Origin of the sequence: Allobosea rubneri (genome assembly GCF_032464875.1) — a bacterium.
Classification (GTDB): domain Bacteria; phylum Pseudomonadota; class Alphaproteobacteria; order Rhizobiales; family Beijerinckiaceae; genus Allobosea; species Allobosea rubneri.
This window is the reverse complement of record NZ_JAWDID010000020.1, coordinates 1-93,037: the sequence shown is the minus strand read 5'-3', so window position 1 is coordinate 93,037 and position 93,037 is coordinate 1. Positions and strand designations below refer to the sequence as shown.

Annotated in this window: 69 protein-coding genes and 2 pseudogenes; 41 read left to right on the top strand and 30 right to left on the bottom strand. The window is 67.0% G+C overall.

Annotated features, from left to right (window positions below):
• Nucleotides 1-752 precede the first annotated feature (752 nt).
• Together RKE40_RS14850 and RKE40_RS14845 are read left to right on the top strand one after the other, a co-directional pair.
• Complete coding sequence (locus tag RKE40_RS14850) at nt 753-1,691, top strand: cell wall hydrolase (protein WP_316019007.1); 939 nt, start codon at nt 753-755, stop codon at nt 1,689-1,691.
• Between the two features lie 92 nt (nt 1,692-1,783).
• Nucleotides 1,784-2,149: a hypothetical protein gene (locus RKE40_RS14845; RefSeq protein WP_316019006.1), complete on the top strand. Its 366-nt coding sequence runs from the start codon at nt 1,784-1,786 to the stop codon at nt 2,147-2,149.
• Between the two features lie 12 nt (nt 2,150-2,161).
• Here RKE40_RS14845 and RKE40_RS14840 read toward each other — a convergent pair whose 3' ends face one another.
• The 5 genes from RKE40_RS14840 to RKE40_RS14820 all read right to left on the bottom strand — a co-directional run bounded on the left by RKE40_RS14840 (nt 2,162) and on the right by RKE40_RS14820 (nt 8,702).
• Nucleotides 2,162-4,411, bottom strand: a complete 2,250-nt coding sequence (locus tag RKE40_RS14840; protein ID WP_316019005.1) for a mechanosensitive ion channel family protein — start codon at nt 4,409-4,411, stop codon at nt 2,162-2,164.
• 86 nt (nt 4,412-4,497) lie between these two features.
• On the bottom strand, nt 4,498-5,688 hold the full coding sequence (locus RKE40_RS14835; RefSeq protein ID WP_316019004.1) for a pyridoxal phosphate-dependent aminotransferase: 1,191 nt from the start codon (nt 5,686-5,688) through the stop codon (nt 4,498-4,500).
• Nucleotides 5,689-5,754: 66 nt separating this feature from the next.
• Nucleotides 5,755-6,321, bottom strand: a complete 567-nt coding sequence (locus tag RKE40_RS14830; RefSeq protein ID WP_316019003.1) for an ImmA/IrrE family metallo-endopeptidase — start codon at nt 6,319-6,321, stop codon at nt 5,755-5,757.
• A gap of 71 nt (nt 6,322-6,392) precedes the next feature.
• Nucleotides 6,393-7,361: a Gfo/Idh/MocA family protein gene (locus RKE40_RS14825; RefSeq protein ID WP_316019002.1), complete on the bottom strand. Its 969-nt coding sequence runs from the start codon at nt 7,359-7,361 to the stop codon at nt 6,393-6,395.
• Between the two features lie 87 nt (nt 7,362-7,448).
• Nucleotides 7,449-8,702: a GGDEF domain-containing protein gene (locus tag RKE40_RS14820; RefSeq protein ID WP_316019001.1), complete on the bottom strand. Its 1,254-nt coding sequence runs from the start codon at nt 8,700-8,702 to the stop codon at nt 7,449-7,451.
• Between the two features lie 188 nt (nt 8,703-8,890).
• Here RKE40_RS14820 and RKE40_RS14815 point away from each other — a divergent pair, with 188 nt between their 5' ends.
• Nucleotides 8,891-9,805: a MerR family transcriptional regulator gene (locus RKE40_RS14815; protein WP_316019000.1), complete on the top strand. Its 915-nt coding sequence runs from the start codon at nt 8,891-8,893 to the stop codon at nt 9,803-9,805.
• A gap of 93 nt (nt 9,806-9,898) precedes the next feature.
• On the top strand, nt 9,899-10,564 hold the full coding sequence (gene tenA / locus RKE40_RS14810; protein WP_316018999.1) for a thiaminase II: 666 nt from the start codon (nt 9,899-9,901) through the stop codon (nt 10,562-10,564).
• A gap of 67 nt (nt 10,565-10,631) precedes the next feature.
• On the opposite strand, the gene RKE40_RS14805 is transcribed toward tenA, so the two are convergent.
• Nucleotides 10,632-11,420, bottom strand: coding sequence for a helix-turn-helix transcriptional regulator (locus tag RKE40_RS14805; RefSeq protein ID WP_316018998.1), 789 nt, complete (start codon nt 11,418-11,420; stop codon nt 10,632-10,634).
• An 86-nt stretch (nt 11,421-11,506) separates the two neighbouring features.
• Between RKE40_RS14805 and RKE40_RS14800 the strand changes: the two genes are divergently transcribed.
• From RKE40_RS14800 to RKE40_RS14790, 3 genes are all read left to right on the top strand, one after another.
• Entirely contained in the window at nt 11,507-13,087 is a 1,581-nt protein-coding gene (locus RKE40_RS14800; RefSeq protein WP_316018997.1) for an MFS transporter, read from the top strand.
• A 225-nt stretch (nt 13,088-13,312) separates the two neighbouring features.
• Nucleotides 13,313-14,290, top strand: a complete 978-nt coding sequence (locus RKE40_RS14795; protein ID WP_316019010.1) for an ABC transporter substrate-binding protein — start codon at nt 13,313-13,315, stop codon at nt 14,288-14,290.
• 33 nt (nt 14,291-14,323) lie between these two features.
• Nucleotides 14,324-16,066 (top strand): adenylate/guanylate cyclase domain-containing protein, encoded by a 1,743-nt coding sequence (locus RKE40_RS14790; protein WP_316018996.1) that lies wholly within the window; start codon nt 14,324-14,326, stop codon nt 16,064-16,066.
• Between the two features lie 24 nt (nt 16,067-16,090).
• Here RKE40_RS14790 and RKE40_RS14785 read toward each other — a convergent pair whose 3' ends face one another.
• On the bottom strand, nt 16,091-16,774 hold the full coding sequence (locus RKE40_RS14785; RefSeq protein WP_316018995.1) for a Crp/Fnr family transcriptional regulator: 684 nt from the start codon (nt 16,772-16,774) through the stop codon (nt 16,091-16,093).
• Between the two features lie 645 nt (nt 16,775-17,419).
• Between RKE40_RS14785 and RKE40_RS14780 the strand changes: the two genes are divergently transcribed.
• The 3 genes from RKE40_RS14780 (at nt 17,420) to RKE40_RS14770 (ending at nt 21,279) form a co-directional block, all read left to right on the top strand.
• The gene (locus RKE40_RS14780; RefSeq protein ID WP_316018994.1) at nt 17,420-19,174 is read left to right on the top strand and encodes an adenylate/guanylate cyclase domain-containing protein; all 1,755 of its coding nucleotides are present in this window, start codon (nt 17,420-17,422) and stop codon (nt 19,172-19,174) included.
• Between the two features lie 48 nt (nt 19,175-19,222).
• Complete coding sequence (locus RKE40_RS14775; RefSeq protein ID WP_316018993.1) at nt 19,223-20,251, top strand: phosphatase PAP2 family protein; 1,029 nt, start codon at nt 19,223-19,225, stop codon at nt 20,249-20,251.
• 71 nt (nt 20,252-20,322) lie between these two features.
• Nucleotides 20,323-21,279, top strand: a complete 957-nt coding sequence (locus RKE40_RS14770; RefSeq protein ID WP_316018992.1) for a G1 family glutamic endopeptidase — start codon at nt 20,323-20,325, stop codon at nt 21,277-21,279.
• A gap of 96 nt (nt 21,280-21,375) precedes the next feature.
• Here the strand turns inward: RKE40_RS14770 and RKE40_RS14765 are convergent, their stop codons facing one another.
• The gene (locus RKE40_RS14765) at nt 21,376-24,519 is read right to left on the bottom strand and encodes a cyclic nucleotide-binding domain-containing protein (RefSeq protein ID WP_316018991.1); all 3,144 of its coding nucleotides are present in this window, start codon (nt 24,517-24,519) and stop codon (nt 21,376-21,378) included.
• A gap of 447 nt (nt 24,520-24,966) precedes the next feature.
• On the opposite strand from RKE40_RS14765, the gene RKE40_RS14760 reads away from it, so the two are divergent.
• The 5 genes from RKE40_RS14760 to RKE40_RS14740 are packed head-to-tail and all read left to right on the top strand — an operon-like array spanning nt 24,967 to nt 28,692.
• Nucleotides 24,967-25,743: an ABC transporter permease gene (locus tag RKE40_RS14760; protein WP_316018990.1), complete on the top strand. Its 777-nt coding sequence runs from the start codon at nt 24,967-24,969 to the stop codon at nt 25,741-25,743.
• Nucleotides 25,740-26,546 carry an ABC transporter permease gene (locus RKE40_RS14755; RefSeq protein WP_316018989.1) on the top strand — a complete coding sequence of 269 codons (807 nt, stop codon included), beginning with the start codon at nt 25,740-25,742 and terminating at the stop codon, nt 26,544-26,546. The genes RKE40_RS14760 and RKE40_RS14755 overlap by 4 nt, the downstream gene beginning before the upstream one ends.
• A complete protein-coding gene (locus tag RKE40_RS14750; RefSeq protein ID WP_316018988.1) occupies nt 26,543-27,301 on the top strand; it encodes an ABC transporter ATP-binding protein in 759 nt (252 codons plus the stop codon). The genes RKE40_RS14755 and RKE40_RS14750 overlap by 4 nt, the downstream gene beginning before the upstream one ends.
• Nucleotides 27,298-27,627, top strand: coding sequence for a hypothetical protein (locus RKE40_RS14745; protein WP_316018987.1), 330 nt, complete (start codon nt 27,298-27,300; stop codon nt 27,625-27,627). The genes RKE40_RS14750 and RKE40_RS14745 overlap by 4 nt, the downstream gene beginning before the upstream one ends.
• A 3-nt stretch (nt 27,628-27,630) precedes the next feature.
• On the top strand, nt 27,631-28,692 hold the full coding sequence (locus RKE40_RS14740) for an ABC transporter substrate-binding protein (protein ID WP_316018986.1): 1,062 nt from the start codon (nt 27,631-27,633) through the stop codon (nt 28,690-28,692).
• A gap of 141 nt (nt 28,693-28,833) precedes the next feature.
• Here the strand turns inward: RKE40_RS14740 and RKE40_RS14735 are convergent, their stop codons facing one another.
• The gene (locus tag RKE40_RS14735; RefSeq protein WP_316018985.1) at nt 28,834-29,739 is read right to left on the bottom strand and encodes a helix-turn-helix domain-containing protein; all 906 of its coding nucleotides are present in this window, start codon (nt 29,737-29,739) and stop codon (nt 28,834-28,836) included.
• Nucleotides 29,740-29,907: 168 nt separating this feature from the next.
• Here RKE40_RS14735 and RKE40_RS14730 point away from each other — a divergent pair, with 168 nt between their 5' ends.
• From RKE40_RS14730 to pqqE, 7 genes are all read left to right on the top strand, one after another.
• Nucleotides 29,908-30,762: an AprI/Inh family metalloprotease inhibitor gene (locus RKE40_RS14730; RefSeq protein ID WP_316018984.1), complete on the top strand. Its 855-nt coding sequence runs from the start codon at nt 29,908-29,910 to the stop codon at nt 30,760-30,762.
• Nucleotides 30,763-30,775: 13 nt separating this feature from the next.
• On the top strand, nt 30,776-37,195 hold the full coding sequence (locus RKE40_RS14725) for a hypothetical protein (protein WP_316018983.1): 6,420 nt from the start codon (nt 30,776-30,778) through the stop codon (nt 37,193-37,195).
• Between the two features lie 628 nt (nt 37,196-37,823).
• Complete coding sequence (locus tag RKE40_RS14720) at nt 37,824-38,984, top strand: PQQ-dependent sugar dehydrogenase (protein WP_316018982.1); 1,161 nt, start codon at nt 37,824-37,826, stop codon at nt 38,982-38,984.
• A gap of 113 nt (nt 38,985-39,097) precedes the next feature.
• A complete protein-coding gene (locus RKE40_RS14715) occupies nt 39,098-39,409 on the top strand; it encodes a c-type cytochrome (RefSeq protein ID WP_316018981.1) in 312 nt (103 codons plus the stop codon).
• An 80-nt stretch (nt 39,410-39,489) separates the two neighbouring features.
• The gene (gene pqqA, locus RKE40_RS29760) at nt 39,490-39,675 is read left to right on the top strand and encodes a pyrroloquinoline quinone precursor peptide PqqA (RefSeq protein ID WP_390893370.1); all 186 of its coding nucleotides are present in this window, start codon (nt 39,490-39,492) and stop codon (nt 39,673-39,675) included.
• A gap of 207 nt (nt 39,676-39,882) precedes the next feature.
• Complete coding sequence (gene pqqD, locus RKE40_RS14710; protein WP_316018980.1) at nt 39,883-40,176, top strand: pyrroloquinoline quinone biosynthesis peptide chaperone PqqD; 294 nt, start codon at nt 39,883-39,885, stop codon at nt 40,174-40,176.
• A gap of 56 nt (nt 40,177-40,232) precedes the next feature.
• A complete protein-coding gene (gene pqqE / locus RKE40_RS14705; RefSeq protein ID WP_390893373.1) occupies nt 40,233-41,303 on the top strand; it encodes a pyrroloquinoline quinone biosynthesis protein PqqE in 1,071 nt (356 codons plus the stop codon).
• A 48-nt stretch (nt 41,304-41,351) separates the two neighbouring features.
• On the opposite strand, the gene pqqC is transcribed toward pqqE, so the two are convergent.
• From pqqC to RKE40_RS14690, 3 genes are all read right to left on the bottom strand, one after another.
• Nucleotides 41,352-42,083, bottom strand: coding sequence for a pyrroloquinoline-quinone synthase PqqC (pqqC, locus tag RKE40_RS14700; RefSeq protein WP_316018978.1), 732 nt, complete (start codon nt 42,081-42,083; stop codon nt 41,352-41,354).
• Nucleotides 42,080-42,967, bottom strand: a complete 888-nt coding sequence (gene pqqB, locus RKE40_RS14695; protein ID WP_316018977.1) for a pyrroloquinoline quinone biosynthesis protein PqqB — start codon at nt 42,965-42,967, stop codon at nt 42,080-42,082. The genes pqqC and pqqB overlap by 4 nt, the downstream gene beginning before the upstream one ends.
• A 205-nt stretch (nt 42,968-43,172) precedes the next feature.
• Complete coding sequence (locus tag RKE40_RS14690; protein WP_316018976.1) at nt 43,173-43,442, bottom strand: hypothetical protein; 270 nt, start codon at nt 43,440-43,442, stop codon at nt 43,173-43,175.
• A 289-nt stretch (nt 43,443-43,731) separates the two neighbouring features.
• Between RKE40_RS14690 and RKE40_RS14685 the strand changes: the two genes are divergently transcribed.
• The 13 genes from RKE40_RS14685 to RKE40_RS14625 all read left to right on the top strand — a co-directional run bounded on the left by RKE40_RS14685 (nt 43,732) and on the right by RKE40_RS14625 (nt 59,595).
• Nucleotides 43,732-44,709 carry a LysR substrate-binding domain-containing protein gene (locus RKE40_RS14685; RefSeq protein WP_316018975.1) on the top strand — a complete coding sequence of 326 codons (978 nt, stop codon included), beginning with the start codon at nt 43,732-43,734 and terminating at the stop codon, nt 44,707-44,709.
• A gap of 96 nt (nt 44,710-44,805) precedes the next feature.
• Complete coding sequence (locus tag RKE40_RS14680) at nt 44,806-45,414, top strand: malonic semialdehyde reductase (protein WP_316018974.1); 609 nt, start codon at nt 44,806-44,808, stop codon at nt 45,412-45,414.
• Nucleotides 45,415-45,451: 37 nt separating this feature from the next.
• On the top strand, nt 45,452-46,372 hold the full coding sequence (locus RKE40_RS14675) for an NAD(P)-dependent oxidoreductase (RefSeq protein WP_316018973.1): 921 nt from the start codon (nt 45,452-45,454) through the stop codon (nt 46,370-46,372).
• Between the two features lie 123 nt (nt 46,373-46,495).
• Nucleotides 46,496-48,019, top strand: a complete 1,524-nt coding sequence (locus RKE40_RS14670) for an aldehyde dehydrogenase family protein (RefSeq protein ID WP_316018972.1) — start codon at nt 46,496-46,498, stop codon at nt 48,017-48,019.
• Nucleotides 48,020-48,090: 71 nt separating this feature from the next.
• Nucleotides 48,091-49,062: a Bug family tripartite tricarboxylate transporter substrate binding protein gene (locus RKE40_RS14665; protein WP_316018971.1), complete on the top strand. Its 972-nt coding sequence runs from the start codon at nt 48,091-48,093 to the stop codon at nt 49,060-49,062.
• 58 nt (nt 49,063-49,120) lie between these two features.
• Nucleotides 49,121-49,618: a tripartite tricarboxylate transporter TctB family protein gene (locus tag RKE40_RS14660; RefSeq protein WP_316018970.1), complete on the top strand. Its 498-nt coding sequence runs from the start codon at nt 49,121-49,123 to the stop codon at nt 49,616-49,618.
• 7 nt (nt 49,619-49,625) lie between these two features.
• Entirely contained in the window at nt 49,626-51,125 is a 1,500-nt protein-coding gene (locus tag RKE40_RS14655) for a tripartite tricarboxylate transporter permease (protein ID WP_316018969.1), read from the top strand.
• 37 nt (nt 51,126-51,162) lie between these two features.
• Complete coding sequence (locus tag RKE40_RS14650; RefSeq protein ID WP_316018968.1) at nt 51,163-52,923, top strand: thiamine pyrophosphate-binding protein; 1,761 nt, start codon at nt 51,163-51,165, stop codon at nt 52,921-52,923.
• The gene (locus tag RKE40_RS14645) at nt 52,920-53,909 is read left to right on the top strand and encodes a substrate-binding domain-containing protein (RefSeq protein ID WP_316018967.1); all 990 of its coding nucleotides are present in this window, start codon (nt 52,920-52,922) and stop codon (nt 53,907-53,909) included. Before RKE40_RS14650 ends, RKE40_RS14645 begins: the two co-directional genes overlap by 4 nt.
• Nucleotides 53,910-54,306: 397 nt before the next feature.
• Nucleotides 54,307-57,336 carry a hypothetical protein gene (locus tag RKE40_RS14640; RefSeq protein ID WP_316018966.1) on the top strand — a complete coding sequence of 1,010 codons (3,030 nt, stop codon included), beginning with the start codon at nt 54,307-54,309 and terminating at the stop codon, nt 57,334-57,336.
• Nucleotides 57,337-57,398: 62 nt separating this feature from the next.
• Nucleotides 57,399-58,439, top strand: coding sequence for a TAXI family TRAP transporter solute-binding subunit (locus tag RKE40_RS14635; protein WP_316018965.1), 1,041 nt, complete (start codon nt 57,399-57,401; stop codon nt 58,437-58,439).
• Complete coding sequence (locus RKE40_RS14630; RefSeq protein WP_316018964.1) at nt 58,436-59,065, top strand: hypothetical protein; 630 nt, start codon at nt 58,436-58,438, stop codon at nt 59,063-59,065. Before RKE40_RS14635 ends, RKE40_RS14630 begins: the two co-directional genes overlap by 4 nt.
• 26 nt (nt 59,066-59,091) lie before the next feature.
• Complete coding sequence (locus tag RKE40_RS14625; RefSeq protein ID WP_316018963.1) at nt 59,092-59,595, top strand: DsrE family protein; 504 nt, start codon at nt 59,092-59,094, stop codon at nt 59,593-59,595.
• Nucleotides 59,596-59,790: 195 nt separating this feature from the next.
• Here the strand turns inward: RKE40_RS14625 and RKE40_RS14620 are convergent, their stop codons facing one another.
• The 8 genes from RKE40_RS14620 to RKE40_RS14585 are packed head-to-tail and all read right to left on the bottom strand — an operon-like array spanning nt 59,791 to nt 69,973.
• Nucleotides 59,791-60,948 (bottom strand): DSD1 family PLP-dependent enzyme, encoded by a 1,158-nt coding sequence (locus RKE40_RS14620; RefSeq protein WP_316018962.1) that lies wholly within the window; start codon nt 60,946-60,948, stop codon nt 59,791-59,793.
• Nucleotides 60,945-62,687, bottom strand: a complete 1,743-nt coding sequence (locus RKE40_RS14615; RefSeq protein ID WP_316018961.1) for a hydantoinase B/oxoprolinase family protein — start codon at nt 62,685-62,687, stop codon at nt 60,945-60,947. The genes RKE40_RS14620 and RKE40_RS14615 overlap by 4 nt, the downstream gene beginning before the upstream one ends.
• On the bottom strand, nt 62,684-64,759 hold the full coding sequence (locus RKE40_RS14610; RefSeq protein ID WP_316018960.1) for a hydantoinase/oxoprolinase family protein: 2,076 nt from the start codon (nt 64,757-64,759) through the stop codon (nt 62,684-62,686). Before RKE40_RS14610 ends, RKE40_RS14615 begins: the two co-directional genes overlap by 4 nt.
• Nucleotides 64,746-65,618, bottom strand: a complete 873-nt coding sequence (locus tag RKE40_RS14605; protein WP_316018959.1) for an ATP-binding cassette domain-containing protein — start codon at nt 65,616-65,618, stop codon at nt 64,746-64,748. The genes RKE40_RS14610 and RKE40_RS14605 overlap by 14 nt, the downstream gene beginning before the upstream one ends.
• Nucleotides 65,615-66,580: an ABC transporter ATP-binding protein gene (locus tag RKE40_RS14600; RefSeq protein WP_316018958.1), complete on the bottom strand. Its 966-nt coding sequence runs from the start codon at nt 66,578-66,580 to the stop codon at nt 65,615-65,617. Before RKE40_RS14600 ends, RKE40_RS14605 begins: the two co-directional genes overlap by 4 nt.
• The gene (locus tag RKE40_RS14595) at nt 66,577-67,461 is read right to left on the bottom strand and encodes an ABC transporter permease (RefSeq protein ID WP_316018957.1); all 885 of its coding nucleotides are present in this window, start codon (nt 67,459-67,461) and stop codon (nt 66,577-66,579) included. Before RKE40_RS14595 ends, RKE40_RS14600 begins: the two co-directional genes overlap by 4 nt.
• Entirely contained in the window at nt 67,458-68,402 is a 945-nt protein-coding gene (locus tag RKE40_RS14590; protein WP_316018956.1) for an ABC transporter permease, read from the bottom strand. The genes RKE40_RS14595 and RKE40_RS14590 overlap by 4 nt, the downstream gene beginning before the upstream one ends.
• A gap of 11 nt (nt 68,403-68,413) precedes the next feature.
• Complete coding sequence (locus RKE40_RS14585; protein WP_316018955.1) at nt 68,414-69,973, bottom strand: ABC transporter substrate-binding protein; 1,560 nt, start codon at nt 69,971-69,973, stop codon at nt 68,414-68,416.
• A 232-nt stretch (nt 69,974-70,205) separates the two neighbouring features.
• Between RKE40_RS14585 and RKE40_RS14580 the strand changes: the two genes are divergently transcribed.
• Nucleotides 70,206-71,090 carry a LysR family transcriptional regulator gene (locus tag RKE40_RS14580; RefSeq protein WP_316018954.1) on the top strand — a complete coding sequence of 295 codons (885 nt, stop codon included), beginning with the start codon at nt 70,206-70,208 and terminating at the stop codon, nt 71,088-71,090.
• A gap of 74 nt (nt 71,091-71,164) precedes the next feature.
• On the top strand, nt 71,165-71,308 hold the full coding sequence (locus tag RKE40_RS14575; RefSeq protein ID WP_316018953.1) for a hypothetical protein: 144 nt from the start codon (nt 71,165-71,167) through the stop codon (nt 71,306-71,308).
• 469 nt (nt 71,309-71,777) lie between these two features.
• On the opposite strand, the gene RKE40_RS14570 is transcribed toward RKE40_RS14575, so the two are convergent.
• The 6 genes from RKE40_RS14570 to RKE40_RS14545 all read right to left on the bottom strand — a co-directional run bounded on the left by RKE40_RS14570 (nt 71,778) and on the right by RKE40_RS14545 (nt 79,326).
• On the bottom strand, nt 71,778-72,719 hold the full coding sequence (locus RKE40_RS14570) for an ABC transporter permease (protein WP_316018952.1): 942 nt from the start codon (nt 72,717-72,719) through the stop codon (nt 71,778-71,780).
• Nucleotides 72,719-73,909, bottom strand: coding sequence for a threonine synthase (thrC, locus tag RKE40_RS14565; RefSeq protein WP_316018951.1), 1,191 nt, complete (start codon nt 73,907-73,909; stop codon nt 72,719-72,721). Before thrC ends, RKE40_RS14570 begins: the two co-directional genes overlap by 1 nt.
• Before the next feature lie 3 nt (nt 73,910-73,912).
• Complete coding sequence (locus RKE40_RS14560) at nt 73,913-74,779, bottom strand: ABC transporter permease (RefSeq protein ID WP_316019009.1); 867 nt, start codon at nt 74,777-74,779, stop codon at nt 73,913-73,915.
• Between the two features lie 2 nt (nt 74,780-74,781).
• A complete protein-coding gene (locus RKE40_RS14555) occupies nt 74,782-76,089 on the bottom strand; it encodes a hypothetical protein (RefSeq protein WP_316018950.1) in 1,308 nt (435 codons plus the stop codon).
• A 31-nt stretch (nt 76,090-76,120) separates the two neighbouring features.
• Nucleotides 76,121-77,635 (bottom strand): ABC transporter substrate-binding protein, encoded by a 1,515-nt coding sequence (locus tag RKE40_RS14550; protein WP_316018949.1) that lies wholly within the window; start codon nt 77,633-77,635, stop codon nt 76,121-76,123.
• A gap of 62 nt (nt 77,636-77,697) precedes the next feature.
• Nucleotides 77,698-79,326 (bottom strand): N-acyl-D-amino-acid deacylase family protein, encoded by a 1,629-nt coding sequence (locus tag RKE40_RS14545; protein WP_316019008.1) that lies wholly within the window; start codon nt 79,324-79,326, stop codon nt 77,698-77,700.
• A 376-nt stretch (nt 79,327-79,702) separates the two neighbouring features.
• On the opposite strand from RKE40_RS14545, the gene RKE40_RS14540 reads away from it, so the two are divergent.
• A complete protein-coding gene (locus RKE40_RS14540; RefSeq protein ID WP_316018948.1) occupies nt 79,703-81,571 on the top strand; it encodes an ABC transporter ATP-binding protein in 1,869 nt (622 codons plus the stop codon).
• A gap of 120 nt (nt 81,572-81,691) precedes the next feature.
• Here the strand turns inward: RKE40_RS14540 and RKE40_RS14535 are convergent, their stop codons facing one another.
• The 4 genes and pseudogenes from RKE40_RS14535 to RKE40_RS14520 form a co-directional block, all read right to left on the bottom strand.
• Nucleotides 81,692-81,910 carry a hypothetical protein gene (locus RKE40_RS14535; RefSeq protein WP_316018947.1) on the bottom strand — a complete coding sequence of 73 codons (219 nt, stop codon included), beginning with the start codon at nt 81,908-81,910 and terminating at the stop codon, nt 81,692-81,694.
• A 195-nt stretch (nt 81,911-82,105) separates the two neighbouring features.
• A pseudogene (locus RKE40_RS14530) lies at nt 82,106-82,575 on the bottom strand (DUF1810 domain-containing protein).
• 102 nt (nt 82,576-82,677) lie between these two features.
• Nucleotides 82,678-83,006, bottom strand: a pseudogene (locus RKE40_RS14525) (pyridoxamine 5'-phosphate oxidase family protein).
• 208 nt (nt 83,007-83,214) lie between these two features.
• A complete protein-coding gene (locus tag RKE40_RS14520) occupies nt 83,215-85,137 on the bottom strand; it encodes a hybrid sensor histidine kinase/response regulator (protein WP_316018946.1) in 1,923 nt (640 codons plus the stop codon).
• 319 nt (nt 85,138-85,456) lie between these two features.
• Between RKE40_RS14520 and RKE40_RS14515 the strand changes: the two genes are divergently transcribed.
• The 3 genes from RKE40_RS14515 to RKE40_RS14505 all read left to right on the top strand — a co-directional run.
• Nucleotides 85,457-87,517, top strand: a complete 2,061-nt coding sequence (locus tag RKE40_RS14515; RefSeq protein ID WP_316018945.1) for an ATP-dependent helicase — start codon at nt 85,457-85,459, stop codon at nt 87,515-87,517.
• A gap of 466 nt (nt 87,518-87,983) precedes the next feature.
• Nucleotides 87,984-88,829: a DeoR/GlpR family DNA-binding transcription regulator gene (locus RKE40_RS14510; protein ID WP_316018944.1), complete on the top strand. Its 846-nt coding sequence runs from the start codon at nt 87,984-87,986 to the stop codon at nt 88,827-88,829.
• A 123-nt stretch (nt 88,830-88,952) separates the two neighbouring features.
• The coding region (locus RKE40_RS14505; protein WP_316018943.1) for an Ig-like domain-containing protein at nt 88,953-93,037 on the top strand (4,085 nt) is incomplete at its 3' end.

Sequence of the window (93,037 nt, the reverse complement as noted above, 5' to 3'; positions counted from 1 at the left end):
ACGTCCAAGCCAACAAAGCACTCCATCGCTCTTCTCCCTGATCCGCTGGGCTGGATCGGTGGAGCCTAAAGCGCATCGGCCACCGCCGCATCGCATCCGCGACGCGAGCCCAATGGCCCAACCTTTTTCATGGCGCAAGGGAAGCCGCGGGCTGCCGGGACGCGGGCCCGACTTGGGCGCCGCCCGTGGTGAGACAAAACGCCGCCCGAAAAACCGTCATTGGCTCGAAACGGCCACAAAGTCGTCGAACTCGATGCCCATAGCGAACGTAATTCGAGACAGAAAACGCGACACAGGAGGCTATAGAATATTGACGTAAGGTAATAATCAAATAAGCCGCTACAAGGAATTTCGGGTTCACTATCGACTACTCTGGATTGCGCACCGCTAGCGCAGCCGCTTCTCTGATGATCCACTCTTCGGTCACCGCAAGAGACAGGATCACCCCCCCGCCTACGTCACGACTCCGCTTATCGGTGACGACGCGCGAGAGCGCACTGCCTACCCGGTCCAGCCGCGACGAATGACCTGCGATCCATCGCAGGCTCGCGGCGCTCCTGAGTGTCAGTCGGCAAGTACGCAGAATGGCCGTGCCGCTAGGCGCGCGGTCGCTCGTCTCATCGCGGTTGGTGAAGCGCCAGTGCGCCCCGCCGCAAGCCCTCCAAGCAGACCAGGCCAAGAAAGCCGCTGACCCTGCCGCCGATCCCTCGGTGCCGCAAAGGCTCGGCCTGTCCCCGATCCCGGAGTTCCCCATGAAGCGCCTCGCCCCGGCGGCGTCGCTTGCGCTCGCGGCTTTTGTCGCGCTGCCCGCGAAGACCGCCCCGGCCACGCTGCCAGCCTTCCCCGCAATACCGCTCGGCATCAACCGCGACCTGCTTCCCTTTCCCGGCAAGCCGATACACCTGATCGGCGTCGATGCCGGCGAGGCCGGCTTTTTCGGCAAGCCCGATCTCACGACTGCGCTGACCACAGCGAGCCTCTCCTTCGACGCGCTCCAGGGCGAAGAGCACCGGAGCCCGCTGCATGACATTCTCCCGCAACCACGCGGCGACCAGCAAACCGAATCCGATCCGCCGGAGCCCTTGTCGCCCCCGACGATAGCGCCGCCGACCGGCGACGGCGCCACGCCGGTGGTGGCTCAAGCCCCAGCACAGGGCTCGGCAACGCCGATGAGCGAGCGCACCGCCCATGCTGCCGCGTCACTGACGCCAACGGGTACAAGAGAGCAGGAGCCGCAACTGCTCTATGCCGGGCTGATCAAGTCCGAGGACATGGAGCGTGAACAGCGGTGCCTGGCCGAGGCGGTCTATTTCGAGGCGCGCTCAGAGCCGGAAGAAGGTCGCGCCGCAGTCGCCCAGGTCGTGCTCAACCGCGTCAAGAGCGGGGTCTACCCGACCTCCGTCTGCGGCGTCGTTTACCAGAACCGGCACCGCAAGCTCGCCTGCCAGTTCACCTTCGCCTGCGAGGGCAAATCGCTGCGCATAAAGGAGCCCGAGTCCTGGGAGATAGCCAAGCGCATCGCGCAGGAGGTCTACGAGGGGAAGATCTATCTGACCGAGGTCGCCGCCTCGACCCATTACCATGCTGACTACGTGTCGCCCCGTTGGGCGAAGAAGCTCAGGAAGATGGATGTGATCGGCCGGCACATCTTCTACAGCCTGGAGCCCAGCAGGGTTGCGCAGGCTCGGTGACGCACTGGCTGGCAGAAACCTGTTGCCGGCCTTGACCTTACGGCGCCGGAATGCGGAACTGGCTGCGGTCTCCCTCAGCATGCGGAGCCGTCATGCCGCCGCCGCGCAGTCCCGAACGCCTCATCCTCTCTGCCTTGTGCGGAGCCGGCCTGCTCGGCCTCGCCTGGCTGGCCTTGCAGGCGATCGGCTGGTTCGGGGTCGGCCTGCTCGGCCTCTTCGTGCTGTTCGTCGCGGTACGCTTCGAGCTCGAGGGCAATCTGCCGATCGGCCCGCAGATGACGCCCGATCTCTACGCGAGCCAGTTCCGCAAGCATGGGCGCGAGCACGCCAGCGACCGGGCCGAGCAGCGCACGGCCTTCAGCCGTCAGCTTTCGGCGGCACGCCTCGCCGCCGGCTTCGGCGTGCTGCTGACGGTGATCGGCTTCGGCTTCTTCTTCATGCTCGAGCTCGGCCGCTGATCCGGCCGGGCCTTACTCCGCCGCCGGTGCGAGCGGCGATGGCGGCGCCACCGCAGTAATCGCAGCCGCCCCCGCGGCCCCCTTGCCACCGCCTTCGCGCACCGTCACCGCGGTCGAGGCGAACGGCACCTCCGCCTCGATCAGCCCGCGATAGACCCGCTTCAGCGCCTCGCGCTGCAGCATCGAGGCCTGGGTCGGCTTGGAGGTAAATTTCAGCCGGATCACGATCGCCGCATCGGTGATGTCGGCGACGCCCTGCATCTTGAGCTGGGCGATGAAGTGCGGGCCGAATTCGGGATCCTCAAGCAGAGCGAGACCGACCTTCTTGATCGTCTTGCGCGCTTTCTCGATATCGGCGGAATGATCGAGCCGGACGTTGAACTTCACCGTCGCCCAGTCGCGGCTGGCATTGGTCAGCGATTGCACCTGCCCGAATGGCACGGTGTGGATCTGCCCGCTCTGGTGGCGCAGCTGCATCGAGCGCAGCGAAATCTTCTCGACCGTGCCCTTTAGGCGGCCGGTATCGACATACTCGCCGACGCGGAAAGCATCCTCCAGCATGAAGAAGAAGCCGGAGACGATATCGCGCACCAGCGCCTGCGAGCCGAAGGAGATGGCGAGGCCGAGAATGCCGAAGCCGGCCAGCAGCGGTCCGATATCGACACCAAGCCGCGACAGCAGCACCAGGATGGTCAGGCCGATCACGGCCGTCAGCACGACGCCGCGCAACACCGGCATCACCGTCGCCAGCCGCGACGGGATGTTGTCTTCCGGCATCACGTCCTCGTCCACCGGACCAGTGGATCGTGGACGCGGCGCATAGGCGTCGAAGAAGCCGCGCAGGAAGACCATCACGACCCAGCCTGCGAAAGCCAGCACGGCAATGCTGGCGATCTGGCGGGAGATCTGACCGAACTGGCCGGAACTCATGCCGAAGAGCAGGCCGGCCCAGATGCGCGCCACCAGATAGAAGCCACCGGCCCACATCACGCCGCCGGCGGCCGCGCGCACGGCATGGCCGAGCGCCTGCGCCAGCGGCGTCGGCCTGGCAATGGCGGCGCGGCGCGCCTGACGGCAGGTCAGCAGGCTGTTCACTCCGACAGAAAGGATCGGCGCCAGCACGACGATGATCTGCGTAAGCTCGGCCGCCTCGGACCAACGGCCGCCATTCGGCATCATCGCCGCCGCGCGCCCGACCATCCAGAGCACGACTGCGATCGCGACATAGATCCAGGGCATCGCCTGCGCCAGGAACCTGCGACCGGGGCCGGGCTCAGCGCTGCCGCTGAGGACGAGCGCTGTCAGGTCGTAGCGGGCGTCGACGAACCACCAGATCTTGTAGGCGGCGAGCACGAAGCCGCTGAGCGTCACCAGCCCGGCGACCGGCTCCGGCCCACCGGAAACACGATGCGCCAGCAGGGCGGCGACGATGAAGACCGGCACGAGCACGGCGTAGGTACAAAGCAGCCGAAAATGCCGCTCGGCCCGCGGCAGCGGCATCAGCCGGCGTCCGGGCTGGCCCGGGGCGAGCAGGAAACGGCCGGTCGCGACATAGGTCGCGCCGACCGCCGTGCCGTTGGTGATCCCATGCAGGGCATGGGCCGCAAGATCATCCGAGGGCAGCCAGTAGCTGCCGGCGAGCCGCGCCACGACGAGGCCCAGCGCGATCGTCAGCAGGTCCTGCAGCAGGCCGAAGCCGGAAGCGATCAGCCTTGCTGTGAAATATTCGGCGCGCGGCCTCATCCTTGCGGCGAACCAGCGCACCGTGGCGAAGCGGAACAGCAGGGCGATGCCGAGAGCCAGGGCCAGAGAGGCGAAGAGGCGCGTCGTCGGCGACGCATTCTGGTTCAGCGACCAGCTCCGCAGCCAGTCGTCCGGCAGGAAGCGAACGCTCGGAATGGCGGCACGGCCGTAGTCGAGGCCCGAGACGAAATAATCCACCAGAGCTTCGGCCTGGGTGTCTGCCGTCTCCACCGCGGACGGCGCGGGCGGCGGCTTCGGTACGGTAGCCGCTTTCCCCGCCGGGGAGGCCGGGGCGGCGGCAGGCGCTGGCGAATCGGCCGGCACCCCGCCGATCCGGACCTCGACCCGGCGTCCGCCGGCTGAAAGTGCATCGACAAGCTTGCGGACCGTCTCCGGCGTCTCGTCGCCGCGCAGCGTCAAGAGCAGCGGTTCTCCCGGCGCAGCATTGGTCTGCGCCGCCGCCGGCCCGGCGAAAGCCAAGGCCATCGTCGCCAGCAGGAGCCAGCGGGCTGCAGCCATTCCCGGACCAATCCACTTCCGACGCATTCCGTCCCCCTGCTCGTGAGTTCAGATTGCTGCCGCTCGGCCTGAATTGGCAAGCAAGATCAGCGTGTCTTGAGCCAGCGCCCGAGCCGTGCCACCGCATCCTCGCATTCCGCCAGCGACCCGGCGAAGGAAAGCCGCACGGTGCGCGCCCCGCGCCCCTCGTCGAAATCCAGCCCGGGCGTGATCGCGACCCCGGCCTGTTCGAGAGCGTCGCGGCAGAAGCTCATGGAATCGTTCGAGTACTTGCCGATGTCGAGATAGATGTAGAACGCGCCGTCGACCGGCAGGAAGTCGCCCAGCCCGATTTCCGGCAGCGCCTTGAGCAGATAGGCGCGATTGGCGGCGTAGCCTTCCTTGATCGCCTCGCATTCGGCTGTCGCGTCGAAAGCCGCCTCGCCCGCCACCTGGCTCAGCATCGGCACCGAGATCGAGAGATTCTGCTGCAGCCGCTCGATCGTCCGGACCAGCCGCTCCGGCACCACCAGCCAGCCGACGCGCCAGCCGGTCATGCAGTAGTACTTCGAGAAGGAGTTGACGACGATCGCGTCCTGATCGGCGGAAAGCGCCGTGGTCGCCGGCTGGTCGTAGGTCAGGCCGTGATAGATCTCGTCCGAAATGTACCAGAGGCCGAGCCGCCGGCATTCGGCCGCGACGGCAGCGATCGCCTCCGGCGTCATCACCACGCCGGTCGGATTGGCCGGGCTCATCGTCAGTACGCCGGCGAGCGGCGCCTCGGCATGCGCCCTGGCGATCAGCTCGGGCGTCAGCGCGTAGCGCGTCTCCGGCCCGACCGGGATCGCGACCGGCTCAAGCCCGAGCGCCACCAGGATGTTGCGATAGGCCGGGTAGCCCGGCGCCGTGATCGCGATGCGCGCACCCGGCTCGAAACAGGCGAGAAAGGACAGGATGAAGCCGCCCGACGAGCCCGTGGTGACGATCACCCGCTCGGCCGGCACCTCGACGCCATAGGCCTCGCGATAATGCCGGGCGATGCGGGCACGCAGCGAACCGATTCCGAGCGCCTGCGTATAGCCGATACGCCCTTCGTCGAGCGCCCGCGCCGTCGCGGCGCGGATGCTTGCCGGCGTCGGCGCCGAAGGCTGGCCGACCTCCATATGGACCACCGAGCCGCCCCGCCGTTCGATCGCCTCGGCGGCATTCATCACGTCCATGACGATGAAGGGAGCGACGGCTTCCGCCCGCGCGGCGGGTTTCGGCGCCGGCGGCGTGCCGGTTGCGGCAATGGTCATGCGTGGCCTCGACGAGATTGGCGTTGCGCCGAGCCATGCCCCGACGGCGCGCGGATCGCAAGCCGCTCAGCCCGCAACCCCACCCGGTCGCGAGGGCGACACGGAGGCGTTCTCTCCCGAGCGCAACTCGCTGTGTCGGACGATCGCGGCGCTCATGCTGACATGATAGCGCCGGCTCAGCCCTGTCGCGTCCAGCGCCCGCACGGCCGGCGTATCGGGGATCAGGAAGGCGGCGGCGTAGCGCCGGGCCTGATATTCCATCGACCGCAGCTTCGGCGAGAAGCGCTCCGCCGGGCTGCCCGCAGGGCTGCGATTGAACGTGCCTTCGTGGCCGAGCAAAGCATGGCCGACGGCGTGCGCCACCGCCATCAGCGCCCTGCCCTCGCCGCGTTCCGCGCCGTCGAACACGGTGTCCGTGATCAGCAGGCGCTTGGCCTGTGAATCCCATTGCGCCTCGGCTTCGCCGAGGCTGTCATCGGCGACGCGCTCATAGGTGAAGTTCGGATAGCGTGCCTTCAGCCTGGCCATCAACTTGGCAAAGTCGATGGCCCGATCGTCGCGAAAGCCGAGCCCGCGCCGATGCGCCAGAGCGCGCGCGTCGATCTGCTCGTCGGTCAGGAAGGCGTGACGCATGGGCGAGCCTCCGAAGGCAAGCCCATCATACCGCTCGCGCCGCTGCGGCTCAATGAACCGCGCGGAACGCCTCAGCTCGCCAGGATCGCCTCGACGATTTCCTGCACGTCGAGTGCCTCCTGAAGCGTCGCGAGCTGGTGAGGCTCGCCGCGGGTCAGCCTGGCGACGCCTTCGAGCTGGCGCTTCAGCGAGACCGGCCGCGCTTCGAGCTGCGACAGCGCATCGGGCGCACGCTGCCAGGAACCGTCCGGCAGGCGCCGCTCGGCCAGCGACCAGTCGCAGAGCCGCACCGCTCCCTTGTCGCCTTCAAGCATCCAGATGTTGTGGTCGTCCTTGGCGGTCGTGCTGACACCGCCCGTCAGGGTCAGAGGAAGCTCGCCGGCCAGGAGCTTCGCCGCGATCGCGCGCTCCGAACGGCCCGCCTCAGGGAAGCTCGCGCTCGCTTCGAGCCCGTGCAGCGGCCCTATCAGGCGCCGGCTCAGGAACAGGAAATGCGAGACGACCTCGCGGGTAAAGCCGCCCTGCTCCCGCCGGTCGAGCCAGCCGGCAGCATCCGCCTGCCAAGGCCGCGGCCAGCGCGCGAAAGCGACCTCGATCGAGACCTTGCGGAGGGTGCCGAGTTCGCCCTTCGCGATCCAGTCGGCAAGGGTCGCGACCGCCGGCGAAGAGGCGAAGGGGAAGTTCACCGCCCCGCGCCCGCCGGCCTCGGCGACGAAGGCGCGGGCATCGGCGAGGTCGACCGCGAGCGGCTTCTCGCAGAACACGCTGCGGCCGGCGCCAAGCGCGGCGCGGGCGTGGCCGAGATGCGAGGCCGGCGGCGAGGCAACATAGACGCAGTCGCTGGCCGCGACCACCGCCGCTGCATCGCGGAGGGCAGTGACCTGCGGCAGCACTCCGCCGATTCTTGCCATAGCCTCGGCCGAAGGGTCCCAGATGCCGGCGACACGGACGAGATCGGGCGACTGGTCGAGCACGGCGCGCAGCATGCGCTCGCCCATGATGCCGGCGCCGACGATGCCGATGGAGACGGGTGCAGGCATGGGAGGCGGCCTCTTTGCTGAAGGAGCGCACCGCATAGCAGGTGTCGCGGCGGCGAGACAGGTGGATCCGTGCACGACCGCCTGCCCTCAGGCCCGGCGGCGGGTCTCCATGGAGAGCGCCTCGACCTTGGTGGTCGCGCTGAACTCGACGCGGTTCCGGCCCAGCGCCTTGCTGGCATAGAGCGCCGCATCGGCACGCCGGTAGAGCTCGGGCATCAGCTCGCGGCCATCGAACGCCGTCGCGCCGATACTGATCGTAATGTGATCGGCGGTCGGCGACGCCGCGTGTTCGATCCGTAGCTCTTCTATTGCGGCGACCAGCTTTTCGAGCCGCGCCAAACCTTTGTCCGGAGCGACATCGTAGAGCAGCAGGCCGAACTCCTCGCCACCGAGCCGCCCGGCCAGGTCCATCGGCCTGCGTCCGGCCGTGGCGATCGTACCGGCGATCAGACGCAGCGCCTCGTCGCCGGCCTGGTGGCCGTAATAGTCGTTGTAGCGTTTGAAATGATCGACATCGAGGATGGCGAAGACGATCGGAACGCCGTCGCGGCGCGCCTGCTGCAAGGCCGAGGAGACATTGTCTTCGAACCCACGGCGATTGGCGATTCCGGTCAGCGGGTCCGACATCGCATGATCGTGCAGCATTCTCCGCAGCAGGAACTGGTCACGCTGGGCGCGCTCGCGCAGCCAGGCGCCGACGCCGCCGACGAAGACCGCGAAGAACAGCAGGATCGAGAGCCGGATGTGCTCGGTGAGATGAGCGGGCTCGCGCAGCATGACGAAGCCGAGCGCCGCGGTGAACAGCGCGACGAACAGCGCGACCGCGGAGCTTTGCAGGAAGGTCAGCCCGACCGGCAGGAAGACGGCGGCGATGATGACCAGCTGGGCGATATCCGCCTGTGGCAGCCCACGCAGCTTGAACATGTTGGCGATGAAGGTGCTTGTCGCGCCGATCAGGGCGAGCACCAGCATCGAGAGCCGGTGATAGGCGCTGGGCAGGTGCTGCGTCGCCAGCATGCTGATCTGGATCAGGAGGACGCCCAGCGTCACCAGCCGCAGCGTGATCGCGAGCGGCACGTCCCGGTCCCCGGCGAGCATCGCCGCCCAGCCATCGAGCCGCGTCAGATCGAGCCCGATGAAGATCAGCCAGATGCCGAGCGCCGTGATCAGGCAGACCAGCGTGCTGGTGCGCTGGTCGGCCCGCATGTGCAGGCGGTACTCGTGCTCCAGCTTGGGCTCGAAATGCAGGCCGTCGATGCGCCACCGTGAAGCAGCGCGCTGCGGCGGCGCCTCGGCGGGCACCTCCCGTCCGGGCGCGAAACTGTTTCGGGGGCTCTGCACGTGCGCGATCCTGGCCACGACAAGCTAATGGGAGTTTGACGCGGCTCAACGGAAGCGGATGCGCCTCTGCAGTTTCAGCCGGGAAGGTTTCGGGCCGCTTGCGCAATTGCCGCGCATTCGAACGATCTCGCGAGAGGCATCGCGCGCCGCTTGACCCTCCATCAGATGGAGACGCTACGAACCTTTCCATGACAGACCAACGCTACACGATCGGCGAGCTCTCCGGCCTCAGCGGCGTGCCGGTGCGGCGCATCCGCTTCTATTCCGACAAGGGCCTGCTGCCGCCGGCCAGCCGGACCATGGCGAACTACCGCGTCTATTCGGATTCCGATGCGGCGCGGCTCGCGCTGATCCAGGCACTACGCGCCATGGGAGCCAGCCTCGCGGCGATCCGCGGCATCCTCGCCCGCAAGACCTCGCTCGCCGAACTGCTGGCGCTACGGCTGTCGGCGCTCGAAGCCGAGATCGCCGGAAAGCGGCGCATCGCCGCGACCTTGCGCGCCGCACTGCGCCACCCCGAGCCCACCCCGGACGACATCAGGAGACTGTGGACGATGACCAGCCTGTCCAATGCCGACATGCGCAGCCTGACCGAGCGCTTCTTCGAGGAAGTCACCGGTGACAGGATCAGCCCCGAATGGAAGCGCGAGGCCCTCGCGGCCGGCACTCCGGAGCTGCCCGAAGATCCCACGCCGGAACAGATCGACGCCTTCGCCGAACTCAGGGCGATGCTGACGGACCCTGCCCTCATCGCCAGCGCCAAGGCGGATTCCACGACGATGTGGACCGCGGATTTCGATCCGGCCGCCTATCACGCCGCAGCAGAGCGGATATTCGCCGCCATTCGCCTGGCCATGGCGAAGGGCGAGACTCCGGATTCGCAGAGCGGCCTGGCTATCGCCCGCGACTGGCTGGACGCCTCGGCGAAGGCGATGAAGCGCGCGCCGGACGCGAGCTTTCGGGACTGGCATCTCGACCAGTATCGCCGCCATCACGACCGATCGCTGCGCTATCAGCAGTTGCTCGCCATCCTGCGCGGCGAAGACGCGCCCGGGCGCGAATGGTGGTGGATCAACGAGGCGCTGGCGGCGCTCGCGCTTTAGGCGCACGGGCGGCCGGCCCCCCAGGCGCTTCCGTCGCGTCGCCGCGCTGGCTATCACTGCGCCCGATTCCGTCTCCGGGAACGAGGTGCCGCCGTGGATATCTTCGACAGGCTGAAAGTCGCAGCCGCAGCAGACTGGGCGGCCTATGTCGAGCATGACTTCCTGCGGCAGATGGGCGACGGCTCGCTGCCGCAGGCCGCCTTCCGCACCTATCTCGCCCAGGACTACCTCTTCCTGATCCAGTTCGCGCGTGCCTATGCGCTGGCGACCTATAAGAGCCGCACGCTCGCCGACATGCGGGCGGCCAAGGCCGGTCTCTCGGCGATCCTCGATCTCGAAATGGACCTGCACATCCGCCTTTGCGGTCGCTGGGGTCTGTCGCCGGCCGATCTCGAAGCGGCGCCCGAGCACCAGGCGACGGTCGCCTACACCCGCTATGTGCTCGATTGCGGCCAGTCCGGCGACCTGCTCGACCTGCATGTCGCGCTGGCGCCCTGCGTCATCGGCTATGCCGAGATCGGAGCCCGCCTTGCCGCCGCAATCGGCCCGGCGCTCGAAAGCCACCCTTATCGCGAATGGATCGGCGAATATGCCGGCGAAGCCTTCCAGAACGTCGCCCGCGACGCCCGCCGCCATCTCGACGAACTTGCCGCCCGTGCCATGACAGAACGGCGCTTCGCCGACCTCGCAGCCCTGTTCGGCAAGGCCTCGCGGCTCGAAGCCGATTTCTGGCAGATGGGGCTGGATGGAGCGAGGTAGCCTCTCATTCGTCCCCAGCGCGTTCGCTTGGTCCAAGCGAACGGCGACCAGAAGCCCCGAGAACGAGCTATTTCTGAAAGTGGATCACCATTTTCAGGTGCCGGTACTCGTCCACAATCAGCGTTTCATGGGCGAAGTCGGATTGGCTTCCATCCGGTTTCAGGATGGCGCCGATCCCCCGAGCATACTCCTCCGTGCTCGTCTGCTCGAACCAGCGGCGAAAATCCGCGGACAGCCTTTTCAACTCATCGATCAGGCCGAGCATAGCCGGATCGTCTGGCGCCGTCGCCAAATCGTAGCGAAACTGCGCCAGCAATCTCGGCGCTTCCTCACGCCAGTGCGGAAGGCGCCGACGGAACTCCGGATCGGCGAAAGCCAGGCGCATGATGTTGCGCTCGGCTTGCCCGCGTCCGGCGAAGCCGAACAGTTCGTCGGCGGCCGCGTTCCAGGCCACCACGTCCCAGCGCAGATTGGCGACATAAGCAGGCCGGGCGAGTTCATCCAGCAAGGTCTGGATCAGCGTGCTGACGGATGGCCATTGATAGGCTTCGGCCGGCGGCGGTCGCCTGTGAGCCAGAAGAAAGAGATGGGCGCACTCGGCATCGTCCAGCTTCAGTGCCTTCGCCACCTTGAGCAGAAAGCTCTCCGACACCTGGATGTCGCGCCCCTGCTCGAACCATGTGTACCAGGTGAGGCCGACGCCCGCGAGCGCGGCCACCTCCTCCCGCCGCAGGCCGGGCGTACGGCGCGGGCCGGACAAGGGCAGCCCAGCATCGACCGGCGAGAGCTTTTTCCTGCGACCCGTCAGGAAGTTGGAAAGGTCGGTTCGCGTGCGAGCCAGAGTGCGATCGGACAAGGCCATTGCCTTTAGTAACAGGATAAATTGCAATCTTGTAACAGGATAAATCTGCCTCGAAAGTCGACCCGCGACAAGGAGGCAGCATGACTTCGCGGGACAATTTCGATCTTCCACTTTCCAAGGCAACGGCCGAAGAGGCCGCTTCGTCAGCGACGACGGCAGGCGCGCGCGCATGGTTCGGGCTGGCCCTGCTGGCATTGCCGACGATCCTGCTCGGCCTGGATCTGACGCTCCTCCATTTGGCTCTGCCGGCCCTCGCGGCCGATCTGCAACCGAGCAGCACGCAGGCACTCTGGATCATGGATGCCTATGGCTTCATGATCGCGGGATTCCTGATCACCATGGGCACGCTCGGCGACCGGATCGGACGCCGCAAGCTCCTGATGATGGGTGCGGCAGCCTTTGCCGTGGCCTCGGTATTCGCCGCATTCTCCACGAGCGCGGTCATGCTGATCGCGGCCCGTGCCCTGCTCGGCATGGCCGCCGCGACCCTGATGCCTTCAACGCTCGCCCTGATCACCAACATGTTCGTGGACCCGCGTCAGCGCGCTCTCGGATTCGGAATCTGGGCGACCATGTTCGCGCTCGGCATGGCGCTGGGTCCGGTTGTCGGCGGCGTTGTTCTGGAGCGCTTCTGGTGGGGAGCGGCGTTTCTCGTCGCCGTACCGGTGATCGGCCTGCTGCTCCTGCTCGCGCCGATGCTGCTCCCGGAATACCGCGCCCCCCAGGCCGGCAGGCTCGACCTTGCGAGCGTCGGCCTTTCGCTCGCGGCCATGCTGCCCATGGTCTACGGCATCAAACAGATCGCCAAGGATGGGATCGGACTTCATCCCTCCGGTGCTATCGCGATGGGACTTGTCTTCGCTGTGCTGTTCGTGCGCCGGCAGCGAAGCCTCGCCGATCCGCTGCTCGATGTTTCCCTGTTCGCCAACAGGGCCTTCAGCGTCGCGCTCATCGTGCTCCTCTTCGGCCTCGTCGCGGTCGGCGGCACGATGCTGCTCGTCACGCAGTATCTGCAGCTCGTGGCCGGTTTCTCGCCGCGCGTCGCCGGTTTCTGGATGGGGCCGCCGGCGCTCGCCATGGTCGCCGCCGGCGTCACGGCCCCGTTGATCGCCCGGCATGTTCGTCCAGGCTTCGTCGTCGCCGGAGCGCTGGGCCTGTCGGTCATCGGCTATCTGATGCTGGCGCATCTGGATGGCGGCGCATCTGGCGTTACGATCGTCGTCGCCGGCTTCTCGCTGGCCTATCTCGGGCTCGGCACGATCGCGGCGCTGGGGACCGACCTCGTTGTCGGCTCTGCTCCCGCCGACAAGGCCGGCTCGGCATCGGCAATGTCGGAGACAGTGCAGGACCTCGGCGTATCGCTCGGGATCGCCGTGCTCGGCAGCCTCGCCACCGCGGTCTACCGCCGCACGATGCTCGACCGCATCCCGGAGGGGCTCGGCTACGAGACGCGTGAGGCCGTCGCCGACAGCTTATGGGCAGCCACAGCAGTTGCACCGCCCCTGCCCGCCGGCCTGCTGGAGGAAGCTCAAGCCGCATTCACCGCCGGCTTCAGCGCCGCCGCCATGTTCAGCGCGGCGAGCGTAACCGCCCTCGCCTTGCTCGCGGCGGTTTCGCTGCGGCATGTCGGCGTTATCGATGCAGGTGAACAGCGCCAGTGACCGCGAGCACCGCTCCTCGTGGCAGGCTCTGGGAAGCGAGACCTCGCTCTTGGCTCTTGCCACAACGGTCATTGTTCCGCGACCGGGGCCTGCCGACCGAGCGGACGACTATACTGCCGCAAAGCACCTGGGATAGGATCGAGCGCCTTCGCTGACCGGCAATGTTGGTTGGGAGAGACGGCCTTGCGTTTCGTGCCCTCCGGCTCGGCCGAAACTGCTGTCCGCATGACACGGCGCGAGGTCATCGCGCTCGGTGGCGGCGTGCTGGCATCGTGGACTTTGCCGTCCCACGCACAGTCGCTGCCGGTGATCGGATATCTCGGTTCGGAAACACCGGACCGCTACGCTAGCCGCCTCGCGGCCTTCCGTGCCGGGCTGGCCGAGGCCGGCTATGCGGAAGGGCGCAATGTCGACGTCGAGTATCGCTGGGCGGAGGGCCAGTACCGCCGGCTGCCGGAGCTGGCCAGGGAACTGGCCGAGCGCCAGGTGAGCGTGATCGTTGCGCCAGGCGGCGCCGAAGTCGCGCTTGCGGCGAAATCCGCGACATCGACCATTCCGGTGGTTTTCGAGATGGGAGGCGACCCGATCGCCCTGGGCGTCGTGGACAGCCTCTCCCGCCCGGCCGGCAATCTCACGGGCGTGTCCAGCCTGAGCGTCGAGGTCTCGCGCAAGCGGCTGGAGTTCATGGGCGAGCTGCGCCCGGGCATCAAGCTGTTCGCCGCCGCCATCAACCCCGCCAGCCCCACGGCGAATTCGCAGTTGCGAAACCTCCTGATGGCCGCCACCAGCCTCGGCCTCGAACTGCGCATTCTCGAAGCCAGCACCGAACCGGAGTTCGGCGCCATGTTCGCCGCCGCGGCACAGATGCGCGCAGGAGGCCTGATCTTCAGCTCCGACCCTTATTTCGCCTATCGCAGTCCGCAACTGGCCGTGCTCGCCATCGCCCATGCCATGCCTGCGATCACGCAATCCCGCGACTTCCCGATCGCCGGCGGCCTGATGAGCTATGGCGGCGATTTCGAGCAGTCGCACCGGCATACCGGCATCTATGCCGGCCGCATCATCAAGGGCGCCAAGCCTTCGGAGCTCCCGGTCCAGCGCGTCACGAAAGTCGAGATGTGCATCAACCTCAAGGCCGCAAAGGCGCTCGACCTGTCCTTCCCGCCCTCGCTTCTGAGCAGTGCCGACCTCGTGATCGAATGACCTGGCCGGCGCGCTGACCGATGAGCCAAGACCGTGTCCGAACCCTTCGCCGCTCCGCGGGCATCGCTGTTCCGCAGGTACTTCCTCGCCCTGTTCGCGGGGGTCGTCGTGCCGCTTCTGATCGCGAGCGGCAGCGAGGCCTGGTTCGGCTATGCCGACCGACGCGCGGCCCTGAACGATCTGCTCGATGCCGAAGCGCGGACGGCTGCGGTGAAGATCCAGGATTTCATGGAGGGGATCCGCGACCAGCTCAGATGGACCGTTCAGCTGCCGTGGTCGGAGCGAGCCGACGAGAAGCGCAGGCTCGATGCCCTGCTTCTGCTGCGTCAGGTCCCCGCCGTCCTCAGCCTCGGTCTCGTCGATGCAGCCGGGAAGGAACGCCTGTTCGTATCGCGGATCGGCCTCAACAAGGTCGAGGGAGGCGACGATCAATCCGCCAACCCGGCCGTGCAAGGGGCGCGCGAGGAGCGGGCCTGGTTCGGGCCGGTCACGTTTCAGCGCGGCTCGGAGCCCTTCATGACCGTTGCCGTCGCAGGCAACCGCCCGGCTGCCGGCGTCGCCATCGCCGAGGTCAACCTCAAATTCATCTGGGATGTGGTGTCCGCGATCAGGGTGGGGCGCACCGGAGAGGCTTTCGTGCTCGATCAGCAGGACCGCCTGATCGCCCATCCCGACATCAGCCTGGTGCTGCGCGCCGATGACGCCGCGACACTGCCGCTCCGGTCTCTAAGGGCCGCCATTCTCGCGCGCCCTGGCGAGGCAATCGCCGGCCGCGACATGTCCGGAAGCGCGGTGCTGGCAGCGATGGCACCGGTCTCCACCGTCGGCTGGAGCGTCATCGTCACGCAACCTGTCGACGAGGCGTTCGGGCCGATCTACGCGGCGCTCTGGCGCACGCTGGGCCTGCTCATCGCCGGCGCGGCGCTGGCCGCAGGGCTCGCCTACTGGCTGACGCAGCGCATGACTCGGCCGATCCTGCTGCTCGAAGACGGAGTCGCCAGGATCGGCGCGGGCCAGTTCGACCACCGGATCGAGATCACCACGGGCGACGAACTGGAGCGCCTTGCGGGCCGCTTCAACGAGATGGCGGACGAGCTCGCGGTTTCGCAGGAGCGCTCGGAACGGATCGGCCGGCTGAAGCGCTTTCTCGCGCCGCAGGTGGCCGAACTGGTCGACCGCAGCGGCGACGATCATGTCCTCGACGGGCGTCGCGTCGAAGCGGTGGTGGTGTTCTGCGACCTGCGGGGTTTCACCGCCTTCTCGGCGCGCACCGAGCCCGAGACCGTCATTCATCTGCTCGGCGAGTATTACGACGCACTCGAAAGAGTGGTCAGCGCGCATGGCGCGACGCTGACGAACTTCTCCGGCGATGGTGCGATGATTCTCGTCAATGCGCCCGTGCCCTGCCCCGATCCGGCCTTGCGTGCCATCGAGATGGCCCGTGACATGCAGTCGAATGTGCAGAAGCTCCTGGCCGAACGGCAGGAACTCGACCACGGGCTCGGTTTCGGGGTCGGCCTCGCCATGGGGCCGGCTACCGTCGGCCGGATCGGCTCCGAAGGGCGCCTCGACTACACTGCGATCGGCACTGTCGTGAATCTCGCATCACGGCTCTGCTCCGATGCCGGCGACGGCGAGATCCTCGTCGACAGCGTCGCAGCAGGCGCAGTTGCCTCACGCCTGCCCCTCGTCGAGCTCGGCGCTCGCGCCTTGAAGGGGTTCGACCAGCCGGTAACCGTGTTCGCCTGCACGAGCCCCCCTCGGAGTAGAGGCTGACGCAGGCAAGCGCGAACTGCCCAGTCAGGACGCTTCGGTCCTGGCGAGCCGTCTCAGACCATCGAGATCGTGGATCGTCAGCCGCCCGCGTCCGAGGGAAAGAACGCCGTCGCGCTTCCAGCTCTGAAGCTGACGATTGACCGTTTCCCGCGTCACCCCGGCGAGCGCCGCCAATTCGTCCTGCGAGGCATGGACCTCGGCGCCATAATCCGTGGCGAGCAGCAGAATCCGGCGAGCAAGCCGTGTCCCGGCCGGCAGGAAGGTCGTTTCCTCCATCCGTTCGATGAGGTCTCGCAGCCGCGCGCACAGAAGCTCGATCACCTGCAGCGCGATCGAGGGCTCGCTGTTGAGCAAGCCGAGGAAGTCGCGCCTCGGCAGGAAGAACATCTCGGTGTCCTCGATCGCCACGGCATCGGCCGTTCGCGAGCGACCGTCGAGCAGCGCGATTTCGCCGAAGACGTCGCCGCCGCCGAGAACGTTCATCGTCATCTGCTGGCCAAGATCATCCGTCGTGCCGATGCGGACCAGTCCGCGCCGGATGGCGTAGAGACCGTCGCTCGTGTCGCCCTTGAGGAACAGGACCGTGCGCGCAGCGAGATGGTGCGGCCTGCAGATCGCCGCGATCCGGTCGAGCGTCCCCGGGACCAGCCCCGAGAAGAACGGGTTCGCCGACAGCAGGCTCGCAATGCGTTGGCGCGCCTCGTTCATCCCGCGACCTCGACGACCGGTTACAGAGCAGGCTGACGCTTATGTGATCCCGCGCACAGAACGCGGAGCGGGAAAGTCCGAGAACCCTCTGCGATCAGCCGGCGCGGGTTGCCCCGCGGTCAGGGAGAAGTCGATCCAGGAGGGGAGCAATTATCGTGCGCAGACCGAGGAATTATCATCAAACACCCCTGAAAATAGCAGATCTGGAGCCCTTGCGCGATATCGCGCAGACTGCCCGGCAAGGTGAATGCCCCTTTCTGGGGCAGCTTGCGCGCCGAGCGCGGGACCTTCGTCTCAGGCTGTCTGGGCTCTGGACCGAGCGGCGAGCGGCCTCCCGCATGGAGCTCCTCGACGACCACACTTTGAGCGATATCGGGATACCGCGCATCGAGAACCTCTATTGGGACTCGAAATAACGCGAACACGGCTCTGTTTTATCTGAATATCCCATATCGACAGCCACCTTCGCATCAAGGCCGGTTCGGCCGCTCGCCGGTGACCGGCCCGATGGCTTCGGCTCTGCCGCGCGTCCGCATAGAGATGGACCGCGCTCGGCTCTCATGTCAGCATCGAGCGACGCTTGATCTTGCACTGGCCGTCGACCGGCACGCTTCCCGGTCCGGATGTGAGAGCCTCGTAGCGAAGATGCAACGCCATCTGACCGCCATCCTATCGGCCGATGTGGTCGGTTACATGCGCCTCAGCGAGGCGGCGGAGGAAGCGACTCATCATCGCCTGATGAGCCTGCGCACGAGCCTCATCGACCCTTGCGTGCAGGAGCATGGCGGACGGATCTTCAAGAATTCGGGCGACGGCTTCCTGGCGACCTTCGACAGCGCGCCCGCCTCGACCCGTTGCGCGCTTTGCCTGCAGCGCGCGCTGGCCGTCGCGACTGCCGATCAACCCGTCGCGCTTCGCATCGCGTTTCGGATGGGCATCCATCTCGCCGACATCATCCTGGAGAACGACGACATCTTCGGCGACGGCGTCAATGTCGCGGCTCGGCTGCAATCCTATGCCGAGCCGGGCGGCGTGATCGTATCGGAGGCGGTGTTCGAGCAGGCCGACGACGAGTCGAAATCGCTCTCCTCCGACATGGGCGAGATCTACCTGCGCAATCACAGGCGGCCGGTGCGTGTTTTCGCCCTGCGCTGCGAACCGGGCTCGGGACCGGTCGGAAGGATCGGCGAGAACCTTGCCGGCGTCGATGCGCGTGCGTCCATCGCCGTCCTGCCGTTCCGCATGAACGGGGCGAGATCTAGCAAGACCTTCGTCGCCGATGGCGTCGTCGACTCGATCATCCAGTCGCTGTCTGGCCTCAAGGAGCTGTTCGTCATCTCGCGGGGCTCGACCCTCGAATATGGACGGCGGCGGATCGATCCGGTGGCGATCGGCCGCAAGCTCGGCGTTCGCTACGTCATGGACGGCACCGTCGCCCTGTCCGACGACCGGGTGCGGATCAGCACCGAGCTGATCGCCAACGAGAATGGCGCCATCGTCAGCGCCGATCACTATGACGGCAAGGTGGGCGAGCTGTTCGAACTGCAGGACCGCATCTCGCTAAAGCTGGTCAGGACCATCGCACCCCATGTCCGCGAGCGCGAGCTGCGGCGGGCTCTGTGCCAACGCCCCCAGAACCTGACCGCCTACGACCTCCTGCTCCAGGCGGTCGACTTGCTCTACAAGATGGACCCCGACAGCTTCGCCCGGGCACGGGGACTGCTGCAGCAGGCCATGGCGCTGGACCCGTCCTATGCGCCGCCCTTCACCTATGCTGCGCTCTGGCATGTCTTTCGTGTCGGCGAACTTGGTTCTCCCGATCCGGACGGCGATGCGAAGGTCGCTGTCGAGCGGGCGCTCGCCGCCATCGAGCGCGACGGCAATGACGCGCTCGCGCTCGCGATCTATGGCCACGTCCAGTCCTTCCTGCTGCGCGATACCGACACGGCGCAGCGCTTCCTCGACCGGGCGATCGAGGCGGGCCCGAGCGTGGCGATGGCCTGGACGATGAGCAGCGCCACGCGCGGCTTCGTCGGCAACGGACCCGTGGCGGTCCAGCATGGCGAGAACGGGCAGCGCCTGGCTCCTGCAGATCCCTACCGCTTCTGGCATGAGGGCATTCTCGCCCAGGCGCACTACATTAACGGCGACTTCGATCAGGCCGTCGGCTGGGCGCGCAGCGCAGCCGCCCACAACCCTTCAATTCGCTTTACTTTACGGACGCTTGCCGCCAGTTTGGCCGCAGCGAGACGAATGGCGGAGGCTGCGAGCGCGGCCGACCGCCTGATGCTGATCCAGCCTGATTTCCGCCTCTCTTCCTACGCGCCGCGCTGTCCGTTCGTGCCAGTCGTGCTGGAGCAATGGATCGAACATCTGCGGGAGGCCGGACTGCCTGACTGAGCCGAGGCCTGAAGACTGTGCCGTTGCAGCAACCATGCGGGGCAAGCGATGACCGGCAATACGGGGAACACGGGCAATACCGGCAATACGGGCAATGCCGGCATCAGCGGCGACATGGGAGGCGGCTGGTTCGTCCCCGACAGGGCTGATTTTCCCTTCATCACGGAAACCTACCCGGCCACCGGCAGCGGAACGGGACGCATCGCCAATCTTCGCCGGGCGGTTCACATCCGCGACGAGACCACAGGGCCGAAAAGGCTGGTCAAGTTCCGGAGCGCCAACGCCGACGATGCTCCATCCGTCGCCTTCGACGACATCAACTGGGGCGCGCGTTGGTATGCATTTGGCGTCCTCATCCCCTTCGCCGGGCAATGGGATCCCGATGCGATCAACGACGACCTCGCCGACATCCTGCTTGCCCTGAACGGTTATGCTGACCCGAACGCGCCCGTACCGGTCACGAAGCAGGCGCTCGAGATCGACCTGCTCTGCGCGATGGCGCGCGACGAGCGGGCATCGGCGCTGGGCGAAATCCTGAGCCAGGATGTCGAGTTCATCACGACATTCATGGAATTCCTGTCGATGACGCCCGGCTCGCATCCGCGCACCTATCGCGTGCTGCATGTTGCCAGCCTCGTCGCCTCCTTCGCCGCGCTGCATTTCAAGCACGAATTCAACCGGCCGCGGCCCTCGTGGCAGTGCCCGGCCTTGCTGCCGCCGGTGCCGGTCCCGGGGCACTCCGCCTACCCGAGCGGGCATGCGACGCAGGCCCATCTGATCGCGCTGTGCATGCGGCATGTGCTGGGACTGGTCGACCCTCCGCTGCCCCAGCGCGACACTGACGCCTTGAACGTTGGATTGAATGCGCTGGCGCACCGCGTCGCGCGCAATCGCGAGATCGCCGGCCTGCATTATCCGAGCGATTCGGCCGCCGGAAAACTGCTGGCGAATGCGGTCTTCGGTACCCTCGCGGCCCCCGATCCGCAGAACCCGAACGATTATGCGCTCAAACCGTTCGGGCGTGCCGTGCTCGCAGCGGCCAGGCTGGAATGGACCCCCGGCAGGGCCTATCCGTGATGCCCGCCCCGGGGCCCACGGATGGCGGCCGCGCCGTTACGCCACCGCAAAGCCGGTTTCGGAGCTTGGGCATGCCGCCCGACGGCTTCAACCCATCGACGGAGCCCGACAGCCAGCTGACCCGCTACGGCCTGCCGACGGTGGACGCCATGGCGTCGAACCCCAAGGCGGCGGCATTCCGGCGCGCATTCCTGCAACCGCTCGCCGATGGTCGTCCCTTGCGCTTCGTGCCGGCGCTGCCGACGTCCAGCATCGCGATGGACCTCTTCGTGATCGAGCGGACGGCGCCCACGACCCAGCCGGCACAAAGGAGCGTCAACTGGTCCGGCGGCTACCTTGCGGCGCGCGGTGGCCACCGCTTCGTCTCGGTGATGGCCGACTGGGTGGTGCCAAGGGTATCGGTTCCCCCGGATCCCCGCGCCACCGAGTATCACAGCTCGACCTGGATCGGGCTCGACGGCCAGAAGTCCTATCTGGACTCCTCGCTGCCACAGATCGGCACGAAACAGCGCTGTGGAGAAGGCCTGCACGGCGCGCGCGAGTACTATGCCTGGTTCCAGTGGTGGGCGCGAGGCCAGAAGACCGAAGAGCAGCCTCTCGGCCTGCCCGTGAACCATGGCGACACCATCAGCGCCATCATCCGCGTGTTCGACGAGACCTCGGTCATCTGCAATCTGCGGAACGTCACCCAGAACATCATGCTGGAAGCCTTCAGAGCCTGGGCGCCGCCACCCTGCCGGATCAGCGGCGCCACCGCCGAATGGATCATGGAGCGGCCGAGCCCACCCGCCTCGGATGGTTGGGAGGCCTACGCCATGCCCGTCTACTCACCCTTCGCATTCACCGGCTGCATCGCCGAATCCAGTCCCCTCGGCGGCACCACCTTGCATGATCGCGACCTGGAAGGCGCACGCTTGATCCGCATGTACGAGGTGATCGCGAGCCCGCCCGGCACGCGCACGATCTCGACCGCGCGCCGCGTCCTTGTGCCGGAGCAGAGGCTGGAACTGGCCTATGTCGCGCCCTAGAGCGCTTTCCGCGATTTCCTGAATCGCGGAAATCCGATCCTTTGCTTTATCGCATTTTCCTCCCGCGAACCGGTACCCACTTCGCTCGAAAACGCTCTAGGCATCGGACCGGGATGCCCTCTTCGACAGAACCGATGACTTGACTGTGAGCTGATCGCCGCCGGGCGGTCCCTGCCGGCCGGTGGCGGCGACATTGTCGCGCAGCCGCTCGACCATCAGCCGCGTCACCGAGAGCGCCATGTTCGGGAACTCGGCGAGCAACGCCAGGAAGACGTCCTTGCGCAGCTTCAGCGCGTCGACGTCGGAGGTTGCGACGACGGTGGCCGAGCGGGGATGGTCTGTGACGAGGCCCATCTCACCGACGATGGCATTCCGGGCGAGGCTCCACACCCTGGCGGGCCCGCCGTCGCCGGCGTCGATCATGACCTCGGCGGTGCCCGAAAGCAGCACATAGGCAGCGTCCGCTTCATCGCCCTGCCGAAACAGCACCTCGCCCCCGGCGAAGACCATGCGCTCGCCCGTGAACGCAAGCAGCTTGAGACGTGCAGTATCGAGGTCTCCGAAGATGGGCACCGAGCGCAGGACGCGGATCTCGTCGGCATCGACCCGCGCGGCAGCGCCGGAGCCGGGCTGTCCCGACCCTGCCCGATCCTCGGCCGGCGCGGCCCCGACATCGCCTTGCACCGCCGCCAGCCTGGCGCCTTCGAAGGCAATGTGCAGATCATAGCCGTGATCGGAAGCCAGATCGCGCCCGGCGACGATCACCGTTCGCCCCGCCATCGCCGCCCGGATGCGGCTGAGTATCTGCCGTGCCTCGTTCTGGCCGAAAGCGCCAAAGGCATTGTTGAGAATGAGCAGCTCCGGCTGCTTGATGAGGCAGCGAGCGAGCGCGATCTGGGTCTTCATGGCGGGGAACAACAGTCGTCCGGCGTAACCGGCCGATTGCTCGAGGCCGCGGCGATAGATCTCTGCGTCGAGGCCGAATTCCGCCAGCGTGTCGCGGATGGCCTCGTCCGCGACCACCGCGTCTTGCGCCACCGCCCCGAACAGAACGTTGTCGCGCACCGGCGCAGCCGCGCAATAGCCCCGCGGATCGTAGAAGGCTATCGCATGGGCGGGGTCCGCCGGTGCGCGCTCATGAAACGCAGCGCGCACTGCCAGGATGCGCGCTTCGACCGCCCGATCGAGCAGGCCGAGGCGGTGCCGCGGCTCGACATAGAGAAGCGCGAGCCCGATCAGCCGCGTATCGTCTGCCTCGTTCGCCGTACCGGCCTCCACCCGGCCGAGCAGGTCGCCATATTCCTGAAAATCCTCCGCGGCGATGAAGGAGTACTGCTCGAACAGCACATGGCCGGGAGGCAGGTCGGCGAATATCTCCAGCATCGTCGCGGCAATGCGCCGCCCGATTCCCAGAAGCGTCTCGGTCAGGCCGAGATCGGTGAGAATCCGGCGTGTCAGCTCATGGTTGGCGAGGCTCGCCCCCACCAGGCCGGAATCCAGCGGCACGCCGAAGACGATGTTCTCGCCGATCGTCGCGTTGCGCGTATAGCGGGCCGGGTCATAGGGCTCGATCGCCGCCCCGATGCCGCGCTCGGCGAGACCGGCTCGGACGCGGGCGCGGATCGCAGAGATGCCCGCGACGAGTTCCGACCCGCTTCCGCGATCGAGCTTGCAGGCAAGACCGAAGCGGAACACGGCGTCGGCCAGGCCGACTATTCTCAGCACCTCGATCAGCTTCAGCTCGAGCTCGGCCTCGTCGGCGGCGCCCGCCCGGCCAGGATCGATCGACCAGCCCGCCGGGTTCACAGTGTCTGGCGCCACCCGACGCAGCCCGTAGAGGATGTTGTCCCGCAGGCTGCCGTCGAGGATCAGCGGCTCGGGGCCGAGATAGGCGATGGCGCGCCCCCGCGCTTCGGCCGAGAGCAGCGATAAGGGCATGTCGGCGATGCTGAGCGCGCCATCCCTGGCGCTCAAGCCACCGCCAAGCAGTTGCGCCAGAACACCCGCCCCCTCGCTCGCCCCGCCCGACAGAGCGATGTGCCGTTGCAGCGGCAGCGACAGCGACAGCCGGTCCAGCACAACGTCGCCGCTCGGATTGGTGACCGAAAGGCCGCGCGCGACGATCTGGCCAGTCGCGGACAGGCAGGCGGCCTCGTCGCCGCCACCGGCGCCGGTTTCCACCGAGGCGTCGCCATCCAGCGCGAAATGCTCGACCACCTGCTGGAACTTGGCTTCGACATCCAGCCGCTGCTGGTCCCAGTCGATCAGCTCCTTCACGGGGGACGGCAGGTCGCGGTAGGCCGCGATGACGGCGATCAGCTGGCCGAGGTCGAGGCGGCCGGCCAGGGCGAAATAGCCCCCGATCACGTAGAACAGGAACGGCGTGATCTGCGCCAGCAGGTTGTTCAGCGTCTTGACCGCGAATTTGCGCCCGTAGAGCCGGTAGCGAATGCCGAAGAGCCGCTCCAGCCGCTGCGCCACCTGGCTTCTCTCGACGGCGGAGGTGCCGTGGTTCGTCACCTCCGCCATGGTCTCGACCACCTCGCCGATCTTGCCGGCGAAGGCACGCGACTCGATCTGCCGCTGCCTCCCGAGGCGGATCTGCTCGCGGCGCAGGCGCGGAATGATGGCGCCCTGGACCAGGATCATGCTGGCCGCGATCAGGCCGAGCGCGACGTTCTGCACGAGAATGAAGGCGAGCGCGGTCAGGGCCTGGCCGGCCAGGAACACCGGCTGCACGAAGGCATCTCCGACGAAACCTCCGATCGGCTCGACTTCGTCCTTGATGATCGTCGCGGCCTCAGGAGGCTTGATGCGCTGGAGCATCTCGGGCCTGAAGCGCAGGATCGCCGAGAACAGATCGAGACGCAGGCGTTGCAAGAGGCGTTCGCCCAACGCGCCCTTTCGCATATTGATGACGTATTTGAAACCGCCGCTTATCAGCACGAGCAGCAGGAAAAGTCCCGACAGCGCAAAGAGATAGGATTGCCTGTCGAGCCATATGCCTTCGAAGAGGATCCGTGGCCCGCCGAAGCTCTCCGGCAGATTCAAAGCGAGGTGAAACAGCCGCGCGGTATCCCGTCCGCCGACGAACGCCTGCCCCTGCAATGCGTCGGATATGATGTGACGGGGTACGTCGAGCGAAAGATAGTAGAACGGCAGGGACAGGACGACGACGCCGATGAGCTTGATCTGCTCGCGGCGGCTGTTGCGCCAGATATAGCCGAAAAAGCCGACCATCGCCGTCGCTTCCTTCGAAAACCGCGGCACTGCTGAACCAAGCCGAGCCGTGTCGTCGCAGCGACCTGCTCTTTTCGGGCCCTTCGTCGAACATTCCGCCTTGAACGGCCGGCATGTGCTCCCGGCGTTCCGAGCAAGGGGAGCGTTTCCGGCGGTCGCTACAGAGAAGCACGTTTGGCATCTGTGACCCCAGTCACAGATGCTCGACGCCCAGACGCGATGAGCATGCTCGCCGCCTCGGCTTCCCCAAGGCGATCGGGGTATGCGCAAGATGCTGCTTGCCGCAGGGAAACCCCGCCTATACTCTCTTGTATGCAAGATGCGCAGTCTTCAGGTTCGCTCGACCGAACCGTCGCAGGAGACGCGCATACGGAATTTGCACTCACCTTCGCGGTGCGGGCGGATCGATCGCTTCGTGGGCCGATGGCGCACGAACAGGGAGGATGCATGGTCGCAGGCAACCGCGTGGCGGGGGCGCTGACTTTTGTCGCGCCTTTGGCTTTCCTGGTCGTTATCTGGGCGGTGGTCGTTCCCGCATTCGAGGTCAGGCCGCAGATCTTCCCAAGCGTTTCGGCCGTTTTCGCCGCAGGCATCGCCGGCCTGCGTGACGGCACCTTGCTGACCCATGTCGCGACCAGCCTGGCTCGCGTCGCGATCGGTACCGTGCTCGCGATCATCGTCGCGGTGCCGCTCGGCATCCTGATGGGAATCAGCAAGGGCGTCTCGGCCTTCCTGACGCCGCTGCTGCGATTCTTCTCCGTCCTCGCCGGCATCGCCTGGATCCCGATCGCGACGCTCTGGTTCGGCTACGGCTTCGGCGCGATCGTCTTCGTCATCTTCAACGCCGTCTTCTTCGTGGTCGTCTACAACACGCTGCTCGGTGTCTCGACCATCCCGATGCCGATCCGCAACGCGGCGGCGTCGCTCGGCGCGGGCCGGCTCGCCATGCTGAGCGACGTGCTGCTCCCCGGCGCCCTGCCGAACATCGTCACCGGCATCCGCACCGGGCTCGGCTTCGCCTGGCGCGGCCTGATCGCGGCCGAGATGATCGCGACCAATGTCGGCCTTGGCTACATGCTGTTCGTCGCGCGCGACTTCTACCAGACCGAGGTGATCATCCTCGGCATGATCGTGATCGGTACGCTCTGGCTGCTGATCGACCGGCTGCTGCTGGCCCCGCTCGAGCGGGCGACCATCGAGCGCTGGGGGCTGGTGCGCGCATGAACGCCGCCCTCGTCCTCTGGAGCTGGTGGGTCCGCACCTCCGCCAAATGGCCGGTGCTGCAGACGCTCGCGCCCTTCGTCCCGGTCGTCGCGCTCTGGTGGGGTGTCGCGGCCTGGGGGCCGTTTCCGCCGGCCTTCTTCCCCTCGCCGATGGATGTCATGCGGGCCTTCGGCGCGCTGGTCTACAAGGGCATCCTGCCGGAATATCTCGGCGACAGCGTCGCCCGGCTTGCCGCCGGAGTGGCCGTCGGCATCGCGCTAGGCATCCCGCTCGGCCTGCTGATCGGGCTGAGCAAGCGGGCCTACACCGCGCTCTGGCCGATCCTGCTGTTTTTCCAGGCGATCGGCGACATCGCCTGGCTGCCGATCCTGATCATCTGGTTCGGCTTCGGCATGACGACGATGACGATCATCATCGTCTACACCGTGCTCTTTCCGGTGGTGCTCAACACCGTGCTCGGCGTCCGCTCGGTGCGGGTCGAGCTCTACCGCGCGGCGCAGAGCCTCGGCGCGACGCCGGCGCGGGTGCTGACCGAGGTGGTGATCCCCGGCGCGCTGCCGAACATCATCACCGGCCTGCGCAACGGGCTCGGCTATGGCTGGCGCGCGCTGATCGCCGCGGAGATGATCGTCGGCACCAGCGGCATCGGCTTCATGATGTTCGATGCGCGCCGGGCCGGCTCCGTGGTCGAAATCGTGCTGGGCATGATCGTGCTTGGCATCCTCTGGTACATTGTCGACGCTTGGGTGCTGGCTCCGATCGAGCGGGCGACGGGGCGTCGCTGGGGACTGGTGACACAGTGAAATCGCTCAGCCTGAAATCGCTCTCCAAGACCTATTTCGACCTCTATGCCGGCTCGCAGCACACGGCGCTGCACGACATCTCGCTCGATGTGCCGGCCGGCGAATTCGTCTCGATCGTCGGCCCGTCCGGCTGCGGCAAGTCGACCATCCTCAACATGGTCGCAGGCTTCATTCCGCAATCGGGCGGCGAGATCCTGGTCGGCGGCGAGCCGGTCAAGGGGCCCGGCGCCGACCGCGGCGTGGTCTTCCAGTCCTTCGCCCTCTTCCCCTGGAAGACGGTGCTGGAGAATGTCGGTTTCGGGCCGAAGATGCGCGGCATCCCCAAGGCCGAGCGCGACGAGATCGCGCGCGAATATCTCGACCTCGTCGGACTTGCCCACGCCGCCGACCGCTATCCCAACGAACTCTCCGGCGGGATGCAGCAGCGTGTCGGCGTGGTCCGGGCGCTGGCCAACAAGCCGGACATCCTCCTGATGGACGAGCCCTTCGCCAGCGTCGACGCCCAAACCCGCATGACCCTGCAGGAGGAGCTGACCCGGATCTGGGAAGAGCGCCGGCCGACGGTGATCTTCATCACCCATGACGTGCCGGAGGCGGTCTTCCTGGCGAACCGCGTCGTCGTGCTGTCGAAGGGCCACATCCTCGAACAGGTCGAGATCCCGCTGGCGCGGCCGCGCATCTGGGACCAGCTGGTCGAGGATGACAGTTTCAAGGAACTCTCGAACAAGGTCCTGGCGCTGGTGAGGGCGGCATGAAGCTGGTCCGCGCCGCGCTGGATTCGAGGCGAGGCCGCATCCTCCTCGGCCTGTTGCTGGCCTGGCTGCTCTGGCAGGCCTGGCTCGCACTTCACGCGCCATCCAAGGTCGCGGACGGCTTCCCCGATCGTCAGCGCGTCAACGCGCTGATCACCCTGCCCTTCATTCCCGAGCGCTTCCATATCCTGATCTTCCAGCGCTTCGGGCGCGTCTCGGGCACCGACGGCAACAGCGTCGAGGTCAGGAACATCGACAAGAACCAACTCAACGCCATCGCCCGCTACTACTGGGTGAGCAGAATTGAGCCCTTGCAACCGGGAGGATAGAGCATGATCACACGCAGGACAGTGCTTGCCGGAGCCGCGGTCATCGCCGCGCCGGCCGTCGTCAGGGCGCAGCAGCTGATCAAGATGAAAGCCGGCATGGTCACCGGCATCGACCAGCTCGGCCTGCCCATCGCGCTGGAACGGGGCTTCTTCGAGAAATGGGGTCTCGATGTCGACATTGCCCGGCCTTATGCGACCGGCGTCGACGCGCTGAACGCCCTTCAGGCCGGCGAGAGCGAGATCGTCCAGGTCGGCGTGCCGATGATCGGCGCCGTCGTACGCGGCATGGATCTGGTGGCGCTCGGCAACTACAGCGGCAATGCCCACCGCGGCGGCTCGGACGCCACCATGGCGCTGATCGCCCGCGCCGATTCCGGGATCAGCAAGGGCGATCTTTCCTCGCTCAAGGGCAAGAAGATCGCGGCCTCCTTCGGCACGATCAACCATCTCTACATCCTCGCCCTGATCGAGAAGGGCGGGCTGACGCCGGCCGACGTCACGCTGGTCAACACGCCGCCGCCGGACATGACGGTCGCTCTCCTCGCCAAGGGCATCGACGCCTTCGTCGGCTGGGACCCCTGGCCGATCATCGCGCTCAAGGACGTGCCGGGCGCGGTCGAGATCATCCGCGGCGGCAACGTCATCGCCTATGTCGGCTTCAATGTCGGCATGCGGCCCTGGGTCGCCGCCAACGGGCCGAAGATCGAGAAGTTCCTGGCAGCGGTCTCCGAGGCCGACCAGTGGATGCGCAAGAACCCGAAGCTCGCCGCGCAGGTCGGCACCCGCTGGATCCCCGGCCTCAAGCAGGAGATCGCCGAGGCGGCGATGGAGTTCAACATCCAGCAGGCCGACCGGCGCCTCTCCGCCAACAACTACCGGGCGATGTGGGCGGCGCTCGACCGGCTGAATCGGCTCGGCTTCCTGAAATCGACCTTCGACGTCAACAAGCACATCGAGCCCAAGCACATCCTCAAGGTGATGCAGGAGCACCCTGCCCTGTTCAACGACCTGCCGCCGATCCCGGCGGATGTCGCGATCGGCCCGGGCTACGAATTCAAGCCCTGAGCTATCCCGCCTGGCGGGCGGCGGCCAGGAGCCGCCGCTCGTTATCCCAATGCGATGTCAGGATGCGTTTCGGTAGAGCGGCCGATCAGCCCTCGCCTTGTTCCCTCGCATCCGAGGTGCCATGCGCCAACGCCAACTCAACTAAAGCTCGCGTCCGGCCTGCCTGAACTCGCCCGGCGACATTCCGAATTCACGCCGGAACATGCGGTTGAAGTTGGCCTGGTCCAGAAAGCCCGAGCGAAATGCGATCGATCCGATCGTTGACGTGCGATCATCGAGCAGAAGCCTGCGAGCATGGTGCAATCTTGCGCTCCAGATTGCCGCGGCCACGCCTGTCGGCTCGTGCTCGAAAGCTCGGTAGAGCGTGGCACGCGAACAGCCCAGAGACGTCGCCAGAAGCTCGACGGAGAATTCCGGATCGGTGCAGTGCCGGGCGATCAGCTGGGATGCTGCCGCCAGCAGCGTCGACTGATCGCCCGCCATATCTCCAGGGCCGGCACCAGCCAGTGCGAGGCGAGCGAACTGGATGGCGATATCGACCGCAGCACTCTGCTCATGCTGCGACAGAGCCATCGCCTCCTGCGCGAGCGTGCGCAGATGCGACGATAGCAGCCTGACGGCGCCGGCCGCGGCCAAGCGTCCGACATTCACGGCCCGGGCGTCACGGGGGAACATCACGCCAAGCTCGCGGTGCTTCAACCAATGCGCGCGGACCGGGCGGGAGAAATCCGTCACGTACACATCGCCCGGCAGCAGGCGCACACGCCGCTCCCCGAAGCTGACCTCGGACCGGCCATCGAGAACCAGCCCGACATAGATCTCGGCGCCACTATCGGCACGGCACCGCTGCTCGGTGCGCTGGACATGGATTCCGGTCGAGACATGGTCCCAGAACTCACCCGCACTGCCGGCGGCTCGCCGCAGGGTCGCCTGAAATGCCGACGCGTCCTCGTCGCGGCCTGCGATCTCCATGCGCTTCAGCACGGTCTGGGACCAGAAATCCAGCCGGTCACGCTGTGGAAGCCCGTCGGTGGAGATCTCCATCATGCCAGATCCGAACTCCGATAAGGGTCGCCGGCGCCTCTCCAAGCCTCGTTTCCCGGCCGAATCGCGCTCCGCATTGCGAGGCCGGAATAAGAGGCGACCGTTCGCGGGATGACAACCTTGCCGGCTTGAGAAGGCCGGACAAGTCCGGGCGAGACGCTACGCCTAACGATGCGTTGCACCGGCACTCTACGAGTTGAACGGAGCTTGCTGGAGAAAACCTTGCTGCCGGATCTGCCCTGCCTGCCGAGAGCGTTGCCGAAAGCGGCATCCGCCCGGCTAGCACGGCGTCTTGCCGCCGTCGCGGTGCTGGGCTCCGCGTTCGCTGTCGCGCCGGCCCCGACGCTTGCCCAATGGGAGCGAGGGGCCTCCTATGCCGGCGTCTGGTCCGTGCGTTTCACCGACTCCTTCGGCCACCGGCAAAGCTGCAGCATCGAATTGTCGGCGGCCGGCAGCATCATGGGGGCATATCGCGCAAACCCTCGCGGCTGCGGCTCCGCCCTGGTCAGCGTGTCGCGCTGGCAGCCGCGGCGGAGCGGCATCTCGCTGGACGATGTCTCCGGCCGGCCGCTGATCGCTCTCCGGGCCGGATGGGACGGGCTTTCGGGTACAGATGAGGCCGGCAGGCCGATCCGGCTGGCCGCGGCCAGCGCGCAGCGCGGCAACGCACTCGGGCCGTCCTTCGATGAGCGCGCTTCGCCGTCATCGCGATGTTCGGTCTATTACGGGCGGTCCGAGCGTTGCGCCGAAGCGCGGGACGTTGCAGCGCCAAGGCTTGCGCCCGGTCAGTCCACGACGGTCAGGATCGTCTACCCCGCCAATCTGCGCCAGTTCCCCTCGCTCGGAGCGCAGTCCCTGGCGCTCATCCCCATGAACACCTGCGTCACCGCCGATTCCTGCACGCGGCAGGAAGACGGAGCCGAATGGTGCCGCATGAATTATGCCGGCCGCACAGGCTATGTCGTGAAGCTCTTCGCGCGCGATGGGCGGCGCCGGATCCTCTACTCGAACCAGTGCGGGCCCTGATGAGACCCGCAGCATGAGCAAGAGCGCAACGGGCAGGCAACGCTACACGGCCTCGGTCGCGCTGCGCTGCATCGCGCTGACGATCGCCGGGCCTTTGGCGCTGGCGCCGCGCGCCGCCCATGCCCAGTTCTTCGATGTGCCCGGCCCCGGCGAGATCGATGAGCGGTTTCGCCCCGGAGGCAGGCAGATCGTTTCCGGAGACCTCACCTCGGCGCAGAACAAGCCGGCATTGAGCATGAGTTCCGTCGGCGGCAGCGATATCGGCCGCTATGGCGATGGCAGCCGCAGCGAGAGCATGCTGCTCACATTCCGATCGGGCACGCTTTCGCTGTCCGGAGATGGCGGCCTCGGCATCTTGGTCGAAACCAGGGGCGGCAATGGCCGCAGCATTCCGCGCGGCAAGCGCGAGCCCGGCGGTTCCGGCGGCCGCGGCGGCGACATCGATATCCTGCTCGAGCCAGCCGCGACGATCCGGACATCGGGGCGATCCGCCCATGGCGTGCAGGCCATCAGCACGGGTGGCGACGGCGGCAATGGCGGCGATGGCCGCGTGCTCGGCCCGACCGGCAAGCCCGGCGGGGACGGCGGCGCGGCCGGGCACATCGCGATCACCAACCGCGGTACGATCCTGACATCCGGTGAGGGAGCCTTCGGCCTCTACGCCCGCAATGCCGGCGGACGTGGCGGAAATGGCGGCGACGACAAGGGCATCATCTATTCCCGAGGTGGCAAGGCCGGCGAGGCCGGCGGCCAGTTCGAGATCACACTGGAGAACAGCGGCTCCGTCGCCACCACGGGCGCGAACGGCATCGGCATCTTCGCCAAGAGCCTCGGCGGCGGTGGCGGCGATGGCGGCGACGCCAAGGGCGGCTTCGTGTCGATCGGCGGTCGCGGAGGCAATTCGGGCGATGGCGGCGACATCGTCGTCACCAATGGCGGCCAGGTCTCGACCGCCGGTCGTCTCGCAGCCGGGCTTTCGCTCGAGACGACGGGCGGAGGCGGTGGCACCGGCGGCTCCGCCCTGGCCGTGACGCCGGGGCTGTTCAATGTCGCGATCGGCGGCGACGCCGGAAGCAGCGGCGATGGCGGCCGGATCAGCGCGGTCAACAGCGGCACGATCATCACGCGAGGCGAGCAGTCGCCGGCAATCAAGGTCGCCAGCACCGGCGGCGGCGGCGGGACGGCCGGCACCGCCAACGTGATCGGCAGCATCAATCTCTTCTCGCTCGGCCTCGGCGGGAATGCGGGCGATGGTGGCCGGGGCGGTGCGGTCGAGGTCACCAACAACGGCCGGCTGGAGACCCAGGCAGCGCAATCCGAGGGCGTGCTCGCGGTCAGCACCGGCGGCGGCGGCGGTCAGGGCGGAGCGGCGAACGTCCTCGGCATCCTCAGCCTGTTCAAACTGGGGATCGGCGGCGCCGGTGGGGCCGGCGGCGACGGTGGCGCAGTCACGGTCGCCAATGGCGGCCAGATTGTCACCAAGGGCGCGCAATCCGCGGCGATATCGGCCCTGAGCGTCGGCGGCGGCGGCGGGCAAGGCGGCGCTGCCGACATCATTTCAGTCTCCCCGGCGGCAAATATCTCGCTTGCGATCGGCGCGACCGGCGGAGCCGGCGGCAATGGCGGCACTGTCCATGTGCACAATGGCGACGCCGGAACGATCGTCACCGGAGCGGCCGGCTCCGTCGGCATCAAGGCGCAGAGCATCGGCCAGGGCGGCGGCAACGGCGGCCTGGCGAGCAGCAGCGCGCTGACGATCGGCCTTGCGCCCTCTACCGTCCCGGTTCCCGCCGTCAACTTCAACATGGCCCTCGGCGGAAGCGGCGCGGCCGGCGGGCGCGGCGGGCCTGTCACCGTGGGCAATGCCGGCGCGGTCACCACGGCCGGAGCCTTCGCCGACGGCATCTTCGCGCAAAGCGCGGGCGGCGGTGGCGGCGAAGGCGGCTTTGCGCTGACGCGCAGCCTGACGATCGGGCCCGGCCACGCGATTTCGATCGCACCGACCATCGGCGGCAAGGGCGGCGCCGGAGGACGCGGCGGCGGCGTGCTCGTGGACAATAGCGGCCGGATCGAGACGACCGGCGACAGCGCCATGGGCGTCTTGGCCCAGAGCATCGGCGGCGGCGGCGGCAAGGGCGGCGGCGTCTTCACCAGCATGGGCGCGAGCTATTCCAGCATCGCCGAGCGCTGGATCAACCCGACGCAGGTGACGGCGCATTCGATTGCGCTGAGCGTCGCCGTCGGTGGCGAAGGTGGCATCGGCAACGCCGGCGACAATGTCATCGTCAAGAATGCGGGTACGATCTCGACCGCCGGCGCGAACGCCTTCGGCATCGCCGCGCAGAGCATTGGCGGCGGCGGCGGCATGGGTGGCAACAGCCAGACGTTGACCGGCGGCAGCGCCACCGTCACCGCCAATGTCACGGTCGGCGGCAAGGGCGGCGCGGGCAACCATGGCGGCAAGGTCGATGTCAGCAATGCCGGCTCGATCTCGACCAAGGGCTCGGGATCGGCCGCGATCTTCGCGCAGAGCGTCGGCGGCGGCGGCGGCCATGGCGGCAGCGCGAGCACGCTGTCGCACGAGGTCTATGAAGCGGCCTTCGCGGCTGGGGGCAACGTCAATGGCATCGCCTCGCTTTGGCAGGCACTGCGCCAGGCCAAGGGGGATCCCGACTTCCTGAAGTCGTGGGGACAGAAGAAGTGGGACATCTCCGCTTCGGTCAGCACCGGGATAGCCCTGGGCGGCAACGGCCTGGGCGGCGGTGATGGTGGCGACGTCAAGGTCGAGAGCACGAAATCCCTGCAGACCGAGGGCGAGCGCTCGCCCGGCATCTTCGCGCAGAGCGTCGGCGGTGGCGGCGGCAATGCCGGCGCCGTCAAGAACGACGAGGAGGAGAACAAGGCGGCCAACATTGTCGGGTTGCTCGCCAAGGTCGGGGAACTGGGGCTCAGCGCGAAGGCCTTCAGCGCATTCAAGGCGCTGGATCTGAGCTTCTCCACCAACATCAATGTCGGCGGCCAGGGCGGCAGCGGCGGCTCCGGCGGCGCCGTCGCCGTCAGCAATCGCGGTGCGATCAGCACGAGATCGGCGGAGTCGCCGGGCATCCTGGCGCAGAGCATCGGCGGTGGCGGCGGCAATGGCGGTCAGATCGGCCAGGAAGCAGAGGCCCCTGCCGCATTCAGCCTGCCTTCGGTCCTCAACCTGCTGCCGCTCTCGCCCAGCGGCAATGTCACGATCGGCGTCGGCGGCAAGGGCGGCGCCAATGGCAGCGGCAGCGTGGTCGTCGTTTCCAACAGCGGCACGATCGCGACGGAGGGAGCAAGTTCAGAGGGCATCCTGGCGCAGAGCATCGGCGGCGGCGGCGGCAATGGCGGCAGCAGCAACAGCGCCGTCGGCTCGGCCAACCTCAACCTGGCGATCGATATCGGCGGCAGAGGTGGCGTTGTCGGCATGGGCAGCTTCGTCGCCGTCAATCACGAAGGCGGTGCGATCTCGACGTCCGGGACGAATTCCGCCGGGATCCTCGCGCAGAGCGTCGGCGGCGGCGGCGGTCGGAGCGCGGCCAGCACCATCGGCGGCGGGCTGGCCATCGAGCGTCTGACGCACAAATCGCAGGTGCAGGCCGGCACGACGGGCAGCGGCGGCGGCATCGGCGGTCCCGTGCAGGTCATCGTCAAAGGCATGGTCACGACCAAAGGCGAGCAGTCGGCCGGCATCGTCGCGCAGAGCATCGGCGGCGGCGGCGGCCTCGTGACCCTTCAGGTCGTGCTGGACGAGAAAACGCTGCGCCCCGAACTCCCGGCTCCGACCCGGACGACCGATACCACGCTCGTCCTGGGCGCTAACGGCGGCACCCAAGGGGATGGCGGCGAGGTCAGGGTCAACCTCGAGGGCACCTTGCAGACATCGGGCGTCAACGCCTTCGGCGTGCTGGCGCAGGGCATCGGCGGCGGCGGCGGCTTCGTCGCGGCGCCGGCGAGCGAAGTGGAGAACGGGCCCCTGAGAGTGACATTGGGGGCGAGCGACGGAGCGACGGGCCACGGCGGTGTCGTCAACGTCCAGGTCGGCACGATCGCGACCATCGGCCGGAACGCCCATGGCGTCGTAGCCCAGAGCATCGGCGCCGGCGGCGGCGTCGCTGGTTTGACGACGAGCGCCGGCAAGGTGTCGCTCGACAGGGCCTCCAGAGGTGGCTTCGGCGATGCGCGCAGCGTCACCGTCGGGGTCGCCGGCAAGGTGAGCACGGCCGGCGACGGCGCCATCGGCATCCTCGCCCAGGCGATCGGCGGCGGTGGTGGCCTGACCGGCGATGCGGCCTCGGTTCGCTACGGATCCGGCCTCGTCAGGGACAGCGGTCTCGTCGGCGGCGCCGGCGAAGGCGGCAATATCGCGATCCATGTCAGTGGCGAGGTCGGCACGGCGGGTGCGAATGCGCCGGCCATCCTGGCGATGAGCCTCGGCAGCGGCGCCGTCTTCTCAGATCAGGGCATCATGCTGATGCGGCCCTGGGAGGCCGCAGGCAACAGCGGCAGGCTGATCGACATTTCCGTCGGCGACAATGGCAAGGTGTCGGCCACCGGGGCGGGTTCACCGGGCATCTATGCGGTCAGCATGGGCAATTCCGGCGCAGGCGCAGGCGCAGGCGGCAGCCATCGCGGCGAGGACATCAGGATCAATATCGGTGCCCGCGCCAGCGTCAGTGGCGGGACGGGTGATCAGGCTGCGGGCATCGCGACCATCACCCCGGCTCTGACGGTGATCGGGAACGCCGGCACGATCTCCGCGCTCGGCGGCCTCGCCATCCAGACGGCAAATAGGGCCAGCATCGAGAACAGCGGTACGGTCGCGGGCAATGTCCTGCTCGGTGCGGGCAGCACGTTCGACAATCGGGAATCCGGCCGCCTGCACAGCGGCACGACCTTGCGCATGGCGACGCTGAACAATGCCGGCATCCTCAATCCCGGCGGCGAAAATGCTCTCGGCGCAACGAGTTTCTCCTTCGTCCGGACCGCGCTGGACGGTTCTCTGCAGCAGAGCGCCACCGGCCGTTACGCGGTGGACCTCGACTACCATGACCGCAAGGGGGATTTTCTCTCGGCCAACGCCCCTTCGCGCTTCGACGGCAAGGTGACACCGCTTCCGCTGCGGGCGCTGCGCGACATTCCGTTGGAGATCGCGAGGTTCGCACAGCCCTTCTCGGGCTACGGCGCCGTTATCGACGACCGCTCGCCCGTGTTCCGCTACGACCTCAAGCAGGCAGGCCAGCAGAGCGTCACCATCGCCATGGGCGCGAAATTCGCTCCTGATGGCCTCGCCCTGGCGAAGGACCAGGCGGAGACGGCGAGTTATCTCCAACAGGTCTGGGACCGGCAAGGTCCCGACAGTCCGGCGGACGGTGTACGGGAGAACGCATCGCGCATCTTCGGGCATCTCAGCCGCGTGCAGAGCGTGGAAGCCTATCTCGGCGCGCTCAAGGAAATCAGCAACGATGCGACAGGCGCCCGCGGCGCCGCGATGGCCAACGAAGCGAGGGCCTTTGCCGAAAGACTTAACAGCTGTCCGGCTTTCGTCAGCGCCGATGCCAGCATGCGCGAGGTCGACTGCGTCTGGGGCCGTTCGATCGCGACGCGGATCGATCGCAGCGGGTCGGTCGACGACAGCGGCTATGGCACGAAGCAGCTGACCTTGCAGGTCGGCGGGCAGAAGCAGGTTTCCCCCGGCTGGTTCCTCGGCGGTTCGCTCGGCTACAGCGCAGCTCATACGACCACGAGCTACGGCGATGTCGATATCCGCTCCCAGGGCGTCATGGCCGGAGCGGTCCTGAAGCGCGAAACCGGCCCATGGCTGTTCTCGGCCTCGCTGCTCGCCGGCTATGACACTGCAGACCTGAAGCGCGATGTCCTGCTCGGCAGCTACTTTGCGCGTGGTTCGGCCACGTCCCACGCATTGCAGCTCGGCGGCAAGCTGCGCGCCTCCTATCAGTTCACCTTCGGCGACTGGTATCTGAAGCCGATGGCGGATCTCGATCTGCATTTCGTCAAGCAGTACGGCTATCGCGAGCACGGTTCGGGCATCTTCGACCTCGCTACGCTCGACCAAAGCCGGTTCGGCGCCATGGTCTCTCCTGCCATCGAGATCGGAAGTCGTTTCGAGTTCGTCGGCATGGTTTCGCGCGCCTATCTCAATGTCGGCGCGAGCTTCGCGAGCGGGGATGGCTGGCAGCAGAAGCAGCGCTTCGCCGCACTAGGGGCCGGCGACGGGCTTGCAAGCTTCGAGTCCGAGACGGGCATGCCGCGAATCTACGGCAATGCGAAGGCAGGCATCGACCTCGTGACGAAATCCGGTTGGGAACTGCGCGCGGAGTACGGCCTGCGCGCTGCCAACGGCTACCGCGAACACAACGCCGAGCTCCGCGCCGCTCTGCGCTTCTGAAGAAGAGGCGTGGCGTGCCCCGCCTTCGCTCGCAAAATTGCACCTGACGAGAAACTCGATCAGGCGCTCAAAGACACCCTCCCGGCAAGCGACCCTATTGCCGAGCAGGTACCGGTTACCGCGGGCTGCACAGAGGATCAAAAATGATCGAGGCGCCCCCCTATGGCCTGGCGAGTGCCGGACTAGAAGCCGACGTTGCTCAGGCTGAGATACCCGAGACATCGGCGGGTCCCATGGTCCATTTCGCGCGGCCTCCGAGCTCCCGTCCTATTGCTCGCACCTTCTCGCCAGAACCAGTATTGACTTAAGAATAAAGCCGACAAGGACCTCGTTGACCTAGAGGACCTCCCTTCACTTTCATGCATTCGGCAACAGCGATCAGCGAGAAACGATATTGCGCAGGATTGGTCGCTCGCATAATAATTGATCCGCCGAACAACGATTTCGGCCCAGGTCCAGCTGATTGCGGGCCTTTCTTTCAAGGGGGACGCTCACTAACTCGGAGGAAGCATCGATGACTCGACGTGTTCGCTTCGTGTTGCCCTATGCCCTACTGGCCTCTGTTGCCCTGCCTGGAATGGCAACAGCCCAAAGCGGCGGAACTCCCGGGCTCACCAGTACTACCGTGATGTCCGGCCGCGACCTGACCTGGGACATGGCCTTCCTGCCCGACGGCACGATGTTCTTCACAGAGAAGTGCAGCGGTCTCTCGGTCCGGCTACCATCCGGCAAGATCAACGCCTTGCTCGGCATCAAGGATTCCAAAAACTACCCTGACACCGCATCCGATCTCTTCTGCGGTGGTCAGGCTGGAATGTACGGTGTCGCGATCGACCCGGAATTCGCCACCAACCGCTTCATCTACGTGGCCTCGGCTTCGAACATGACCGCGCCGGGAACCAATCGGGTGCTGCGGCTGACGGTCAATCCCGATCTGACCAAGGTCTCGAACCGGCAGGATATCGTCACCGACATCGCCTACAAGCCCTTGCCCAGCAACCATCCCTTCGGCGATCCTGGCGCGCATAATGGCGGGCGCCTGCGCTTCGGCCCCGGGGACGGCTTTCTCTATGTGACGACGGGCGACACCCATAATGGCGAGGTGCCGCAAAGCCCGACCCGCATGGGTGGCAAGGTCCTGCGCATCGACCGGGACGGCAAGGCCGCACCCGGCAACAATGCACCGCAGGGCTTCGATCCACGGATATTCACCTATGGACATCGCAACCCGCAGGGCATCTGCTTCCGCCCGGGCACCAACCAGCCCTACACGGCGGAGAACGGCCCCTGGCACAGCGACGAGGTGACGGCACTCACCGCCGGCGGCAATGCCGGCTGGGATCCGCGCCCCAATATGGCGGGGCGCGCCGACTGTCCCGACAACTACTGCGGCTACTCGCCGAACCAGATGGGCGCGGTGGATCCGAAGGATCGCTCGGCGTTCATGCCGATGACCGACACCAAGACCTACCCCAACGCGATGAAGCCGGCCTGGAACAACGAACTGCTCTCGCAGGGCATGTCGTCATGCGTGTTCCTGAACGGCCCGCAGTGGAAGGACTGGAACGGCCGGATGGTGGTGACCTTCATGGGCATCGGCATCCACGGAACGCCGGTCGGCAACCGGCTCGACGTGCTCGACATCACGCCCGACGGCTCGTCCGCCAAGCGCACCACGATCTCCCTGCCGATGCCGGCCGGGCGATTCCGCTCGGTCGTGCAGGCGCCTGACGGCAGCATGTACGTGGCGACCGATCAGGGCGACGTCTACCAGCTCAAGCCCAACTGAGCGCGAACAGCAGCCGCGCCCGCCGATCAGGCGGCGCGGCTGGCCTGTCCTCTGCTGAGATGCCGCCCCTGCGATCCCGCCCGATCCGGATCGCGCATGAGGGAATTCTGCCCATGCCTGACTTTCGCCAATGCGCGACAGCCTTCTTCGTCGCGCTTCTGACCTCGTCGAGCGCCGTCGCGAGCCCGGAACTCGCCAGGAGCAAGAACTGCGTGGCCTGCCACCACCTCGAACGCAAGATGATCGGTCCGGCCTTCAAGGCGGTCGCCGAGCGCTACGGCAAGGACGAAGCCGCGATCAAGACGTTGAGCGAGAAGGTCGTGAAAGGCGGTGGCGGCGTTTGGGGACAAACGCCGATGCCCCCGCAACCGGCCGTTTCGCCGGAAGACGCCGAAATTCTCGTGAAGTGGATTCTCTCCCAGTAGCGAGACTTGAGTGTCGGCCCCGCGAGGAGCTGACGCGGGCCGATGTTGAAGGACGGCTCGTCCTTCGTCGACGCAGCGAGATGACGCCGCCCGGCCGTCGGCCTCGTTTGCAACACGCTGGAGCCGGGTGTAACCTTCGCCTGCTTTCCCGAGCGAAAGCTGGCGACGATCTGGAGATACCGATCATGCGCAAGTGGAAAAAGCCCACGATCATCGAAGTCACGGTCGGCTGCGAAGTGACGTCCTACGCTCCCGCCAAGCTCTGACGTTTCGGTTCAGCGGCCCAAAGCTATTGTCCTAGGCGGGACGCAGAGGCGTCTTCTCGGGTTGGCGCCGAGCAATGAGTGTTGCGGCATGAGGACCGGCCTCCCCTCCGCGAAACAGCCGGGAGGCCGGTCATCGCGCTTTTGTGCGATGCGTTCCGCATCGTCGCCTGATCTGGTGCTTGACGAGTTCGCGCGAGCCGCCGCCCCATGAAAGCCGACGTCACGCATATCGATATCGCAACCCTTGTCCCGGCCTTGCCCCGTGGCGTTCGCTTGCGCTTCGACGAGAGCCGCCGGCAATGGTTCCTTCTCGGCCCTGAGCGTGTCTTCGAGCCCGACGAGATCGCGCTCGAGATCCTGAAACGCGTCGATGGTCAGCGCAGCGTTGAAGCCATAGCGCAGGAACTGGCGACGGCGTTCGAAGCGGACCGCGACGAGATCGCCGGCGACGTCATGGCGTTTCTGCGTGGCCTCGCCGATCAGAGGATGGTTGATCTGTGAGCGATGTCGAGACGCTCCCGCAAGCCGCGCCCGCCCGGCCGACATTGCCGCCGCCCATGGGCCTGCTGGCGGAGCTGACCCATCGCTGTTCCCTGCGCTGCCCCTATTGCTCCAACCCGCTCGAACTCGATCGGCGCTCGCAGGAACTCTCTACTGCCGAGTGGAAGCGGCTGATCGATGAAGCCGCCGCCCTCGGGGTGCTGCACATCTACTTTTCCGGCGGCGAGCCGATGCTGCGGCGCGATATCGCCGAGCTTGTCGCCCACGCGCGTGATGCCGGACTCTACACAAACATGATCACCTCCGGCGTCGGCTTTCAGCCGGCCGTGCTGGACGCAGTGGCCGAGGCCGGACTCGACCATATCCAGCTCTCGGTACAGGCGATCGACGCCAGGACCTGCGATCGTGTCGCCGGCTATGAGGGCGCTGCTGAGCGCAAGCGCATCGTCGCGGCCGCCATTGCCCGGCTCGGCCTGCGCCTCACCGTGAACGCCGTCATCCACCGCGAAAACGTGCACGAGATTCCCGCCTTTGTTGAGCTTGCCGAAGCCTGGGACGCAGCGCGGATCGAGATCGCCCATGTGCAGTATTACGGCTGGGGCCTGGTCAACCGCGCCAGGCTGATGCCGACGCGCCAGCAGGTCGAGACCGCGATGGTGCAGGTCGACGAGGCGCGGAGCCGCACGGTGGGGCGCCTCGTCATCGACAGCGTGCTGCCCGACTATTATGCCCGCTATCCGAAGGCCTGCATGGGCGGCTGGGGCGCACGGCTGATGAATGTCACGCCCTCGGGCCGCGCCCTGCCCTGCCATGCCGCGGAGACGATCGCGGGGCTCGCCTTCGACAATGTACGCGAGGCCAGCCTGTCGGAGATCTGGTATCGCGGCGCAGCGTTCAACGCCTTCCGCGGCACGGACTGGATGAAGGAGCCGTGCCGCAGCTGCGCACGCAAGGAGCAGGATTTCGGTGGCTGCCGCTGCCAGGCCATGGCCCTCGCTGGGGACGCGGCCGCGACCGACCCCGCCTGCTCGCTGTCGCCGCTGCACGAAAAGCTGGTTGCGCTGGCGGAAGCAGAGGCTGCCTCCGAGCGCAGCGACTTCATCTACCGCGGCTATCAGGGCGTTTGACGAAGGCAGCGTTCTGAGCCGGAGTAACCTGGCTCTTCTGAAACGCCGTCAAGGCACCGGCACGAAAGCGCCGGGCGGAACATGGCCGGGCGCGACATAGGCGTGATGCAGTGCATCCAGCATCGCCCAGAGCACGTCGCATTTGAACTCCAGCGCCGCGATCACCGCCTGCTGCTCGGCGGGCGTGCGGGCATGGACCGTCACATAGCCGAGGGCGGTCTCGACATCGCGCCGCGCCTGCTCCGGACGGGCGGTGAAATAGCTCAGGCTCTCGGGGCTGACGAAGTCGTAATGCGCCAGCATGCCTTCGACGCGGTTGCGGATGATCTTTGGCGAGAACAGCTCGGTCAGCGAGGAAGCGACCGCCTCCAGCAGAGGCCGCTCGCGCACGAAATTGACATAGGCCTCGACCGCGAAACGAGTCGCAGGCAGCACGCCGCGATGGGCCTGCACATCCGCTCGCGCCAGCCCCAGACTTTCGCAGAGCCGCAGCCAGCGCTCGATCCCACCTTCGCCATCATGGTCGCCGTCATGGTCGACGAGGCGCTGACGCCAGGCCCGGCGGAGCGCGGGATCATTGGCCCGGGCGATCAGATAGGCGTCCTTCACCGGGATATGGGCCTGATAGGTGAAGCGGTTGAGCGCCCAGGCCTGGACCTCGCCCTTGCTGCACTGGCCGGAGTGGAGCCGCGCATGGAAGGGGTGCTTGTCGTGATAGCGCGCCTCGCCGACCTCGCGCAGGCGCCGTTCCAGTTCCTCGGGCGATAGCAAAGCGCTCACAGCTCGATCTCCATGCCGTCATGGGCCACCGCGACACCAGCCGCTTCGATCATCAGACGTTCCGGCGATCCCGCGATCAACGCCGGATTGGTGTTGTTGAGATGGATGTAGACTTTTCGCGCGACCGGGAGCCCTGAAAGCCAGGCCAACGAGCCATCGTCGCCGGCGATCGGCATATGCCCCATGCGGCGGCCGGTCTTTTGGCCGACGCCAGCCCGGATCATCTCGTCGTCGGTGAACAAGGTACCGTCGAAGAAAAGCAGATCCGCGCCGTCCACCCTGGTACGCAGATCGTCGGACAGGGCGGCGCAACCCGGTATGTAGACGATCGATCGCCCGCCACCGCTGATCCTGACGCCCGCCGTTTCCCCGGCCTCGGATTCGAGCTTTGGATCCTGGTCCTCAAGGTAGAGCGGAGCCTTGCCGGGAACCGGGAACAGCTCCGCCGCGAGGCCGCCGGCCAACATGATTGGCGCCGAGGCGCTTGCGGCCACGCGGCGTGCCGGCACCGCGGCGAAGATCGGATTGGCGGCGATCGCATCGAGAACCGGCGGCAACGCGACCAGATCGAACGCATGTCGCTCGCGCAGGCTGAGCAGCCCCGTGACATGGTCGATCTCGGCGCTGCTCAGGATAACCGCGCCGATCGGCGAATGCCGCTCCTCGCGCGGCCACAGGGCCGGCGTCGCGCGGATCTGGCTGCCGAGATCGGGGGACGCGTTCAGCAGGGTCCAGTTCGCGCCATCGAGGCTCACCGCGAGGCTCGCCTGCGTTCGCCAGGGGGCGCGGGGATCCCCGTTCCAGGCCATCGCACAGACACGGCACCCGCAATTCCATTGCGGGAAACCGCCGCCGGCCGCGGCGCCGAGCACGATGGCCTTCACCGGTGCGCCTCGGATCGCCGCTTTCCTGCAAGCTCATCGGGCGTACGCACCGGCCTCCGGCCCCTCGCCCCGCATTCGCCCCAGGACATCTCCGGCTCCTTCGATCGTTCGAAGTGTCGATGAACGCGGGCATGCCGTTCGCGCCGCCAGCGTTAGCCTAGGCGCTGTGTGCCCTCTGCTTCAACACCCACGCCATTGCACGGCGTTACCGCATCAGATGCTTGATGCCGCCGACCGCCTCGTTGACGCCCAGGCCAACCTCTTTGGTGATGCCGCTGAACGCGCCGACGACGGCTCCGACGACGGTGCCCGCGCTGGCGACGCCAATCGTCCCCTTGGTGAGAGCGCTGCCCTTAGCGGAACTGTCGGAGACGGACCGACCTATCCTTCTCAGGCCGTCCAACACATTGTAGCCGCCGTTCACGTCTTCCAACCTCTCGTCGTTCAGCGGAATGTTGTTTCGTTCCGTGCTCATTAACCTGCTCCTGCTCGGGCAAGGCCCGTCGTTGAGCAAGCTGTAGCCTCGCCGGCTTACAGGACGCTTACAGGGGTGCCGTGCCGCCCTGAGCAGCCCCCTCGCCCGGCCCGCGTGGCGGTTGTTCAGTACCGGGCCGAACCGGATCGGCTCGCCAGAGCTTCCCGGCCGGTTAGATGAATCATCTTCATCAAAGCGCACATTCTGCAAATTTGTCTTTCGCGGCGCGTCGGATACCCTGCCAGACATGCGCCGCTATCCGCGTCGGTCTGGGAGCTCGGGATAAGCCATGCGGTCGCAGCTCTATGCCCGTCTGAAGCTGCGGCAGATCGAGATCATCATCGCCGTGGCCGAGCAGGGCAGCTTTCTCGCCGCAGCCCACACGCTCAGCATCACGCAACCGGCCGTGTCGAAGGCGGTGCAGGATGTCGAGCAGGTCATCGGCCACCAGATCTTCGACAGGACGGCGCGCGGGGTGATGATCACCCCTTTCGGCTGCGCCGTCGTCGAACGGGGCCGGGCGATGCTGTCGCTGGTCGAGCGCCTCGCCGATGATGTCGGCCTGATCGAGCAGGGCCGCGCCGGTACGCTGGTGATCGGCGCCCTGCCGACCGCCGCGACGAGCGTGCTGCCGCCGACCCTCGGCCGGCTGCGCGCCTCGAACCCCGAGCTCAACATCCGGCTGGTGCAGGGCCGGACGGCCGAGCTGATGCCCCAGCTCGAAAGCGGCAAGCTCGACCTGATCGTCGGCCGGCTCTACGAGCTCGAGACGCCCCACGACGTCCACCGCGAGACGATCTATCACGAGCCGATCTCGGTGCTGGCGCGGGCCGGTCACCCGCTGCTGCAAGGCTCGGAAGCCGCGACGGCGAGCCTCGCCGATTGCGGATTGGTGCTGCCCTCGCTCGAACAGCGGCTCGGCCAGGAGATCGATTCAGTCATCGCCTATTCCGGCCTCGACATGCCCGGCGCGCCGCTGCGCTCGAGCTCGATCTCGTTCATCCGCGAGCTGATCCTGTCGAGCAACTACGTCACCGTGCTGCCGCGGCTGATGCTCGCGGGCGATCTCGGGCGCGGGGCGGTGCAGATCCTTCCGGTCGCGATGGCCTCGAGCAGCCGGCCGGCCGGGATCATCACCCTCCGGAACCGCCGTCGCCCGGCCGCCGTCGCGGCGCTGGTCGCGGCATTGCGCGAGCATCTGCGCGAGTTGCGGGCGACCGGCCTGCTCGACGATGACGGGGCCGCGCCGTCCGTCAGCGCAGCCTGATATTCCCCGCGCTTATAGCTTTTCGCCAGGCCGCGCCGAAGACTTCGCGCCGCCCCCGCCGCTAGCCTGCCGCCATCGATCCCAGGGCGAGCCGGCATGCTGCAAGAGACCTCACGCGAAACACTCTCCGAGCGGAGCCTGGACCTGCTCTTCCGCGAGGCCCGCACCCATCACGCCTGGCTGCCCCGCCCCGTCACGGAGGCACAGCTGCGCGAGCTGCATGCGCTCTCCCGCATGGCGCCGACCAGCAACAATATCAGTCCGCAGCGCATCGTCTTCGTCGTCTCGCCCGAGGCCAAGCAGCGGCTGCGCCGTGGCCTGAAGCCCGGCAATGTCGACAAGACCATGGCGGCGCCGGTCACCGCCATCCTCGGCATCGACAGCCGCTTCTTCGACCATCTCGAACTCCTGGCCCCGCATGCCGTCGACCGCCGGGCCGGCTATCTCGCCGACCCCGATCTCGCGACGCGTGCGGCCTTCCGTAATGCAACCCTCCAGGGTGCCTATCTGCTGATGGCGGCGCGTGCGCTCGGCCTCGATTGCGGGCCGATGTCGGGCTTCCTGCACGATATCGTCGACGAGGAGTTCTTCCCAGGCGGACAGGTCAAGTCGAACTTCCTGATCAATATCGGCTACGGCGACCCGTCCGGCGTGAGGCCGCGGGCCGCCCGCTTCGCCTTCGACGACGTCTGCCAGATCCTCTGACCAGCGCTTCGCCACTCGCCAGCGAAAGGACCGAGCCATGGGCCAACCCGTTCCCGATCGCGCCAATCGGCCGCGCCTGTGCTTCATCGGCTTCGGCGAGGCCGGCCAGGCCTTTGCCGGCGGCCTGATCGAGGCCGGCCTTCACGACATCGCCGCCTACGACATTGCAAGCGAGGAGGCTCGGGTCCGCGAGCCCGCCGCAAGGCTCGGCGTTCGCCTGGCCCCCAGCCTCGCCGAGGCGCTCTCCGGCGCGGATTTCGTGTTCTCGGCGGTCACCGCCGCCTCCAGCATCGAAGCGGCGCGCGCGGCTGCGGCGCATCTCGCGGACGGACAGGTCTTCGTCGATGTGAATTCCGTCTCGCCGGGTCGTAAACGCGAGGCCGCCGCGCTCTTCGCTCGCCCCGGCGCCTATCTCGACCTGGCGATCATGGCGCCGGTCCATCCCAAGCGCCATGCCACGCCTTGCCTGGTCGCGGGCGAGGCCGGCGAGCGCTTCATCGCGATCTTCGGCGAGTTCGGGATGAGCCTCGCCAAGGCGAGCGACGAGATCGGCGCGGCGACCACCATCAAGATGGTCCGCAGCGTCATGGTGAAGGGGCTGGAAGCATTGAGTTACGAGTGCTTCATGGCTGCGCACAAGGCCGGCGTCGAGGAGACGATCCTCGCCTCGCTCGGGCGCAGCTATCCCGGTTTCGACTGGCCGGTGGCGGTTCCCTACAATGTCAGCCGCATGCTCCAGCATGGGGTCAGGCGGGCCGCCGAGATGCGCGAAGTGGCACTCACCTTGCGCGAGCTTGGCCTCGATCCGGCCGTGACCGAGGGCGTCGTCGTCCAGCAGGAGCGGCTCGGCAGGCTCGGGCTGCAGCTCGGCCCCGAAGGGGGGCTCGCGATGCTCGAAAAGGTCGAGGACGCGCTCGGCGCGACCGCTCCAAACGGCGGGTATTCTCAAAAGTTATAGATCGAACCCGAGACCGGGCGAAGACCTGCCCGCCGCGACCCGGTACCCAGGTCAGAACCAAGAATTTCGAGGTGCCCGTCGCATGGACGCAAGGTGCCCGCCGCGAACAGGGAGAGAGATGAGATGAGCCAGCCGATCGCCGCAGATCGCCGCGAGCCGCATGATCCGGCGAAGGGCGCGGCCCCCACCGACGTCCTGCCGCGGAACCGCCAGCTCTATTTCAACGGCGACTGGCACTCGGCCGGCGGCAAGATGCTCGAACTCTTCAACCCGGCGACCGGCGCCTCGCTCGGCGAGGTCGCGCAGGCCACGGCAGGCGATGTCGATGCGGCGGTCAAGGCCGCGAAGGCCGCCTACCGCGTCTGGCGCAATGTCGCGCCGGCGGAACGCGCCAAGATCCTGCGGCGGATCGCCGAGATCGTCAGGGCCAATGCCCGCGAACTCGCCCTGATCGACGCGATCGACGGCGGCAACCCGGTCCACGAAATGCTCGGCGACGTCGCCAATGCCGCCGCGCAGCTCGACTTCTTCGCCGGGCTCGTCACCGAGATGAAGGGCCAGTCGGTTCCGCTCGGCCGGGACTCGGTGAATTTCTCGGTGCGCGAGCCGCGCGGCGTGATCGGCCGCATCATCCCGTTCAACCACCCCTTCATGTTCTGCGCGGCCAAATCGGCAGCGCCCCTCGCCGCCGGCAACACCGTCATCGTCAAGCCGCCGGATCAGGCGCCGCTGAGCTCGCTGCGCTTCGCCGAGCTGATCGAGGGCTTGCTGCCGCCGGGCGTCTTCAACGTCCTGCCCGGCGGCCGCGATGCGGGGGCGGCGCTGGCCTCGCACCCCGATGTCGCGATGATCTCGCTGATCGGCAGCGTCCAGGCCGGCCGGGCCGTGATGAAGGCCGGCGCCGACACGATCAAGCCGGTGCTGCTCGAGCTCGGCGGCAAGAACGCGCTCGTCGCGCTCGCCGACGCCGATCCCGACGAGGTCGCGGCCGCCGTCGTTGCCGGCATGAACTTCATCTGGTGCGGCCAGTCCTGCGGCTCGACCAGCCGCGCCTTCCTGCATGAGTCCATTCACGACGCGGTGGTCGAGCGGATCGCCGAGCGCGTGAAGCATTTCCGGCCGGGCGACCCGTCCGACCCGGCGACCACCATGGGCGCGATCATCAGCCGGCAGCAGCTCGACAAGGTGATGGGTTTCATCGCCGACACCAAGGCGGAAGGCGCAAAGCTGCTCTGCGGCGGCGGGCGTCCGCAGGATCCTGCGCTGGCCAAGGGCAACTTCGTCGAGCCGACGGTGTTCACCGAGGTGACGCCGGCGATGCGCCTTGCCCGCGAGGAGGTCTTCGGACCGGTGCTCGCCGTGTTTCGCTGGAGCGACGAGGCGAGCATGCTCGAGACGGTCAACAGCGTCGAATACGGGCTGACCTGCTCGATCTGGACCAATGATGTGCGCGATGCCCACCGCCTCGCCGCCGAAGTCCAGGCCGGCTTCGTCTGGATCAACGAGGTCTCGCGGCATTTCCTCGGCACGCCCTTCGGCGGCTACAAGCAGTCCGGTCTCGGGCGCGAGGAATGCCTTGAGGAGCTGCTGAGCTACACGCAGGAAAAGCACATCCACGTGAACCTCAAGCGGCCCGCAAGAGCCTGATTTTCCATAAATTTTACAGACGAAGGCTCCGCAAGAGAGCTGCCAGACCGCAATCTGAAAGGGAGAAGAACATGCGCCAGCTCCGTGGACGCTTCGCCTGCCTGCTTTCCGCCGCCGCCATGCTTGCGATCTCGACGGCGCCCGGCTCCGCCCAGGCGCCGGCCTACCCCTCGGACCGGATCAACATGACCGTGGCCTTCGCAGCCGGCGGCTTCGTCGACACCTTCGCCCGTATCGTCGGCCAGAAGCTCAACGAGAAATGGGGCAAGGCGGTCACCGTCGAGAACCGGGCCGGAGCCGGCGGCAACACCGCCGCGGCCCTGATCGCCAACGCCAAGCCGGACGGGCTCAACCTGCTCGTCACTTCCACCGCGATCGCGATCAACGAGACCCTCTACAAGAAGCGTGACTACGCGCTCGATCAGCTCGTGCCGGTGGCGATCGCCGCCTCCTCGCCCGAGAGCATCGCAACCCATCCGTCGAAACCCGGCACGCTGAAGGACTATCTCGCCTGGGCGAAGGGCAACGAGGTCACCTTCGCCAGCGCTGGCGTCGGCTCAGGCTCGCATCTGGCGACCGAGTATTTCCTGAAGACGCTGGCCAAGCAGCCCGCCACCCATATCCCGTTCCGCGGCGGCGCCCTCTCTGTGCAGGCCGCGCTCGGCAACCAGGTCGACATGGTCGCCTCCTCCTTCGGCATCATCCCGCAGGTCGTCGAGGGCAAGCTGAAGGGCCTCGCCGTCGCGAGCGAGACGCGCGTCGCGGCGATGCCTGACGTGCCGACCTACACGGAAGCCGGCTATCCCTTCGTCGCCGAATCCTGGGTGGGCATCTTCGCCCCAGCCAAGACGCCGCCGGCCATCATCGAGCAGCTCAACGCCGCCATCACCGAGATCGTCAACGACCCGCAGACCAAGCAGAAGCTGCTCGGCATGGGCTATCTGCTTCATACCCGCTCAGCTCCGCAGACCGCCGCCTATCTCAAGGACGAGGTGCGCAAATGGGGCGAGATGGTGCAGGCCGTCGGCGTGACCGTCGAATGACCTCCGCGCCCTCGCAACTGCCGCACAAGCCTCATTCCTCGATCAGGGCGAGCCAGCCATGAGCCAGTCCCAGCATGGCTCCGGCGCGAGATTGGCGGTCCGTTCGCCGCAGAACCTCGTGTCCGGACTGATCCTGATCGGCGCGGCGCTCTTCGTCGTCTGGATGCTCGGCAATCTCTCGCAGGGCACGTTGCGGGTGATGGGCCCGGCGATGGTGCCGCGCTGGACGGCGGCCGCGATTGGCCTCTTCGGCGCCGTACTGGTGGTCATGGGCTTCACCCAGGAGGGCGACGCGTTGGAGCGCTGGCATTTGCGCGGCCCCGCCTTCGTGCTCGCCGGCATCGTGCTGTTCGCGGCGACGATCCGCCAGCCCGGCTTCATCGTGGCGGCGCCGCTCGCCATGATCGTCGCGGGCTTCGGCTCGCGCGAGGTCAGGCCGCGCGAGCTCGTGATCTTCGCACTGGTGATGACGCTGGCGTGCGCGCTGCTGTTCCGCTTCGCGCTCAACCAGCCGATCCCGATGCTGGTCCTGCCGGCATTCTCGATCAATCTCTGAGGCGGGCATGGAACTGGTCCAGAATCTCGGCCTCGGCCTCGGCATCGCGCTGTCGCCGACCAATATCGCGCTCTGCTTCGCCGGCTGCATGCTCGGCACGCTGATCGGCGTGCTGCCCGGCATCGGGCCGATCGCAACGATCGCGATCCTGCTGCCGCTGACCTTCGGGCTCGATCCGACGGCGGCGCTGATCATGCTGGCCGGCATCTATTACGGTGCACAATATGGCGGCTCCACCGCCTCGATCCTGCTCAACATTCCCGGCGAGTCGAGCGCGGTCGTCACCGCCATCGACGGCCACGAGATGGCCAGGCAGGGCCGCGCCGGCATCGCGCTGGGCATCTCGGCGATCGGCTCCTTCATCGCCGGCACGGTGGCGACGCTGGTCATCGCCGCGCTCGCCGCGCCGCTCGCCGGGATCGCCCTGATCTTCGGCCCGGCCGAGTATTTCGCGCTGATGCTGATGGGCCTTGCCTTCGCCGTGCTGCTGGCGCGCGGCTCGGTGCTCAAGGCGATCATCATGATCCTGGTCGGCGTGCTGCTCTCGACGGTCGGCCCCGACCTGACCACCGGCCAGCTCCGCCTGACCTTCGGGGCGACCTGGCTCGCCGACGGCATCGAGATCGCTCTGCTCGGCATGGGTCTGTTCGGCATCGCCGAGGTCTTCCGCAGCCTGGAGCATGGCGAGGCCCGCAAGGTCCGCGACACCCAGATCGGCCGCCTTCTGCCCGGCCGCGACGAGCTGCGCGCCTCGGCCAAGCCGATCGCGCGCGGCACGCTGCTCGGCTCGATCCTCGGCATCCTGCCCGGCAACGGCGCCGTGCTCGCCCCTTACGCCTCCTATACGCTGGAGAAGAAGCTCGCCCGCGAGCCGCGGCGCTTCGGCCGTGGCGCCATCGAAGGCGTCGCGGGACCGGAATCCGCCAACAACGCCGGTGCGCAGACCTCCTTCATCCCCCTGCTGACGCTCGGCATCCCCCCGAACGCGGTGATGGCGCTGATGGTCGGCGCGATGACGATCCACGGCATCGTGCCCGGGCCGCAGATCATGACCAAGATGCCGGACCTGTTCTGGGGCCTGATCGCCTCGATGTGGATCGGCAACCTTATGCTGCTCGTCATCAACCTGCCGATGGTCGGGCTCTGGGTGAAGCTGCTGAAGGTGCCCTACCGGCTGATGTTCGTCGGCATCGTGATTTTCTGCTGCATCGGCGTCTACTCGATCAACAGCGAGCCGGCCGACATCCTGATCATGGGCGCGCTCGCCGTCTTCGGCTACGGGCTGACCAAGTTCGGCTTCGAGCCGGCGCCGCTGACGCTCGGCTTCGTGCTCGGCCGGATGATGGAGGAGAACCTCCGCCAGGCGCTGATGATCTCGCGCGGCAATCTCATGACCTTCGTCGAGCGGCCGATCGCCGCCATCCTCATCGTGATCGCGCTCGCGATGCTCACGGTCGCCGTCCTCCCGGCGATCCGCAAGGGCCGCGACGAGGTCTTCAGCGAATAGGCGCGGCTGAAGCCGCGACAGAACCATGGACAGCAACATGCATAGCGAGACGGGCGCCGCGGCGACGACGGAACGGTGGGGCAGCGACGTCGTCGCCGAGACCATCAGGGCACTGGGCTACCGCCATGTCGCGCTGGTGCCGGGGGCGAGCTTCCGCGGCCTGCACGACAGCCTGGTGAACCATCTCGGCAATCACGACCCGGCGATGATCGTCTGCCTGCACGAGGAGCATGCGGTCGCCATCGCAGACGGCTTCTCGCGCGTGGCGCAGGAGCCGATGGCGGTGATCCTGCACTCCAATGTCGGGCTGATGCACGCCACGATGACGATCTTCAACGCCTGGTGCGACCGCCGGCCGATGCTGATCATCGGCGCCACCGGCCCGGTCGACGCCCATCGCCGCCGGCCCTGGATCGACTGGATCCACACCGCGCGCGACCAGGGCGCGCTGGTGCGCCATTATACGAAATGGGACGATCAGCCGGCTTCGGCCGAGGCTGCGGTGGAATCGCTGCTGCGGGCCGACCAGATCGCCCGCACGGCACCGACCGGCCCGGTCTATGTCTGCCTCGACGCCGAGATGCAGGAGGCCCGGCTCGATCGCGAGGTCGCCGTGCCGGATGTCCGACGCTTCGCCCCGCCCCGTCCTGCCGCCGCGCCGGCGGAGGACCTCGCCGCCACGCTTGCGATCCTGCGCGCCGCAAAGGCGCCTGTCCTGCTCGTCGGCCGGGTCTCGCGCAGCTGCGCCGACTGGCAGCGTCGCATCGCGCTGGCCGAACGCCTGGGCGCGACGGTACTGACCACGACGCACAACGCGCCGGGCTTTCCGACCGAGCATGCCCTGCACGGGCTGGCACCGGTCGGCGAGCGGCCGAACGAGGCCGAAATGGTGCTGCTGCGCGCAGCCGATGCGATCATCAGCCTCGACTGGCACGACCTCGCAGGCTTCCTCAGTGCCCGCTGCGGCGCCTCGCAGACGCAGAAGCCGCTGGACATCCCGATCGTGCATTGCTCGCTCGACGGCCATGTCGCCAATGGCTGGAGCATGGACCATCAGGCCCTGCCGGCGAGCGATGTCAGGGTGGCGGCCGATCCCGACCGCTTCGTGGCCCAGCTCCTCGAGGCCACCGGTGCCGACTGGGGCCCGGCCGCACCGCTCATCCCGGCTGACCAGCACTGGACGCTGGGCGCGCCGACGGGGCCGGACCGCAGCGCGGTTTTCAACTCCGAGCAGCTCGCCTTCACCCTCTCGGAGTTCGCAGGCGATCGCGAGATCACCTTCGCGCGGCTCTCCTTCGGCTGGCCGCGCAGCGCCTGCCGCTTCCGCACCCCGCTCGACTTCCTCGGCAAGGATGGCGGCGGCGCGGTCGGCACCGGGCCCGGGCACAGCATCGGCGCCGCGATCGCACTGCGTGACAGCGGCCGGATGACCATCGGCGTCATCGGCGACGGCGATTATCTGATGGGCGTCAACGCGCTGTGGACGGCGTCGCACCAGCGCGTGCCGCTGCTGCTCGTGATCGCCAACAACCGTTCCTATTTCAACGACGAGGTCCATCAGGAGCGCATGGCCCGCCAGCGCGGCCGGCCGGTCGAGAACAAATGGATCGGCCAGCGGCTCGACGATCCGCCGCCCGACCTGATCGGGCTCGCACGTTCGCAGGGCTTCGAAGGCGGCGCGCCGGTGCGCAGCGTCGACGAGTTGATCGCCGAGCTCGAACGCGGCGCGGCCGTGGTCGCCGCCGGCGGCCGCTACATCATCGATGCGCTGATCGTCCCGGGCTACTCCGACCGATGAGCCAGCTTGATCCAGCCACGCCACGCCTCAGCGTCGGCTGCGGCGCCTATGACCGGACCTGGCCGCTGATCGCCGGCGTGGTCCGGCCCGAGGGCTTTGCGCTCGACTGGTCGATCCTGCCGCCCGAGGAGGTCTTCCTCCGCGGCATGCTCGGCGGCGAGTTCGAGATCACCGAGATGTCGCTCTCGACCTATCTCCTGCTGCGTTCGCGCGGCAGCTGCCGCTATCTCGGCCTGCCGCTCTTCGTCTCGCGCAAATTCCGCCACAGCGCGCTCTATGTGCGCGAAGGCGCCGGCATCGAGCGGCCCGAGGACTTCGCCGGCCGCCGTGTCGGCGTGCCGGAATACCAGCTCACCGCCAATGTCTGGGTGCGCGGGCTGCTGGCCGACGAGTACGGCGTCCGGCCTGAGGCGATCCACTGGATCATCGGCGGCATCGATGCGCCCGGACGGGACGAGAAGGTGCCGGTCAACCTGCCTCCGCAATTCCAGACGACGCGCCTGCCGGCCGGCGAGACGCTCTGGCAATGGCTGCTCGACGGTAAGCTCGATGCGATCATCGCGCCACGCGCACCGCAGGCTTTCGCCGCAGGCCACCCTGCGATCAGGCGCCTCTTCGCCGACGTCCCCGCGGCGGAAAAGGCCTACTACCGCAAGACCGGTCTCTTCCCGCCGATGCACCTGATCGGCATCCGCGAGGACGTGGCCGAGCGCCATCCCGAACTCACCCCGGCGCTCGCTACCGCCTTCGAGGAGGCCAAGGCCTTCGCTGCGCATGAGCTGCATCAATACGCCTATGACACGGCGATGCTGCCCTGGCAGGAGGTGGCGCTGCGCGAGACCGAAGCGGTGATGGGGACGGATTACTGGGCCTATGGCATCGAGCCCAACCGCAAGGCGATCGAAGCCATGGCGCGCTATTCGTTCGAGCAGGGCATCGTGGACCGGCAGCTAGGCGTCAGCGAGATCTTCCCGCTCGACCTCTAGACGCTTGCATGCCGGGCCCGGCCCGCGCGCCCCGGCGGCCCCGATCACGCTCGTGTGAAGCATCGCGCCCGGGCGTTTCCTGGCCAGGCGGCATGCCTGCGCTCCCGCTCGTGTCGCAGCGCGCTGACGGCAGCAATTGCAGACCGGGAACGCTCCAAAGCCTTGGCCAGCAAGCGAGAAGCTGAACGATGGGGTAATGGCATCGCGGCCGCGGCTACCGCACAGCGGCCGTGATGTCGGGCTTGCGCCAGCTGCCGGCGCATCCGGAGGGCTGTGTGGCGTAACGCCGCAATTGGGGATAGTCTCCCCGTGACTTGCCGCGAGGAGATGGAGCTTCCTTCTCGGGCACAGTGGAGATGCCATGCCTCGATAATGCCCTCAGAACAGGCGTCCTTTCATGCGCCACGCGATCGAGACCGCACCGAAGGACGGGCATTTCGTCATCCTGGAGGATGACGCGAATGCGGTTTTCGACGTTGGGCGCTGGTCGGCGGAGGCAGGAGGCTGGATCGGGAAGGACGGTAATCCCGTCAAGATCACGCCGACGCATTGGCACCCCTTCGCCCGCGATGCCTATCTCCGGCCGGACGAGGGAGAAGTGGTCGCGGATGATGTCGCCGGCCCCAGATGGCGACGCTTCGCTGCACCCGCCGTCGGTGTCGTCGCAGTGGCGGTGGCGTTGTTCTACTTCGTGAGGCAGGAAACCGTCGAGCGACCTGCCAAGGATGGTGCTGTCGCCCAGAACAGCCGCTCGCCGAGCAAGGACTTGCAGGCAGCGCTCCCCGAGGTCCGGCAGACCGCCGAGAACCGGGCCAATCCACCCGCGGAAGAAGCGCAGACGGTTCGAGAGCAGCGCCTCGCCGCGACGCCGGGGCCAACCACGCAGCGCCCCCCGAACCAGAACGTTCCCGATGCCCTGACGCCGGAGACAGCCACTGCGCAGGAACTAGGCAAGGCCCGGCGCACCATCGAGCGCCTGGAAGCGCAACTGCGAACAGGCGCGGCCGCGGAGCAGTTGCTGAAGCAGGAGCGTGAACGCGCAGGAGTCCTCGCAGAGCAGGTCGCGGCTGCCCGACAGGCACTGGCAGCGCACACCGCGCAGCGTCATCAGGCCGTCGAGGAAGAACGATCCCGCAGCACCGCCTTGAAGAATGAGCTGGCAATGGCGCGGCGCGAGATCGAAGCGCAGGCGTCGCAATCGCGTAAGGCGAGCGGCGAGACGGAGCAGGTCAAACCGGCCGAGAGTGCCAAGACCGAGCCATCGCTCGAGGAGCAGCGTCGGAAGATGGAAGCCGCCTTGGCACAAGCCGCCGCGGCGCGACAGGACCTGATCACGAGCACTGCGCAGCACGGCCGGGCCCTCGACGAGGAGCGCGCCCGCAGCGCGGCCCTGGCGAACGAGCTGGCGACAGTGCGGCACGAGATCGAGACGCAGGCGGCACGGTTGCGCCGGGCTGACAGCGAAGCGGTGCAACTTAAGCAGACGGAGACTGCGACGACCGAACAACTGCTCGAACAGCAGCGCCAGAAGATGGCGGAGGCTGTCGCCGAAGCCGCAGCCGCGCGGCAGAATCTGGCGGCAACGACTGCGCGGCACGGCCAGATCCTCGACGAGGAACGCGCCCGCAGCGCCGCCCTCGCGAACGAGTTGGCGAAAGCGCGACGCGAGGCCGAAACACAGGCGACACAATCGCGCCAGGCGAACGAGGAAGTGGCGCAGCTCAAGCAGGCCGAGGCCAGCAGGACCGAGCAATATCGTCAGAAGATGGAAGCCGCCGTCGCCGACGCTGCGGCGGCGCGACAGGATATTGCTGCGAACGCGGCGAAGCACGGCCAAGTCCTAGACGAGGAGCGCACCCGAAGCGCCACCTTGGCGCGCGAACTGGCGATGGCGAAGCGCGAGATCGAGGCGCAGACGGCGCAATCGCGCCGGGCCAATGACGAGGCGGCGCAGCTCAAGCAGGCTGAGGCCGCAAAGACCGAGCAAGTGCTGGAACAGCAACGCCAGAAGATGGATGCTGCCGCCGCGGAGGCCACGGCGGCGCGACAGGATCTGGCTGCGAGCACGGCGAAGCACAGCCAGGCCCTCGACGAGGAGCGCGCCCGAAGCGCGAAACTGGTGAACGAGCTGGCGGCGGCACGACGCGAGATCGAGGCGCAGGCGGCGCAAGCGCGCCAGACGAGCGGTGACACCGCACAGCTCAAGCAAGCGGAAACCGCGAAAGCCGAGCAACTGCTCGAACAGCAGCGGCAGAAGATGGAGGCCGCGCTCGCGGAGGCCGCGGCAGCGCGTCAGGGCGTGGCTGCAAGCGCGGCGAAGCACGGGCAGGCTCTCGACCAGGAACGTGCCCGCAGCGCCGCCCTGGCAAACGAACTGGCAACGGCGCGGCGTGAAATCGAGGTGCAGGCCTCGCAATCGCGCAAGGCGAGCGATGAAGCGGCGCGCCTCAAGCAGGCTGAGGCCGCGAAGACCGAGCAACTGCTCGAACAACAGCGCCAGAAGATCGCAGCCGCTCTGGCGGAGGCAGCGGCGGCGCGACAGGAACAGTCTGCGAGCGCGACCCAGCAGGGCAAGACCCTCGACGAGGAGCGAAGCCGCGGCGCCGCGTTGGCGAACGAACTGGCGACGGCGCGACGCGAGATCGAGGCGCAGACGGCGCGGTCACGCCAGGCGAGCGATGAAACGGCTGAACTCAGGCAGGCGGAGACCGCGAGGACCGAGCAATTGCTCGAACAGCAGCGCCAGAGAATGGCGGCTCTTGCCGAGACTGCCGCGGCGCGGCAGGAACTGACCGCGAGCGCGACGCAGCACGGCAAGGTCCTCGAGGAGGAGCGAGCCCGCTATGCCGTCCTGGCAAACGAGCTGGCGACGGCGCGGCGCGAGATCGAGGCGCAGGCGGCGCAGTTTCGCCAGGCTGGCGAAGAGACGGAGTTCCGCCGGCAGGCGGATGAGACAAGACTGGCGGCGCTTCAGCAGACGCTGAGGGAAGAGCGCGACAGGTCTGCCGCGTCGGCAGCCGAGCGCGATGCGACGCGGCGCGCGGCGGATGTGCAGGCCCGGCCGGAGTTCGTCACGAACGACCAGCTCCCCCGGGCGATCGAGGTGAAGGACGCGACCGCCGTGCCATCGCCGGCCGCCTCGGAAGCGCAGGGCGGTGCGGAGGCAGCAAGGATGATCGCGCGCGCCGGTGTGCTGCTCGGCCAGGGCGACATCGGTGGTGCGCGGATCGTGCTCGAACGCGCTGCGGACACGGGCAGCGCTCGCGCGGTCTTCATGCTCGCGGAAACCTACGATCCCGGCGTTCTCTCGGCGTGGAAGACCTATGGAACGCGAGGCGAGGTGACGCGGGCGCGCGAACTCTACGCGAAGGCGCATGCCGGCGGCATTCAGGAGGCGAAGGAGAGGTTCGACAGCCTGGGTCGGTGAGACGCCTGTCAGGCCGGCTCCGGCCTGTGATTTTGTTGCGGTGCTCAAGAGGGAGTTGGGGGATGGAACGGTCCTCGGGAAGACGCCTGCTCTTGCTAGCCTCATTGATCGCGCTCGCCGGAGGGCTTCTGGCGGATGGTCTGTCGGCACAGACGCGGAGGAACGAAGCCCCGGGGGCCGCTGCGCCGCATCGCGCCGCGGCGCAGGAGACGCCGCAGGAGAAGATGAACGCCTGGACCGTCGGCCTTGCCGGCGGACTGATCGAGGGGGCGCCGCTGCGTCTCGCGGCGGAAATGGCGCGCGTCGCCGACGACGGACAGAACCTGCATGTCCTGCCGATCGTCACGCGCGGAGCCACCGAGAACCTGAATTCGCTGCTCTATCTGCGCGGCGTCGATACGGCGATCATCAACTCCGACGCGCTGGACGAGTACAAGGCCCAGCTGCCGCAGATCAGGCGCCGAATCACCTATGTCCTCAATCTCTTCCCCTCGGAACTTCACATCTTCGTTCGCCCCGAGATTCAGAATCTATCGGATCTCGCCGGGAAGAAGGTGAACTTCAACACCCAGGGAACCGCCGCGGCCTATTCGGGGCCGCTGATCTTCAGCCGGCTCGGCATCAATGCGGACAAGATGTTCATCCCGCACCAGATCGCGCTCGAGCAGATGCGCAAGGGCGAGATCGCCGCAGTCGTCTTCATTACCTCGAAGCCGGTCGATGCTTTCGTGCGCGGGCGTTTCGAGCCCGGCTTCAAGTTCCTGTCCGTCCAGTACGACAGCAAGTTCGAGGACTACTACCTGCCGGCGGTGCTGGAGGCGGGCGAGTATCCCGGCCTGATCAAGCAGGGCGAGCGGGTGCAGACGATCGCGGTGCCGACCGCGCTCGTCGCGTTCAACTGGCCGACGCAGTCAAACCGCTACCAACGCGTCGCGCGTTTCGTCGATGTGCTGTTCTCCCGCATCGACCGGCTTCAGGGACCGGGCTTCGATCCGAAGTGGAAGTCGATCAACCTGGCTGCGACCGTCCCCGGCCTCGACCGGTTCTCGGCGGCGCAGGACTGGCTGGATCGCCAGACGAGAGCGCCGCGGGCCTTGCGATGAAGGTGGTCGCCCTGTCCATCGCGATCGAGATCGCCGGCGGAGTCGCGCTGGCGCAGGACGTGGCCGATCCGACGGCTCACCTTCGCGCCTGCGCTGCGATGGAGTCTGCTGCACGGCTGGAATGCCTGGACAAGCTGTCGCGCAGCATCGTACCTACCGACCGCCCGGTCCGCGGTGAAGACAACTGGATCGTCAGCGAAACGACTTCGCCGGTCGACTATACGCCGATCGTGACCGCGAAGACGTTCGCGCGCGGCGGTCCCGAAAGTTCGCTGACGCAGTTGACCATCTACTGCCGCGGCGGCCGAACGGAATTGGCGGTTTCGGGCCCGGCCGTCACCGGTGGCGGAACTGACTATATCATCGTCTATCGCGTCAATGAGGCGGCTCCCCTGCAGATCGCGGCCGGAGTCCCGTCATTCGGTTCCGGTGCCGCGTTCAGGGCCGATGTCGTGCAGTTCCTGCACTCCCTGCCTGACGAGGGCGGCCTCAATGTCCGCCTCGTGCCCCGATCCGGCGCCGCCCATGAGGGGCAGTTCGCCCTGACCGGACTGAAAGGGGTGCGGGCCAAGATCGCCTTAGCCTGCAAGTGGCCGAACCTCGGTGCCACCCCCGGCAACCGATGATCCTCGAACCAAACGGGAGAACGAAGATGATTGCTTGCAACGGAACTGCCCGGGCCGTGCTGATCAGCGTCGTGGCGCTCCTGATCGCCTCGCCGCCCTCCATCGCGCAGGAAAAGAGGCAGGCCTCGGCGCAGACATCGAAGCGGACTGCCGCCGAAACAAAAGCCCACCGCCTCGTCCTCCAGGTGAACTCGAACGACCCAGCGACGATGAATCTCGCGCTCAACAACGCGACCAACGTCGCGCAGCACTACAAGGAGATCGGCGAGCCCGTCGAAATCGAGATCGTCACCTTCGGGCCGGGACTGCACATGCTCAGGGACGACACCTCCCCGGTCAAGGCGCGGATCAAGGAGCTCACGCTCAGCACGCCGGCCATATCCTTCAAGGCGTGCGGCAATACGCAGGAGAACATGAAGAAGGCCGAGAACAAGGAGATTTCGCTCATTTCCGATGTCTCGGTCGTAAAATCCGGCGTGGTGCGCGTCATGGAACTGCAGGAGCGCGGCTGGACCTATGTAAGGCCATGACAAGCAGTGCTCGGGTGGCGGCGGCCGGATAATCTGATCGCCTCGCTTGCTGCCTAGCCAGCTTGGCGGACTCCGAGATCGCCTGCTGCCGCTCCCCTTCAGCGGTGCTGGCGTCCGCTGACCGGCTCTGCAGCTATAGAGATTGCTCGTCCAGCCCTGCGCTCCTTCCAACCCAGGCCAATGGCGCCTGGGGCCTCAATCGGCGCGGCCGCGCGCCTCGACCGGCCATTGCGCCACGAGATCGACGCCGCGCACGACGTGCAGGATGTCGTGCAGATTGATCGTCGGGTCGCAATGCGGGATCGTGCATTCGACGACCGTGCCGATCGGCAGCGCGCCCTGCCCGTCCGACGTCAGGATGCGGCCGAACTCGTCGCCGCACCATTCGATCCGCCCGACCAGCTCACCATTCAGGAAGACGCGCGGAGGCGGGCCGTCGAGCGCAAAGCTCTTGCTTCCGCCATCGGTGATGGCGAAGCCGAGCGAGCTGTGCCCGATCACGGTGACAGCGATGCGCAGCGCCGGCTTGAACTCCGGCCCGCCCCGGCCATGCATGTCGACGCTGTCATAGGCCTCGTCCATGAAGACGTAGGAGCCGGCCTGGATCTCGGTCAGCAACTGGTCCTCGCCGTCGAGGAGATGGCTGCCGGTACCGCCGCCCGAGACGATCTCCGGCGCGAAACCGGCCGCGCGCAGCGCCGCGATCATAGCGGCGAGCAGCCGGCCCATCTCCTGGTTGGCGATGCGGCGCGCAGCGAAGTCGTCGATATGCTGAACGCGGCCCTGATAGGCCTGGACGCCGCGATAGCGCAGCCCGTCCAGCCCGGAAACGAGCTTCGCCAGTTCGACAGCCTCGGCCGGCGTCGCGACGCCGCTGCGCTTCAGCCCGACATCGAGATCGACCAGCACGTCGAACAAGGCGCCGTGCCGCTGCGCCGCCTGCGCATAAGCGGTGGCGAGATCGGCCCGGTCGACCACGACGCCGATGCGCCCGCCTGCAGCCGCAGCCCGTGCCAGCGCGTCGATCTTCGCGGGGCTGGCGATCGGGGCACTGAGCAGGAGATCGCGCACGCCGCCTTCGAACAGTGCCAGCAATTCGCCGGGCTTGGCGCAGCAATTGCCGAGCGCCCCAGCCGCCATCTGCCGGCGGGTGATCTCGGCGCATTTATGCGATTTCGCATGAGGCCTGAGGTTCAGCCCGGCCTTGCGGCAGGTCTCTGCCATCAGCACGATATTGTGCTCGAACAGGTCGAGATCGAGCACCGCCGCCGGCGTCTCCAGCCGCGCCCGGCTGCCCGGCTCGTTGATGAGCTGTTCGTTGAGGGCGGCCGCGCCGAACAAATGCATGGTCATGGCGTGGCCCCCGCAAGCTCGGCCCGCCGACGAGCTGTAGCGGTGTGATCGATGGTTGCGCCATCGGCGGCGAAGACCACCCCGTAATCCCGCGCAGCGCCCGCCGCCGTGACCTTCCCTTCCCGCAGATCGTCCTCGACGCGGAAGGGATCGCGCCGCAACGCATCGCCATAGCCGCCACCGCCCGCTCCGATCAGGCGGAAGACGTAGCCGGCGCGGGCGGTGAAACTCTCCATCGGCATGGTCGGCAGGCCCTGCTCCGTGCCGTCGGCGCGGATCAGGATGTGGGCCGAGGGTGCGCCGGGGCTGCCGCCCTCGAAGCCGAAGGGCGGATGGTCGCGCCGGTCGCCGCGCAGCACGAAACGGATCGGCGCGAGGAAGCGGAACTCGCGGATGAAGGAGAGCCCGCCGCGGAACTCACCCGGCCCACCGGTATCCGGTACGAGCCCATAGCGCATCACCTCGACCGGCATGTCGGCCTCGATCATCTCGACCGGCTGGTTGGAGAGGTTGGCGGCAGGATTGGAGATGCCCTCGATGCCGTCCTTGCCGGCCCGCGCGCCCCAGGTGCCGACCACCATCTCATTGAGCACGAAGGGACGCCCTTCATGCATGCCGCCACCCGCCAGCAGGTAGGGTCCGCCCTCCGAGCCGCCGATGGCGCGTTCCGGCACGATCTGGGCCAGTGCCTGCATGATCGCATCGAAGACGCGATAGCCGACGACACCGCGTGCGCCGCAGGCGGCGGGATAACGCGGATTGACCAGGCAGCCCTCCGGCGCCCTGACCGTGATTGGCCTGAGATACCCCTCGCAATTCGGGATATCCTGCTGCGAGAGGCAACGGATCGCGCAGAACGAGGCCGATTCCGGCAGCGAGATCGGGCAGTTGATCGAGGCCGCGACCTGGTCGGCCGTACCGGTGAAATCGATGTCGATCGTGTCGTCGGCGACGGTGACGGTGGCGACGATCGGCAGTGGCTGCGGGCTCTCGCCGACGCCGTCGATATAGTCGGTGGCGCGATAGACGCCATTCGGCAAGGCGCGGATGACGTCGCGCATCATCGCCTCGGCATGGTCGTGCAGCGCGTCGATATAGGTGTCGAGCATCTCGGCCCCGTAGCGGCCGATCAGTGTCTTCAGCCCTTCCTCGGCGACGTTGCAGGCGGCGATCTGGGCGCGGATGTCGCCGAGCACCTCGACCGGCGAGCGGGTATTGGCTTCGAGGATGCGGAAGACCGCGTCGACCGGTGTGCCGGCCTCGTAGAGCTTGAGCAGCGGCAGGCGCAGGCCTTCCTGCTGGATCTCGGTAGCGTAGATCGCAACCGAGCCGGGCACGATGCCGCCGAGATCGGTGTGATGCGCCACCGTCGCGGCGAAGCCCGAGAGCCGGCCGGCGACGAAGATCGGCTTCAGGATGTAGATGTCCGGCAGGTGCTGGCCGCCGGAGCCGTAGGGGTCGTTGGCAATCAGGATGTCGCCCGGCTTCAGCGTGTCGCCATAGCGTTCTCTAACGAAGCCCATGATGCGCGGGAAGGAGCAGAGCTGGATCGGTAGGGTCAGCCCCTGCGCGATCACCCGGCCCTTCGCATCGCAGAGCGCGGTCGAGTAATCCATGATGTCGCGCACGACAGGCGAATAGGCCGAGCGCATCACGATCAGCGCCATCTCGTCGGCGGTCGAGGCCAGCGCGTTGCGGATCACTTCGAGGGTGATCGGGTCGATCTCGCGCATGCTCATGCGGCCTCCAGGGCGATGTCGATATTGCCGGCTTCGTCGAGCCGCGCGCTCTGGCCGGGGCCGACGACGCAGGTGCAGTCATATTCCTCGATGACGAAGGGCCCGCGCCGCGCAGTGGCATCGAGATCGGCCCGGCCGATCACGGCGATCGAGCCAGCGAATCCGCTGGCGTTGAAGGAAACTGTCCGGTCGGCCCGGCGCATCGGCGCCTCCGCCGCGAATTTCTGGCGCGGCGCGATCAGCGGCAGGCGCGCGGTCAGACGGGCATTGACGAGATGGACCGCATCCTTCTGCGAGCGGTGGCCATAGGTGCGCTCGTGCTCGCGGTGAAACAGTTCGGCGAGCTCGGCGATGTCGAAGCGCCTGGCCGGTACGGTCAATTCATAAGCCTGGCCGACATAGCGCAAGTCGGCGGCATAGCGGAATTCGGCCTGCGCCAAATCATAGCCCTCTAGCGCGAGGATGCGGCTGGCGTCGGCGCCGAGTTCGGCGAAGAGCTGCTCCAGCCCGGCTTCGTCGAGTTCCCCCGCCCGCCGCCGCGACGGCCGCACGAACTCCTGCTCGACATCGGAGCGCAGCAGGCCGAGCGCGCTGAAGACGCCGGCGGCGCGCGGGACGATGACGCGGCGGATGCCGAGCGCGTTCGCCACCTCGGCCGCGACCACCGGGCCGTTGCCGCCGAAGGCAACCAGGGTCGCCTGGCGCGGATCGCGACCGCGATAGGTCGAGACCGCCTTGACCGCCCGCGTCATGGTGGTGACCGCAAGCGTCAGCACCCCGCGCGCCGTCTGCTGGAGGTCGAGCCCGAGCGGGCGCGCGACCTGGTCGTTCAGCGCGGTGCGGCCGGCATCGGCCTGGAGCGGGAAGCTGCCGCCGGCGAGCGCGACGTCGTTGATGTAGCCGAGGGTCAGGAAGGCGTCGGTCAGCGTCGCCTGCTTGCCGCCGAGCCCGTAGCAGACCGGTCCCGGCCAGGCCCCGGCGCTCTGCGGGCCGACCGAGACCTGATTCATCTTGTCGATGGCGACGATGCTGCCGCCGCCGGCGCCGATCTCGGAGACGTCGATGAAGGGCATCTTGATCGGGTAGCCGCCGCCCTTGACCAGCTTGCTCGACAGATTGATGCCGGCGCCGACCTCGTATTCGGTGGTGCGGGCTGGCTCGCCATGCTCGATCAGCGCCGCCTTGGCGGTCGTGCCCCCCATGTCGAAGGAGATGATGCTGGGCTCGTCGCTCCCTGAGACCAGCCTTGCGCAGGCGATGACGCCGGCGGCCGGGCCTGATTCAACCAGCGACGCCGCCCGCTTCACTGCCGAGCCCAGCCGCATGATGCCGCCGCCGGAATGCATCATCTCGACCTGGCAGCCGACGCCGATCGAGGCGAGCCGTGCCGTCAGCGCGCTGGCATAGTTGCGCACGACCGGGCCGATATAGGCGTTCACCACCACGGTCGAGGTGCGCTCGTACTCGCGGATCTCCGGCAGGATCTCCGAGCCTCGGCAGATGTAGACGCCGTCGCCGAGCTCGGCGCGCAGGATCGCCTCGGCCTCGATCTCGTGCTGCGGATTGGCGTAGGCGTGCAGGAAGCTGATCGCGACAGCCTCGACGCCCTCCTCCCGGAAACGCCGGGCGGCCGCGACGACATCCTCGCGCGAAAGCGGCACGCGCACGGAGCCATCGGGACCGAGCCGCTCGCTGACCTCGAGCCGCAGGCGCCGCGCCGCCAGCGGCTTCGGCTTGTCATATTGCAGATCGTAGAGCACCGGGATGCGCAGGCGGCGCATCTCGAGCACATCGCGGAAGCCAGCCGTGGTGAGGAGCCCCGTGCGGGCGCCCTTGTATTCGAGGATGGCGTTGGTCGCGACCGTCGTCGCATGGACGATGCCGGTGATGCGGTCGGGCGTGGTCTGGTAGTCCTCGACCAGCGCCTTCAAGGCCTGGGCGATGCCGCGACTGTAGTCGTCCGGCGTCGAAGGCACCTTGCGGGTCTCGATCAGCCCATCGTCGCGCGCGACCACGACATCGGTGAAGGTGCCGCCGATGTCGATGCCGATCCGGTAGCTATGCTGCGCCATGGATGTCTTCCCGGGTTTCTGGAGCCGCCGTGTCGGCACGGACCGGCAGCGGCGTGCGCCGGCCGGCGAGGCCTTTCGGCACGGCGGCGATGAGGGCTTGGGTGTAGGGGTGCTGCGGCCGGTCGAGCACGTCGAGGCAAGGCCCCTGCTCGACGATCGCGCCCTTGCGCATCACGACGATGCGGCTGCACAGCGTGCGCACCAAAGCGAGATCGTGGCTGATGAAGAGGAGCGTCAGGCCGAGCTCGCGGGTCAATCGCGACAACAGGTTGATCACCTGCGCCTGCAGGGAGACGTCGAGCGCCGAGACCGGCTCGTCGGCGATCAGCACCTCCGGCTTCATCGCCAGCGCGCGAGCGAGGCCGATGCGCTGGCGCTGCCCGCCGGAGAGCTCATGCGGCAGGCGCGGCCCGATCTCGGGGCCGAGCCCCACCAGCGTCAGCAGTTCGGCGATCTCGCGCTCGCGCTGCGCCTTGGGCACGCCGCGCAACGCCAGCGTCTCACTGATGCAACGATCGACGCTCTTGCGGGGGTTCAGCGCGCTGCTCGAATCCTGAAAAACCATCTGCACGCGCCGGCGCCACGGCCCGGCATGGTCGCGCATCAAGTCCGCCATCGACTGGCCGTCGAGCAGGACCTCGCCCGAGGTCGGCCGCGCCAACCCGACTGCGAGGCTGGCCAGCGTCGACTTGCCCGAGCCGCTCTCGCCGACGATGCCGACGACATCACCGCGCATGACGTCGAGACCGATGTCGTCGAGCGCGACGAGCCGGCTGTCGCGGCCGAGCAGACGGTCGAGCAGCCCGCCCTGCGGGAAGGATTTGGAGACGCCGCGCAGCGACAGGATCGGGCCGGTCATCGCGGCCTCCAGCAGGCGGTGCGGTGCCCGGCCTCGGCGACCAGCGCCGGCATCTGGCTGGCGCAGGGTTCGGCGGCGTCGGGACAGCGCGGCGAGAACGGGCAGCCCATCGGCAGCCGGCCGAGGCGCGGCGGCGCCCCCTCGATCGCGGTGAGCGGGCCGACCGGGCCGGACAGGCTCGGCACGCAGGCCTTGAGCAGATTGGTATAGGGATGGCGCGGTGCGCGCTCGATCGCCTCGACCGGCCCGTCCTCGACGACCTTGCCGCCATACATCACGACGACACGGTCGACGATCTCGGCGACGAGCTGGAGGTTGTGCGAGATGAAAACGACGGCGAGGCGAAGCTCGCGGCGCAGTTCCGCGATCAGGTCGACGATCTGCGCCTGGACGGTGACGTCGAGCGCCGTTGTCGGCTCATCGGCGATCAGCAGGCGCGGGCGGCAGGCGATCGCCATGGCGATCAGCGCGCGCTGGCGCATGCCGCCCGAGAACTCGTGCGGATAGGAGGCGAGGCGCCGGCCGGCATCGCGGATGCCGACACGCTCCAGTGCTTCCACCGCGATACGCCGTGCCTCGGCTGACGAGACGCCACGATGCGCCCGCACCACGTCGGTGATCTGCCGGCCGATGGTCAGCGCCGGATTGAGCGAACTCTGCGGATCCTGGAAGACCATGGCGATGTCGCGCCCGCGCAGCGCCCGCATGAGCTTCTCGTCGGCGGCGAGCAGGTCCTCACCGTCGAACACGACGCGGCCGCCGGTGATCCGGGCCGGCGCTCCGAGCAGCCGCATCACCGCGAGCATGCTGAGGCTCTTGCCCGAGCCGGATTCGCCGACGATGCCGACGGCCTCCCCCGGCGCCACGGCGAAGTCGACGCCGCGCACCGCCTCGACCATGCCGCCATCGGCCGAGCGGAAGCCGACGCGCAGGCCCTCGACGCTGAGCAGGGCCGGGCTCATGCGACCAGCGTCCTGGCTTCGCTGCGCGGATCGAACAGGTCGCGCACCGCATCGCCCAGCAGGTTGAAGCCGATCACGGTCAGCGAGATGGCGAGCCCCGGAAACACCGGCAGCCACCATTCGCCCGAATAGATCGCGCTGCGGGCATCGGAGAGCATGGTGCCCCAGCTCGGCTGCGGCGGCTGCACGCCGAGGCCGACGAAGCTGATCGAGGCCTCGATGACGATACCGATAGCGACCAGCAGCGTGCCCTGCACGATGATCGGCGAGAGGCAGTTCGGCAGCACGTCGCCGCTGACGATCTGCCAGTGCGAGGCGCCTTGCAGGAAGCGGGCGCGGACATAGTCGGCCGCGGCGATGCGCTTGGCCACCGCATAGGTGACTCGGGCGAAAACCGGCGAGAACAGGCAGCCGACGAGGACGATGATCTTGACCTCGTTCGGCAGCAGCAGCGGGCCGACCGGCAGCGGCCCGACGCCGAGGATGCCGACGATGGCGATCGCCCAGACCAGGAGCGGGATCGAGGCAACGCCGTCGACGATGCGCATCACGATCTGCTCGCCGATCCCGCCCCTGTAGGCGGCGAACACCCCGGCTGAGACGCCGATCAGCGCGCCGATCAGCACAGCGCCGATTCCGACCGAGAGCGAGGCGCGGGCGCCGAACAGGATGCGGCTAAGCACGTCGCGGCCGGCCTGGTCCGTGCCGAGCCAGTGCTTCGCATCGGGCTCGACCAGCCTGTCCTCGATGTTGAGCGCGAGCGGGTCATAGGGCGCGATCAGCGGCGCGAGGATCGCGGCGAGCACGATAAGCCCGACAATGACGGCGCCGAGCCAGCCACTCCAGTCAAGACCACGCAGGGCTTTGCGCAGATTGCTCATGCCGCCGCCCTCTGGCGCGGATCGAGCACGCGGTTGATCAGGTCGGCGCCGAGATTGGCGAAGACGAAGATCGCGGTGAACAGGAAGACGATGCCCTGCAGCAGCAGGAAGTCGCGCTGCGAGATCGCGTTCAGCAGCGCGCGAGACAGGCCGGGGATGTTGAAGACCTGCTCGATGATCAGCGCCCAGCCGAACATGTAGCCGAAGGAGAGCGCGGCGAGGTTGACCACCGGCGGCAGCGCATTGACCAGCGCGTAGAACACGACCTGGCGGGAGGAGAGACCCATGGCGCGGGCGGTGCGGACATAGTCGCCGCGCAAGGTCTCCTGCAGGCTCGCCTGCGTCATCCTTGCGAGCACGGCGATGTAGTAGACTGCGAGCGAGAGCGAGGGCATCAGGATGCTCTGCAGGTGCAACGACAGCCCGGCCGAGAGCGGGAAATAGCCGCCCGGCGGCAGCAGGCGCAGATCGACCGCCAGGAAGCGGATCAGCACGATGCCGAGCCAGAAGGCGGGTATCGACAGGCCGAGCACGGAGGCGAAGCGGCTCACCCGGTCGAAGACCCCGCCCGGCTTGAGCGCCGCCAGTACGCCGATGCCCAGCCCGAAGACGAGCGCGATCAGGAAGGCGAACACGACGATTGACAGCGTCACCGGCAGCGCGCTGACGATCTCGGTCGCGACGTCGCGGCCAGTGACGAAGGACCTGCCGAAGTCCCCCCGCATGACGTCGCCGAGCCAGGCGGCATATTGCGAGAGGAAAGGCCGGTCGAGGCCGTGCGACTGCTCGAACTGCGTGATCTGCTCGGCGGTCGCGTCCGCCCCGAGCACGATCCGGGCCGGCGAACCCGGTCCGGAACGTGTCAGCGCGAACAGCGCAAGGCCGACGAAGAGCAGCGTGCCGATCGACGAGACGATCCGGCCTGCGACGAGGCGGAGCATGGCGGGCTCGCTCAGACCTTGATCTCGCCGGGCGCGATGGTCAGGCCCTGGTTGACCTTCACGTCCTGGAGCGTCTGCCGCCAGAGATTGGAGGCATGGACATAGCCGAGCACGCCGAGCGGCGCGTCGCGGGCGGCGAGCGACTGCAGCTTGCCGTAAAGCTCCTTGAGCTTGGCTTCTTCCGTCTCGGCGAAGGCGGCCGCCAGCGTCTGGTTGAACTCGGGATTGTTGTAGCCGGTGCTCTTGGACAGCACCTGCTCCGGCGTCAGGCAGACCTGCATGATGTAGCTCGGCTCGCCCGGCGACATGAAGACCTGCAGCGCCGCCTGATGCTCGCCGCGGATCGCCTGCTGGATCAGCACCGAGAACTCGTAGACCTTGAGATTGACCTTGATGCCGATCTTGGCGAGCTGCGCCTGCACGAAAATCGCCGCATCCTTGGTGTCGAGCAGATAGGGTTCGGCCTGGATGCTGAGGTCGAACTCGGCGCCGGTAGCGTATTTCGACTTGGCGAGAAGGGCCTTCGCCTTTTCGAGATCGAAGCCGAGCTCCTTGTCGGCCTCGGCGTTGAACCACCAGCCGCGCGCCGGCGCCGGCACTGAGGACGCATCGAGCAGCCCGTAATAGACCTTCTCGCCGATCGTCTTGCGGTCGATCGCGGCCGACACCGCCTTGCGGAAGTTCACATCGTCGAACGGCGCCTTCAGGTTGTTGGTGTACATCAGCAGCGCGCCGCCCAGCGTTGGGCGCGAGGCACCGGTGACGCCCGGCATCGTCTTCAGCCTGTTGAATTCACGCGGCGGTGGGGCGCTGATCAGGTCGACCTGCCCGGTGAGAAGATAGGCGACGCGGGTCGCATCCTCCGGGATCATCTTGACGACGAGCCGGTCCCAGTGCGGCAGGCCCTTGCGCCAATAGTTCGGGTTCTTCCTGAAGCTGATATAGTCGTTCGGCTTCCACTCCTCGAAGACGCCGAAGCCGGTGCCGACGCCGGCGGGCTTCGACTTGAAATAGTCGTCGCCATGCTCCTTGCGCGACCCCGCGGGGTAGATGCCCATGTATTTCGTCAGGAAATAGAGCCAGGGGCCATAGGGCTCCGACAGCTCGAACTGGACCTTCAGCGGGTCGAGCACCGTGACCTTGGTGATCCTGGTGAACAGCGAGCGCCGCGCCGCCTTGTTCGCGGGGTCGAGCAGGTAGTCGAAGGAGTATTTCACATCCTCCGCCGTCATCTTCTTGCCGTTGTGGAAGGTGACGTCGTCGCGCAGCTCGAAGGTGTAGGTCTTCTTGTCCGCAGAGATCACCGGCAGCGCCTTGGCCAGCTGCGGCTTCAGCACGCCGTCGATATCGTATTCGACCAGGTTCTCGAACACGGTCTGTCCGAGGACCATCGCATCGTGATTGAGCTGGTTTATCGGATCGATGGTGATCGGATTGCTCGGCAGGACGATGGTCAGCGTCTTGCCGGCGTTCGGTTGGGCGTGGAGCAGGCTCGCGGGCAAAAGGCCGCCCAAGGCGCCGCCCGCTGCGGCTGCGAGAAACGCGCGGCGATTTGTCGGCACGGTCAGCATCGGAGTCCCCCTTGTTTTATGGCAATGCCTTGGCGGCGCCGGAGACCGGCGCCGCGCCGAACATGGGAAAGCTAGAGCGCTGAGGCGGCGAATAAAAATAGGAAGTGCTTGCCGCTTGATTGTCTTTCGCTATCGTTTGGTAAGCTGTCGACAATCCCCCGGCCCCCTCTTCGAGACGCCGCTCCGCGGCTCTCCAGGATGCGGGCCCTCATGCCGAGATGGTCCCGGAGCGGTGCGCTACACTTTCGGCCAGGCGGAAGCATTCTATTGGGTGGCCCGGCTGGGAGGATTCCGCGCCGCCGCCCAGCATCTCAACCTGTCGCAACCGACGGTCAGCCTGCGCATCAAGGAGCTCGAGCGCATTCTGGGCGCCGAGCTTTTCGACCGCTCGCACTATCGCCCCTCCCCCACGACGCTGGGCAGCGCGATCTATGCCGATGTCGAGCGCATGCTGGCCCATGCCGAGCAGGTGCAGCGCCACAGCAAGGAAGGCCTGCGCGGCAAGAGCCTATTGCGCATCGGCGCCGCCGACTCCTTCGCCGCCGCGATCCTGCCCGATCTCCTGGCCCAACTGGCGCGCCGCCATGCCGAGCTTCAGGTCGACGTCACCGTCGATTTCAGCACCCGGCTCGAGCAGCTGCTGCTCGACCGCTCGATCGACATCGCCTTCCTGTCGCAGCCGCGCGCCCATGAGGGCGTCACCATCGCCCCGCTCTGGCTGATCGACCTCGTCTGGGTTGTCGGAGCCGGCCTGCCCTTTTCCGGCAACGTCGCGACGCCGGAAAACCTCGTCGACCTGCCGATCTTCACCAACAGCTCGCCATCCGGCCTGTTCACCACCATCCAGATGTGGTTTGGCGCGCACGGGCTGAAGCCGCATCGTCTCAACACCTGCAACCCGCTGACCGTGATCGCCCGCCTCGCCAGCGCCGGCACCGGCGCAGCGATGATCCCGCGCGAGATGATCCATCTCTCCGGCGAGAACCTTGCCCTGCGCGTACTTGAGGCCGACCCGCCGATCCCCGCGCACAATCTCTGCGCGATGTGGTGGAACACCGAATCCGCCGATCTCTGCGGCTATCTCGCCAATCTCGCCCGCGAGATCGCGATGAACTGACGGCCCGTCCGGGGCAGACCCCGCTGGAGCGTCGAGACACTCGCCAGCGAGCCCGTCGCCCGAGCGAGCTCGAAATGCGTCCGGGCACAGCTGGGATTGAACTCGACCGCCAGGACAAGATGATGCGCGTGCAGTCGAGTTCCCGCCGCCATCTGCTGGCGGCCGATCGAGAAATGAGCGAAGGCGGCATAGATCCGACCGAGATCTATTTCCCCTAAGCAAGATTGCGGATTAAAATCAGATAAAACAAACGGTTAAACCCATCACCTAAGATCGCGCGGTTGGCACTCGCTCGCGGAACCGTTCACCTGCCGGGAATGTCGTTGGCGACGACCAATGCGAGCTTGCTGCGAGTAACACCCTTCCGAATTCTTCTCTGTGCGAGTTCGCGCTTCGCTTTGAGCTTCTGCTGAATTCTCGACAGCGCCTTCCCAGGTCGTTTCATTCAGCGCCCCCACGGCTACCCAGGGGAACGGTCGTCAATCTGAACGCCGCTTGCAGCCCCCAAATGGGGGCCACAGGAGGCCTTCATGTCGAGGCAACGCTGCTGGCGAACTCACTGCCAGTGGTGGGCTTCGCGATGACCCATCTGCCCCTGGCGCCGAGACGAAGCCGCGGCAGTCGCCCTGAAGACGCGGATCGATTGATCCGGCCGTGCGACTTGCCAATCGGATCGCGGCCGCTCCGCTATTTGCCCACGCGAGGGTCCACCAGGCTGTAGAGCACATCGACGAGCAGGTTCACGATCATGAAGGTCAGCGCCATGAACAGCACGATGCCCTGAATCACCGGATAGTCGCGCCGGGAAACCGCATTGATCAGCAGCCGCCCGACACCGGGGATGTTGAAGACGATCTCGATGGCGATCGCACCGCCCATCAGCACGGCAAAGGTGATGCCGATCGCCGTGATGATCGGCATCAGGGCGTTCTTCAGGGCGTGCCGGGCGATGACGACATGGCCCGGGAGGCCCTTGGCACGCGCCGTCCGGATGAAATCCTCGCCCAGCACGTCGAGCATGCTCGAGCGGGTGATCCGCGCGATGAAGGCAGCCTGGACCAGGCCGACCGAGAGCGCCGGCAGGGTCAGCGACCACAGGCACTGCCAGAAGCCGCGTTCGAGCGGGATATAGCCGGCGACGGGGAACCAGCGGAACTCGACGGCGAAGAGCAGGATCAGCATCAGGCCGAACCAGAACTCCGGCATCGAGACCCCGAGCATCGCCAGTCCCATGGCGACCTGATCGGCCGGGCCGTTGCGGTTGACGGCCGAGACCACGCCGGAGACCATGCCGATGGCGACGGCGATGACGAGCGCATAGAGCGTCAGGATCAGCGTCGGCTCGACCCGCTGCAGGATCGCCTGCGTCACCGGGATGCGCAGGAAGATCGACTCGCCGAGTTCCAGCGTCAGCATCTGGCGTAGCCAGACCCCGAGCTGGACCAGGAAGGGTTCGTTCAGGCCGAGCTGCTCGCGCAGCGCCGCGATGCGCTCCGCCGTCGCATCGGCACCGAGCATCACCGCCGCGGGGTCACCGGGCGTCAGATGCAGCAGGATGAAGACGAGGAACAGCGGCACGAAGAGGCTCGGCAGCAGCAGAACCACGCGCTGGAGGATGTAGCGCAGCATCAGTCGTTCCCGCCCGAGTGTCCCATGCCCGCCAGTGCCTGGGTGATCACGCTCGCGGGGGCTCCGGCCTCGACCCGAATCTCGTGCACCGGCATCTGCCGGTAGATTCCGAAATCCTTGAAGCCATGGCCGGTGACCATGCAGACGACGCGCTCGCCGGCAGCGATCTCGCCGCTTTCGATCAGCTTGAGAGCGGCGGCGAGCGAGCTCGCGCCCGTCGGTTCGGCAAAAATGCCGTTGCCGGCGGCCAGTGCCCGCATGGCACTGCGGATCTGGTCGTCCGTTACCGCGACCGCCTTGCCGCCGGTCCGGCGCACGAGATCGAGCGTATAGGTGCCGTCGCGCTCATAGCCGATCAGCGGATCGGAAATCCCCGAGGCGATGGTCTTCGGCTCCCCCCAGGCGGAGACGGCGGCGGCGTTGTCCTCGAAGGCGCGGACGATCGGCGCGCAGCCCTCGGCCTGCACGGCCAGGATCTTCGGCAGGCGGCCGCCCTTGTCAGCAAAACCCTGGACGACGCCCTTGACGAGCGGCCCTGAGCCGGTCGGCACCACCACCCAGTCGGGCGCGCTGTCGCCGAGCTGCGCATGCAGCTCGTGGCCAACCAGGCGCAGGGCGTCGGTGCCATAGGGGTTGATGAAGGTCGTCGTGACGTTGACGAAGCCCGTCTCCTGCGCGACCGCCAGGGCCATCGCGTAGGAATTGCTGTAGTGCCCCTCGACTTTCACGAGCAGCGCACCATAGGCAGCGATCTGGGCCATCTTCTCGGTCGGCGTGCGTTCCGGCACGAGGATGACGGCGGGAATGCCGGCGCGTGCCGCATAGGCCGCCGCGGAGGCGCCCGCATTGCCGCTGGAGGCACAGACGAGCCCCTTCGACCCGAAGGCTAGTGCGGTGGTGAGCGCGGCACTCACCAGGCGATCCTTGAAGGAGCCGCTCGGGTTGCGCGTCTCGTCCTTGAACCAGAGCATGCCGCCGCCGGAGGCCAGCGAGCCCGGCCGGGCCTGCAGCAGCGGCGTCCACCCCTCGCCCAGCGTCACTGCCGGGGAGACGAGCCCGGCCGCCCAGGCTTCACCGGTCTCGGCGCCGCGGTCGACTTCGAGGATGCCGCCGCAGGCATCGCAGGCATAGCGCAGCGTGGCGGGATAGTTGGCGCCGCAGGAGACGCAGCAAAGGCTCATCGTGTTCATGGGTCAGCGTCCCTGCATCTTAGGATCGAGTGCATCCCGCAGACCGTCGCCGAACAGGTTCAGGCCGAGAACGGTCAGCATGATTGCAACCCCGGGGAAAAGTGCCATCCACCAGGCCATCACGACGAAGGCGCGCGATTCCGCCAGCATGTTGCCCCAGCTCGGCTGCGTCGGCGGCACGCCGGCACCGAGAAAGCTGAGCGCGGCCTCTCCGAGCACCGCATAGGAGAAGATGAAGGAGGCCTGGATGATGATCGGCGACAGGACGTTCGGCAGCACATGCCGGAAGAGCGCGTAGAGCCGGCTGCCGCCGACCGCGATGCAGGCCTCGACATAGGGCAGCTCCTTGACGACGAGCACCGAGCTGCGGACCACGCGGGCGACGCGCGGCATGTAGACGATGCCGAGCGCGATGATGACGGTCGAACTGCTGGCGCCGAGCACGCCGGCCATCGCGATCGCGAGCACGATGCCGGGAAACGACATCAGGCCATCGAGAATCCGCGATAGGACCGCGTCGACCCGGGAGAAGAACCCGGTGATCAGCCCGAGGAGCGAGCCGAGCCCGACAGCAAGCACGACCACGGCGCAGCCGATCACGAGCGAGGTCCGGGCGCCGTGCATCACGCGCGACAGCACATCCCGGCCGAACTCGTCCGTCCCCAGCAGATGGACCGCGGACGGCGGCTTGAGGCGGTTCTGGATCGCAAGGGCGTTCGGATCCGCCGGCGCGAGGATGTCGGCCGCGAGCGCCGTGGCGAGGACGAGCGCGATCAGCAGCGACCCGACGACAACGGTGGAGCGGGCGAAGAGCTTGGACAGAAAACGCGGCCGTGCCGGCTCGATATGGACCGTGTCCTGGGCAGCCATGCTCATGCTGCGGTTCCTTCTCGCACTGGCAGATCAATCCTGTAGATCGCGGAGGGGCGGCCATGGCCGATCGGGGCGCTTTCGCCGATCGGAGCGGCAAATCCGGTTTCGGCAAGCTTTGTGAGGACGCGGCGGGCAGTGCGCGAGGTGGTGTTCAGGATGCCGGCCAGTTCGACGGCGCTGTAGCCACGCGACCGGTCCTCGCCGACAGCCTCCAGTATCCGCGCCAGATTGGCCGCCGTGATTCCGGTCTTGTCCGCGAGTTGCAGAACCAGCGAATCCTCGACCCGGATGAGCCGGCTCCTGCCTTGGCCGAGCGGGCCGATCAGCCGGTTGCCATCGAGCACGATATGGATGCCCGCGCCCGTCTGTTCGGCCTGATGCAGGGCCTTGTGCGCGCCTTCTTCGGCAATGGCGGCGCTGACACCGGTGCCGATGCCGATCTCGAAGGAGAAGCCTTGATGCGGAAAGGCTGAGAACGCGGGCGCGGCCGTGAAATCCTGTGTCTGCCGGCGGATGGCTCCGTAGGTCGTGTAGAACAGGTGCAGGCCATTGCCGATGTCGAGCAGATTGACGCCGAGGCTCTCGCTGTAGTCGAGCAGGTAGGTTTCGAGCTCCAGCGCATGGCGGCGGCCATCGGCGATCGAACCCGTGAACTCGGGCGTCCGCACGCGCAGCAGGCCGATGGCGATCTGGGAGCCGCGATAGCGATGCTGCAGGAGGTTCGACACGAGAAGGTCGAGCGCCTTGAGGATCGTATGCTTGGTCCAGAACATGAAGTGGCAGGGAACGCCCTGCTGGGCGAGCTCCCGCTGCACCAGCGAGCGGCAGGTCAGCGCATAGGTCGTGCTGCCGGCGCGATAGTGCCGGATATGGAAGCCGGTGAAGTCGTCGTGAACGCCCCCTTCCCGGAGCGGCATGCTCTTGATGCCGGCCAGGGCGATGTTCAGCTCGCGGCTGACATCGGCGATGATGTCGTCCGATATCGTGTCGACGCTGATCGTCGAAGGGTCGACACCGGCCCGGACGAGATCGAAGAAGGCCTTCACGAGCGAGACTTCGTCGAAGACGACGTAGGAGGCCGGGACCGAAAGCGGGCCCTCGGCCAATGCCAGATGATAGGGAACCGGCCCGGAGAAGAGGATCGCGTCGACGATCCCCTCCAGCTCGCGGGCCAGCCCGATGGCCTCGTCCTGGTCCTCGTAGAGGCGAACATGCAGATCGAGATCGGCATCGGCACTGCGCAAGGCGTGGTCGAGCGGCTCGCTGAATTCAGCGTTGCCGATGATGCCGATCTTGATCCTGCTCATGATGCGATCGCCTCGATGGACCAGGGGCCTGTCACTGCTTCCACGCGTTCCAGTAGAACGGGAACGGTGTCGCAGCGACATTCTTCACGTCGACGTTCTTGACGCCGAGGATGAAGAAGTCACCGAACTTGGCCATCGGGGCCTGGTCCCAGAAGTGCGTCTGCAGCTCCTCCCAGACGCCGAAGCGCTTCTTGCCGTCCATTTCGGTGTTCAGCTTGCGCACCAGCTCATCCTTCTTGGAATCCTCCCAGAAGCCGGGCCAGGCCGGGTCGAAGCACGGCCAGACACCGGGATCCGGCGTGAAGGTCGTCGCGCCGCTGAAGATGTCGTAGGCCTGCGGGTTGTTGCGCTGCTGGACGATCGTGGCCCAGTCGACGACTTCCAGCTGGATGTTGAAGCCGACCGCCTTCAACTGCTCGGTCGCGACGAGCGCGTTCTTGTACATGAAGTCGTATTCACGGGTCGTGAGCCACTTGATCGGCTGCCCGGTATAGCCGGACTCCTTCAGCAGGGTCTTGGCGCGCTCGAGGTCACGCTTGTTGTAGACGCCGCCATCGGCCTTGCTCCACCACTGCGACTGCTCCTGGAAGAGAATGCCTGGATCGAGACGATAGAAGTCCTCGGAGGCGAAGGCAGCGCCCATGACCTGCTTGTTGTCGAGCCCGAGCACGAAGGCCTGGCGGGCGCGCGGGTCGTTGAACGGAGCCCGCTTCTTGTTGAAGACGGCCATGGTCCACCAATAGGGCTTGGTCACCACGGGCTCGATCGTCGGATACATCTTGATCATCGGGAGCATGTCCTGGCTCACCTGATCCGCGATGTCGTAGAGCCCGGTCTGGACGCCCTCCAGGCGCACCGAGACCTCAGGGGTCGGCACCAGCCGCAGCTCGTCGAAATGAGCCACGCGCCGGCCGGCCATGCCGTCGGGCTCGCCGCTGGCGGCCGCGTATTTGGCGAAGCGCTCCAGCTTCAGATGACGGTCGGCGACATGCTCCTTGAAGCGGAACGGGCCGGTGCCGACATAGCTGCGGATCTCGTTGTCGCCGTACTTCTCGATGACGCTCTTCGGGTAGATCGCGGCCTGCTGGTTCGGGAAGGCCAGCATCATCGGAACCACCGGAGACGGCTCCTTGAGCGCGATCTCGACGGTGAGATCATCGACCTTGCGCAGCTCGACGACGTTCTTGAACATCAGCCGGCCGTAGTTCGACTTGCGTCCCCAACGTCCGAGCGAGGCGACGACATCGTCCGCATTGAGGATCGAGCCGTCGTGGAAGGGGACGTTGGCGCGCAGCTTGATGACATAGGTGTTGCGCTTCTCGTCGAAGGCAACGCTCTCGGCCAGCATGGGAACGGCATTGTACTTGCCGTCCAGCGTGAACAGCCCCTCATAGATGTGCCAGCCGACCGACTGGGTGATGAAGGCCGTCGAGTGATGCGCGTCGAGCGTCGGGGGCTCGCCGGTGATCGCGATGTTCAGCACACCGCCCTGCTTCGGCTGCTGCGCAACCGCCGGAAGGCCAGCGGCTCCCATCGAAGCGGCCAAGGCTGCTCCGACGAGCCAGCCAGTCAATCGCCCTATCTTCATCGTCTCTTCCCAGTTCTTTCTTAGTTGCAGACAAGTTGGTCTTGCGGCCCGCAGCAGGCGCAGCGGTGCCGGATGAGCTTGCCGGCTCGCTCGGCCGAAGGGGTGCCGCCCTGCGCCGCGAGGCGCCCGTTGACGTAGATGCCGTCCAGACCGGCCGGATAGCGCCGCGGGTCCTCGAAGGTCGCGATGTCCTGGATCTTCTCGGCGTCGAAGACCACGAGATCGGCCCAGGCTCCCTCGGCGATCAGGCCGCGCTGGGCGAGGCCGAAGCGGCGGGCCGAGACCGAGGTCATCTTCCGGACCGCCTCCTCCACCGACATGATCCGCTCCTTGCGGACATAATGGGCGAGCATGCGCGGGAAGGTGCCGTAGTGGCGCGGATGCACCTTTCCGGTCTCGAGCGGGATGCCGTCCGAGCCGACCATGGCGAAATCCGAGCGCAGCACCGCCTTGACGTCCTCTTCCGACATCTGGTGCAGGATCATGGTGACCCGGGCGTTTTCCTCGAGCAGGATGTCGAGCATGCAGTCGATCGGCTGCTGCCCCCGCTCGGCGGCGATGGTCTCGATGTTCACGCCTTCGAGGCGCCTGTTGGCCTCGCTCTCGACGCCCGAGATCACGACGCGATCCCAGCCGAGCATGCCGGCGAAGTTGTCCCAGCCGGGGAGATTGCCTTCCATGTCGCGGCGGATGCGCTCGCGCGCGGCCGGGTCGGCAAGGCGGGCCATGACATCGGCCGAGCCGCCGGCGGAAACCCAGGGCGGAAGCACGGAGAGCAGCGTGCTGCTGCCGGCAGTGTAGGTGTAGATGTCGCAGGTGACATCGAGCCCCCGCGCGCGCCTGTCGGCGATCAGGTCGAGGGCCCGGCCGATCGTGCCCCAGTTGCGCTTGCCGACGACCTTGAGGTGGCTGACATGGAGCGGCGCGCCGGCCGCCTCCGCGATGTCCATCACCTCGGTGAGGGAGTCGAGCAGCGTGTCGCCTTCCGTGCGGATATGGCAGTTCAGGATGCCGCCTGCCCGCGCTGCGGCCGAAGCGACGGCGACCAGCTCGCGCCGGTCGGCGTAACAGCCCGGCGCATAGAGCAGCCCGAACGACAGGCCGATGGCGCCAGCCTGCATGGCTTCGCTGACCAGCGCGCACATGCGCTCGATCTCCGCCGTGGTCGCGGGACGGTTCTCGAAGCCCATGACCGCGATCCGGACCGCGCCATGCGCGACCTGCGAGACGGCGTTCACCGAGCTCGGAGAGGTCGAGAGCGTATCGAGATACTGGCCGAATTCGTGCCAGACGCCGGACGGCATCGGCCCGAGAACCGGCGTCACATAGCGCACGAGATCCTCATGCCGCTCCGGCGTGGAAGGGCTGCCGCCGAAGCCGCAATTGCCGAGCACGACGGAGGTGACGCCCTGCAGCAGCTTGGGCGCGTGGGAGGGATCGCGCAGGACGGCGAGGTCGTCATGGGTATGGACGTCGATGAAGCCCGGTGCCAGGACCCGCCCGCCGAGATCGACCGTCTCCGCGGCCTCGCCCGCCACCGTCCGGCCGACATCGACGATGCGCCCCTCGGTGATGGCGACCTCGCCCCGAAACCAGGGCGCCCCGGTACCATCCATGATTTTCGCGTTGACGAACTTGCGATCGAGCATCTGGGTCACGATTTAAAGAAATGTCCGTTAATGTCCTAAATTAGACTAGGCGCGGCCAGGCGATCCTGTCAACATGATCCAGCTCCAGTCAGAGAGCCGCCGCGAGGAAGCCGCCGCCCGCTATGCCGACGACCCGACCCCCGTTCTCAGCGCAAGCGCATCGTTCATCATCGCCCGTCGCAGGCATCGGGCCGATCGACGGCAGCGGGCAAGCCTCCCCCGCGCCTGTCCGGCGATTTCATCCGCTGGAACAAAGCACGTGAGGCTGATCGACCATCGCACCGGGAGCTGACCGGCTCGCCCCCGACAATCTCCGCCGAAGCACGCCAAGCCGAACGCTCGCGGGGCGACAATTGGACTGAAGGAATATCGTTTGATGAATTGCACGCAAGACAGCGCACCCGTCCTTTCCGTCTCCGATCTGGTGACCTCCTTCAGGGTCGAGCGGCAGTGGCGTCAGGTCGTCAAGGGCATTTCGTTCGACATCAAGCCGCGGGAGACGGTGGCGGTCGTCGGCGAATCCGGCTCCGGGAAAAGCGTCACCGCCCTCTCGGTGATGCGGCTGACGCAGCCCGGATCGAGCAGGATCGAGGGCTCGATCAAGCTCTCGGGCAAGGAGCTGCTGACGCTGCCGGAAGCGGACATGCGCCGTATCCGCGGCAACGAGATCGCGATGATCTTCCAGGAGCCGATGACCTCGCTCAACCCGGTGCTGCCGATCGGCTTCCAGATCGCCGAAGCGCTGGTCATGCACCGCGGCCTGTCGCGTTCCGAGGCCGAGGCGGAGACCATCCGGCTTCTGGAAAAGGTCCGCATACCCGCTGCGAGATCGCGCTTCCATGAATACCCGCACCGCTTCTCCGGCGGCATGCGTCAGCGCGTGATGATCGCGATGGCGCTGGCCTGCAAGCCGAAACTGCTGATCGCGGACGAGGCGACGACGGCCCTCGACGTGACGATCCAGGCGCAGATCCTCGAGCTGATCAAGCTGCTGCAGGAAGAGGACGGCATGTCCGTCCTCTTCATCACCCATGACATGGGCGTCGTGGCCGAAATCGCCGATCGCACTGTGGTCATGTACAATGGCGAGGCCGTCGAGACCAGCACGACCGAGGCCATCTTCACCCGGCCGACCCACCCCTATACGCGCTCGCTGCTCGCCGCCGTGCCGAAGCTCGGCGCAATGGAAGGCGTCCGGCGCCCGATGCGTTTCCCGATGGTCGATCGCAAGACCGGTCTCTCGGACGTTCCGACCGAGACGGCCGATACCGTAGCCACGAGCGAGCGGCCGGTGCTCGAAGTCAACGGGCTGACCACGCGCTTCGAGATCCGCTCCGGCCTCCTCGGCGGCGTCAAGGGGCGGGTGCATGCGGTCGAGAACGTCTCGTTCAGCCTTCAGCCCGGCGAGACATTGGCGCTGGTCGGAGAATCCGGCTGCGGCAAGTCGACCACGGGGCGATCGGTGATGCGCCTGATCGAGCCGCTCTCCGGCTCGGTGCTGCTCGATGGCGAGGACGTGCTGAAACTCGACCAGAAGACGCTGCGCGAGCGCCGGGTCCGCATGCAGATGATCTTCCAGGACCCCTTTGCCAGCCTGAATCCGCGCATGGATGTCGGGACTACGATCGCCGAGCCCCTGCTGATCAACAGGCTCGCGACCCGTTCCGAGGCCCAGGACAAGGTCGCCGAACTGCTGCAGCGCGTCGGCCTCCATCCGGATATGGCGAGCCGGTTCCCGCACGAATTCTCCGGCGGCCAGCGCCAGCGCATCTGCATCGCACGCGCGCTTGCCGTCGAGCCCCGGTTGATCGTTGCCGACGAATCCGTCTCGGCGCTCGACGTCTCGGTGAAGGCCCAGGTCATCAACCTGATGCTCGAGCTGCAGGAGCGGATGAAGCTCGCCTACCTCTTCATCTCCCACGACATGGCCGTGGTCGAGCGCGTCAGCCACCGGGTCGCCGTGATGTATCTCGGCGAGATCGTCGAGATCGGCCCGCGCGAGGCGATCTTCGGCAATCCCCAGCACCCCTATACCAAGCGGCTGCTGGCCGCGGTGCCGGTCGCCGACCCGGCCCGTCGCCACGAGAAGCGGCCGGTCTCGAACGACGAGATCAAGAGCCCAGTCCGCGCGCCCGACTATGTCCCGCCGGTCCGGCAATATCGCGAGGCCTCGCCCGGCCATGCCGTGATGATCTGGGGCGAGGAATGGGAGCGAAAGGACCAGCGGACCGAGATGGCCGCCTGAGACGATCTCGGCGGCCGGGCAGCGATCCTCCCCTGAGACATCGCCAGCCTCAGGCGGCCGAGGGCCCGCATCCGCGGTTCCGCACATCTCCAATCGGCCACGCTCGGTGAGAACCCAGTGCTAATGCGTGCTGCCGAGATACTGCGCAAACGCGGCCGGAATCTCGATGAAGGGTTCGGCATCCTGACGGATGTCGAAATCCGCGATGGCCTCGGTCAGTTGCTCGAACTCACGCTCTTCGTCGGAGCCCCTGCCGGATGAAATGAGCCTGGCAGCCCGCAGCACTGCTGTCTTGCGCTCTTCATAGGTCGTGATGGTCACGGCGTCGGCGTTAGGCATGACACACCTCATCGCTACGCAACTCTGAGCACCAAGTTAGCGGTCAAACCGCCCGTTGACGAGTCGCAACAGCTCCGCCGAGGCCAACCGCCTCCGGCAAGCGCAATCACGGGATAACCGGCTCGCTTCGACCACGGCCGACCAGCACCTCGCCGACAGCCGCGAGCCGGCTGCGAACCAAGCAGAACGGGCCGCTCAAACCGAGCGAGCCGACCCGGCAAGCATCTTCTCGGTGCGCGCATCCATCCGCCCGCCGCAATAGCGAGCGAGCGCCCTGCGAAACGGGTCATCTTGCCTGTTCGAAGCGACCGCGAACAAGGTCATGCAGGAGGCGAACTTCAGGTCGTCGGGGGAACCGAAGATCTGCGACAACGTGCGCCCGCGCAGCCCCAGCAAGGCTTCGACGGAGGCCGCCAAGCGGGGCCCCAGCAGTGGATGGCCAAGATAGGCCCGCGCCTCGCCAATTCCCGCGAGGCCAAAATGCTGGGCCGTCGCCGATACGCCCAGCCTCGCAACTGTGGAAAGATGAACCACATCCAGTGACCGCGTTTTCGTCCCGTCTGAAGCTCCGCCAGGGCGTCTTCGAACATGTCGACCTGCGCCGCGACGAAGCGGCTGAGGTCGTAGGGCAGCTCCTCATGGGCGACGTTTGCAGCAGGTTGCATCGCGGTTCCAGGTCCAGTTCATCTCGGGCCGGCGACTTCTCCGCTCCCTTGCGTGGGGCGACTGGAAAGCGGACATATCGAAACGCCGTAGCCCTCCGAAGATCAGTCCAGCTTCATCCTGGCCGTCTTGTTTGCATAGTCCTTCTTGGGATCGATCCCGAGCAGCAGCTTGATGCCGGCAATCAAGCTCCACTCGTCCTCCCAGACCTCCGCCTCCTCGACATCGAAGCGCAGCAGCGCCAGCTTGGGGTCGTCCTTGCCTTGCTCGTACCAGCGAACGAGATGAACGCATCGTCGTCGCCCGACAGCGCTTCGACGAGCTCGGTGTCTCTGGCCGAGAAGATCCAGAGCGGTCCATGGTTGGCTTCACCGTCGATCTGCACCGTCATCGGCCGAAGCAGGTGATCCTGCCGGTTGGCCAGCCCCAGCATCACCGTCATGTCGGAGCGCAAGGCTTTCCAGAGCCTCGCTTCCAGTTCCTGCGGCGTGGGCATGGCTTGGCGCTCCGATCCCGAGTCGTTCCATGCACAACCGTTCGGCTGTTCCGGAGGTTCCAACCGTTCGCCCGGAACGCTGCGGGATTATCGATGAACGTCGCTGCCGGCACCCTCGTGCCTCCTCGTCGGAGGACGGGGAGCCCTAGGCCGCATCCTGGATCCGGCTGGCGGTCACGGCCGCCAGCACCTTTTCCAGATCCGCCTGCCAAAACGGTTTGCTGAGGCGGGCAACGCTGCTTGGAATGTCGCGAGGAAGCTCGGCATATCCGGTCGCCAGGATGATCGGCAGCGCAGGCCAGCTCGTCGACACGGCGGCGATCAGCTGAGCTCCGGTGATCTCGGGCATGGCATGGTCGGTGATCAGCAGATCGAAGCGCTCGCCATTCGAGAGCAGCGCGAGCGCTTCCTTCGCCGACGAGGCCTCGACGACCTCATGGCCCAGATCCTCCAGCAGCGCGACGGTGTTCATCAGCACGAGAGCGTCATCGTCCACGGCCAGCACCTTGAGGCGTTCGGCCGGCTTCTCAGCCGGCTCGGACGGCATCGGCAGGCGATGCGCCTCGGCGGAATCGGCCTGCCGCGCCGCCGGGAGCCAGATCTCCACCGTCGTTCCCCGGCCTTCCAGGCTGCTGATTGCGAGGCGCCCCCCGGATTGCTCGGCCATGCCGTGAACCATCGAAAGGCCGAGCCCGGTCCCTTTGCCGACGCCCTTCGTCGTGAAGAACGGCTCGATCGCCCTGTCCAGAGTCCCGGCGTCCATGCCGGTCCCGGAATCGCTGATCGAGATCCGAAGATAGTCCCCGGCAGCCAGGCCATGGGAATTGGAAGAAGCCACGGTCTCGCATCGACCCGCCATGCGCACCACCCCGCCATCGGGCATCGCATCGCGCGCATTCAGGACGAGGTTCAGGAGCGCTGTCTCGAGCTGGTTCTGATCCGCCCGGGCCGGTGGCAGCGAAGCGGGAAAATCGGTCTCGATCCGCACCAGGGGCCCGATCGAGCGTTGCAGCAGATCCTTCAGGCTGGTGATCAGAGCGTCGAGCGGCACGGCCTGCAGCGCCAGTTCCTGCTTGCGCGCAAAGGCCAGCATGCGCTGCGTAAGCAGTACGCCTCGCTTGGCGCCGCTCATCGCGTTTTCGATCAGGCTCGCCTGCCTCGGATCGGAGATCTGCCGGCTGACCAGTTCCAGGCTGCCGACCACTGCAGTGAGCAGGTTGTTGAAATCGTGCGCGATGCCGCCTGTGAGCTGTCCGATCGCCTCGATCTTCTGGGCCTGCAGGAGCGCCTGCTGCGATTTCTCCAGCTCTTCCTGGACCTTGCGGCGGTCGGTCAGATCGCGGGTGATCTTGGCGAACCCGATGATCTCGCCACTGTCGTCGCGGATCGGGTCGATCACGACATGGGCCCAGAAGGGCCGTCCGTCCTTGCGCAGCCGCCAGCCCTCCTTCTCGAAGCTCCCGGTGTGGAAAGCTGTCGCCAGCGCCTTGGCGGGCTCTCCGTTCGCGCGATCCTCCGGCGTGTAGAAGATCGAGAAGTGCCGGCCGACGATCTCCTCGCGGCGATAGCCCTTGATCCGTTCGGCGCCGAGGTTCCAGTTGGTGACGCGCCCCTCCTTGTCGAGCATGTAGATCGCGTAGTCGGTCACGCCCTGGACGAGCAGGCGAAACTGCTCCTCGGAGCGCTTCAAGGCCAGCTCGGCTTCCCGCCTTTCGGTCAGGTCCCGCGTGATCTTGGCATATCCCAGCACGCCCCGGCTTTCAGGATTGAAGATCGGATCGATGATGACGTGGGCCCAGAACTGCGTGCCGTCCTTGCGCACGCGCCAGCCCTCGGCTTCGAAGCGCCCCTCCCTCTCCGCGGTGCGCAGCGCGCGCTGCGGCAGGCCCGAGGCGCGATCTTCGGGCGTATAGAAGTTCTCGAAGGACTGGCCGATGATCTCCGTGTCGTCGTAGCCCTTGAAGCGCCGCGCGCCAGGGTTCCAGCTCGCCACGCGCCCGTCCGGGGTGAGCAGGTAGATCGCATAATCGGTGACGGATTCGACGAGCAACCGGTAGCGATCGCTCATCAGGGAAAGGGCTTCGACTTCCGGCACTTTGAACGGCCCCCAATAGCTTATCAGGACCGTGAACGTCGCCGCAGGCGAAAGGTTCCCGCCCGATCTTGGAACGGCCGAGAGCACCTGCGAGCGAGGCCGCCTGCGCAGGCGCGCGGGGGCACGGCGACGTCGCTGCTGCATCGATGCAGTGGTGTCCGCTGGTCGCGAGGTCCGACCTGCCCCGGCTCCCCATTTTTGGCACCTGCGCCCGGGAGGCCGCAGTCGTCATTTTGCATTGCCGGGCTGTCTGGTCCGTGCTGCCCTGCAGCATCAGCAAGCCGAATCACGCATGAACGCCCACGTTTATCTCGACAATCTCAACCCGGCACAGCGACGGGCCGTGTCCCATGGCGGAGACGCGGAGCCGGCCCCGCCGGTTCTGATCATCGCCGGCGCAGGCTCGGGCAAAACCAACACGCTGGCGCATCGCGTCGCCCATCTGCTCGTCTGCGGCGCCGACCCGCGGCGCATCCTCTTGATGACATTCTCGCGGCGCGCCGCATCCGAAATGCGGCGTCGCGTCGAGCGCATCGCGCGCAAGGTGATGGGCGATCAAGCTGGCGTCGCCGTCGACGCGCTCAATTGGGCCGGAACTTTTCACGGGGTCGGGGCAAGGCTGCTGCGCGACCTCGCCGAGCAGATCGGTCTCGACCCTGCCTTCACGATCCACGATCGCGAGGATGCGGCCGACCTGATGAACCTCGTCCGGCACGAACTCGGCTTCTCCAAGACCGAGACGCGCTTTCCGACCAAGGGAACCTGCCTGTCGATCTATTCGCGCTGCGTGAACGCCGAGCAGCCGATCGAGCAGGTGCTAGGACTGTCCTATCCCTGGTGCATCGGCTGGGCTGACGAGCTGAAGCAGCTCTTCGCGGCCTATGTGGAAGCGAAGCAGCAGCAGAACGTGCTCGATTACGACGACCTTCTGCTCTACTGGGCGCAGGCAATGACCGACGCCGATCTCGCTGCCGACATCGGCTCGCGCTTCGATCACATCATGGTCGACGAGTACCAGGACACCAACCGGCTGCAGTCGTCGATCCTGCTGGCGCTCAAGCCGGACGGGCGCGGGCTGACGGTGGTCGGCGACGACGCGCAGTCGATCTATTCCTTCCGCGCCGCGACCGTCCGCAACATCCTGGACTTTCCGCTTGCCTTCTCGCCGCCGGCCGAGGTCATCACGCTCGATCAGAACTATCGCTCGACGCAGGCTATCCTCTCGGCCGCGAATGCGGTGATCGACCTCGCCGCCGAGCGCTTCACCAAGAACCTCTGGACTGACCGAGCCGCCGGTGCGGCGCCCGAACTGGTCAATGTCCGGGACGAGGCCGACCAGGCCAGCTTTATCGCCGAGACGGTGCTGGAGAACCGCGAGGCTGGAACGACACTCAAGCAGCAGGCCGTGCTGTTTCGCGCCTCGCACCATAGCGGCCCGCTCGAGGTCGAACTGACGCGCCGCAACATCCCGTTCGTCAAGTTCGGTGGGCTGAAGTTCCTCGACGCGGCACACGTCAAGGACCTGCTGGCGCTGCTGCGCTTCGTCGAAAACCCGCGCGACCGCGTCTCGGCCTTCCGCGTGATGCAACTCCTGCCCGGCGTCGGGCCGACCTCGGCCCAGCGCGTCATCGAGCACTTGGCGCAGGCGCCTGATGGCGCAGAAGCCCTGCGCGAGGCTCCCGCTCCCGCCCGCGCCGGATCGGACTGGGTTTCGTTCGTCGAGACCGTCGAGGAGCTGCGTTCGGGCAGGTCGGGCTGGCCGGCCGAGATCGAGCGGGCGCGGCTCTGGTACGAGCCGCAGCTGGAGCGCATCCATGAAGACGCGACGACACGGCAGGCCGATCTCCTGCAGCTCGAGCAGATCGCCGGCGGCTACCCCTCGCGCGAACGCTTCCTCACCGAGCTGACGCTCGACCCGCCGGATGCGACGAGTGATCAGGCCGGTGTGCCGCATCTCGACGAAGACTACCTGATCCTCTCGACCATCCATTCGGCCAAGGGGCAGGAATGGAAATCGGTGTTCGTCATGAACGTCGTCGACGGCTGTATTCCGATCGACCTGGGTGCCGGCTCAAAGGATGAAATCGAGGAAGAGCGGCGCCTGCTCTATGTCGCCATGACCCGGGCCAAGGACGATCTGCACCTGATGGTGCCGCAGCGCTTCTTCACGCACGGCCAGTCCTCCATCGGCGACAGGCACGTCTACGCCGCGCGCACGCGCTTCATCCCCAACAACCTGCTGAAGCATTTCGGGAATCGAGCCTGGCCGCAGGTGGCGCCTCAGGCCGGACGCCCCGCGTCGACCGGGCCCAAGATCGACGTCCGCGCCAAGATGCGAGGCATGTGGCGCTAAAGTCGATTGCTGGGAGACGATCAAGGCGCCTCCAGACGGGGCCAGAGCGATTCTAACACCAGCCCAGGAGATGCAGGCGGCTCCGTCGCCGAGATGCAGCTGACCGTCAGCGGCGCGATCACCGCCGCGGTTTCATGGTCCGAAGGCATCCCTGTACCGCGCATGAATTCAAGCGAAGTTCGGATGAGCCGGTGACCCCCCGGACAATTCGCTCACAGCGGCCGCGAATGGACTTTGCAAGAGCTTCTTCGGGCCTCCTTACGCTCCCCGACGCCGATAACTTGGCCGAACGTTTCGAAGCCACCCCTTCAAGACAAATCTGATCCGGCTCACAATCCTATCCTAGACCCGGCATGTTTGCCGCCTCAGTATTTCCCCTCGTCGAATATTTTTATTGCTCCCGAAGGCTCGCAAGACTTCGTCGATTCTTTTTTAGAGTCGACCTTCAGAAACGATTAACTGTCGCATGAGCGTCATGGAGCAGCGCTATCGCAGTCATATGAACACGAACGGCATTCATATGAACATTGCGCTGGGCTCCGACGGGCGGCAGATGGCGATCGCCGAAATGCTGCGCAGCCGGGACTTCATCAGCGTCGAAGAGCTGGCCACGCATTTCGCGGTCGCCACGCAGACGATCCGCCGCGACCTCGTCGCCCTCTGCGATCAGGGCGTCGCCAGACGGCGTCATGGCGGCATCGAGAGCCTCGCCCGGAGCGGAAACCTCACCTTCAAGGATCGGCGCGTGCTGCATCGTGAAGCCAAGCAGGCCATCGCCGCCGCCGTCGCCGGCCGGGTCGCAGACGGCGAGTCGATCTCGCTGGGTATCGGCACCACCACGCAATTCGTTGCCGAGGCCTTGCTTGCGCACCGGCAGCTCAAGATCGTGACCAACAACCTGCCGCTTGCAGTGATGGTCGGCCAAAACTCGGATTTCTCGCTGGCGATCGCCGGCGGCACCGTGCGCGGCGGCGATCTCGACGTCTGCGGCGCGACGGTCGACGCCTTCTTCGCCTCCTACAAGGTCGATATCGCGATCTTTGGCGTCGGTGGCATCGATGAGGACGGTTCCCTGCTCGACTTTTCGGAGGAGGAGGTCCGCGCCCGCGAGGCGATGCTGCGCAACTGCCGCAGATCCTATCTCGTCCTCGATTCCTCGAAGTTCACGCGCCCGGCCCATGTCCATGGCGGGCGCATCGACCAGGTCACCGCGGTGTTCTGCGACACGGAGCCGCCGGGGGCCATCCGGCAGATGCTGGACGAGTCCGGCGTCCAGTTCGTCAACAGCGCGGAGGCGGCCGTGAGGCCGTAGCCCGACGAGAAGAGACCGCGCCCCGGCGGGCGCGGCTCGCCATCAAGCACCGTTCTTCACGCATGCCCGCAGCGATCCCGCTGCCGGGAACGATCGACTATTGCCTGTTTCTGGAGATGAGCCATGGCTGACCAGCCCGTTCTTTACGCCCATCGCGGCACCAACCCCTATACCGACAACGAGACCGAGGCCTATGAGTGGGCCTTCAAATACGGCGCCGATTTCATCGAGATCGACCTTCGCCTGACCAAGGACGGCGCGCTGGTCAGCTATCACGACGACCTTCCCGGCGGCATCGCGAACATGACGCTGGCCGAGGTGCGCGCACTGGTGCCGGGCGTCATCACCTTCGAGCAAATCATCGCGCTGACCAAGCGCATGGAAATCGAGACCGGCCGCAAGCTCGGCATCCTGGTCGAGACCAAGAGCTCGGGCCACGCGACCTACGACGCCATGCTCTCGAACCTCGTCGCTGCCGACTTCGCCGATCCCGAGCGGATCGTCTTCCAGACCTTCGCGACCGACCACAAGGTCCTCCGCGACCTGATGGACAACAAGTACCAGGTCGATTTCCCGCTGGTCTGGCTGACGGACAACATCACCGACGCCAAGATCGCGAACGCGACGAGCCCGCAGGGTTCCATGGGCGAGCTCGACGGCCTCGCGCCCCAGATGGCGCTGATCACCGCCGAGACGGTCGCGGCCGCCCAGGCCGCCGGCCTCAAGGTCAATGGCTGGACCGTCGCGGGCAACGAGAACGACGTCCGCAACGCGCTCAACCTCGGCGTGGACGGCATCATCAACGACAACACACAGCTCGCCCGTCCGGCCCTCGAGAAGCTCCTGAACAATGCCGAGGTCGCCTACGGCACCGACCAGGGCAACGAGATCAACGGCGGCACGGGCAAGGACGTCATCTATGCCATGTCGGGTGACGACATCGTCCGCGGCGGCCTGGGTGACGACGTTCTCTATGGCGATGCCGGCAGGGACCTGCTCTTCGGCGGCGCCGGTGACGACAAGCTCTTCGGCGGCTCCGGCAGCGACTACCTCGCCGGCGGCACCGGCTCGGACATTCTCGTCGGCGGCGCCGGCAACGATGTCATCGTCGCGACGGGCGACCAGATCGTCTTCCGTGCCGGCGACGGCATCGACCTGATCTCTCTCGACAGCACCAGCACGATCCTCTTCGACGGCATCGCCCCGGCCGGGTTCAGCGTCATCCGCAGCGGCAACAACCTGATCATCCGTGCGGGCAGCGATGCGATCGTCCTGCTTGATGGCGTCGATCCCGCGCATCAGCCGGCCTCGATCACGACCGCCGACGGCTTCACGCTGACCGGCGCCGAACTCGCGGCCCTGGCCGTGGAGGGCACGGACGCCGAGGTTGCGGCGGTGCTACCGGAGCTTCAGGGCGTGCTCGACAACGCACCCGCCTTCGCCATCCCGTCGTCGGTGGTGGTCGGCACCGATCTGGTCGCCGCCGGCGATTTCCCCGAGGGCACCCTGTCCTACGATATCGACAGCGTCGAAACCGGAGCGGTCTATCGCCTGAGCTTCTCGCTCGCCGACCTGCCGATGGGCGAAGATGGCGTGCGCGTGCTCTGGGGCGGCCAGGTGGTCTATGAGGGCGTCCCCTCCCCGACCGGCGGCAAGTTCCACTTCATGGTCACCGGCGGAACCGGCGATGGCTCGAACGACCTCGTCTTCGAAGGCGCGGGCGAGAGCTTCGGCGCGACGCTGGCCGACCTGCGTCTCGTCAAGATCGCCGATCCGGTCATGCCGGTGCCAGGCAATGTCGCGCCCGAGACCCAGGAGATCGACCTCGTCATCAGCCAGGAGGTCCCGTTCAGCGGCAAGGTCGTGGCCACCGACGCCAATGGCGATGCGCTGACCTACCGCCTCGGCGACGGGCCCGCCAATGGCACGCTCGTGTTCAATGCCGACGGCAGCTACCGCTACACCCCGGCGGCCGGATTCATCGGCGCCGACAGCTTCAGCTATCTGGTGAATGACGGGCATGGCGGCATCGTCGAGTCCGTCGTCAACTTCACCGTCGCGCAGGGCGTCCTTCTCGGCACCGATCTCATGGTCAACGGCAGCTTCGAGGACCTCAGCGAATCCTCCGGCAATAACGGCCCCAATGACTGGGGCTACCGCAATCCGGACGGCCAGATTCTCGGCTGGACCAACGTCAACAACAAGCGCATCGAGCAGCACTGGGACAATTACGGCGGCGTCGTCGCCAAGGACGGCCGGATCTGGATCGACATGGACCATTCGCAGACGGGCACGACCGTCGACCGGATCGGCCAGTCGATCGCTCATGTCGAGACCGGAGCGACCTATCGGGTGAGCTTCTCGCTCTCCGACTCCGACCGGACGAATTTCGACGATGGCGTCAAGGTGCTGTGGAATGGCGAGGTCATCTTCGACGGCCTGCCGCCGCAGACCAGCGCGAGCTGGACGACGCTGAGCTTCGAGGTGAAGGGCGGCTCCGGTGACGGCAAGAACCGGCTCGAGTTCATCGACAAGGGCGTCTCGGATTCCTGGGGCGCCGGTGCGGCGCTCGACGACGTCCGCTTCGTCAAGATCGCCAATGTCGGCGACAGCCTGCCGGCGAACCAGGCTCCGGTGGCGGCCGACGGTCAGGCCGAGGGCATGAAGGACACCGTATTCACCGGCGCGCTGTCCGCCTCGGATCAGGACGCCGGCACCGCGCTGATCTACAGCCTCGCCACAGGTCCGGCCAACGGCACCGTCTTCGTCTATACGGACGGCACCTATCGCTACACGCCCAATGCCGGCTTCAGCGGCACGGACAGCTTCACCTTCCTGGTGGATGACGGGCGTGGCGGCAAGGACACTGCGACCTTCGATCTGACGGTCAAGTCCTCGACCTCCTCGGTGGCGATCGGCACCGATCTCATCATCAACGGCAGCTTCGAGGACGTCAGCGAGTCCGGCAACTACAATGGCGGCTCCGACTGGGGTTACCGGAACCTGGACGGCCAGATCCTCGGCTGGACCAATGTCAACTTCAAGCGCATCGAGCAGCACCTCGACAATTATGGCGGCGTCGTCGCCAAGGATGGCCGGATCTGGATCGACATGGACGGTGCCGGCCAGTCGGCCCGCAACAAGATCGGCCAGACGATCTCGCTGGCGGAAACCGGCGCGACCTATCGGGTCAGCTTCTCGCTCTCGGACTCCGACACCGGGCGCTATGATGACGGCATCATCGTGCTGTGGAATGGCGAGGTCATCTTCGACGGCCTGCCGCCGCAGACCGGCGCGAGCTGGACGACGCTGAGCTTCGAGGTGAAGGGCGGCTCCGGCAACGGCTCCAACCGGCTGGAATTCATGGATACCGGCGTCAAGGACTCCTGGGGCGCGGGCGTGGCGCTCGACGATGTCCACTTCGTCAAGATCGCCGATGCCGGTGACACGCTGCCGGTGAACCACGCTCCGACGGCGACCAGCGGCGAGGCCGTCGGCCTGATGGACACCCTGGTCACCGGCCAGGTCGCGGCGTCGGATCCGGATGCCGGCTCGGCGCTGATCTTCAGCCTCAAGCAGGGCGCGGCGCATGGCACGGTCTTCGTCTACACGGACGGCACCTATCGCTACACGCCGGCCAACGGCTTCACTGGCGAGGACAGCTTCACCGTGCAGGTGACAGACGGGCGCGGCGGCACCAGCGAGGCGACGGTCAGCCTGACCATCAACCCGCCGAACGCGGCTCCGGTTGCGGGAGACGATGCCGGGCTCGGCACGGCGTATGGCGCGGCTCTGGTCATCGACCCGGCGGCGCTGCTCGCCAATGACAGCGACGCGGACGGCGACACGCTGGTGATCCAGTCGGTGGTGGCCGGCATCGGCGGCAGCGTCGTGCTCGATGCTGAGGGCCGGATCGTCTTCACCCCGGCCGACGGCTTCTCCGGCGAGGCCTCGTTCGCCTACACCGTCTCGGACGGCAAGGGCGGCACTGCCAGCGCGACCGTAAGCGTCACGGTCGCGCCTTACGTCCCGGTTGGCACGCCCGGCGATGACGCGCTTGTCGGGACGGTCGGCGACGATGTGATCCTGGCCGGTGCGGGCGACGATCTGGTTCAGGCCGGAGCGGGCAACGACGTGGTCGATGGCGGCGACGGCGATGACGAGCTGCATGGCGAGGATGGCGACGACGTCCTCAAGGGCGGCGCCGG

Excerpts from the sequence above, each read along its gene's own strand:
- RKE40_RS14850 (WP_316019007.1), top strand. The coding sequence starts at position 753 with ATGAAGCGCCTCGCCCCGGCGGCGTCGCTTGCGCTCGCGGCTTTTGTC.
- RKE40_RS14845 (WP_316019006.1), top strand. The coding sequence starts at position 1,784 with ATGCCGCCGCCGCGCAGTCCCGAACGCCTCATCCTCTCTGCCTTGTGC.
- RKE40_RS14840 (WP_316019005.1), bottom strand. The coding sequence starts at position 4,411 with ATGGCTGCAGCCCGCTGGCTCCTGCTGGCGACGATGGCCTTGGCTTTC.
- RKE40_RS14835 (WP_316019004.1), bottom strand. The coding sequence starts at position 5,688 with ATGACCATTGCCGCAACCGGCACGCCGCCGGCGCCGAAACCCGCCGCG.
- RKE40_RS14830 (WP_316019003.1), bottom strand. The coding sequence starts at position 6,321 with ATGCGTCACGCCTTCCTGACCGACGAGCAGATCGACGCGCGCGCTCTG.
- RKE40_RS14825 (WP_316019002.1), bottom strand. The coding sequence starts at position 7,361 with ATGCCTGCACCCGTCTCCATCGGCATCGTCGGCGCCGGCATCATGGGC.
- RKE40_RS14815 (WP_316019000.1), top strand. The coding sequence starts at position 8,891 with ATGACAGACCAACGCTACACGATCGGCGAGCTCTCCGGCCTCAGCGGC.
- RKE40_RS14800 (WP_316018997.1), top strand. The coding sequence starts at position 11,507 with ATGACTTCGCGGGACAATTTCGATCTTCCACTTTCCAAGGCAACGGCC.
- RKE40_RS14795 (WP_316019010.1), top strand. The coding sequence starts at position 13,313 with ATGACACGGCGCGAGGTCATCGCGCTCGGTGGCGGCGTGCTGGCATCG.
- RKE40_RS14785 (WP_316018995.1), bottom strand. The coding sequence starts at position 16,774 with ATGAACGAGGCGCGCCAACGCATTGCGAGCCTGCTGTCGGCGAACCCG.
- RKE40_RS14780 (WP_316018994.1), top strand. The coding sequence starts at position 17,420 with ATGCAACGCCATCTGACCGCCATCCTATCGGCCGATGTGGTCGGTTAC.
- RKE40_RS14775 (WP_316018993.1), top strand. The coding sequence starts at position 19,223 with ATGACCGGCAATACGGGGAACACGGGCAATACCGGCAATACGGGCAAT.
- RKE40_RS14770 (WP_316018992.1), top strand. The coding sequence starts at position 20,323 with ATGCCGCCCGACGGCTTCAACCCATCGACGGAGCCCGACAGCCAGCTG.
- RKE40_RS14765 (WP_316018991.1), bottom strand. The coding sequence starts at position 24,519 with ATGGTCGGCTTTTTCGGCTATATCTGGCGCAACAGCCGCCGCGAGCAG.
- RKE40_RS14760 (WP_316018990.1), top strand. The coding sequence starts at position 24,967 with ATGGTCGCAGGCAACCGCGTGGCGGGGGCGCTGACTTTTGTCGCGCCT.
- RKE40_RS14755 (WP_316018989.1), top strand. The coding sequence starts at position 25,740 with ATGAACGCCGCCCTCGTCCTCTGGAGCTGGTGGGTCCGCACCTCCGCC.
- RKE40_RS14745 (WP_316018987.1), top strand. The coding sequence starts at position 27,298 with ATGAAGCTGGTCCGCGCCGCGCTGGATTCGAGGCGAGGCCGCATCCTC.
- RKE40_RS14740 (WP_316018986.1), top strand. The coding sequence starts at position 27,631 with ATGATCACACGCAGGACAGTGCTTGCCGGAGCCGCGGTCATCGCCGCG.
- RKE40_RS14735 (WP_316018985.1), bottom strand. The coding sequence starts at position 29,739 with ATGATGGAGATCTCCACCGACGGGCTTCCACAGCGTGACCGGCTGGAT.
- RKE40_RS14730 (WP_316018984.1), top strand. The coding sequence starts at position 29,908 with ATGCGTTGCACCGGCACTCTACGAGTTGAACGGAGCTTGCTGGAGAAA.
- RKE40_RS14725 (WP_316018983.1), top strand. The coding sequence starts at position 30,776 with ATGAGCAAGAGCGCAACGGGCAGGCAACGCTACACGGCCTCGGTCGCG.
- RKE40_RS14720 (WP_316018982.1), top strand. The coding sequence starts at position 37,824 with ATGTCCGGCCGCGACCTGACCTGGGACATGGCCTTCCTGCCCGACGGC.
- RKE40_RS14715 (WP_316018981.1), top strand. The coding sequence starts at position 39,098 with ATGCCTGACTTTCGCCAATGCGCGACAGCCTTCTTCGTCGCGCTTCTG.
- pqqA (WP_390893370.1), top strand. The coding sequence starts at position 39,490 with ATGACGCCGCCCGGCCGTCGGCCTCGTTTGCAACACGCTGGAGCCGGG.
- pqqD (WP_316018980.1), top strand. The coding sequence starts at position 39,883 with ATGAAAGCCGACGTCACGCATATCGATATCGCAACCCTTGTCCCGGCC.
- pqqE (WP_390893373.1), top strand. The coding sequence starts at position 40,233 with ATGGGCCTGCTGGCGGAGCTGACCCATCGCTGTTCCCTGCGCTGCCCC.
- RKE40_RS14690 (WP_316018976.1), bottom strand. The coding sequence starts at position 43,442 with ATGAGCACGGAACGAAACAACATTCCGCTGAACGACGAGAGGTTGGAA.
- RKE40_RS14685 (WP_316018975.1), top strand. The coding sequence starts at position 43,732 with ATGCGGTCGCAGCTCTATGCCCGTCTGAAGCTGCGGCAGATCGAGATC.
- RKE40_RS14680 (WP_316018974.1), top strand. The coding sequence starts at position 44,806 with ATGCTGCAAGAGACCTCACGCGAAACACTCTCCGAGCGGAGCCTGGAC.
- RKE40_RS14675 (WP_316018973.1), top strand. The coding sequence starts at position 45,452 with ATGGGCCAACCCGTTCCCGATCGCGCCAATCGGCCGCGCCTGTGCTTC.
- RKE40_RS14670 (WP_316018972.1), top strand. The coding sequence starts at position 46,496 with ATGAGCCAGCCGATCGCCGCAGATCGCCGCGAGCCGCATGATCCGGCG.
- RKE40_RS14665 (WP_316018971.1), top strand. The coding sequence starts at position 48,091 with ATGCGCCAGCTCCGTGGACGCTTCGCCTGCCTGCTTTCCGCCGCCGCC.
- RKE40_RS14660 (WP_316018970.1), top strand. The coding sequence starts at position 49,121 with ATGAGCCAGTCCCAGCATGGCTCCGGCGCGAGATTGGCGGTCCGTTCG.
- RKE40_RS14655 (WP_316018969.1), top strand. The coding sequence starts at position 49,626 with ATGGAACTGGTCCAGAATCTCGGCCTCGGCCTCGGCATCGCGCTGTCG.
- RKE40_RS14650 (WP_316018968.1), top strand. The coding sequence starts at position 51,163 with ATGCATAGCGAGACGGGCGCCGCGGCGACGACGGAACGGTGGGGCAGC.
- RKE40_RS14645 (WP_316018967.1), top strand. The coding sequence starts at position 52,920 with ATGAGCCAGCTTGATCCAGCCACGCCACGCCTCAGCGTCGGCTGCGGC.
- RKE40_RS14640 (WP_316018966.1), top strand. The coding sequence starts at position 54,307 with ATGCGCCACGCGATCGAGACCGCACCGAAGGACGGGCATTTCGTCATC.
- RKE40_RS14635 (WP_316018965.1), top strand. The coding sequence starts at position 57,399 with ATGGAACGGTCCTCGGGAAGACGCCTGCTCTTGCTAGCCTCATTGATC.
- RKE40_RS14630 (WP_316018964.1), top strand. The coding sequence starts at position 58,436 with ATGAAGGTGGTCGCCCTGTCCATCGCGATCGAGATCGCCGGCGGAGTC.
- RKE40_RS14625 (WP_316018963.1), top strand. The coding sequence starts at position 59,092 with ATGATTGCTTGCAACGGAACTGCCCGGGCCGTGCTGATCAGCGTCGTG.
- RKE40_RS14620 (WP_316018962.1), bottom strand. The coding sequence starts at position 60,948 with ATGACCATGCATTTGTTCGGCGCGGCCGCCCTCAACGAACAGCTCATC.
- RKE40_RS14615 (WP_316018961.1), bottom strand. The coding sequence starts at position 62,687 with ATGAGCATGCGCGAGATCGACCCGATCACCCTCGAAGTGATCCGCAAC.
- RKE40_RS14610 (WP_316018960.1), bottom strand. The coding sequence starts at position 64,759 with ATGGCGCAGCATAGCTACCGGATCGGCATCGACATCGGCGGCACCTTC.
- RKE40_RS14605 (WP_316018959.1), bottom strand. The coding sequence starts at position 65,618 with ATGACCGGCCCGATCCTGTCGCTGCGCGGCGTCTCCAAATCCTTCCCG.
- RKE40_RS14600 (WP_316018958.1), bottom strand. The coding sequence starts at position 66,580 with ATGAGCCCGGCCCTGCTCAGCGTCGAGGGCCTGCGCGTCGGCTTCCGC.
- RKE40_RS14595 (WP_316018957.1), bottom strand. The coding sequence starts at position 67,461 with ATGAGCAATCTGCGCAAAGCCCTGCGTGGTCTTGACTGGAGTGGCTGG.
- RKE40_RS14590 (WP_316018956.1), bottom strand. The coding sequence starts at position 68,402 with ATGCTCCGCCTCGTCGCAGGCCGGATCGTCTCGTCGATCGGCACGCTG.
- RKE40_RS14585 (WP_316018955.1), bottom strand. The coding sequence starts at position 69,973 with ATGCTGACCGTGCCGACAAATCGCCGCGCGTTTCTCGCAGCCGCAGCG.
- RKE40_RS14575 (WP_316018953.1), top strand. The coding sequence starts at position 71,165 with ATGCGTCCGGGCACAGCTGGGATTGAACTCGACCGCCAGGACAAGATG.
- RKE40_RS14570 (WP_316018952.1), bottom strand. The coding sequence starts at position 72,719 with ATGCTGCGCTACATCCTCCAGCGCGTGGTTCTGCTGCTGCCGAGCCTC.
- thrC (WP_316018951.1), bottom strand. The coding sequence starts at position 73,909 with ATGAACACGATGAGCCTTTGCTGCGTCTCCTGCGGCGCCAACTATCCC.
- RKE40_RS14560 (WP_316019009.1), bottom strand. The coding sequence starts at position 74,779 with ATGGCTGCCCAGGACACGGTCCATATCGAGCCGGCACGGCCGCGTTTT.
- RKE40_RS14555 (WP_316018950.1), bottom strand. The coding sequence starts at position 76,089 with ATGAGCAGGATCAAGATCGGCATCATCGGCAACGCTGAATTCAGCGAG.
- RKE40_RS14545 (WP_316019008.1), bottom strand. The coding sequence starts at position 79,326 with ATGCTCGATCGCAAGTTCGTCAACGCGAAAATCATGGATGGTACCGGG.
- RKE40_RS14540 (WP_316018948.1), top strand. The coding sequence starts at position 79,703 with ATGAATTGCACGCAAGACAGCGCACCCGTCCTTTCCGTCTCCGATCTG.
- RKE40_RS14535 (WP_316018947.1), bottom strand. The coding sequence starts at position 81,910 with ATGCCTAACGCCGACGCCGTGACCATCACGACCTATGAAGAGCGCAAG.
- RKE40_RS14520 (WP_316018946.1), bottom strand. The coding sequence starts at position 85,137 with ATGAGCGATCGCTACCGGTTGCTCGTCGAATCCGTCACCGATTATGCG.
- RKE40_RS14515 (WP_316018945.1), top strand. The coding sequence starts at position 85,457 with ATGAACGCCCACGTTTATCTCGACAATCTCAACCCGGCACAGCGACGG.
- RKE40_RS14510 (WP_316018944.1), top strand. The coding sequence starts at position 87,984 with ATGAGCGTCATGGAGCAGCGCTATCGCAGTCATATGAACACGAACGGC.